At 60.0% G+C, this 111,794-nt stretch carries 117 protein-coding genes and 4 pseudogenes (1 of these 121 only partly in view); 76 read left to right on the forward strand and 45 right to left on the reverse strand.

Translation table 11 applies throughout. From position 1 onward, the window contains the following. The 6 genes from HF949_RS15305 to HF949_RS15330 all read left to right on the forward strand — a co-directional run. Positions 1-1,045, forward strand: partial view of a PQQ-dependent sugar dehydrogenase gene (locus HF949_RS15305; protein ID WP_292896683.1) — the 3' portion only. It extends 89 nt beyond the left edge of the window; only the last 1,045 of its 1,134 coding nucleotides appear in the window; the start codon falls outside the window, past its left edge; its stop codon occupies positions 1,043-1,045. A gap of 101 nt (positions 1,046-1,146) precedes the next feature. Then, a complete protein-coding gene (locus HF949_RS15310; protein WP_292896684.1) occupies positions 1,147-2,037 on the forward strand; it encodes a DMT family transporter in 891 nt (296 codons plus the stop codon). Positions 2,038-2,113: 76 nt separating this feature from the next. Continuing rightward, positions 2,114-2,542, forward strand: coding sequence for a DUF3775 domain-containing protein (locus HF949_RS15315; protein ID WP_292896685.1), 429 nt, complete (start codon positions 2,114-2,116; stop codon positions 2,540-2,542). Positions 2,543-2,767: 225 nt separating this feature from the next. Continuing rightward, positions 2,768-3,403, forward strand: a complete 636-nt coding sequence (locus HF949_RS15320; protein ID WP_292896687.1) for an extensin-like domain-containing protein — start codon at positions 2,768-2,770, stop codon at positions 3,401-3,403. A gap of 122 nt (positions 3,404-3,525) precedes the next feature. Beyond that, positions 3,526-4,413: an extensin-like domain-containing protein gene (locus HF949_RS15325; RefSeq protein ID WP_292896689.1), complete on the forward strand. Its 888-nt coding sequence runs from the start codon at positions 3,526-3,528 to the stop codon at positions 4,411-4,413. A gap of 60 nt (positions 4,414-4,473) precedes the next feature. Then, entirely contained in the window at positions 4,474-5,772 is a 1,299-nt protein-coding gene (locus HF949_RS15330; protein WP_292896691.1) for a hemolysin family protein, read from the forward strand. 3 nt (positions 5,773-5,775) lie between these two features. Here HF949_RS15330 and HF949_RS15335 read toward each other — a convergent pair whose 3' ends face one another. Next, positions 5,776-6,165: an acyl-CoA thioesterase gene (locus HF949_RS15335; RefSeq protein WP_292900244.1), complete on the reverse strand. Its 390-nt coding sequence runs from the start codon at positions 6,163-6,165 to the stop codon at positions 5,776-5,778. 183 nt (positions 6,166-6,348) lie between these two features. On the opposite strand from HF949_RS15335, the gene HF949_RS15340 reads away from it, so the two are divergent. Together HF949_RS15340 and HF949_RS15345 are read left to right on the forward strand one after the other, a co-directional pair. After that, on the forward strand, positions 6,349-7,437 hold the full coding sequence (locus tag HF949_RS15340; RefSeq protein ID WP_292896693.1) for a Zn-dependent alcohol dehydrogenase: 1,089 nt from the start codon (positions 6,349-6,351) through the stop codon (positions 7,435-7,437). Continuing rightward, complete coding sequence (locus HF949_RS15345) at positions 7,434-8,642, forward strand: mandelate racemase/muconate lactonizing enzyme family protein (RefSeq protein WP_292896695.1); 1,209 nt, start codon at positions 7,434-7,436, stop codon at positions 8,640-8,642. The genes HF949_RS15340 and HF949_RS15345 overlap by 4 nt, the downstream gene beginning before the upstream one ends. A gap of 255 nt (positions 8,643-8,897) precedes the next feature. On the opposite strand, the gene HF949_RS15350 is transcribed toward HF949_RS15345, so the two are convergent. From HF949_RS15350 to HF949_RS15370, 5 genes are all read right to left on the reverse strand, one after another. Next, a complete protein-coding gene (locus HF949_RS15350; protein WP_292896697.1) occupies positions 8,898-9,800 on the reverse strand; it encodes an NAD-dependent epimerase/dehydratase family protein in 903 nt (300 codons plus the stop codon). Then, positions 9,797-10,606 (reverse strand): glycosyltransferase, encoded by an 810-nt coding sequence (locus HF949_RS15355; RefSeq protein WP_292896699.1) that lies wholly within the window; start codon positions 10,604-10,606, stop codon positions 9,797-9,799. The genes HF949_RS15350 and HF949_RS15355 overlap by 4 nt, the downstream gene beginning before the upstream one ends. A 12-nt stretch (positions 10,607-10,618) precedes the next feature. Then, the gene (locus HF949_RS15360; RefSeq protein WP_223021205.1) at positions 10,619-11,839 is read right to left on the reverse strand and encodes an NAD-dependent epimerase/dehydratase family protein; all 1,221 of its coding nucleotides are present in this window, start codon (positions 11,837-11,839) and stop codon (positions 10,619-10,621) included. A 171-nt stretch (positions 11,840-12,010) separates the two neighbouring features. Beyond that, on the reverse strand, positions 12,011-12,253 hold the full coding sequence (locus HF949_RS15365) for a DUF1344 domain-containing protein (protein ID WP_292896704.1): 243 nt from the start codon (positions 12,251-12,253) through the stop codon (positions 12,011-12,013). A 348-nt stretch (positions 12,254-12,601) separates the two neighbouring features. Continuing rightward, positions 12,602-12,922 carry a BA14K family protein gene (locus HF949_RS15370; RefSeq protein ID WP_292896706.1) on the reverse strand — a complete coding sequence of 107 codons (321 nt, stop codon included), beginning with the start codon at positions 12,920-12,922 and terminating at the stop codon, positions 12,602-12,604. A 250-nt stretch (positions 12,923-13,172) separates the two neighbouring features. Here HF949_RS15370 and HF949_RS15375 point away from each other — a divergent pair, with 250 nt between their 5' ends. After that, positions 13,173-13,406: a hypothetical protein gene (locus tag HF949_RS15375; protein ID WP_292896708.1), complete on the forward strand. Its 234-nt coding sequence runs from the start codon at positions 13,173-13,175 to the stop codon at positions 13,404-13,406. Here HF949_RS15375 and HF949_RS15380 read toward each other — a convergent pair. Then, a pseudogene (locus HF949_RS15380) lies at positions 13,406-14,623 on the reverse strand (lactate dehydrogenase); the annotation flags it as partial. The gene HF949_RS15375 and the pseudogene HF949_RS15380 sit on opposite strands and share 1 nt — an antisense overlap. Positions 14,624-14,708: 85 nt before the next feature. Between HF949_RS15380 and HF949_RS15385 the strand changes: the two are divergent. Continuing rightward, positions 14,709-15,859, forward strand: a pseudogene (locus tag HF949_RS15385) (IS3 family transposase). Between the two features lie 53 nt (positions 15,860-15,912). On the opposite strand, the gene HF949_RS15390 reads toward HF949_RS15385, so the two are convergent. After that, positions 15,913-16,686, reverse strand: a complete 774-nt coding sequence (locus tag HF949_RS15390) for an IclR family transcriptional regulator (protein ID WP_292896710.1) — start codon at positions 16,684-16,686, stop codon at positions 15,913-15,915. 130 nt (positions 16,687-16,816) lie between these two features. Between HF949_RS15390 and HF949_RS15395 the strand changes: the two genes are divergently transcribed. The 14 genes and pseudogenes from HF949_RS15395 (at position 16,817) to HF949_RS15460 (ending at position 32,711) form a co-directional block, all read left to right on the forward strand. Next, positions 16,817-18,346, forward strand: coding sequence for an ABC transporter substrate-binding protein (locus tag HF949_RS15395; protein WP_292896712.1), 1,530 nt, complete (start codon positions 16,817-16,819; stop codon positions 18,344-18,346). Positions 18,347-18,416: 70 nt separating this feature from the next. Continuing rightward, positions 18,417-19,334, forward strand: coding sequence for an ABC transporter permease (locus HF949_RS15400; protein WP_292896714.1), 918 nt, complete (start codon positions 18,417-18,419; stop codon positions 19,332-19,334). 1 nt (position 19,335) lies between these two features. Then, complete coding sequence (locus HF949_RS15405) at positions 19,336-20,235, forward strand: ABC transporter permease (protein WP_292896716.1); 900 nt, start codon at positions 19,336-19,338, stop codon at positions 20,233-20,235. After that, a complete protein-coding gene (locus HF949_RS15410; RefSeq protein ID WP_292896718.1) occupies positions 20,232-21,218 on the forward strand; it encodes an ABC transporter ATP-binding protein in 987 nt (328 codons plus the stop codon). Before HF949_RS15405 ends, HF949_RS15410 begins: the two co-directional genes overlap by 4 nt. Then, on the forward strand, positions 21,218-22,219 hold the full coding sequence (locus HF949_RS15415) for an ABC transporter ATP-binding protein (RefSeq protein WP_292896720.1): 1,002 nt from the start codon (positions 21,218-21,220) through the stop codon (positions 22,217-22,219). Before HF949_RS15410 ends, HF949_RS15415 begins: the two co-directional genes overlap by 1 nt. Positions 22,220-22,230: 11 nt before the next feature. Next, positions 22,231-23,808, forward strand: a complete 1,578-nt coding sequence (locus HF949_RS15420) for a gamma-glutamyltransferase family protein (protein ID WP_292896722.1) — start codon at positions 22,231-22,233, stop codon at positions 23,806-23,808. 1 nt (position 23,809) lies between these two features. Beyond that, complete coding sequence (locus HF949_RS15425; RefSeq protein ID WP_292896724.1) at positions 23,810-25,216, forward strand: M20 family metallopeptidase; 1,407 nt, start codon at positions 23,810-23,812, stop codon at positions 25,214-25,216. Between the two features lie 10 nt (positions 25,217-25,226). Continuing rightward, entirely contained in the window at positions 25,227-26,381 is a 1,155-nt protein-coding gene (locus HF949_RS15430) for an NAD(P)/FAD-dependent oxidoreductase (protein ID WP_292896726.1), read from the forward strand. A gap of 2 nt (positions 26,382-26,383) precedes the next feature. Further along, positions 26,384-27,871: an amidase gene (locus tag HF949_RS15435; RefSeq protein WP_292896728.1), complete on the forward strand. Its 1,488-nt coding sequence runs from the start codon at positions 26,384-26,386 to the stop codon at positions 27,869-27,871. Further along, entirely contained in the window at positions 27,871-29,289 is a 1,419-nt protein-coding gene (locus HF949_RS15440; RefSeq protein ID WP_292896730.1) for a malonyl-CoA decarboxylase, read from the forward strand. The genes HF949_RS15435 and HF949_RS15440 overlap by 1 nt, the downstream gene beginning before the upstream one ends. After that, complete coding sequence (locus HF949_RS15445) at positions 29,286-30,797, forward strand: malonate--CoA ligase (protein ID WP_292896732.1); 1,512 nt, start codon at positions 29,286-29,288, stop codon at positions 30,795-30,797. The genes HF949_RS15440 and HF949_RS15445 overlap by 4 nt, the downstream gene beginning before the upstream one ends. A 463-nt stretch (positions 30,798-31,260) precedes the next feature. Next, positions 31,261-32,000: pseudogene (locus HF949_RS15450) on the forward strand (DUF6088 family protein). Then, a pseudogene (locus tag HF949_RS15455) lies at positions 31,981-32,145 on the forward strand (nucleotidyl transferase AbiEii/AbiGii toxin family protein); the annotation flags it as partial. The pseudogenes HF949_RS15450 and HF949_RS15455, both read left to right, overlap by 20 nt. 194 nt (positions 32,146-32,339) lie before the next feature. Next, on the forward strand, positions 32,340-32,711 hold the full coding sequence (locus HF949_RS15460; RefSeq protein WP_292896734.1) for a GFA family protein: 372 nt from the start codon (positions 32,340-32,342) through the stop codon (positions 32,709-32,711). 121 nt (positions 32,712-32,832) lie between these two features. Here HF949_RS15460 and uvrB read toward each other — a convergent pair whose 3' ends face one another. From uvrB to HF949_RS15475, 3 genes are all read right to left on the reverse strand, one after another. Further along, positions 32,833-35,691: an excinuclease ABC subunit UvrB gene (gene uvrB / locus HF949_RS15465; protein ID WP_292896736.1), complete on the reverse strand. Its 2,859-nt coding sequence runs from the start codon at positions 35,689-35,691 to the stop codon at positions 32,833-32,835. Positions 35,692-35,803: 112 nt separating this feature from the next. Then, a complete protein-coding gene (locus HF949_RS15470; RefSeq protein WP_292896738.1) occupies positions 35,804-36,232 on the reverse strand; it encodes a GNAT family N-acetyltransferase in 429 nt (142 codons plus the stop codon). Positions 36,233-36,455: 223 nt separating this feature from the next. Further along, positions 36,456-36,980 carry a SixA phosphatase family protein gene (locus tag HF949_RS15475; protein WP_292896740.1) on the reverse strand — a complete coding sequence of 175 codons (525 nt, stop codon included), beginning with the start codon at positions 36,978-36,980 and terminating at the stop codon, positions 36,456-36,458. Positions 36,981-37,073: 93 nt separating this feature from the next. On the opposite strand from HF949_RS15475, the gene HF949_RS15480 reads away from it, so the two are divergent. Beyond that, positions 37,074-37,637 carry a DUF2239 family protein gene (locus tag HF949_RS15480; protein WP_292896742.1) on the forward strand — a complete coding sequence of 188 codons (564 nt, stop codon included), beginning with the start codon at positions 37,074-37,076 and terminating at the stop codon, positions 37,635-37,637. A 6-nt stretch (positions 37,638-37,643) separates the two neighbouring features. Here the strand turns inward: HF949_RS15480 and HF949_RS15485 are convergent, their stop codons facing one another. Next, on the reverse strand, positions 37,644-38,198 hold the full coding sequence (locus HF949_RS15485) for a GNAT family N-acetyltransferase (RefSeq protein ID WP_292896744.1): 555 nt from the start codon (positions 38,196-38,198) through the stop codon (positions 37,644-37,646). A 2-nt stretch (positions 38,199-38,200) separates the two neighbouring features. Beyond that, the gene (locus tag HF949_RS15490) at positions 38,201-38,773 is read right to left on the reverse strand and encodes a helix-turn-helix domain-containing protein (protein WP_292896746.1); all 573 of its coding nucleotides are present in this window, start codon (positions 38,771-38,773) and stop codon (positions 38,201-38,203) included. Between the two features lie 118 nt (positions 38,774-38,891). Here HF949_RS15490 and HF949_RS15495 point away from each other — a divergent pair, with 118 nt between their 5' ends. The 8 genes from HF949_RS15495 to HF949_RS15530 all read left to right on the forward strand — a co-directional run bounded on the left by HF949_RS15495 (position 38,892) and on the right by HF949_RS15530 (position 44,137). After that, the gene (locus HF949_RS15495; RefSeq protein ID WP_292896748.1) at positions 38,892-39,557 is read left to right on the forward strand and encodes a GntR family transcriptional regulator; all 666 of its coding nucleotides are present in this window, start codon (positions 38,892-38,894) and stop codon (positions 39,555-39,557) included. A gap of 201 nt (positions 39,558-39,758) precedes the next feature. Then, complete coding sequence (locus HF949_RS15500; RefSeq protein ID WP_292896750.1) at positions 39,759-40,364, forward strand: biotin transporter BioY; 606 nt, start codon at positions 39,759-39,761, stop codon at positions 40,362-40,364. Continuing rightward, positions 40,361-40,798, forward strand: a complete 438-nt coding sequence (locus tag HF949_RS15505) for a DUF1284 domain-containing protein (protein ID WP_292896751.1) — start codon at positions 40,361-40,363, stop codon at positions 40,796-40,798. Before HF949_RS15500 ends, HF949_RS15505 begins: the two co-directional genes overlap by 4 nt. Positions 40,799-40,851: 53 nt before the next feature. After that, positions 40,852-41,427, forward strand: a complete 576-nt coding sequence (locus HF949_RS15510; protein ID WP_292896753.1) for a histidine phosphatase family protein — start codon at positions 40,852-40,854, stop codon at positions 41,425-41,427. Between the two features lie 23 nt (positions 41,428-41,450). After that, positions 41,451-41,777, forward strand: coding sequence for a VOC family protein (locus HF949_RS15515; protein WP_292900246.1), 327 nt, complete (start codon positions 41,451-41,453; stop codon positions 41,775-41,777). Between the two features lie 333 nt (positions 41,778-42,110). Further along, complete coding sequence (locus HF949_RS15520; protein ID WP_223021220.1) at positions 42,111-42,323, forward strand: cold-shock protein; 213 nt, start codon at positions 42,111-42,113, stop codon at positions 42,321-42,323. Positions 42,324-42,737: 414 nt separating this feature from the next. Beyond that, positions 42,738-42,953 carry a cold-shock protein gene (locus tag HF949_RS15525; protein WP_292896756.1) on the forward strand — a complete coding sequence of 72 codons (216 nt, stop codon included), beginning with the start codon at positions 42,738-42,740 and terminating at the stop codon, positions 42,951-42,953. Positions 42,954-43,678: 725 nt separating this feature from the next. After that, entirely contained in the window at positions 43,679-44,137 is a 459-nt protein-coding gene (locus HF949_RS15530; protein WP_292896758.1) for a BA14K family protein, read from the forward strand. A 346-nt stretch (positions 44,138-44,483) separates the two neighbouring features. Here HF949_RS15530 and HF949_RS15535 read toward each other — a convergent pair whose 3' ends face one another. From HF949_RS15535 to HF949_RS15545, 3 genes are all read right to left on the reverse strand, one after another. After that, on the reverse strand, positions 44,484-45,125 hold the full coding sequence (locus tag HF949_RS15535; protein ID WP_292896760.1) for an MBL fold metallo-hydrolase: 642 nt from the start codon (positions 45,123-45,125) through the stop codon (positions 44,484-44,486). 90 nt (positions 45,126-45,215) lie between these two features. Continuing rightward, positions 45,216-45,491, reverse strand: coding sequence for a hypothetical protein (locus HF949_RS15540; protein ID WP_223021225.1), 276 nt, complete (start codon positions 45,489-45,491; stop codon positions 45,216-45,218). A gap of 120 nt (positions 45,492-45,611) precedes the next feature. After that, positions 45,612-46,505 carry a branched-chain amino acid aminotransferase gene (locus tag HF949_RS15545; protein ID WP_292896763.1) on the reverse strand — a complete coding sequence of 298 codons (894 nt, stop codon included), beginning with the start codon at positions 46,503-46,505 and terminating at the stop codon, positions 45,612-45,614. Positions 46,506-46,765: 260 nt separating this feature from the next. On the opposite strand from HF949_RS15545, the gene HF949_RS15550 reads away from it, so the two are divergent. Both HF949_RS15550 and HF949_RS15555 read left to right on the forward strand, forming a co-directional pair. Further along, positions 46,766-47,266 carry a MarR family winged helix-turn-helix transcriptional regulator gene (locus HF949_RS15550; protein WP_292896765.1) on the forward strand — a complete coding sequence of 167 codons (501 nt, stop codon included), beginning with the start codon at positions 46,766-46,768 and terminating at the stop codon, positions 47,264-47,266. A gap of 35 nt (positions 47,267-47,301) precedes the next feature. Next, positions 47,302-48,024, forward strand: a complete 723-nt coding sequence (locus HF949_RS15555; RefSeq protein ID WP_229449220.1) for a response regulator — start codon at positions 47,302-47,304, stop codon at positions 48,022-48,024. 8 nt (positions 48,025-48,032) lie between these two features. Here HF949_RS15555 and HF949_RS15560 read toward each other — a convergent pair whose 3' ends face one another. Continuing rightward, complete coding sequence (locus HF949_RS15560; protein WP_292896767.1) at positions 48,033-48,380, reverse strand: antibiotic biosynthesis monooxygenase; 348 nt, start codon at positions 48,378-48,380, stop codon at positions 48,033-48,035. A gap of 311 nt (positions 48,381-48,691) precedes the next feature. Here HF949_RS15560 and HF949_RS15565 point away from each other — a divergent pair, with 311 nt between their 5' ends. Next, on the forward strand, positions 48,692-50,032 hold the full coding sequence (locus tag HF949_RS15565) for a sensor histidine kinase (protein ID WP_292900249.1): 1,341 nt from the start codon (positions 48,692-48,694) through the stop codon (positions 50,030-50,032). Positions 50,033-50,047: 15 nt separating this feature from the next. Here the strand turns inward: HF949_RS15565 and HF949_RS15570 are convergent, their stop codons facing one another. Beyond that, a complete protein-coding gene (locus HF949_RS15570) occupies positions 50,048-50,290 on the reverse strand; it encodes a hypothetical protein (RefSeq protein ID WP_292896769.1) in 243 nt (80 codons plus the stop codon). 147 nt (positions 50,291-50,437) lie between these two features. Between HF949_RS15570 and HF949_RS15575 the strand changes: the two genes are divergently transcribed. Next, the gene (locus tag HF949_RS15575; protein WP_292896771.1) at positions 50,438-50,932 is read left to right on the forward strand and encodes a DUF2165 family protein; all 495 of its coding nucleotides are present in this window, start codon (positions 50,438-50,440) and stop codon (positions 50,930-50,932) included. A gap of 5 nt (positions 50,933-50,937) precedes the next feature. After that, complete coding sequence (locus HF949_RS15580) at positions 50,938-51,294, forward strand: GFA family protein (protein WP_441338378.1); 357 nt, start codon at positions 50,938-50,940, stop codon at positions 51,292-51,294. Between the two features lie 50 nt (positions 51,295-51,344). On the opposite strand, the gene HF949_RS15585 is transcribed toward HF949_RS15580, so the two are convergent. From HF949_RS15585 to HF949_RS15595, 3 genes are all read right to left on the reverse strand, one after another. Beyond that, positions 51,345-51,698: a tRNA-binding protein gene (locus HF949_RS15585; RefSeq protein WP_292896775.1), complete on the reverse strand. Its 354-nt coding sequence runs from the start codon at positions 51,696-51,698 to the stop codon at positions 51,345-51,347. A gap of 21 nt (positions 51,699-51,719) precedes the next feature. Continuing rightward, on the reverse strand, positions 51,720-52,220 hold the full coding sequence (locus HF949_RS15590; protein ID WP_223021232.1) for a YbjN domain-containing protein: 501 nt from the start codon (positions 52,218-52,220) through the stop codon (positions 51,720-51,722). A 336-nt stretch (positions 52,221-52,556) separates the two neighbouring features. Then, positions 52,557-52,871: an accessory factor UbiK family protein gene (locus tag HF949_RS15595; RefSeq protein ID WP_292896777.1), complete on the reverse strand. Its 315-nt coding sequence runs from the start codon at positions 52,869-52,871 to the stop codon at positions 52,557-52,559. A 131-nt stretch (positions 52,872-53,002) separates the two neighbouring features. On the opposite strand from HF949_RS15595, the gene lgt reads away from it, so the two are divergent. The 6 genes from lgt to HF949_RS15625 all read left to right on the forward strand — a co-directional run bounded on the left by lgt (position 53,003) and on the right by HF949_RS15625 (position 58,598). Further along, positions 53,003-53,842: a prolipoprotein diacylglyceryl transferase gene (lgt, locus tag HF949_RS15600; RefSeq protein WP_292896779.1), complete on the forward strand. Its 840-nt coding sequence runs from the start codon at positions 53,003-53,005 to the stop codon at positions 53,840-53,842. Next, on the forward strand, positions 53,839-54,927 hold the full coding sequence (locus HF949_RS15605; protein ID WP_292896781.1) for a class I SAM-dependent methyltransferase: 1,089 nt from the start codon (positions 53,839-53,841) through the stop codon (positions 54,925-54,927). The genes lgt and HF949_RS15605 overlap by 4 nt, the downstream gene beginning before the upstream one ends. Before the next feature lie 58 nt (positions 54,928-54,985). Then, positions 54,986-55,780, forward strand: a complete 795-nt coding sequence (gene pgeF, locus HF949_RS15610) for a peptidoglycan editing factor PgeF (protein WP_292896783.1) — start codon at positions 54,986-54,988, stop codon at positions 55,778-55,780. After that, complete coding sequence (locus HF949_RS15615; protein WP_007009904.1) at positions 55,780-56,931, forward strand: M24 family metallopeptidase; 1,152 nt, start codon at positions 55,780-55,782, stop codon at positions 56,929-56,931. Before pgeF ends, HF949_RS15615 begins: the two co-directional genes overlap by 1 nt. A 7-nt stretch (positions 56,932-56,938) precedes the next feature. Beyond that, the gene (locus HF949_RS15620; RefSeq protein ID WP_292896785.1) at positions 56,939-57,562 is read left to right on the forward strand and encodes a hypothetical protein; all 624 of its coding nucleotides are present in this window, start codon (positions 56,939-56,941) and stop codon (positions 57,560-57,562) included. 103 nt (positions 57,563-57,665) lie between these two features. Next, the gene (locus tag HF949_RS15625; protein ID WP_292896787.1) at positions 57,666-58,598 is read left to right on the forward strand and encodes a ribose-phosphate pyrophosphokinase; all 933 of its coding nucleotides are present in this window, start codon (positions 57,666-57,668) and stop codon (positions 58,596-58,598) included. Between the two features lie 67 nt (positions 58,599-58,665). On the opposite strand, the gene HF949_RS15630 is transcribed toward HF949_RS15625, so the two are convergent. Continuing rightward, positions 58,666-59,226 (reverse strand): NADPH-dependent FMN reductase, encoded by a 561-nt coding sequence (locus tag HF949_RS15630; RefSeq protein WP_292896789.1) that lies wholly within the window; start codon positions 59,224-59,226, stop codon positions 58,666-58,668. Positions 59,227-59,328: 102 nt separating this feature from the next. On the opposite strand from HF949_RS15630, the gene HF949_RS15635 reads away from it, so the two are divergent. The 7 genes from HF949_RS15635 to HF949_RS15665 all read left to right on the forward strand — a co-directional run bounded on the left by HF949_RS15635 (position 59,329) and on the right by HF949_RS15665 (position 64,539). Next, positions 59,329-59,751: a winged helix-turn-helix transcriptional regulator gene (locus HF949_RS15635; protein ID WP_292896791.1), complete on the forward strand. Its 423-nt coding sequence runs from the start codon at positions 59,329-59,331 to the stop codon at positions 59,749-59,751. Between the two features lie 206 nt (positions 59,752-59,957). Continuing rightward, positions 59,958-60,608, forward strand: a complete 651-nt coding sequence (locus HF949_RS15640; protein WP_292896793.1) for a 50S ribosomal protein L25/general stress protein Ctc — start codon at positions 59,958-59,960, stop codon at positions 60,606-60,608. 24 nt (positions 60,609-60,632) lie between these two features. Beyond that, complete coding sequence (gene pth / locus HF949_RS15645; RefSeq protein ID WP_292896795.1) at positions 60,633-61,352, forward strand: aminoacyl-tRNA hydrolase; 720 nt, start codon at positions 60,633-60,635, stop codon at positions 61,350-61,352. A 3-nt stretch (positions 61,353-61,355) separates the two neighbouring features. Further along, a complete protein-coding gene (gene ychF / locus HF949_RS15650; protein ID WP_292896797.1) occupies positions 61,356-62,459 on the forward strand; it encodes a redox-regulated ATPase YchF in 1,104 nt (367 codons plus the stop codon). An 86-nt stretch (positions 62,460-62,545) separates the two neighbouring features. Further along, positions 62,546-63,517 carry a magnesium transporter CorA family protein gene (locus HF949_RS15655; protein ID WP_292896799.1) on the forward strand — a complete coding sequence of 324 codons (972 nt, stop codon included), beginning with the start codon at positions 62,546-62,548 and terminating at the stop codon, positions 63,515-63,517. An 87-nt stretch (positions 63,518-63,604) separates the two neighbouring features. Then, on the forward strand, positions 63,605-64,072 hold the full coding sequence (locus HF949_RS15660; protein WP_292896801.1) for a MaoC family dehydratase: 468 nt from the start codon (positions 63,605-63,607) through the stop codon (positions 64,070-64,072). After that, positions 64,069-64,539 carry a MaoC family dehydratase gene (locus HF949_RS15665; protein WP_292896803.1) on the forward strand — a complete coding sequence of 157 codons (471 nt, stop codon included), beginning with the start codon at positions 64,069-64,071 and terminating at the stop codon, positions 64,537-64,539. The genes HF949_RS15660 and HF949_RS15665 overlap by 4 nt, the downstream gene beginning before the upstream one ends. 7 nt (positions 64,540-64,546) lie before the next feature. Here HF949_RS15665 and HF949_RS15670 read toward each other — a convergent pair whose 3' ends face one another. The 6 genes from HF949_RS15670 to HF949_RS15695 form a co-directional block, all read right to left on the reverse strand. After that, the gene (locus HF949_RS15670) at positions 64,547-65,098 is read right to left on the reverse strand and encodes an adenine phosphoribosyltransferase (RefSeq protein ID WP_292896805.1); all 552 of its coding nucleotides are present in this window, start codon (positions 65,096-65,098) and stop codon (positions 64,547-64,549) included. A 97-nt stretch (positions 65,099-65,195) separates the two neighbouring features. Next, positions 65,196-66,020, reverse strand: a complete 825-nt coding sequence (locus tag HF949_RS15675) for a cytochrome c1 (RefSeq protein ID WP_292896807.1) — start codon at positions 66,018-66,020, stop codon at positions 65,196-65,198. A 29-nt stretch (positions 66,021-66,049) separates the two neighbouring features. Next, positions 66,050-67,333, reverse strand: a complete 1,284-nt coding sequence (locus tag HF949_RS15680; protein ID WP_292896809.1) for a cytochrome b — start codon at positions 67,331-67,333, stop codon at positions 66,050-66,052. A gap of 23 nt (positions 67,334-67,356) precedes the next feature. Further along, positions 67,357-67,920 (reverse strand): ubiquinol-cytochrome c reductase iron-sulfur subunit, encoded by a 564-nt coding sequence (petA, locus tag HF949_RS15685; protein WP_292896811.1) that lies wholly within the window; start codon positions 67,918-67,920, stop codon positions 67,357-67,359. Between the two features lie 270 nt (positions 67,921-68,190). Next, positions 68,191-68,946 carry a class I SAM-dependent methyltransferase gene (locus HF949_RS15690; RefSeq protein ID WP_292896813.1) on the reverse strand — a complete coding sequence of 252 codons (756 nt, stop codon included), beginning with the start codon at positions 68,944-68,946 and terminating at the stop codon, positions 68,191-68,193. A gap of 97 nt (positions 68,947-69,043) precedes the next feature. After that, positions 69,044-69,361 carry a DUF6665 family protein gene (locus tag HF949_RS15695; RefSeq protein ID WP_292896815.1) on the reverse strand — a complete coding sequence of 106 codons (318 nt, stop codon included), beginning with the start codon at positions 69,359-69,361 and terminating at the stop codon, positions 69,044-69,046. A gap of 92 nt (positions 69,362-69,453) precedes the next feature. Between HF949_RS15695 and HF949_RS15700 the strand changes: the two genes are divergently transcribed. Continuing rightward, on the forward strand, positions 69,454-70,086 hold the full coding sequence (locus HF949_RS15700; protein WP_292896817.1) for a LysE family translocator: 633 nt from the start codon (positions 69,454-69,456) through the stop codon (positions 70,084-70,086). 7 nt (positions 70,087-70,093) lie between these two features. On the opposite strand, the gene HF949_RS15705 is transcribed toward HF949_RS15700, so the two are convergent. Then, on the reverse strand, positions 70,094-70,975 hold the full coding sequence (locus HF949_RS15705; RefSeq protein WP_292896819.1) for an EamA family transporter: 882 nt from the start codon (positions 70,973-70,975) through the stop codon (positions 70,094-70,096). 113 nt (positions 70,976-71,088) lie between these two features. Further along, positions 71,089-72,003 (reverse strand): oxygen-dependent coproporphyrinogen oxidase, encoded by a 915-nt coding sequence (gene hemF / locus HF949_RS15710; protein WP_292896821.1) that lies wholly within the window; start codon positions 72,001-72,003, stop codon positions 71,089-71,091. A gap of 119 nt (positions 72,004-72,122) precedes the next feature. Here hemF and HF949_RS15715 point away from each other — a divergent pair, with 119 nt between their 5' ends. After that, positions 72,123-72,380 carry a hypothetical protein gene (locus HF949_RS15715; RefSeq protein WP_292896823.1) on the forward strand — a complete coding sequence of 86 codons (258 nt, stop codon included), beginning with the start codon at positions 72,123-72,125 and terminating at the stop codon, positions 72,378-72,380. A gap of 234 nt (positions 72,381-72,614) precedes the next feature. Here the strand turns inward: HF949_RS15715 and HF949_RS15720 are convergent, their stop codons facing one another. Then, complete coding sequence (locus tag HF949_RS15720) at positions 72,615-73,061, reverse strand: tRNA (cytidine(34)-2'-O)-methyltransferase (RefSeq protein ID WP_292896825.1); 447 nt, start codon at positions 73,059-73,061, stop codon at positions 72,615-72,617. Positions 73,062-74,382: 1,321 nt separating this feature from the next. Between HF949_RS15720 and HF949_RS15725 the strand changes: the two genes are divergently transcribed. The 4 genes from HF949_RS15725 to HF949_RS15740 all read left to right on the forward strand — a co-directional run bounded on the left by HF949_RS15725 (position 74,383) and on the right by HF949_RS15740 (position 79,637). Beyond that, entirely contained in the window at positions 74,383-76,230 is a 1,848-nt protein-coding gene (locus tag HF949_RS15725) for an ABC transporter ATP-binding protein (protein ID WP_292896827.1), read from the forward strand. Continuing rightward, positions 76,227-78,113 (forward strand): ABC transporter ATP-binding protein, encoded by a 1,887-nt coding sequence (locus tag HF949_RS15730; protein ID WP_292896829.1) that lies wholly within the window; start codon positions 76,227-76,229, stop codon positions 78,111-78,113. Before HF949_RS15725 ends, HF949_RS15730 begins: the two co-directional genes overlap by 4 nt. Positions 78,114-78,441: 328 nt before the next feature. Next, positions 78,442-79,332, forward strand: a complete 891-nt coding sequence (locus HF949_RS15735; RefSeq protein WP_292896831.1) for a LysR substrate-binding domain-containing protein — start codon at positions 78,442-78,444, stop codon at positions 79,330-79,332. Between the two features lie 119 nt (positions 79,333-79,451). Continuing rightward, positions 79,452-79,637 (forward strand): DUF1059 domain-containing protein, encoded by a 186-nt coding sequence (locus HF949_RS15740; RefSeq protein ID WP_223021259.1) that lies wholly within the window; start codon positions 79,452-79,454, stop codon positions 79,635-79,637. 22 nt (positions 79,638-79,659) lie between these two features. Here the strand turns inward: HF949_RS15740 and HF949_RS15745 are convergent, their stop codons facing one another. The 3 genes from HF949_RS15745 to HF949_RS15755 are packed head-to-tail and all read right to left on the reverse strand — an operon-like array spanning position 79,660 to position 82,192. Continuing rightward, positions 79,660-80,928 carry a CCA tRNA nucleotidyltransferase gene (locus tag HF949_RS15745; protein WP_292896833.1) on the reverse strand — a complete coding sequence of 423 codons (1,269 nt, stop codon included), beginning with the start codon at positions 80,926-80,928 and terminating at the stop codon, positions 79,660-79,662. Continuing rightward, positions 80,928-81,560 carry a CoA pyrophosphatase gene (locus HF949_RS15750; RefSeq protein WP_441338412.1) on the reverse strand — a complete coding sequence of 211 codons (633 nt, stop codon included), beginning with the start codon at positions 81,558-81,560 and terminating at the stop codon, positions 80,928-80,930. The genes HF949_RS15745 and HF949_RS15750 overlap by 1 nt, the downstream gene beginning before the upstream one ends. Positions 81,561-81,562: 2 nt before the next feature. Then, positions 81,563-82,192 (reverse strand): DUF1285 domain-containing protein, encoded by a 630-nt coding sequence (locus tag HF949_RS15755; RefSeq protein ID WP_292900251.1) that lies wholly within the window; start codon positions 82,190-82,192, stop codon positions 81,563-81,565. 160 nt (positions 82,193-82,352) lie between these two features. Here HF949_RS15755 and HF949_RS15760 point away from each other — a divergent pair, with 160 nt between their 5' ends. Genes HF949_RS15760 through HF949_RS15775 form a run of 4 tightly spaced genes read left to right on the forward strand, consistent with a single transcriptional unit; the run spans position 82,353 to position 89,190 of the window. Then, the gene (locus HF949_RS15760; protein ID WP_292896837.1) at positions 82,353-83,375 is read left to right on the forward strand and encodes an AAA family ATPase; all 1,023 of its coding nucleotides are present in this window, start codon (positions 82,353-82,355) and stop codon (positions 83,373-83,375) included. 28 nt (positions 83,376-83,403) lie between these two features. Beyond that, the gene (locus tag HF949_RS15765; RefSeq protein WP_292896839.1) at positions 83,404-84,321 is read left to right on the forward strand and encodes a DUF58 domain-containing protein; all 918 of its coding nucleotides are present in this window, start codon (positions 83,404-83,406) and stop codon (positions 84,319-84,321) included. After that, the gene (locus HF949_RS15770; protein ID WP_292896841.1) at positions 84,318-87,128 is read left to right on the forward strand and encodes a DUF4159 domain-containing protein; all 2,811 of its coding nucleotides are present in this window, start codon (positions 84,318-84,320) and stop codon (positions 87,126-87,128) included. Before HF949_RS15765 ends, HF949_RS15770 begins: the two co-directional genes overlap by 4 nt. A gap of 1 nt (position 87,129) precedes the next feature. Next, on the forward strand, positions 87,130-89,190 hold the full coding sequence (locus HF949_RS15775; RefSeq protein ID WP_292896843.1) for a hypothetical protein: 2,061 nt from the start codon (positions 87,130-87,132) through the stop codon (positions 89,188-89,190). A gap of 330 nt (positions 89,191-89,520) precedes the next feature. On the opposite strand, the gene HF949_RS15780 is transcribed toward HF949_RS15775, so the two are convergent. Next, positions 89,521-90,030 (reverse strand): GNAT family N-acetyltransferase, encoded by a 510-nt coding sequence (locus HF949_RS15780; RefSeq protein ID WP_292896845.1) that lies wholly within the window; start codon positions 90,028-90,030, stop codon positions 89,521-89,523. Between the two features lie 275 nt (positions 90,031-90,305). Here HF949_RS15780 and HF949_RS15785 point away from each other — a divergent pair, with 275 nt between their 5' ends. After that, positions 90,306-91,295 (forward strand): glutathione S-transferase family protein, encoded by a 990-nt coding sequence (locus HF949_RS15785; RefSeq protein WP_292896847.1) that lies wholly within the window; start codon positions 90,306-90,308, stop codon positions 91,293-91,295. A 124-nt stretch (positions 91,296-91,419) separates the two neighbouring features. On the opposite strand, the gene HF949_RS15790 is transcribed toward HF949_RS15785, so the two are convergent. Continuing rightward, a complete protein-coding gene (locus HF949_RS15790) occupies positions 91,420-91,905 on the reverse strand; it encodes an NUDIX domain-containing protein (RefSeq protein ID WP_292900253.1) in 486 nt (161 codons plus the stop codon). Between the two features lie 63 nt (positions 91,906-91,968). Here HF949_RS15790 and HF949_RS15795 point away from each other — a divergent pair, with 63 nt between their 5' ends. Next, entirely contained in the window at positions 91,969-92,892 is a 924-nt protein-coding gene (locus HF949_RS15795) for a metallophosphoesterase family protein (protein WP_292896849.1), read from the forward strand. Between the two features lie 129 nt (positions 92,893-93,021). Here the strand turns inward: HF949_RS15795 and HF949_RS15800 are convergent, their stop codons facing one another. From HF949_RS15800 to leuA, 3 genes are all read right to left on the reverse strand, one after another. Further along, positions 93,022-93,633: a hypothetical protein gene (locus HF949_RS15800; protein ID WP_292896851.1), complete on the reverse strand. Its 612-nt coding sequence runs from the start codon at positions 93,631-93,633 to the stop codon at positions 93,022-93,024. Between the two features lie 138 nt (positions 93,634-93,771). Continuing rightward, positions 93,772-94,536 carry an alpha/beta fold hydrolase gene (locus HF949_RS15805; protein ID WP_292896853.1) on the reverse strand — a complete coding sequence of 255 codons (765 nt, stop codon included), beginning with the start codon at positions 94,534-94,536 and terminating at the stop codon, positions 93,772-93,774. Continuing rightward, positions 94,533-96,197 carry a 2-isopropylmalate synthase gene (gene leuA, locus HF949_RS15810; protein WP_441338413.1) on the reverse strand — a complete coding sequence of 555 codons (1,665 nt, stop codon included), beginning with the start codon at positions 96,195-96,197 and terminating at the stop codon, positions 94,533-94,535. The genes HF949_RS15805 and leuA overlap by 4 nt, the downstream gene beginning before the upstream one ends. 441 nt (positions 96,198-96,638) lie before the next feature. Here leuA and HF949_RS15815 point away from each other — a divergent pair, with 441 nt between their 5' ends. Genes HF949_RS15815 through HF949_RS15825 form a run of 3 tightly spaced genes read left to right on the forward strand, consistent with a single transcriptional unit; the run spans position 96,639 to position 98,127 of the window. Then, positions 96,639-96,974 (forward strand): ArsR/SmtB family transcription factor, encoded by a 336-nt coding sequence (locus HF949_RS15815; protein ID WP_292896857.1) that lies wholly within the window; start codon positions 96,639-96,641, stop codon positions 96,972-96,974. Then, the gene (locus HF949_RS15820) at positions 96,971-97,426 is read left to right on the forward strand and encodes an SRPBCC family protein (protein WP_292896859.1); all 456 of its coding nucleotides are present in this window, start codon (positions 96,971-96,973) and stop codon (positions 97,424-97,426) included. The genes HF949_RS15815 and HF949_RS15820 overlap by 4 nt, the downstream gene beginning before the upstream one ends. A 41-nt stretch (positions 97,427-97,467) precedes the next feature. Beyond that, on the forward strand, positions 97,468-98,127 hold the full coding sequence (locus tag HF949_RS15825) for a DUF899 domain-containing protein (protein WP_292896861.1): 660 nt from the start codon (positions 97,468-97,470) through the stop codon (positions 98,125-98,127). Here the strand turns inward: HF949_RS15825 and HF949_RS15830 are convergent. After that, positions 98,124-98,642, reverse strand: a complete 519-nt coding sequence (locus HF949_RS15830) for a winged helix-turn-helix transcriptional regulator (protein WP_292896863.1) — start codon at positions 98,640-98,642, stop codon at positions 98,124-98,126. The genes HF949_RS15825 and HF949_RS15830 overlap by 4 nt on opposite strands. Between HF949_RS15830 and HF949_RS15835 the strand changes: the two genes are divergently transcribed. The 3 genes from HF949_RS15835 to HF949_RS15845 all read left to right on the forward strand — a co-directional run bounded on the left by HF949_RS15835 (position 98,628) and on the right by HF949_RS15845 (position 101,680). Next, positions 98,628-99,365 carry a dihydrofolate reductase family protein gene (locus HF949_RS15835; RefSeq protein WP_292896865.1) on the forward strand — a complete coding sequence of 246 codons (738 nt, stop codon included), beginning with the start codon at positions 98,628-98,630 and terminating at the stop codon, positions 99,363-99,365. The two genes, HF949_RS15830 and HF949_RS15835, sit on opposite strands and share 15 nt — an antisense overlap. 122 nt (positions 99,366-99,487) lie before the next feature. Beyond that, positions 99,488-100,324, forward strand: coding sequence for an alpha/beta fold hydrolase (locus HF949_RS15840; protein WP_292900255.1), 837 nt, complete (start codon positions 99,488-99,490; stop codon positions 100,322-100,324). A 39-nt stretch (positions 100,325-100,363) separates the two neighbouring features. After that, on the forward strand, positions 100,364-101,680 hold the full coding sequence (locus HF949_RS15845; RefSeq protein WP_292896867.1) for a serine hydrolase domain-containing protein: 1,317 nt from the start codon (positions 100,364-100,366) through the stop codon (positions 101,678-101,680). A gap of 17 nt (positions 101,681-101,697) precedes the next feature. Here HF949_RS15845 and HF949_RS15850 read toward each other — a convergent pair whose 3' ends face one another. Further along, positions 101,698-102,789 (reverse strand): AbrB family transcriptional regulator, encoded by a 1,092-nt coding sequence (locus tag HF949_RS15850; protein ID WP_292896869.1) that lies wholly within the window; start codon positions 102,787-102,789, stop codon positions 101,698-101,700. 150 nt (positions 102,790-102,939) lie between these two features. Between HF949_RS15850 and HF949_RS15855 the strand changes: the two genes are divergently transcribed. The 4 genes from HF949_RS15855 to HF949_RS15870 all read left to right on the forward strand — a co-directional run bounded on the left by HF949_RS15855 (position 102,940) and on the right by HF949_RS15870 (position 104,829). Next, positions 102,940-103,290, forward strand: a complete 351-nt coding sequence (locus HF949_RS15855) for an ArsR/SmtB family transcription factor (protein WP_292896870.1) — start codon at positions 102,940-102,942, stop codon at positions 103,288-103,290. Between the two features lie 59 nt (positions 103,291-103,349). Continuing rightward, positions 103,350-103,844 (forward strand): SRPBCC domain-containing protein, encoded by a 495-nt coding sequence (locus HF949_RS15860; protein ID WP_292896871.1) that lies wholly within the window; start codon positions 103,350-103,352, stop codon positions 103,842-103,844. A gap of 34 nt (positions 103,845-103,878) precedes the next feature. Further along, positions 103,879-104,307, forward strand: coding sequence for a hypothetical protein (locus HF949_RS15865; protein WP_292896873.1), 429 nt, complete (start codon positions 103,879-103,881; stop codon positions 104,305-104,307). 108 nt (positions 104,308-104,415) lie between these two features. Further along, positions 104,416-104,829 carry a YciI family protein gene (locus HF949_RS15870; RefSeq protein ID WP_292896875.1) on the forward strand — a complete coding sequence of 138 codons (414 nt, stop codon included), beginning with the start codon at positions 104,416-104,418 and terminating at the stop codon, positions 104,827-104,829. Here HF949_RS15870 and HF949_RS15875 read toward each other — a convergent pair whose 3' ends face one another. From HF949_RS15875 to HF949_RS15885, 3 genes are all read right to left on the reverse strand, one after another. Next, positions 104,830-105,711, reverse strand: a complete 882-nt coding sequence (locus HF949_RS15875; protein ID WP_292896877.1) for a cation diffusion facilitator family transporter — start codon at positions 105,709-105,711, stop codon at positions 104,830-104,832. Positions 105,712-105,767: 56 nt separating this feature from the next. Continuing rightward, a complete protein-coding gene (locus HF949_RS15880) occupies positions 105,768-107,957 on the reverse strand; it encodes an anthranilate synthase (RefSeq protein ID WP_292896879.1) in 2,190 nt (729 codons plus the stop codon). Positions 107,958-108,108: 151 nt separating this feature from the next. Beyond that, a complete protein-coding gene (locus HF949_RS15885) occupies positions 108,109-108,876 on the reverse strand; it encodes a phosphatase PAP2 family protein (RefSeq protein ID WP_292896881.1) in 768 nt (255 codons plus the stop codon). 454 nt (positions 108,877-109,330) lie between these two features. Here HF949_RS15885 and rnk point away from each other — a divergent pair, with 454 nt between their 5' ends. From rnk to HF949_RS15900, 3 genes are all read left to right on the forward strand, one after another. After that, a complete protein-coding gene (gene rnk, locus HF949_RS15890) occupies positions 109,331-109,735 on the forward strand; it encodes a nucleoside diphosphate kinase regulator (protein ID WP_292896883.1) in 405 nt (134 codons plus the stop codon). A 103-nt stretch (positions 109,736-109,838) separates the two neighbouring features. Beyond that, positions 109,839-110,456 (forward strand): nucleoside-diphosphate kinase, encoded by a 618-nt coding sequence (locus HF949_RS15895; protein ID WP_292896884.1) that lies wholly within the window; start codon positions 109,839-109,841, stop codon positions 110,454-110,456. Positions 110,457-110,506: 50 nt separating this feature from the next. Next, entirely contained in the window at positions 110,507-111,286 is a 780-nt protein-coding gene (locus HF949_RS15900) for a MerR family transcriptional regulator (RefSeq protein ID WP_292896886.1), read from the forward strand. A 10-nt stretch (positions 111,287-111,296) separates the two neighbouring features. On the opposite strand, the gene soxR is transcribed toward HF949_RS15900, so the two are convergent. Further along, on the reverse strand, positions 111,297-111,731 hold the full coding sequence (soxR, locus tag HF949_RS15905; protein WP_292896888.1) for a redox-sensitive transcriptional activator SoxR: 435 nt from the start codon (positions 111,729-111,731) through the stop codon (positions 111,297-111,299). Between the last annotated feature and the right edge of the window lie 63 nt (positions 111,732-111,794).

Genomic DNA, 111,794 nt, shown 5'->3' on the forward strand with positions numbered 1-111,794 from the left:
GGTGACGGTCGAGGCTGAAACTCTCGCACGTGGCCTTTCCAATCCCTGGGGTCTTGATTTTCTGCCCGATGGAAGCGCGCTCGTGACGGAACGCCCGGGCCAGTTGCGGCTCTTCTCCGCGGGCTCCCTCTCAGCCCCCATCGCCGGTGTGCCCGAGGTCGCCATTGTCGGTCAGGGCGGGTTGCTGGATGTCGCCGTTTCGCCGGATTTCGCCGAAACAGGAACGATTTTTCTCTCTTTTTCAGAACCTGGCGAAGACGGAGCCGGCACGGCCATTGCCCGCGCACGGCTTGTAAGAAATGGCGCGGATGCCCGTCTTGAGGACGTCACGACAATTTTTTCCATGAATCGCAAAACCACGGCAGGTCAACATTTCGGCTCGCGCATCGTGCTCCATCCCGACGGCACGCTGTTTTTCACCATTGGCGACCGCGGACAAGGCGACCGGGCACAGGATCCCGCCGACCACGCCGGTTCGGTACTCAGGATCAACCCCGACGGCTCTGTCCCTGAAGACAATCCCTTCGCCGGCAGCGCAGACACCGCGCCTGAAATCTGGTCCATGGGGCATCGCAATCCGCAGGGTGCCGTCTTCGACCCTGTGACCCGCGCGATCTGGACGGTCGAGCACGGCGCCCGCGGTGGTGATGAGGTCAATCGCCCCGAGGCCGGAAAGAACTATGGCTGGCCGGTCATTTCTTATGGCGTCAACTACAGTGGCACGAGAATCGGCGTCGGCAGCGAAGCGCCGGGCTACGAACAACCTGAATACTACTGGGACCCGTCCATCGCGCCTTCCGGCACCGCAGTTTATCAGGGCGAAATGTTTCCCGAATGGCAGGGGGATTTCTTTGTTGCGGCGCTCAAATACCACCTCGTCGCCCGCCTCGATCGGGATGAGAACGGCAACATTCTCGGTGAAGAGCGTCTTTTCAAGGGAGCTTTCGGACGGATACGGGATGTGAATGTTGCACCTGACGGCTCGCTCTGGCTTTTGACGGACAAGCGCCGGGGCGAGATCATCCGTATATTCCGTTCGGAGTAATGCACCCCGAAACTGGCCCACAGGAGTCAAGCGCTACGGCCCTTGTGCGGCCAGCGCCAGCTCCGTAAGACATGCGCAATTTCCTCAGTCCGGGTGGGCGTATGACACGGGTTCAGGCCAATCTTCTATTGCTTCTTGCAGGCGCAATGTGGGGCATGGGCTTCGTCGCCCAGTCGACCGCAATGGATGCCATCGGCCCGTTCCTGTTCATCGGTCTGCGCTTCGCCATTGCCTGTCTTTCCATGCTGCCTTTTGCCATGTGGGAAGCCCGGCGCAGCACAAGATCCCTCACCTTCAACGACAAGCGGAATTTCCTGCTGATCGGTCTGCTCCTCTTCGCTGGCATGGCCGCGCAGCAGGTTGGCCTCCTGACCACCAGCGTTACCAATTCCGGTTTCCTCACCGGCCTCTACGTTGTCATGGTGCCGTTTCTGGCGGTTCTTCTGTTCCGCCAGTGGCCACACCTCGTGGTCTGGCCGGCCGCCCTTTCCGCGCTTGCGGGGATCTGGTTGCTGTCAGGCGCAGGCAGCGTGGCACTCACCACCGGCGACTGGCTGACCATCCTTTGCGCACTCTTCTGGGCCCTCCAGGTGATCATGATTGGCAGAAGCGCAAGTCATACCGGCCGCCCCATCACGCTGTCCGTCACCCAGTTCGGCATAACAGCCGTCATCGCCCTTGCTGCCGCCGGCCTTATCGAGACGATCGAGTTATCCGCGATTCTCATTGCCATGCCTGAAATCCTCTACGCTGGCATTTTCTCCGGCGGCATAGCCTTCACGCTCCAGGTTATCGGCCAGCGCTATACAACAGCCCCGCAAGCCGCGATTTTCCTGTCCACGGAAGCAGTCTTCGCCGCACTTTTCGGGGCGATCTTTCTCGGTGAGCGGTTACCGGCGCTCGGTCTCGCCGGTTGCGGCCTGATCTTTGCAGCCATTCTGGCAGTCGAAATCGTTCCGGCTCTGCGCAACCGGCAACGCAGCGTGGCCTGAACAGGAGCTAAACAATCCGTCGTGCTTTCCGCACGTTCTGCGTTATCATACCTTCGGAGTGCCGGAGGAGAAGCTCATGCAGAAGCCTGTTGAGCGCGAATGGGCGCTGACCATTGACCCGGAAACCGTGCGCTTTCTGGCAGGCAAGGCGCGCGCAATCAGCGCCGCGCTCAATACAGACTATGACGATGGTCACGAGCACGAAATTGAGATCGATGGCGATGCCCGCGATCGGCACCAGCATGACGGGCTGATCGAGGAAGAGGAGGAAGACCTCACCGAAGAGGAATTTCGAGAACTGGTGGCTGATCTCAATGTGGATGAGATTGCTGAATTGATAGCGCTGGCATGGGTGGGGCGCGGCGACTACGATGTGAAGGAATGGTCAACCGCCGTCACGGATGCGCGGCAGCATGGCGCCAGGAACGTGGCCACTTATCTCCTCGGAATGCCGATGCTTTATGACTGGCTGATCGATGGCCTGGATGCACTCGGCGCATCGTGAACACTTCGAAACACACCGTTATTTCCCGATCAGCCGGGGTTGCGGCAAACATCCAGCATGATCGCTCTTTTAGCTGTTCGAAGTGCGCTGCCGGCCATACTGCTCTGCGCCCTGCTCTTCACGGACCCCCTGAACAACGCTCATGCAGCCGAAAGGGCCGCCTCGGTCCCCCTGCCGGCCACAGGCCCCATACCAAAGAGCCGCGGCGAACTGCAGCGGTCGGAGATGTCGGTCATCGTTCCCATTCCCTCCCCGCGTCCGCCCATGAAGACCAAACCACAGAAACGCCCGCCGCCCCAGACGCCAGGCCGTTTGCCCGCAAAAGAAATCGCCTGCCGCCGCGCCCTGGCTAAACTGGGCGTTTCTTATTCCGAGCAGACCCCCATATCGGAGGCGCGCGGTTGCTCGATCGCTCACCCGCTCGTTATCGAACGTCTCTCCCGGAAAATTGCATTGAAGCCAAAGGCAACACTCAATTGCGCGACGGCTCTCACACTCGCGCGTTTTTTCACAGACAAAGTTCCTTCACTCGCCAGGCGTCACCTCAAGCAGCCGGTCGCCACCGTTCGACATGTATCTGCTTATGTCTGCCGGACACGTGCCGGGTTGGAAAAACTCTCTGAGCACGCCTTTGGAAATGCCTTGGATATAGCCGCTTTCGACCTGGCGGATGGCACCAGACTCAACGTAGCTCGGCAATCAAATCCGAGAAGCGGAACCGCCAGGTTTCTCGATGCCTTCCGCACCGCTGCCTGCGGCCCTTTCAAGACCGTTCTCGGTCCAGGCACCAATGCCGATCACGCGACGCATTTTCATCTGGATCTTCAGAAGCGCCGCAACGACTATCTCTACTGCAAATAGCTGCCGTTTTCGGCACGCCATAATGAGGTCACAGGTCTGAATGCCCCCGCTGACCTTTCCTTTACCTTGTCTGGCTAGGCTACTCTCCTTCTGGAAGCGTGCAAGGTCGACGGGGCGTGTTCATGGTCGGTATTCGTGTTGGCAACCCTGTTGCAACGCCATTACGTGCACCTTTTCTGCGCGCCGCCGCGGCTGCCACGCTGTTGGCTCTTTCTGCATGCTCTGTCAGCGATGTGATGTCACCCCGCCCATCCGTGGATATCGGCGTCCAGACTGCTGCCGTGCCAGTGGCACAGCTAGCACCCGCTCCCGCTGCGCCGGTTCCGCAGGTGGCGACACCCACTGTTTCCACTCCCGCCCCCGAAAGTACCAGGGGGTTGCAGGCGCTCGTTCCGTCAAACCCGATGATGGTTTCCTATCCACGCATGACCCTGCCGCGCAGTGAAAGCTCGCCGCGTGTCATGCCAGCAGAAGAAATCGCCTGCCGTCGTCGGCTCAAACGTCTTGGCGTCAAGTATCAGGACCTTGAGCCCATCAACGACGGAGGAGCCTGCCGCATCGACTGGCCCGTCAAGGTCAGTGGCCTGTCGGGCAATATCGAAATGGCGCCCGCCGCCACGCTCAATTGTCAGATGGCAGAGACATTCGCCCGCTGGACGAAAAACGAGCTCGCGCCGGCCGCGCGCAAACGCTATCTCACCGGCATCGGAAAAATCCGGCAGGGCTCAAGCTATTCCTGCCGGCGCATTGCCGGCACCAGTGTCGCTTCGGAGCATTCCAAAGGCAATGCACTCGACGTTATGAGCATCGAGCTGAAGAACGGCCGCGAGATCGATGTGCGCAAGCCGGGCTTCTTCGCCTTCCGCGAACGCGGCCTGCTGAACTCGGTCCGTGCCGAAGGGTGCGACTATTTCACCACCGTTCTCGGCCCCGGGTACAACTACGATCACCGCGACCATTTCCATTTTGATCTAAAGGGCCGCCGCAACGGCTACCGCGCCTGCAAATAGCGTTTTCCCTGCCCACAAAGCAGTCTCGCGCCCTTCATCCGGGAGTGCTAAACAGCTTCCATGCTCATTATTGAAATCGCCATTCTCTTCGTCCTCATCATCTTCAATGGTTTCATGGCCATGTCGGAACTGGCTGTTGTTTCGGCCAGACCCGCCCGGTTGAAATCCCGGGCGGATCAGGGTCAGCGCGGTGCCGCACGGGCCCTCGCCCTCTCGGCTGATCCCGGACGTTTCCTTTCCACGGTCCAGATCGGCATTACACTGGTCGGTGTGCTCTCCGGAGCCTTCTCCGGTGCGACGCTCGGAACACGCCTGTCCGACTGGCTCATCTTGCAGGGTGTCTCGGAAAGCCTGGCAAACCCGCTCGGCGTTGGCCTGGTTGTGGCCCTTATCACCTATGTGTCGCTGATCGTCGGCGAACTCGTTCCAAAGCAGATCGCGCTCAAGAACGCAGAGGGCATCGCCGTCAAGGTTGCACCGATCATGGGGCTCCTGTCGCGCATCACCCTTCCGCTCGTGTGGCTGCTTGATGTGTCGGGCCGTCTGGTCCTGGCATTGCTCGGCCAAAGCGCGGAATCGAGCCAGCGCGTAACAGATGAGGAAATCCGCACGCTCATTGCCGAAGCAGAAACCAGCGGCACCATTGAATCCGATGAGCGGCGCATGATTGCCGGTGTCATGAGGCTCGCCGACCGCAAGGCGCGCGCGATCATGACCCCTCGTGGCGAGATCGACTGGCTGGATCTCTCCGCAGACGAAGCGGCACTGGCAGAAGACGTCAAAAGCTCCGGCCACTCTCTCCTGCCGGCCGGTGATGGGTCCGTCGACGAGATCACCGGCGTCGTCAAGTTGCGCGATCTGCTGGCTGCTCAACTATCGGGAGAACCACTGGACATCCGGGCCCATGTTCTCCCGGCTCCGATCGTTCACGACATGGCCGACGCGCTCAACGTACTCTCCGTTCTTCGAGAGGCAGCCATTCCGATGGCGCTGGTGCACGATGAACATGGCCATTTCGAAGGCATAATCACCCCGTCCGATATTCTCGAGGCGATCGCGGGCATCTTTCGTGCGGATGCCGAGGAAGGTGAGCTGGATATCGTCGAACGCGCAGACGGCTCCTGGCTGCTCCCCGGCTCCATGCCCGCTGACGAAATGGCAGACCATCTGGGCTTCAATCTCCCGGCAGAGCGTACCTACACCACGCTCGCTGGCTTCCTGCTCAACGAATTCACGCATCTGCCGAAGACCGGCGAAAGCACCGATGCCATGGGCTGGCGTTTTGAAATCATGGATCTGGACAATCGCCGGATCGATCGCGTGCTCGCCACAAAGATCGAAGCATCACCGCAGGCGTGAGCCTCAATCTTCCGGCGGGACCGGTGTGGGCTTGCCATTGGCATCGAGCGCCACCATAACGAAATCCGCATGGGTGACCATTTCCATGGTCGGCGAAAGATATCGCTGCGCCCACGCTTCGACCTTGAGCCGGATCGATGTTCGCCCCACCCCTTCAATATGGGTGTAGATGCACAGCGTGTCGCCCACCTTCATCGGCTTGGCAAAGGCCATTTCCTTCACACCGGCGGTGACCACGCGACCGTGCGCGCGTTCAGCAGCACGGATACCGCTCGCTAGATCCATTTGCGCCATCACCCAGCCGCCGAAAATATCGCCAGCGGCGTTGGCGTCACCGGGCATCGCCTGCGTGCGTAACGTCAGGTCTCCAGTGGGTGTTTCCGGTGCAATCATCGTCTGTAGTTCCCCTTTTTGATTTACATCCGGCCTATCGTCGAGACCGTCACCGGTCAACAAGCGCTCGCGCATGGCACCTCTTCCATTGACGCATGGTTCCCGTTTGATGTCGTATCTGCGTTGCACCCATAGCCGACTTGCGTCTTTAATCCGGGCTACAGGCATTCCAGCGAGGTTTCTATGCAGATCAAGGCCGCCGTCTGCCGGGAGTTTGGCAAACCCCTCTCGATAGAAACACTTGAGCTCGCTCCACCTCGTCGAGGCGAAGTTCTCGTCGATCTGAAGGCCTGCGCCATTTGCCACTCCGATATTTCGTATGCCGAAGGTGCCTGGGGTGGTGATCTTCCGGCGGTCTATGGTCATGAGGCGGCCGGCGTCGTTTCAGCGGTGGGCCCTGGGGTCAATGACGTTGTGCCAGGCGATCATGTCGTCGTTACGCTCATCCGCTCCTGTGGCCATTGCCACTATTGTGCGCGTCAAAGCCTCGTCATGTGCGAGGAGATTTTCCCGCTCGACCAGCAGGGACCTCTCACCCTTGCCGACGGCAGCGCCTGCGAACAGGGTTTACGCACAGGCGCGTTCGCAGAGAAAGTGGTCGTTCATGAAAGCCAGCTCGCCCATGTGCCAGGCGATATGCCGTTCGACGTCGCATCGCTTCTTGCCTGCGGCGTCATCACCGGCTTTGGGGCGGTCGTCAACACGGCTCGCGTGTCAGCGGGCCATGCTGTGGCTGTCATCGGATGTGGTGGCGTCGGGCTGAACGCCATTCAGGGCGCCGCACTCGCCGGCGCAAGCCCGGTCATTGCACTTGACCTCAGCGACGACAAGCTGGCGGCGGCCCGAGAGTTCGGCGCCACCCACGCGTTCAGCCCGGCCTCGCCCGATCACGCGAAAGCGATCAAAACACTGACAGATGGGCGTGGCGTGGATTTCGTATTTGTCACGGTCGGCGTCGAGGCAGCACTACAGAGCGCCCCGCGTTACATCACCCGCAATGGCTCCGTCATTGTGGTCGGCATGCCGGCCAATGGCGTGCGCATCCCCTATGACCCCGGGAAACTTGCGGCTCTCAACCAGAAGATCATCGGTTCCAAGATGGGCGAAACACGGCTCCGCCACGACATCCCCATCCTTGTGGAGCACTATCAGAAGGGTCGCCTGAAGCTCGATGAACTCATCACCACCCGCTACAGGCTGGAAGACATCAACGAAGCAATTTCTGCTGTGAAAAACGGACAGGCCCTGCGCAACGTGGTGACCTTTGAATGAAGATCGCCGAAGCCAAAACCTTCGTCACCGCGAACCCGCCCCCGCATGTCGGCGGACGCTACTTCATTTTTGTAAAGCTTGTCACTGATGGCGGCGTGGTCGGCTATGGCGAAGCGTATTCCGCCGCCTTCGGTCCACATCTCACCGCGCACATGATCGAAGAAGTGGCCGAGCGATATCTGGTCGGCCACGATCCTCATGACATCGAAACTTTCTTTCGTCGCACCTATTCCTCCGGCTTCAGCCAGCGACCCGATCCAACACTGATGGGCTGCGTCTCCGCTCTCGAAATGGCGTGCTGGGACATCATCGGCAAAGAGGCTGGCAAACCGGTCTACAAGCTGCTCGGCGGAAAGGTGCATGAGCGGCTTCGCAGCTATACCTATCTCTACCCCGACACCGGCAGCGCCGTTCCGGACGAAACGGATAGCGAACGCAACGTCTATAACGATCCTGACCTTGCGGCTGAAGCCGCATTGGCCTGCCTTGCACAGGGTTTTGACGCGATCAAGTTCGATCCGGCAGGCCCATACACCGCCTTCGGCGGTCGTCAGCCGCGGCAGAGCGACATCGACCTGTCGACACGCATGGTTGCTGCCGTGCGCGAGGCTATCGGTGGGCGCGCCGACATACTTTTTGGCACCCATGGTCAGTTCACACCCTCCGGCGCAATTCGGATGGCCCATGCGTTGGAACCCTACGATCCGCTCTGGTTCGAAGAGCCAGTGCCTCCAGACACTCCGGAAGCCATGGCTCAGGTGGCTCGTGGCACCAGTATCCCCATCGCCACTGGCGAACGCCTGACAACAAAGTATGAGTTTGCACAGCTTCTCAGCCTCGGCGCCGCTGGCATCTTTCAGCCCAATCTTGGCCGGTCAGGCGGCCTGCTTGAAACGAAGAAAATCGCCGCGATGGCGGAGGCGCATCACGTCCAGGTCGCACCGCATTGCTATTGCGGCCCGATCGTCGCCGCCGCCAACATTCAACTTGCCACCACCCTTCCCAATTTCCTGCTTCTGGAAGCAATCCGCACCTTCGATGGTTTTCACGCGCAATTGCTGAAAAAGAAAATCCTCTGGGAGGATGGTTTTGTCATTCCGTCGAGCGAGCCCGGCCTTGGTGTCGAACTTGATGAAGCCATCGCACAGGCCAGCCCCTACGACGGATCCGAGTTGCACCTGCAAATGCAACAGACACCGCTTTAGCGCAGGCAATTCGTTTGGAAAGATTGCGGCCCTGACCGCGTTGCGGACTTGCGGGCATGTGGGCAAAGGAGCAGTGAATTTCAGCGTTGGGACAAGCGTTGACCCACCACAAGGAACTGAAGAATTCGATTCCTCTTCAGACACTTGCCGCAACAAACAGACTCATCGCAAGAGCGACCTGAATCAACACGTGAACAACTTGAATCAACACATGAAGTTGGCCGTCGCACCCCCGCCCCACAAACCACGGAACGGTTAACGCCTGCCTAACAGCAGGGGCACTGATCGTTCCAGCAACGCCCACCCACCTGGCGTCCACCCAAGTGCACGAAGGCGGTCCGTTTTCATGGCGTTGACTGCATCTCGATCAGCGGCTGGCGGCAATGGATTGCCACGGCCGGTCTCGCGCGCTACCAGCGCCAGAAGTTCACGGCGATCAAGGATCAGATCCGACACATTGAAGCGCCCCGACGCAATTTGTTCCGCCGGCAAGGTCAACATCATGCGGACAGCCGCTCCGACATCCTCGCCATGAACCTCCGTCGCGATACGCGGTGCAATCTCACGGCCTGCCAGATAGTCCGCAAAGAGGCTCTCCCATTTGTGTGACCGTCCATTCCCGACCGGCCCGTACACACCGGTGACCCGCAGGCTCACGCCGGCAAAACCATCTCCGGAGAACTGGGAAAGCGCTTCTTCAGCGGCAAGTTTCACCTCGCCATAGAGCGTGTCAGGACAGCAAACATCAGTCTCATCGAGCATCGCCCCCGGATCGCGCTGCCCATAGACGGCCCGTGTCGAAAGAAACACCGTTCGCGCCACGCCCGCCACTCGCGCTGCTCGAAACATCGCAACGCTTCCCTCGAGATTACGCCGGCGAAACCCCTCGGCATCGTCGCCCTCTCCGCCCCGGTATTTCCCCGGTGCATGGTCGAAGGCAGCATGCACGAAAAAATCCGTTCCCTCGAACAGCGCCGTAGAAACGGATGTTGGTTCAAGCTCAACTGGAGCAAAGGCGACGCTTCTTGAAAAAAAGCCTTCCGGCGGTGCATTTCGCCCAAGCACCGTCACCCGATGACCGGCAGCGAGCAGCGCCTCGACAATGAAACGCCCGACCAGCCCGGTCCCGCCAGACACGATGCTGTGAGGCGCACTCATGGCGAAGGATTCGCCAGCGTCTCAACATCGGGAATTTTCTCACCCGAATGGAAGGCGTGCCAAAGATCGATCAGAGGACCCAGCTCCGCGGCTTTCGGATGATCCTGCTCCCAGGGTTTTTCATACTGATAGTGAACCACGGAAACAGAGTTCCAGTCCCAGAGCGCCGGGAGGTTGAACCACACATATTGCAGCATGTTGAAAAACACCGGCAGACCGTGCCAGTGCGGAAAATACGCCTGCAAAAAGGTCTGGTCGGTCCGCCGCCAGAACGCATCGGGTTCATCCAGCCGTTTAAGCATGGAGGCGAATGTCGCTGCCGAAGGGGTTGCCACAAACACCCCGGAATTCAACCGGTGAAAGTCCGTGAGGCTCTCGTAGACATTGGGCGCGGCGGAAAACTCCGGATAGAAGAACAACCGGTCAATGTTGCGCACCACCACCGCATCCGCGTCGATGAACACGACCCGCTCATACTCGGTCAACTGCCACAGCCTGAGCTTGGCGAAATTGTCGAGCGGAGTGTGAAAACTCGGCTTGTTCCCCTTGGTAAAGGGGGCATTTGCGTGAAGCCTGGCCCGCTGGTGTCGCTCGTTAAAGGCATCCGAAGTTGGAAGAAGTTCTGCCCGCACAAGCCGAGCCCCCATTTTCGCCAAAGGCTGGAGCGCTTCAGCAGGGGCGCCGCCAGTGTGCATCACCACTATGTCGGCATCGGTTTCCGTCAGCCGCAACGAGCGGACCAGAGCCAGCGCGCCCATCGCATAGTCTTCATTCGTGACGAGCGTCACATAGGCATGTTTCGACATCGATGCCGTCGCTCACCCAACACTCTTCAGCCGCTTGCCTTCCGGATCGCGCTCGATGGTGGGCGCAATGTCCTTGGTCCAGGCGGACACGGCCGGAATGCGGGAACGGTCGACGCGGTAATCGAATTTCTTCGCCACATCGACGACCTCGGCCAGAAGCCCCTCCTCCAGCGTGATCGGATTGAGACCGAGCGACAGGAATTTGTCGTTTCTCACCACCAGATCGTTTTCCGCCGCTTCCTTGCGCGGGTTTGGCAGATAGGCGACCTTCGCGCCGGTCATGCGGGCGATGAGTTCGGCCAGATCACGCACACGATGCGTTTCCGTCATCTGGTTGAAGATTTCCACACGATCGCCGCGCTTCGGTGGGTTGTTCAATGCGATCTCCACGCAGCGCACTGAATCCTGAATGTGGATGAAGGCGCGCGTCTGGCCGCCCGTGCCATGTACGGTCAGCGGATAGCCGATCGCCGCCTGGATCAGGAAGCGGTTAAGCACGGTTCCGTAATCACCGTCATAGTCGAACCGATTGATGAGCTGGGCATGAAGTTTCGTCTCTTCCGTGTGCGTGCCCCAGACGATGCCCTGGTGCAGATCGGTGATGCGCACCCCGTCATTCTTGGCGTAGAACTGGAAGAGAAGCTGATCAAGCGACTTCGTCATGTGGTAGATGGAGCCCGGATTGGTCGGGTAAAGGATCTCCTGCGATGCCGTCTCTCCCGACAGTGTCTCGACGCCGACCGGGAGATAACCTTCAGGAATTGCCGCGCCAACCGAGGAGTATCCATAAACGCCCATCGTGCCCAGATGGACCAGATGAGCATCGAGGCCTATCTCCGTCATTGCGTTGAGCAGATTGTGGGTGGCGTTGACGTTGTTGTTGACCGTGTAGTTCTTGTGGCGGTCGCTTTTCATCGAATAGGGCGCAGCACGCTGTTCGGCGAAATGGACGATGGCGTCGGGGCGATGTTCGGCGAGCCAGGATTTCAGCACATCGTAGTCGCGCGCCAGATCGATCAGGTGGAAGCGGATACGCCGGCCCGTTTCCTGATGCCAGATGCGTGTGCGTTCCTGGATGGAATCCATCGGCGTCAATGACTGAACCCCGAGCTCGGTGTCGATCCACCGCCGTGACAGATTGTCGATAATGTGGACTTCGTGCCCACGGGCCGACAGGTGGAGCGAGGTCGGCCAGCCGACGAACCCATCGCCGCCAAGAACTGCAATCTTCATGAAATTCCGCCTCCGGTCATCAATACATCAGGCAAGGGAACCGGACCGATTCCCTTCTCGAAAGCCCCCTTAGCATTGTTTTATGACAGTTTGTTCCGAAAGGACAAACCCGAACAATGAAGCCGGCCTCCTGTGGAGACCGGCTCCCCGTCCGGAAGACGACGGGCAGGGTTACATTTGCGCTTCGATGGATGTCACCTCGTTTGTCGCATCATCAATCGTCAGCGTTACCGAGGCTCCGGCTGCGACACTGGCGAGATCGACGCCCTCACCGGCGGTGTAGACCGTACCGTCATCGAGAGCGATCGTTCTGGTCGCCACGTCGATGGAAGCCACGGTTCCCTGAACTTCGGCGGCATAGGCCGAGAGCGTGAGAAAACCGGAAGTGGCGAGGACTGCGAGGATTTTTTTCATGGAGGAAACTCCTTTGCTGTGTTCATGCCAACCCGATCCCCGTTTGACAGTTTTGGGGGAGCCGGAAACCAGGTCGGCGAGAAAAAGGTGGTGCGGAAACCCGGCAATCTCAAATCAAACAGGATGACCGTCTCAAACACGCATTGCGCCCAAGCTTTGCCGCAATCACCCGGTCCGCCGCACATCATCGGCTGTACAACGCAGGATCCCGTCATTGGTTCACAGTTTCGCCGCTGCAAAACGGACAAAATCCGGGCAGGCCACGTTCACGACCGACCCGGATTTGCACTTCGGGCGGAGGCAGCGCGATCAAATCAGGTAACCACGCAGCGCCCGGGTGTGAACAGCTCACAGGCGACAACGATGGCGGTAGCCGTCATATCCAAGGAAGGTGTCGCTGTACTCGTCATAGGAGCGGTAGCGCGCATAGCAGCGCGCCACATGCCTATCCCAGGCCGACGCTCGACCATAGACCGGCGCAGGACCGTAGTAACGGGCGCGTGAATCGGCAATCAGACCACCGGCGATGAAGCCGCCAAGCCCGGCGATGGCCGCAGCCTCGCCCGGAGACAGACTGCCCGCACGGCTTTCGACGCTGACGGCCGAAAGCGCCGTAGCGACAAGGGCGATGGCCATCAGGCCTTTTGCGATGGTGCGTTTCAGGGACATTTCATCATCCTCCTTTGCGATTGGTGGCCGGCCGCTGCAGCCGTCCGATGCCCATCTGTCGCAGGAGGAAAAGGAAAGGTTCACGCCCTCTCGATTTTTTTTGCGACCCCGTCGCGGGCACGCAACAAAGATTCGCCATAATAGACACGGGAAATAAACCTGTTACCGTGTAAGGCGAAGGACAAGCAGACGACGGCACTGGAGGTAACACACGCCGACTGCAACTTCCCACGGCAGAGGAGGGCCGGACATGGCCAAGCCTGGAGTACTGCACAAAAGCGCTGGCATCTACGATGCAGATGAAATGGCCGCGATGGAGAATGCCATCGAAGCCGTGTGCGCCGAACTTGGCATAAGGCGGAGTGATAGCGTCTCCCGCGAACGGGTCGCCGGGCATGTGATGCGCTCCTGGGCGAGCGGACGCCGCCTGCCGCTGAATCTGGTTCAGGCAGGGCTCGACAGCGCCACGAGGCTCGAAGCCTAGGCGTCGGACATCCGCCATGACCCATCCGTCGGATCGCGGTAGATCGCGCTGCCAGGCACCTCGATCACGGTCTCGCGGGCCTCGTGCAGCAGTTCGGCAATATGGTCGATATCGACATGGCCACGTTTGTTGAGGACGACGGCGAGCGCATCGGCGGCATTGGTGATTAGGGGCGGTGACGGTGGAGCGATGACCCGCTCGAAAATGAGCGGGCCGGGCTTCGCGGTATCCGTAGCGAGATTATAATTTTCGATGGAGGCGACCAGCCAGCAGTCCGGATCGTTCAGCAAAGGGTGAAGGTTCGGGCAGCAATGCGTTTCCCGGGTCTCCCCCGTCGCCTGGTTCTCGGTGATCAACACACTGGTGTGATTGATCGGCCCGAAATCCCGCACGAAGCTCGACCAGGCGATACGCACGGGGATCAGCTTCCTGACGATGTTGATCTGTTTCTCCGAAAGCCCATCGCCGGACCGGCCCATGCGGAAGGAGACCGGCGCAGGCTTGCTGTCGAGCACCTGCATCAGACCTCTCGAGGTGTCGAAGACAAAACTGCCCTTGCCGACATGCCCATCCTCAGGACTGACGACATCGGTCAGGGTAGTCCCAAGTTCGAGATCAATATCGATCGTCTCAGGTTCACCGTCATAAAGGACTTCCGGAAGGGATGGATGGCAGCGTCCAGCGCGGCTTGGAGATCGCTGTCACTCGGCAGACAGGTATAGGTCTCGTCGAAGGGGCCGGATGTCGTCGCGTGTCGGTCGAGCACGTGGTTGGGATGCTCCCGAACCAGCGGTTGACGCGGATGGCGTCGCTGTCCTCGCTCGCGGGAACGACCCCGGCGAGATCTAACCAGCTTGCGTCGCGCCGCGGCTCGCCCGGGTTGCGCTTGCGGAAGAACAGAATGCCGACGACGACATCGGTTCCGGCATCGGCTCGAAAACTGCGTTCGGGCAAGCGGATCGCGGCGATGAGTTCGGCCGACCTGTCGATGTGCTCGCGCGCCGTGGCTTCCGCCTTGTCCATCGTGCCCGACGAGGTGACGAAGGCTGCGAGCGCGCCGGGTTTAAGAAAGTCGATCGACGGGAGATGAAATAGTCATGCAGACGCAGACCCATCGAACGATAGGCGCGGTCGGAGCGCACGGTCCGGTCCAAAAACGGCGGATTACCGATGGCCAGATCAAAATGCGCCGGCAGATCGGTGCATGCGAAATCCCCCCGATAATGCGGGCGACCGGTGACCTTCTCCCCTGAGATGTTCCCGATTTTGGGTTAGCCTGTTCCTCAACGCAGGATACAGGCAATGAAACGGTCACGGTTCTCGGAAGAACAGATCATCGGCATTTTGAAGGAACATCAGGCGGGCATGAGGCCAGCTGAACTGTGCCGCAAGCACGGCATCTCTGATGCGACGTTCTACACCTGGCGCAAGAAGTACGGCGGCATGGACGTATCGGACGCCAGGCGGTTGAAGGCGCTCGAGGAAGAGAATGCGAAGCTGAAGAAGCTTCTGGCGGAGCAGATGATGGATGTATCGACGCTCCGCGAGATGCTGACAATGGGAGCGGGCGAACGCCATGCGTTCGAGTGAGCCTGCGGACGCTTCTGACGCCCGGCTCCAGGAGGAAAGCCGTGAGTTGGGCAATCGAGATGAAGGACTATTCTCAGCAGCGGGCCTGTGCCCTGGTTGGCATTGCGCCGCGCGTCTTCCGTTACCAGTCGAGCCGGCCGGACGATGCCGGCCTTCGAGAGCGATTGCGTGAGCTGTCGTCGGAACGGCGGCGGTTCGGTTATCGTCGCCTGCACCTGCTTTTGAAGCGGGAGGGCATCGCGGTGAACCGGAAGAAGCTCTATCGAATCTGCAAGGAAGAGCGGCTGACAGTGCGCAAACGCGGCGGCCGCAAGCGAGCTTCGGGCACGCGAGCGCCGATGGCGGTCCCGCGGGATCCGAACCAGAGATGGAGCCTCGACTTCGTGTCGGACACGCTGGTCGACGGCCGTCGCTTCCCCATCCTGTGTGTCATCGATGACTTCAGCCGGGAATGCCTGGCAACGGTGATCGATAACTCACTCTCGGGTGAACGGGTTGCCCGCGAACTGGATGCGATCGCCGAACGGCGCGGCCACCCCTGCATGGTGGTCAGCGACAACGGGACAGAACTGACGTCGAACGCCATCCTTGCCTGGCAGGCGGATCGTGGTGTCGAATGGCACTACATCGCCCCGGGCAAACCCATGCAGAATGGCTTCGTGGAATCGTTCAACGGTCGACTGCGTGACGAGTGCCTTAACGAACATCTGTTCCGCAGCTACCGGCATGCCCGCGAGATCATCGAAGAATGGAGGATCGACTACAACCTGAACCGACCCCACACGAGCCTCGACGGCCTCACCCCGAACGAGTTTGCAACCCGGTCACGAATGGACCACAACGTGAACAGCGCTAGCCTATGAATGGGTACATTCAGGGGAGCAGGTCAAAGTGGGTCAATTGAATTTTTCGTTTTTTAGCGCGGAACAACAATTGAATTGGCAATTTCAATTAATCGAGGAGCAATTTCCTGCCTGACAGCTTCGACTTTCCATTTTAGGCTTGAAACTGAGCACTGCACGGTGGCAACGGGTTTCCTCGCTGTATTGAAAACAGGGGCGGCGATACCAATTTCGTTCATGATGCCTTCGCTGATCGTCATACCGTAGCCTCTTGTAAGTGCATCGTTGATATCAGCTTCAATTTTGGCCCTGTCCATGGTGGTACATGGAGTTAGCTGGTCCAGAGGCCAGGTTGCTATAGCCTGCTTCCTGTCATTTTCTGACAGGTGAGCGACCAGGATTCTCCCGGAAGACGTAGAAAGCGCCTGGACGCTTTTGCCAACCAACATCGCACCCAGACTAGTCATTTGTGTAGGGATTCTTATCACAAATACAATGTTCGATCCGTTCAGCCTTGCTGCATTCACTCTTTCGCCAAGAGCACGGCTAAATTCTACGAGTTTCGGCATTGCCAGAGGGATAAGCGGATCTGACCAGAGATAAGCCGCGGAAAGTTCCAACAGCTTTAGAGAAGGTCGAAATCTCTTTGTTTCGGGATCTCGGTCAAGATACCCAAGCTCTTGAAACGTATACGTAAATCTCTGCACCGTACTCTTATCAACTCCTAGAATTTCCGAAAGTTCAGTAAGACTCAATTCTGCCCGGTTGGCTCCAAATACCGACAGAATTCGCATCCCCTTTTCAATTGAAGCAACAAATAACGTGCTCTGTTTCGGTTCCGTTCTCATCACCACTTGCGATTTCCCTTGCGAGATTTTGTCACCGGCATTTGACATAAGATGACAATTTGATAGTCTTAATGACGATACACTACAAAGTATCACAATGCAATAACAAACTTTCGAGAGGGGGCTCAAAGTGGCCTGTGTGAAAATGAGAAATTCACTTTTAAAGCTTAGCGCGGGTATTTTGATAGCTGTTGGGCCCTTGAATACGGCCTTTGCGAACAAGGCGGATGACACACTTCGCACCACCTTCACGAAGGAGATTGAATCCGTTGATTTCTATTTCCAGTCGGCGCGTGAAGGATCAATTTTGTCGCGTCAGATTTGGGATGGTCTTGTGTTCCGCGACCCGAAATCGGGAGAATACGTGGGCAATTTGGCCACTTCATGGAAGTGGATCAATGACACCACGCTGGAATTCAAGCTGCGCGAAGGTATCAAGTTCCACAACGGCGAGGATTTCGATGCCGACGATGTCGTCTACACAGTTTCTTTTGCTATCAATCCAGACAATCACGTGACATCTCCGAGTTATGTCAACTGGATTAAAAGCATCGAGAAGCTCGACCAGTACACTGTGCGAGTCCACACAGACAGTCCGTTTCCAGCGGCACTTGAATTTCTTTCGGGCCTCGTTCCGATTTATCCCAACGAATACTACGCTGAGGTAGGTCCTACCGGCATGGGGTTGAAGCCTGTTGGGACTGGACCCTACAAGGTGGAGAGCGTCGAACCGGGCAAGCATTTCGTCCTGAAGAAATTCGAGGGCTACCACGACGGCCCCAAGGGGCAGCCTTCCATCGGCACGATCGACATCCGCACGATCCCGGACATCAACACCCAGATGGCAGAGCTATTGTCAGGAGGTGTGGATCTTGTTTGGGGGGTTCCAGCCGATTTGGCGGAACAGCTTGCCAGCTCGAGTGATCTGACCGTTGTAAATGAAAGTACTATGCGCATCGGGTATGTCACTATGGATGCATCTGGGCGAGGGGGAGATAACCCTTTCACAAATAGGGAGGTGCGGCAGGCAGTTGGACATGCCATCGATCGCCAAGCGATTGTTGACAACCTCATGAAGGGTAGTTCGGTGGTGGTCCACGCAGCTTGTTATCCAAGTCAAATTGGCTGCACCAAAGAAGTCGAAACTTATGACTTTAACCCAGCGCAAGCTCGAGAACTACTTACAGAAGCTGGTTACCCGGATGGATTCTCGATTGACTTTTACGCATATCGTGAACGTCCTATCGCCGAAGCAATAATGGCTTATCTGGCCGATGTCGGCATCAAGGCCAATCTGAACTATCTCAAGTATTCCGCCCTGCGCGATCTGCAAACAAAGGCAGGTGGCGGCTTCGGATTTCTGACCTGGGGCTCGAACTCGATCAACGACGTTTCGGCCATCACAAGCCAGTTCTTCAAGTTCGGAGGTCAGGATTTTGCACGGGATGAAGAGGTGAAGGCCTGGCTCGACGCCGGTGATACCTCGGTCGATGAAGAAGTCCGCAAGAAAAACTACTCCAAGGCCCTGCAAAGAATTGCGGAGGAAGCCTATTGGATCCCGCTCTTCTCCTATAACTCCAACTACGTCTTCACGAAGGACGTCGACTTCACGCCGACGCCGGACGAAATCGTCCGTTTCTTCGACATGAGTTGGAAGTAAGGCGGCCCACCACCACCCGGGCCTCGTTCTCGCCCGAGGCGAGGCCCGAATTGCCTTCGGAGTTAATTCCATGCTCGCCTTCGCTCTCAAGCGCCTTGGCCTGGCCATCCTGGTGACCTTTACCGTTTCGGTCATCAGTTTCTCGTTGCTACATCTGTCGGGAGACCCGGCAACCTCCCTTGCCGGGGAGAATGCGACCGCGGCCGACATCGCCGCCATCAGCCGGCAATACGGCTTCGACCGTCCCCTGACAGTGCAATACACCGACTGGCTCTGGAAAGCGCTCCATGGCGACTTCGGCGAAAGCTACTACTTCAAGCTGCCCGTCGCCGACCTGATCGCGGATCGACTGTCGATCACCATGACATTGGGCATCTGTGCCATTTCCTTTGCGCTGCTAACCGCCGTTCCCCTCGGGGTCGCAGCTGCGGTGCGACCGAATTCCGTGGTCGACCGCACCGCCCTTTTCCTTTCAGTCGCGGGTCAGGCCATGCCCAGCTTCTGGTTCGGTCTGGTCATGATAGTCATCTTCTCGATCAAGCTCCGTCTGCTGCCGGCCTCAGGCTCGGAAACCTGGCGGCATTTCATCATGCCGACGGTGGTACTCGGCTATTACGCGATGCCGGCCATCATGCGCCTGACTCGCGCCGGCATGCTGGAGGTGCTGAATGCCGATTACATCCGCACCGCAAGGGCCAAGGGTGCCGGGGCCGGCAGAGTTCTTTTCAAGCATGCCCTTCGAAACGCCATCGTTCCGGTCGTTTCCCTCTCCGCGGTGCAGATGGGCTTCATGCTCGGCGGCTCTGTAGTGGTGGAAGCCATCTTTTCCCTCCATGGAGCTGGATATCTCGCCTGGGAATCGATCGGCCGCCACGACCTGCCGACTGTACAGGCGCTGATCCTCATCTTCTCCTGCTTCTACATCCTTTTCACCCTCCTGTCGGACTTGGCAAACGCCTGGCTCGACCCGCGCATCAGGGTAGGCTGACATGACAGACACTCCCACTCAAACCGTTGAAAGCATCATCACCGTTACGCCCGGTGCCCTGCTCCGCCGCCGCCTCTTCGGCCACTACGGCCTGCTGTTCGGCCTCGCCATTCTTGTCCTCGTCGCGGCAGCAGCGCTGTTTGCGCCACTCCTGACCGACCAAAGCCCCTACGCTCAGGATCTCTCTGCCCGGATGAAGCCGCCCTTCTGGATGGCGGGCTCGGACCCGAGCCATCTGCTCGGCACCGACCAGCTTGGCCGAGACTATCTGGCGCGTTTGCTCTACGGCGCGCGTATTTCGCTGCTGATCGGCACTGTCACGGCTCTCATCTCGGGCGTTATCGGCACGGCGCTCGGCGTCGCGGCAGGGTATTTCGGCGGCAAGGTCGATCTCGCGGCGACCTTCCTTATCAATGTGCGCCTTGCTCTGCCAGTTGTACTTGTATCACTTGCGATTGTCGCCCTTTTCGGAGGATCCCTTCAGATCGTCATCCTTGTGCTTGGCTTTCTGCTCTGGGACCGCTTTGCCATTGTCATGCGCTCCTCCGTCATGCAGATCCGCGGGCTGGAGTATGTCAATGCGGCCAAGGCTATCGGCTGCTCTAAGACACGCATCGTGCTGTCCGAGATCATGCCGAATGTGATCAACAATCTCATCGTCGTCATGACGCTGGAAATGGCCCATGCAATTCTGCTGGAAGCCGCCCTTTCGTTCCTGGGTCTTGGCGTCCAGCCTCCAACACCGTCCTGGGGCCTGATGATATCGGAAGGCAAGGAAATGATGTTATTCCAGCCATGGCTGATCACAATACCGGGCATTGCGCTGTTCCTGCTCGTTCTGGCGATCAATCTCCTCGGCGACGGATTACGCGACGTCACGGCACCGGAGGCAAAGGGATGAGCGAGACGATCCTCAATGTGCAGGGACTGACGGTAGACATTCCGCTCGCTGCCGGGACGCTGCAAGCCGTGCGTGGCATCGATTTCGAACTGAAGCGCGGCGAAACGCTCTGCATCGTCGGCGAGTCCGGATCCGGCAAGTCGCTGACCTCACTCGCCGTCATAGGCCTGCTCGGCAAGCGGCTGAAGGTGGGTGCTTCGAAGCTGGAGTTCGAAGGTCGCGACCTCAGATCGCTGACGCGCAAGCAGATGCAGGCGCTTCGGGGCGACCGCATGGCGATGATCTTCCAGGAACCCATGACTTCGCTGAATCCGGCCTATACCATCGGCGATCAGCTTGCCGAGGCCCTGCAGCTGCATCGCAAGGTCTCGAAGGCGGAGGCCATGGCGCGGGCCGCCGATCTTCTCGGCAAGGTCGGGATCACCGCCGCCGAGAGCCGCCTCCAGCAATATCCGCATCAACTTTCCGGAGGCCTGCGCCAGCGGGTGATGATCGCCATGGCGCTGATGTGCGAGCCGGACCTGATCATCGCCGACGAGCCGACGACCGCGCTCGACGTGACGATCCAGGCCCAGATCCTGCGCCTGCTAGCCGACCTGAAGCGCGAGATGAACCTGGCGCTGATCCTCGTCACGCATGACCTGGGCGTTGTCGCCCGCATCGCCGACAAGGTTGCGGTGATGTATGCCGGCGAGATCGTGGAAAGCGGCACGGCGAAGGAAATCTTCGACGCCCCCTCCCATCCCTATACGCGCGGGCTGCTCGACTGCATTCCGGTTCCCGGTAAGACAAGACCGGGAGAGCCGCTCGGCTCCATCCCCGGAATCGTACCGTCTCTCATCGGCGACGTTTCCGGTTGCGCCTTCCGCAGCCGCTGCGTCCTGGCAAGAGAAACCTGTTCGGGGCGTATTCCGAAACGTTCCGCCAGCGGCGAACATACGTACCGCTGCATTCAAGAAACCCTGGTTAGCGAGGTGGCGTGATGTCGGAACCAAAGGCACGCGAACCGGTGCTGGAACTCACCGGCATTACAAAGACCTACCAGGTCAAGCAGGGCATGTTTGCCAAGCCGAAGCCGCTCCAGGCGCTCGGCGGCGTCTCCCTGCGCCTCCACAAGAAGGACGTCCTTGGGCTTGTCGGCGAATCCGGCTGCGGGAAATCGACGCTTGCGAAGATCCTGCTCGGGCTCGAAAACCCAACAAGCGGAGAGGTTCTTGTAGACGGTAAGCTGATCGGCCCTGCCGACCGCCAGCTTCTTGCCCGCCGCATCCAGCCGATCTTCCAGGATCCCTATTCCTCTCTCAACCCGAGGAAGTCGATCGAGGAGATCGTGTCGCTGCCGCTTGTCGTTCACAAGATCGGCGACAGCGTCTCGCGCCAAAAGGCGGTGACGAAAATGCTCGATCTTGTCGGATTGCCCGCCCGATCGCGGCGCGGCTATCCCGGCCAGCTCTCCGGCGGCCAGCGCCAGCGTGTCGCCATTGCCCGGGCGCTGGTGATCAACCCGGAAATCGTCATCTGCGACGAGCCGACCTCCGCGCTCGACGTGTCGATCCAGTCGCAGATCCTGAACCTGCTGGCGGATCTTCGCGAGGAACTCGGGCTCACCTACCTCTTCATCAGCCACAATCTGGCGGTCGTCGAACATCTGGCGACGCGCGTCGCGGTCATGTATCTCGGCAGGATCGTCGAGGAAGCGCTGGCCGGCGACCTCTTCGCCGGACCCCGGCATCCCTATACAAAAGCGTTGCTGGACTCGGTGCTGACGCCCGATCCCTCGCTTTCGGTCCCGGACCTTCATCTGGGGGCACAATATCCCAATCCGATTTCCCCGCCGTCAGGATGTCACTTCCATCCCCGCTGTGCGGCCGCAAGGGACATCTGTTCCACCACTCCGCCACCGCATCTGCAATCCGGCACGTCCCACGTGGACTGCCACCTCTTTCGTGAAAGTGCGGACGGACGATCGCTGCTGCCTGCCTGACCGGTGACACTATGAGCAATTTCTCAACCACGCAGATGGTGCGCAAGCAGGTCATCCCGACCCGTGGCGGCATCGTGGCCTCCCAACACCGCAGGGCCGCCGAAGCCGGTGCGGCCATTCTGGAGGCGGGGGGCGATGCCATCGACGCAGCGGTTGCCACGTCCTTCGCGGTCGGGGTCGTCGAACCCTGGATGAGCGGGCCTGCCGGCGGCGGCTGCATGATGATCTGGCGCGAGGCCGAACAGAAGGCGCATACGCTGTTCTTCGGCATGCGGTCTCCCAAAGCTCTCGATCCGGCGGATTATCCGCTGGACGGATCCGGTCAGTTCTCCGATCTTTTTCCCTGGCTGTCCGTCAAGAATGACCGCAACGTTCAAGGTGCGACGGCGATCGCGGTTCCCGGGACCGTTGCCGGCATGGAGCTGGCGCACCGCCTGTTCGGCCGAATGGACTGGAAGGACCTGCTGACGCCCGCCGTCGATCTTGCCAGGGAAGGCCTACTCGTCGACTGGTACGCCGCGCTGCTGATTGCCTCCAGCACCCGCGCACTTGCCAAGGACCCGGACGCGGCCAGCCTTTTTCTTGAGGGCGGGCAATGGCCGACGATTACCGGTTGGACAGCGCTCGCGGAGAAACGGCTCGACCAGAGCCGTCTGGCCGAAACGCTGCAGTGGCTTGCCAGGGAGGGCGCCCGCGATTTCTATGAAGGCGATATCGCCCGCGCGCTGGTTTCCGACGTCAGAGCCAAGGGCGGGTCTCTCAGTCTCGCGGATCTGGCGGCGTACAAGGCTGAGCTGCGTGAAGCGATCACCGTGCCCTATCGCGGCGGCATCGTCCACGCCTCAAAGGGTCTGACCGCAGGTCCGAACCTTGTCGAATGCCTTGGCATGATGGAAGCCGCCTTCGAGCCGGCCGGTGCCCCCGATGCCACGAGCTACGGCGCCATGGTCGAGGCGCTCGGCACCACCTACCGCAGCCGCCTCGAGCACATGGGCGACCGGGACGCCCCGCATGCGCCCTCCTGCACCACCCATTTTTCCGTTGTCGACCGGCAAGGCAACATGGTTGCCGTCACCCAGACGCTGCTTTCCATCTTCGGCTCGCGCGTCGTCTCGCCGGCGACCGGCTTCCTCATGAACAACGGGATCATGTGGTTCGACCCGGAGCCCGGCAAACCCAACTCGCTGGCACCCGACAAGGGCTGCCTGATGAATGTCTGCCCGACGATTGGCGAGATGAACGGCAAGCGGTTTGCCATCGGCGCGTCGGGCGGCCGGAAGATCCTGCCGGCCATTTTGAACCTCACCTCCTTCATGATGGATTTCGGCATGGACCTCGAAGGCGCCTTTCACCAGCCGCGCGTCGATAATTCCGGCGGGGAGACAGCCGTCGTCGACGAGGATCTGGCTCCGGATATTCTCGCCTCGCTTCAGGATATCCATCCGGCGGTAACCACGAAACGCACGGTCTATCCCTATGCCTTCGCCTGTCCGGCCGGCGTGATGCGCGACAACGGACTGAACACGGGGTGCACGGAAATCATGTCGCCCTGGGGCGATGCCGTGGCAGAAAAGGAAACGAAGAACTGACATGACGAGCCGCTCTTCAGCATTGAAAGACATCGAGGCATATGCGGACCTTGGAGGCTTTGTAGAAGAGCTTTCCAGGCTGGTCGCCTATCCGACCGAAAGCCAGGAACCGGCTGCCCGGCCCGAACTTCTGCGCTATCTCACTGAGGCGGCCATCCCCATGCTGGAGAGCATGGGCTTCAGCTGTCGTATTCTGGCAAATCCTGTCGAAGCCGGATACCCGCTCCTTTATGCCGAGCGGATCGAAAATCCGGACTTCGACACCATTCTCACCTACGGCCATGGCGATGTGATCCGTGCACAGACGGACCAGTGGCGGCAGGGCTTGGCCCCGTTCAAGGTCATCGTCGAAGGCGACAAGGCTTATGGCCGCGGAACGGCGGACAACAAGGGCCAGCATCTGATCAACTTTGCCGCTCTGCGAGCCGTCATCGAGGCTCGTGGCTCTCTTGGCTTCAATGCAAAAGTCATTCTGGAAATGGCCGAGGAATGCGGCTCTCCCGGCCTCGAAGCGCTCTGTTCAGCCCATAAGGACTTGCTGAAGGCCGACGTCCTGATCGCGTCTGACGGTCCTCGTCTTCATCCGGACAGGCCGACCTTGTTCACGGGGTCGCGGGGCGCAGTGAATTTCGACCTGCGTGTCGAGTACCGCGAAGGGGCGCATCACTCCGGCAACTGGGGCGGATTGCTCAAGGATGCCGCAATCGTTCTTGCCCATGCCATCGCGTCGATCGCCGACCGGCGCGGTCAGATCAAGGTGCCGGAATGGCGGCCGACCAGCCTGACACCTGAAATCCGGAAGATTCTCCAGGACTGTCCGGTGGGAGGCTTTGACGGTCCGTCTGTCGATACGGACTGGGGCGAAGAAAGCCTGACGCCCTCAGAGCGGGTTTTCGGCTGGAATTCCTTTGTCGTGCTCGCCCAGAAGAGCGGCATTCCCGAAGCCCCGGTCAACGCCATTTCCGGCTGGGCGAATGCCCATTGCCAGCTCCGCTATGTTGTTGGCACCGACCCGGAAGACATTCTCCCCGCGCTGCGCCGGTATCTCGACCGCGAAGGTTTTGAGGATGTTCAAATCCTACCGGCAGAGTGGGGCACGTTCCACGCGACCCGGCTCGATCCTGCCCATCCGTGGGTCAGCCGCGTGGCGGCATCCGTGGCGGAGACCACCGGCAAGAAACCGGTGCTGCTTCCCAACCTGGCGGGCTCCATTCCCAGCAAGAGTTTTTCCGATACGCTTGGACTACCAACGGTCTGGCTTCCCCATTCCTATCCAGGTTGTTCACAACATGCCCCCGATGAGCACGTGCTCCTGCCTTCCAACCGTGAGGCCTTACGAATGATGACAGGCCTGTTCTGGGATATCGGCGAGGCCCGGCCTCCTCCCGGCAATTCAACTGTTCGATAGGAGGGCGGCAATGCACGATGTTCTGGTTCTCGGTGGGGGCATGGTCGGTGTCTCGACCGCTCTTGCGCTGCAGGCTGCCGGACGGGATGCTGCTTTCATCGACAGGCAGGATGTCGGGCAGGAGACCAGCTACGACAATGCTGGCGTCATTCAGACAGAGGCCGTCGAGCCCCATCCTCTGCCTCTCGCCCTGACCACGTTCATCAGGAGCGCATTCACGCGCAGCAATGACGTCAACTACCATCTGACCGCGCTGCCTGCCTATCTTTGCCCACTCTGGCTCTATTTTACTCTATCGCTTCCGGCCCGGCACAAGGAGATTTCAAGAACCTATGCCGGACTTGTCCGTAGAGCGACCGCCGACCGTGCCCCGCTGATCGCTGTGGCGGGTGCGGATAATCTGATCCGCAGGACTGGTCTCCGGTTTGTCTACCGGTCGCAGCAAGGCATTGATGCATCCACGGCAGAGGCCGAACGCATTTCTCGCGACTACGGCGTTGAGGTCGCTATCGAGTCGCCCTCCGAACTCGCGCAGGCCGAGTCGCATCTGAAACCAGGTCTCGCGGGAGCCGTTCATTGGCCCGAAACGTGGAGCTGTGCGGCCCCGGGGGAGCTGACACGGTCCTATGCCGCGCTCTTCGCATCAAGGGGTGGTCGCATCGTCACGGCCGATGTGACCTCGCCCGGTGGAGACGTCTCGGCAAAGGAAATCGTCGTGGCGCCCGGTCCCTGGTCGCCCATGCTTCGCAAGCGCGGTTACCACCGACATTCTACCGGTGGCGGCACGTTGAATGCACCTATGCTCCTGGGGGAAAGCGCCACCGTCCTGTCTCCCATGCAGAAGGGACTTAGGGTCCTGACCGGGGCTGAACTCGCTTCCTCCACTCCCGTCCAGTTGCAGCGAAGCACTGCGGCAGCTTCCGAGTTGATCGATCTCGGAGAACCGGTCGAAACCGGGCCCTGGTACGGAAGCCGGCCGTGCATGCCCGACGTGTTGCCGCTCGCCGGCAAGGCACCGCTTCACAAGGGGTTGTGGTTCCATTTCGGTCACAGTCACCAGAGGTTCACCCTCGGCCCGACGAACGCAGCCTTGCTCGCCGAAGAGATGACGAGCGGCAGCGCCCCGGTTCCAGATCTTTCTCCCGCCCGCCTGAGGTATCTTTGACAATGTCCGACCCCGCAGACCTGACCGCGATCGAAGCCCGCCAACTCATCGGCTGGCGCAGGCTTTCCCCGGTGGAACTGGCCGAGGCCTGCATTGCCCGGACAGAAGCGATCAATCCGGCGATCAATGCCGTTGTCGCAAGTGATTTCGACCATCTGCGTGAAGAAGCCCGGAAGGCGGAAGCTGCCGTCGTGAGGGGAGACATCCTTGGTCCGGTGCACGGTCTGCCCTTCGGCGTCAAGGACATGATCGATGTGACCGGCCTGCCGACAACCTTTGGCTCTGATCTGTTCAGGGACAATATTGCCGTCAAGGACGACGCCATCGTCGCCACGATGCGCCGGGCAGGCGGTCTCGTGCTCGGAAAGACCAACAATCCGGAGTTCTCTGCCGGTGGCAACACTGTCAACAAGGTCTACGGGCCGACGGGTAACCCGCATGATCCGGCAAAGAGCGCGGCCGGTTCGTCGGGTGGATCCGCCGCAGCCCTGGCAACCGGCATGGCCCCGCTCTGCACGGGATCGGACACCGGAGGTAGCCTGAGAAATCCGGCGGCTTTCTGCGGCGTCGTCGGTTTCCGGCCGTCTCCGGGCGTTGTGCCCGGCAATACAAGGGGCATGGCCCTGATGCATCTGCCAACGTCCGGCCCGATGGCGCGTACGGTTGCCGACACGGCCCTGATGCTATCGGTCATGGCCCGGCCGGATCGTCTCGATCCCTTCACCGGGGTGCTTGAAGGCAAAACGCTGTGGGACCCGCAGGCATTTGCCACCCTGCCCCGCCGCGACCTGAAATCCCTGAAAATTGCCTTCACCGAAGACTTCAGCTTTGCGATGACCGAACAGGTGATCCGCCGTGCCTTCCGCAAGAGGGTCGATCATCTGGCGCCGCTTTTCGCATCAGCTGAAGAAACGGCTCCCGACTGCACCGACGCAGACCGGATTTTCGCGGTTCTGCGCGCTGTGATGTTTCTTGGGGCACACCATGCCAATACGCTGAAACATCCGGGACGCTACGGGCCGAACATCATGGCCAATGTCGAGGAGGGCCTTTCCTATTCGGCGCTTGATGTCGCCGACGTGATGAACCGACAGGGTGTCTATTATCGCAACTGGCAAGGCTTCTTCGACAACCATGACTACATCCTGTCGCCAGCAGTGACGATCAGTCCGCGCGACTGGCACGAACTTTACCCGGCCGAGATCGATGGAGAGGCGACACAAAGCTATTACCAGTGGCTCGCCCTCGCCTATGCCTCGACCATTCCGGGCCATCCCTCCGTAACAATCCCGATGGGCCGGGATGAGCTTGGCATGCCTTTCGGCCTGCAGATCGTTGGCAAACGGTACGACGACCTCGGCGTTCTAGCGGTGGCTGGGGAAATCGAGGCTCTTCTTTCCGGCGATAGTGAGTTTGGTCCCCCCAAACCAAATCTGGAAGCATTGATGCACGGACAAAGGAAGTTGAACGCAAGTATTGAGGCTGCGTGATGAGTACAACATCCTTCTTCAGCGATATGTTGCAGACCATCGCTGACCGCGGTCGGAAACTGTTGTCTGATCCACGCGAGGACGACGGTAATCAAATCGGCACCGTGGAAACTCTGTGCGAAACGCTTCTCTCAAGCCGCGGGGAAGCTTCTGGCATGGCGCTTGCGGCTAACATTCTGGATTACTGGCGCTGCCTCGACACAGATGGCCAGCGGGAATTTATGAGGCTCCTGCTTTCGAATTTCGGACCAAAAAAGGAATGGCTGGAAAAGGCTATCGATGCGTACCGCCGAAATCCGAACCCGGCCACTATGCTCGAACTCCATTTAGCTGCCGAACCCCGCCGCCAGGAACTGATCCGACGGTTCAACCTGGCGCCAAACGGCATCGCAACGCTAGTGCGCATGCGCGAGTCGCTGCTGAATATGAAGATCGACGATCCGGATCTCGCGACGGTCGATGCTGACTTTGCCCATCTTCTCTTGTCCTGGTTCAACCGCGGTTTTCTCATGTTGAAGCCGATCAGCTGGTCGACACCCGCCGACATCCTCGAAAAGATCATCCGCTATGAAGCGGTTCATCATATCGGCGGCTGGGACGAGTTGCGGCTGAGACTTGCGCCCGAGGATCGCCGCTGCTTCGCCTTCTTCCACCCGCAGCTTACCGACGATCCGCTGATCTTCGTGGAGGTGGCGCTGACACGCGGCATTCCAAGTAATATCGTCGATCTACTGCGGGAGGACCGGGTGCCTATCCGTGCCAACGACGCAACAACGGCCGTCTTCTATTCGATTTCAAACTGCCAGGATGGCCTGCGCGGCATCTCCTTCGGCAATTTCCTTATCAAGCAGGTGGTCGAAGACTTGAAGCGCGACCTGCCGAAACTCGACACCTTCGTCACGCTTTCACCCGTGCCGGGCTTCGCGACCTGGCTCACGCGCGAACGGAAATCGAAAGCCTCAGATGCGCTGAGCGCCGACGACAAGTGCGTGCTGGATGCGCTCGACCAGAACGGCTGGGCCAACGACGAGGAGCATTGCGCCCGGCTGCAGCCGGTGATGAACTCGGCCGCGGCTTGGTATTTCCTGAAGGCGCGCAATCCACGGGGTCGGGTGGTCGATCCAGTCGGCCGCTTCCATCTCGGCAACGGCGCAAGGCTGGAGCGGATCAATTTCCTCGGCGATCGTTCGCCACGCGCCATGCATCAGTCGCACGGGCTGATGGTCAACTATCTCTACAAGTTCGAAGACATTGAAAAGAACCATGAGGCGTTCGCCGTCCGCCGCGAGGTCGTCGCCTCCCAACCAGTCCGAAAACTGGTTTCCGCGAATCGCGGTTCCAGAAACCTCTTCTCTCGTCCGGGCGGAGCATCCCCAGAAGAGCTGAAGGGAAATGGCAGCAAGGAGATCAGCGCATGAGCAACCATTTATTTGACGCGTTCCGCGCTGGTGTACGGCCGGAAGCACCGTTCATCGAGACGGAGGCTGGTCAAGTGTGGACCTATGGCGACATGTTCAAGCTCTCTGCTCGTCTCGCTGCAACGCTGGTGAAACTGAATGTCCAGCCAGGCGATCGGGTCGCCGTGCAGGTCGAAAAAAGCCCCGAAGCGCTGATGCTATACCTCGCCTGCGTTCGTGCCGGCGCCATCTATCTGCCGCTTAACACTGCTTATACGCTCGCCGAGCTCGAATATTTCATCGGCGATGCCGAGCCGCGGCTGGTAGTCAGCACTCCCGAGGCGAAAAAAGGATTGCAGCCAATCGCCTCGGTGAAGGGCGCCGTCGTCGAAACCTTAGACGACAAGGGCGGTGGCAGCCTGATGGCACTTGCGGCCAGTGAGGCCGAGGACTTCGACGACGTCCCACGCGGCCCGAACGATCTCGCCGCCATCCTTTACACCTCCGGTACCACCGGGCGCTCCAAGGGCGCGATGCTGTCGCACGATAACCTGCTTTCCAACGCTGCAACGTTGCGCGAATTCTGGCGCTTTTCGAGTGCCGACCGGTTGATCCATGCACTGCCGATCTTCCACACGCACGGCCTGTTCGTCGCCTCCAATGTCATCATGCTGGCGGGTGCCTCCATGTATTTCCTGCCGAAGTTCGATGCCTACCGGGTGCTGGCGCTGATGCCAAGGGCGACCGTCATGATGGGAGTGCCTACCTTCTATGTACGGCTGATCCAGAGCTCCGAGCTGACGCGGGAAACGACCGCCAATATGCGGCTCTTCATTTCCGGTTCGGCACCGCTCCTTGCCGAGACGCACCGCCGGTTCGAGGTCATGACCGGCCACCGCATCCTTGAACGCTACGGCATGACCGAGACCAACATGAATACCTCAAATCCCTATGACGGGGAACGCGTCGCCGGGACTGTCGGCTTTCCACTACCAGGCGTTTTGCTTCGTGTCACCGAACCGGATAGCGTTAAGCCTGTCGCCGATGGCGAGACCGGCATGATCGAGGTGAAAGGTCCGAACGTCTTCAAGGGGTACTGGCGCATGCCAGAAAAGACCGCATCGGAATTTCGGATCGACGGCTTCTTCATCACGGGAGACCTCGGGATGATCGACGAACGTGGCTATCTCCACATTGTCGGGCGCGACAAAGACTTGGTGATTACCGGCGGCTACAACATCTACCCGAAGGAAATCGAATCCGAGATAGACCAGCTGCCGGGGGTCCTCGAAAGCGCCGTCTTTGGTGTTCCGCACCCAGATTTCGGCGAAGGTGTGACAGCCGTCGTCGTCTGCAAGGATGGTGCGGCGCTCGAAGAGAAGGATGTGCTATCCGCGCTCTACGACAGGCTGGCACGCTACAAGCAGCCGAAGCGTGTCCTCTTCGTCGCCGAGCTGCCACGCAATACCATGGGAAAAGTGCGGAAGAACACCTTGCGGGAGATTTATGCTGATATCTACCAAAATTAGTTATTGGTGACAGGCTTTTGGGCTCCAGTTTAGCTTTTCTGAGAATGGCAGCAGGAAGACAGGAACTGGATATTCAGCACGGCGCGTGTCCGCTATCAGTGGAGTCAGACCAACACCAACGAAACTTGACCGGACATTCAGAAATTGGTCCGTGCGGCGCATTTTTGGATACATGCAAGGCGGAAGATGAAAGCAGCGTTCGACTGTGCTCCACAGTTGAGGCTGTCTGGTCTTGTAGCTCCAGGGCATGAGTGCAGCGATCTCGCTGTTAGGCCAAGCGTTGACGATGCGCTAGAGGGTCTGGATAAGCTACGCGTGAGGATCAACTTTCGCTCTTGGGTTGACCGTTGTTGCGCGTCTGAATTAGGGCTGCTGAAGGACAGCATTGGGGCGATAGTCTCACCCTACTGACCAAAATTTATATATATATATATATTATTCGGTCACACAGTGAGGGAAGCAAATGCCCGACCCCACGTCTAACGCACTTAACCGCGTTCACGCGCGTATAGCAGCGGGTGCTCCCGCTGGGGTGTGGTCGCGGGCTGATTTCCTGGACATCGCCAGCCCGAACGGGGTCGAGAAGGCCCTACAGAGACTTGCCAAGCGTGGCGACATCAGGCGCCCGTGCCGTGGCCCCGTATGATAAACCGACCACAAGCAAACTGACCGGCAAGATGGAGTTCCCTCCCATCGCATCATTTGTCGATGCAATCGCACGACGCGATAAGCTGCGAATGCTCGTCGACGGAATGACCGCAGCCAATGACCTTGGATTGACGACGGCAGTCCCAGCCTGCAGTACGATTTACGCCGACACCTATCCAAGGGCGATCGAGATTGTTGCCAACACGGGCAACCCAAACGCTAAATAGCCAGTCGTCTACAAACTCGACTTCAAGCGGATTCCCGCCAAGACGGCATTCTGGGCCGGCTGGCCATCCGCGTCGTTCAGATCCTGTCATGGTTTCGCGATGATCGAGCGAGCCCGGATGCGCTGTCAATGGGATTGTCCGACGCCTATCCAGCGCGCCGGAGCGTAACGCAATTGTCGAAGACCTGCACCAGAGCATCCAAGCCGTTCCCGCTTGGATGTACCCGGCAATCGAAAAAATCACGCAAACACTGTCGGCCGACGAAAGCTCGGACGACATGTCAGAGCCACTTGAGACGCCATGGACACATGCAGCAAACCCTCGCTGAAATCCTCAGTTCGAGCACCGATGAACGCCAGGCCCTCTATTCGGCAGTCGCGGCCAAACTGGAGACACGAGCCGAAAACATCGAGAAAGACCTCTATTTCTGCTGGGGTCTCGATTTCCTGTTCAACCGGCGCAAGGACGACCCCGGACAGCAGTGGGTCAAGCCGGAGGATGAAGAAGCAGTGGGGATTGACGGCTGCCTTCTCCGCGTTTGCGGGGAGAAGAGGCGACGGATGTTCTCAGAGCTCTTTCAAGCCCCCTCCCCTTGCGACTGTCCCTTGCGGCTGCATCTTTCCGGCGGCAGAGTGCGCCAAAGCAAAGGCGGGAAAGGAAACAGGCAATGAAGCGGTTGAGCGGCGGATGCCTGTGCGGCGCGGTGCGGATCGAAGTTTCGGGAGAGCCCGACCGCGTGGGCATCTGCCATTGTCTCGACTGCCGCAAGCACCATGGCGCGCTGTTTTATGCGGCAGCCGTCTTTGCGGCGGAGGCGGTGCGCGTCACCGGCGAGACACACGCCTATCAGGGCCGCCATTTCTGCCCGCGCTGCGGCTCCTCCGTGTTTGCCCGCACCGGTGACGAGATAGAAGTGCATCTCGGCACGCTGGACGCGCCGGACCAGCTTGTGCCGGATTATGAGCTGTGGGTGTCACGCCGCGAGAAGTGGCTGCCGGCGTTTCCAGTGAAAGCGCGGTTTGAGCGGGATCGGGAGTGAGGAAGTTACCCGAAAAAGCGATGGACCTTGAGGGCGCACCTACGAAAACCCGGCCGTGCCCCACGGCGTTCTACCAATGGCTCCCGGATAACCTGCGGCTTCCGGGGTGACGGAGGTTTGTTTACCGCCCCGGCCGCCCAGTCTTCCCGGGGCGGCGCTTGGCGCGGCGCTCGTCCGCCGGATCTTCGTAGGAGCCGATGCCGGGCCGGTGGCGTTTCACCGGTTTGGGGTCGTCTTCCGGCTTCTGCGGAACCGGTTTGCGCACCGGCTCTTCGGTGCGGCCGACCGTCATCTCGTCCAGATCGTTCTTGCGGAAAAGGCTCTTGCCGGCAGGCACGGCATGGGCGCCGGAGGTGCCCATTTCATCGAGGTCGGGCTTGTGGAAGAGCGTTGGGCCCGTGCCTTCACGGCCCGGCCCTCGTGGTTCGACAGGCTCACCATGAGGGGCTGACGGTGCGCCTGCGCCCTTGGCCCGCCCGCCCTGCCCCTTGCGGCTGCGCGCCTTGTCGCGGCGGGATTTTTGCGTGTTTTCGACACCTGCGTCGCGGGCGAGCGGGTCGTCCATGATGGCGAGCTCGGTTTCCTTCAGGCGCTTGATTTCGTCGCGCAGACGGGCGGCTTCCTCAAAATCGAGATCGGCGGCGGCGTCGCGCATCGCTTTCTCGAGATGTTCGAGATGGGCGGCGAGGTTGTTGCCAACGAGATTGTTGAGGTCGTCGCCCCGGCCACCGGCACCGCCAATGTCGGCGCGGACATGATCGCGCTCATAAACGGAATCGAGAATGTCGGCGATGTTCTTCTTGATGGAAGCCGGCGTGATGCCGTGTTCCTCATTGTAAGCAAGCTGCTTCTCGCGGCGGCGGTTGGTCTCTTCCATCGCCCGCTCCATGGAGCCGGTGATGCGGTCGGCATAGAGCATGACGCGGCCATCGACATTGCGCGCCGCGCGACCGATGGTCTGGATGAGTGAGGTCTCGGAGCGCAAAAAGCCTTCCTTGTCGGCATCGAGAATGGCGACAAGGCCGCATTCGGGAATATCGAGGCCCTCGCGCAGAAGGTTGATGCCGACGAGCACGTCGAAGGCGCCGAGGCGCAGGTCGCGGATGATCTCGATGCGCTCCAGCGTGTCGATGTCTGAGTGCATGTAGCGCACGCGCACGCCCTGCTCATGCAGGTACTCGGTAAGGTCCTCCGCCATGCGCTTGGTGAGCACGGTGACGAGCGTGCGATAGCCCTTGGCGGCGGTCTCGCGAATCTCGCCCAGCACATCGTCGACCTGGGTCTTGGCGGGGCGCACCTCGACAGGGGGATCGATGAGGCCGGTGGGGCGAATGACCTGCTCGGCGAAAACGCCGCCGGCAGCCTCCATCTCCCAGTTGCCGGGGGTGGCGGAGACGGCGATGGTGGCGGGGCGCATGGCGTCCCATTCCTCGAAGCGGAGCGGCCGGTTGTCCATGCAGGACGGCAGGCGGAAACCATATTCGGCGAGCGTCGCCTTGCGGCGAAAGTCGCCGCGATACATGCCGCCGATCTGCGGAATGGTGACGTGGCTCTCGTCGACAAAGACGAGCGCATTGTCGGGAATATACTCGAACAGGGTGGGCGGCGGCTCGCCGGGCGCGCGGCCGGTCAAATAGCGCGAATAGTTCTCGATGCCGGCGCAGGAGCCGGTGGCTTCCAGCATTTCGAGATCGAAGCGGGTGCGCTGTTCGAGGCGCTGGGCCTCCAGCAGCCGACCGGCGCGCTCAAGCTCGGCAAGGCGCTGTTTCAGCTCGGCATTGATGCCCTTGATGGCCTGGTTGAGCGTGGGGCGCGGGGTGACATAGTGCGAATTGGCGTAGATCTTGACCGATTGCAGATCGCCGGTCTTCTTGCCGGTGAGCGGGTCGAACTCGGTGATGGTCTCGATCTCGTCGCCAAAGAGGGAGATGCGCCAGGCGCGATCCTCCAGGTGGGCGGGGAAGATTTCGATCGTGTCGCCGCGCACACGGAAGGAGCCACGCACGAAATTGATGTCCTGACGCTTGTATTGCTGTGCCACGAGATCGGCCAGGAGCTGACGCTGGTCGAGCCGGTCGCCAATCTGCATCTGGAAGGTCATGGCCGTGTAGGTCTCGACCGAGCCGATACCGTAGATGCAGGAGACCGACGCGACGATGATCACGTCATCGCGTTCGAGCAGGGCGCGCGTGGCAGAGTGGCGCATGCGGTCGATCTGCTCGTTGATGGAGGATTCCTTCTCGATATAGGTGTCGGAGCGCGGGACGTAGGCCTCGGGCTGGTAATAGTCGTAGTAGGAGACGAAATACTCGACCGCATTGTCGGGGAAGAAAGACCTGAACTCACCGTAAAGCTGGGCGGCCAGCGTCTTGTTCGGTGCGAGGACGATGGCTGGACGCTGCGTTTCCTCGATCACCTTGGCCATGGTGAAGGTCTTGCCCGAACCGGTGACGCCCAAAAGGACCTGCGTGCGCTCATTCTCGTTGGCGCCGGCGACGAGATCGGCAATGGCCGTGGGTTGGTCGCCCGACGGTTTGAACTCTGTCGACATCCTGAGCGGAATGCCGCCCTCGGATTTTTCCGGCCGCGCGGGGCGGTGCGGTGTCCATGTGGATTGAAGGTTCGGATCGCCGCCTTCGATCAGCCTGGAGAGCGCTGCGACCGTGGCCGTGACGCCGGAGGAGGACAGCCCTTCGGCCTCTTCGAGCGTGACGTCGAGACCCGCGACGGGCATGAGTCCGGCGGCCGCGCGCTCACGGGCCGAAGCTGCGCCGCCCATCGAGGTGCCGCGCGCGGTCTTCGAAGCGGAGGCGGAGCGTTCGGCAGGCTTTTTGGGCTTTTTCGGCTTTGCAGATTTCTCGGCTTCCTGCGCGATCTCATCTGCCCAATCCGCAATGGAACCGGAGAGCGGTGTGCCCGAAAGCTCGGGCTGGGGGGCTTCGGCGAAGCCGCCATTCTTCTTTTCGGATGATCTGGCCATGGGGCGAATATGGAACCGCAGACCCAAAATGGAAAGGGGTGACGCATGGGGAATGCATCACCCCGCACAGTTCCTGACAGAAGGGTGTCAGGATCAATCATCCGCCGTCATGTCAGGCCGGGTAGCGAAGATGCAGCACCGGCTCACCCGTGGGTTCGTCGATGCGCTCCTCGATCGGAACGAAGCCATAGCGCGCATAGAAGCTTCGGCCGAGATCGTTCTTCACGAAAACATCGAGTTCTAGCGTACCCATTCGGGCGACTGCATCATCCATCAGGGCCCGGCCGAGCCCGCGACCGTGAAATGCCGGATCGAGAAACAGGCCGCCGACCTGGTTGCCGAGCAGCGAGATGAAACCGACGAGCCGGTTATCCACCCAGATGGTGCGCGTCTCGGCCATAGGCAGGTAGACGTTGCGGATGTTGTCGGCCTCGCGCGTCAGGAAAGCTTCCTCAAGAAAAGCGTGCGCGAGCCGACTGGCGCGAAGCCAGACGGCAACAATGGCGTCGTCATCGACGCCGGGTTGATAAGTCTTGATCATTTTCGGTCATGTCCAGTTGTGCAACATCGAACGCGCCTGCCGGAGGCACGCCAGTTGCGAAAAGGCGTTTGAAAAAAGCGAAACGGATGCAGGAGCCGGTAAAGATCGGCCATCATCCATTTCCGGGGCGAAACCGCCCCCGCTTCACCGGGACATAAAACCTCCAGACGTTTGACAGCGTGCTAGCGCGGGTGCGGCGCCGCCGCAAGCTCATTTGGCAAACCTATCTCTGGGAGAAATCCTTCGGCTTGAGGAAATCAAGCAGACGCCCAGCGCCAAAGGCGAGCGCATTCCACTCTCCCTCGATGGTAAAACGGGCGAGAGCAGCAGTAGGGAATTTTTCCCGCATGCGTTCAAGCGCATCCTCTTCGGACCCGGCGCCGGCCAGACGGCTGGCGAAATCCTCCATGCCTGGATTGTGACCGACAAGGAGAACACGTTTGGCCGTCCTGGAAGTGCTCCGCAACGCGGCGAGCAATTCGTCCGGCGAAGCCATGTAAAGCCCCTCCCCGCTGCCAAGGTCCGGCTCGGCACCCCCAAGCTCTGCAGCAACCAGACGCCATGTCTGCTGCGCACGACGGGCCGGAGACACCAGAACCCGGTCTGGCAACCAGCCCCGCTTCATGAGCTCCCGCCCCATGAGTGGAGCAGCGCGACGTCCGCGCGGCGCCAGCGGGCGCTCAATGTCACTCATGCCCGGCTCGTCCCAACTCGACTTCGCATGGCGCAACAGCAGAAGTTCTTTCATTCGCCCTCCAATCCTGCCGATATTTTACCCGGGTATATTGACAGATTTATTATACCCGGGTAAAACTCAAGATCATCCAAAGGAACGCTCCCAATGTCCAATTTCACTGCATTCCATGGCAACAGGCTTCTTGCCAGCGGCAGCGCCCTCGAGGTCGCGCTGACGGCCAAGACATTGCTCGACGAACACCCAGGCGCAGATGTGCTTATCTTCGACGATCTGTCCGGCCGGCAGATCGACTTCAACCTTGCAGGCAGCCACGAGGATGTGGCGGCCAGACTGGCTCCGGAAGCGCAGAACACGCAACCAAGGCGCGCGCCCGGTCGCCCGAGACTGGGCGTGGTGGCGCGAGAGGTGACCCTGCTGCCGCGCCAGTGGGACTGGCTGAACGCGCAACCGGGCGGTGCGTCGGCAACACTGCGAAAGCTGGTCGATGCCGCCCGCACAAAGGATGCGCCGCATGAAAAGGTCCGCAGGGCCAAAAGCGCAGCCGATACGTTCATGATGGCGATGCTGGGCGACCAGCCCGGATATGAAGACGCGGCTCGCGCGCTTTATGCAGGGGACGCAAAGGGTTTCCGGCGCAGAATAGGCAACTGGCCACCCGACCTGCGGACCCATGTGGAACGCCTTGCGGCTCCGGCATTCGAAAGCTGAGCAGGTTCACAATGCCCGCGCATCATCGAGCCGCTTGTACATGATCGTGGTGGCGTCCAGGCGGTCGAGAAACGGATCGCGGCAATAGTCCGGAATAATACCGGCAACGGAAAAGCCAAGTGCCGCATAAAGCGGCTCGGCCTTGTCGCCGGTCCGTGTGTCGAGCGTGATGAGGCTGCGGCCAAGGCTGCGCGCCTCACCTTCGAGCACCTCCATAAGCGCACGGGCGATACCCTGCCGGCGAGAGGCGGGGTCGACCAGGAGCTTGGACGCTTCGGCCCTGTGCGGCTGATTGGGCGGGGTATCTACGACCAGCTGAACCGACCCCGCAAGCCTGCCGTCCTTACGGGCAATGAAGAGAAGACGCCCACCTGAACCAACCGCCGGAAGAACTTTTTCCCGCCAGAAGTTCATCGAAGCTTCCATGCCGAACGGCAATATGAACCCGATGCTTGCCCCGCCATGGACGCACGCGTGAAGCAGACCTGCCAGCTCAGGCAGAATCCGGAACGCGGTGAGTGCATCGACACGTTCTATGGAAAAGGTGGTGTTGCTCTGCATGGTCAGACCGTGAAAAGGAGATAACGCGCACCTGCGGACGCATCGGCGTCAAACCGGCTCGGACCGCGAAGCTGATAGCGAAGGCAATCACCCGGATGCAGTGTGTAGGCCATACCATCGACTGTGATATGCAAGGTGCCCTGCAGCAAAACCAGGTGATGCTCCAGTCCGGCGCGAGGCGGCCCGTCATAGATGATCCGCGCACCGGGACGAAGCGCGCCTTCCATCGCCTCCCCGACAAGCGCACGCGCAGGAGGCGAAACGATCCGGCGCGTAAACCCGGATCGGGCATCCTCCCACACCGTCTGAGCGGCACGTGGAACGAGTGGCGGAAAATCGTCTTCCACAAGATGCATGAGGCGCGAAAGTGTTATGCCGTACGCCTGACAAAGCCTGCCCAGAACGGTGGCAGTGGCGCTGACCTCCGCGTTTTCGAGTCTCGAAAGGGTCGCGCGGCTCACAGCGCTACGGCCGGCAAGATCTTCGAGCGACCAGCCACGCTCCTGACGAAGTGTGCGAAGGCGCTCGGCAATACGCCGATCAACGTTGAAAGGGGCATCTGATCCTGAATCCATATTTGAGAAATTATCCCATATATGAAAATCGTCAAGCGGCGCGTTGCGACTCTCCTCTCTCTCGTGAACACGCGGAAGCGCACTCGACAAAGCAGCATGAAGCAAATTATCTATAATTATGACCACACGCAAAGAGACCAAAGCCACCCAGATTGCCCGCACGCTGGCCGAGCGCATCGTTTCAGGCAAACTCGAACCGGGTGCGCGGTTGCGACAGGATCATATCGCCGAGGAGTTCGGCACGAGCCACGTGCCGGTGCGCGAGGCGTTCCGCCTGCTGGAAGCCCAGGGCCTGGCAAAGAACGAGCCGCGCCGCGGGGTGCGGGTAGCGGCCTTCGATCTGAACCAGGTGCGCGAGGTGGCGGAGATGCGCGCGGCGCTGGAAGTGCTGGCCTTGCGCAATGCGGCGCAACACCTGACCCCGGCGATCCTCGCGGCGGCGGAAGAGGCAACTCTCGAAGGCGACCAGGCCCGAGACGTGATGGCATGGGAAGCGGCAAACCGGCGTTTTCACCGGCTTCTCGTGGCCCCATGCGGCATGCCTCGGTTGCTGGCCGCCATCGACGATCTGCATGCGGCGAGCGCCCGCTTCCTTTTCTCTGCATGGCGCTCCAACTGGGAAACGCGTACGGACCGCGATCATCGCGCGATCCTCGAACATCTGCGGCGCGGAGAAACTGACGCGGCATGTGCGGTTCTCTCCCGGCATGTGCAGTGGATCGGGCACAAGCCTATCGAGACGGCGTCCGGCAAAAAGCGCAAGGCCTTCGTGATCGAGGGCTGACCCGCCCCGCGGTCTTCGTTTCCAGGCCAAGCAGGTCCAGAGCCCTGACTTTCGCGCGCCGTCCCCGCGCAGCCACGCTCATTAGCCCTGAAACCGATGAAGCCGAGAAGGGTTATTCACACCCCTCTTGCCAAAGCTGCGCGAATATGGACTCAATAATAGATCAATACCCAAAATTATCTATAATTTTAAAGGTGCACAATGTCACAAGGTTCCGTCCACCTGCACACCCCCGGCCTGATCGGCAGTGCGGGCGCCCTGCAGCTTGACCAGAAGTCGCTTGCTTTCAAGGTCGGCGCAGTCGTGCTTGGCACAGCGTTCCTGGCGCTGGCGTCGCGCGTCGAAGTCCCCATGGTCCCGGTCCCGGTGACCATGCAGACCTTCGCGATCGCGATGATCGGCGCGCTCTACGGCGCACGCCTGGGTACGCTGACCGTCCTCACTTGGCTCGGTGAGGCCATGATCGGCCTGCCGGTTCTGGCCGGTGGTGCCGGTGGCCTTGCCCATTTCGCCGGACCGACTGGCGGCTACCTTGCGTCGTTTCCGATCATGGCACTCCTCGTCGGCCTTCTGGCTGAACGAGGCTGGAACGCTCGACGCCCGCTCCTCGCGTTCAGTTCCATGCTCTCGGCAAACGCACTCTGTCTCGCGATGGGAGGCATCTGGCTTTCCGGCATGATCGGTATGGAAAAGGCGTTCCTGCTTGGCGTCGCACCCTTTGTCGTCGGGGGCATTCTGAAATCCGCGCTCGGTGCCGCAACCCTGGTGGCGCTCTCGCGGTTTGCGAAACGCGGCGACACGAAATGACGGTGCGGCTGCGTGCGCATCATCTTCTGTGCATGCTCACTTATGTCGGGCGGGGCTACAGCCCCGCTTTCACCGCCAATTATGACGAGATCGTTTTACGCCTCAATGCAGGTGAGGATGCAGTTCTCGTCGAAGGACCAGACGACATTTGCCGTCCCCTCCTTGGGGAAAACCCGCACGCGCACTGCCTCAACGCGCGTGTGGGCCAACGGGATACCCGTGCTGCAAGCGCACTTTCATATTGGCTCGGCCAGGCGATTGATACAGGCCACGCCCTGCACCTCGACAAGAGACTGATCGAACGGATGCGCTCCGCCTTTGCCGAGGGCAAGACCCGAAAGGCGTGTCTTGGCTGCGAATGGCTCGCCCTATGCACCACCGTCGCCCGAAAGGAATTTGAAGGCGCGCTTCTGGCGCCAGATTTGCGCGAATGAGTTTTAAGGCACGGGATGGACCCCGAACCCGCCTCGTGCCAGAACATGCATCGATGGCAAGACTTCTCTTCATCACACACCCCGAGGTCATCGTCGACCCCAGCACCGACGTGAAAGACTGGGGGCTAAGCACTGCCGGACGCGAGCGCATGATGCGTTTTGCAACAAGTGACGCCGCCCAAAACATCGGAACGATCTGGTCGAGCACGGAGAAAAAGGCCCTTGAAGCGGCCGCCATTCTTGGCGCAGAGCGCCGTACCGACGTCAAAACAGACCCCATGCTGGGAGAAAATGACCGTTCGGCGACCGGCTTTCTTCCGCCTCCTGAATTTGAGCGCATGGCTGATGCCTTCTTTGCCCAGCCGACCAGAAGTATTCTGGGATGGGAGCGCGCTATTGATGCACAGCACAGGATTCATGCAACCCTGAACAGGATCCTCTCGGAAGGGGGAACCGGAGACATTGCCGTCATCGCTCATGGCGCTGTCGGAACGCTGCTTCTTTGCAGGCTGCGCGATGTGCCAATCGCCCGCGCCCATGACCAGCCCTTTCAGGGGCACTTCTGGTCCGCAACACTGCCTGACATGCGGATTCTGCACGGCTGGATTCCGATAGCGGAAAAAGCCTGATCCAGGCGTCGGGAATTATATAGATCGCGAGCTTCGCAGTCGGCGGGCAGCATTACCGGGGCCTTGAAGCCGGACCGCCGGATGCATTCAACCACAGTTTCTCGATCATCATCGAATGCGACACACAGGCCGAGATCGATCGATTGTGGGCCGCGCTCGGCGAAAGCGGAACCATCGAACAATGCGGATGGCTGAAAGATCGCTGGGGGCTGAGCTGGCAGATTTTGCCGAAACAACTCGGTGAATTGATGAACGATCCGGACCCCGCCAGGGCACAGCGCATCACCGAGGCGATGCTCCAGATGGTCAAGCTCGACATTGCCGCGCTGGAAGCAGCCGCAAGCAGATGACGGATATTATACCTTAGTAGAATACGCTCCGGAGTTTATGTCGAAATCCGGCTGAAAATGACGTTTCTCCGGCTCGCGATTTTTTAAGCCGCTTGTCAAAATGCGCGCAATTGCACGGCCCGGCGGGGATGCAAACCGGCTCTTCGGAGAGTCTTGTAGCTCTTTCCCTTTCGTGTCATAGATTCATCCGCGCTCGGGTGATTGCAGACCCGGAGACTGGAAGCTTTATGATTTGGACGGCCCCTTTCCCCGATTTTCTTCAAACTCTCGAACCACCGCTAAGCTGTGCACGTTGCGCAGACGCGACTTCTCAAAGGGAAAAGGAGTTTCCCAATGGCCCAGACAGGCACCGTTAAATTCTTCAATGCGAGCAAAGGCTTCGGCTTCATCACCCCCGATGATGGCGCGAAAGACGTGTTCGTTCACATCTCGGCTGTTGAGCGTTCCGGCATGACCACGCTCAGCGACGGTCAGAAGGTTTCCTTCGAGGTCGAGCCCGACCGCATGGGTAAGGGTCCGAAGGCAGTCAATCTGTCCGCGGCCTGATTTCGAGACACTCTCGGATGCACATTTCGAGCGCGGCGTTCACTCGCCGCGCTTTTTATTTGCCCGTACAGATTGCAGGAACATCGCTCTTCGCAATTCGTATTATTCATAAAACTTTCGCTTGCCCCCCTCAAAAAAATCGAACAAGCTCCCTGCCATTCGGGCATTTGCCGGCCCGGAGACTGGAATGGCATGCCCTGGCGGGGGGACCTAAATCCCCTTCCGGGAAGTCGCGTCGAAGCAACGAGGACAAACGATTTGTCCGGGCAAGAAGCCCGCACCATTGGTCCCGATGAGAGGCGCGAAGCTGACTGTTTCTTCTCCCCCAGTAAACGACCGATGACGCCATGGGCCAAAACCCGTCAAGAGGTTGGCCCGCCGAAACCAGCATAAAGGGAGAAAGGACTCCTTCCTATGTCGCAGAGTGGTACCGTCAAGTTCTTCAATCAGGCCAAGGGATACGGGTTTATCACCCCGGACAATGGCGAGAAGGACGTGTTTGTTCATATTTCAGCCGTCCAGGCATCCGGCCTGCAGGGTCTTGAGGACGGACAGAAGGTTACATTCGAGACCGAGCCGGATAAGCGCGGCAAAGGTCCGAAAGCCGTTAACCTGGAGCTTGCGCCCTGACCGGGCGCAGCATTCCTGCAAAATAGCTTTGCCGGTGTCACGAAACGACGATTGAGGCAAAGCCCCTGTTTTGAGCAATTCCGGACAATGAGCTGTCGCGGCGGTTCCGGAATTGCCCTGAAGCGTCCTGCGGCCTGCCGGACGCCATTGATGTTTGCGCCAGTTTGCATAGAGAGGCGTAGGCAGCGAAACGACGTTTTCCTGAAACAATCCCCTGCCCGCCTGTTTCCAACTCTGGTTTTGGAAACTCAGCTATGCCCAGTGCCTCAGCTACGCCCGGTGTCTCAACCATGCCCGGCGTCAATGCATCCGATCACCAGCAATGTAAAGACCTGCCCACCTTCACCAACGTAATCTCTCGCAGCAACGGGACTGAAGGGCTGAAACGCGACGGCTGAAACATTGCACGATACCCTTTGCAGCCAAGGTTATGGAAGAGCCGCTGTCGAGCTCCTGATCTCAAGCTTGGTCCATAGTGATGGACGCTCCGGATCGCCCGATGCATGTCTCGTCGAGATGAGCTCAAGGCTTCATCGACGCGCTGTTGGAGACCACAAGCAGCGAAACCGGGCTCAACGCCCGCAGAGACGCGGCGATGCTTCATAACAGTTAAACGCAGGCTGCCTGCCTCATTCAGGTGCCATTCAGGTGCGAAGGGGTAAATCCCTTGCGAAAGCTGCGGAGCCCCCTGAAAAACCGCAGTTCATATTTGAAGAGGTAAAGTCATGAAACGCTTCCTGAAGACGGGTGTTCTCTCCCTTGCCGTCGCAGCCACAACGCTCGGAGCGATCTCCACCGCCGATGCCGGCCATCGTCATCGTCATCGACACAACAACAACGACGCCATCGCTGCCGGCGTCATTGGCCTGGCCGCAGGCGCGATCGTCGGCGGACTTCTCTCAGAGTCGCGCCGCGGTGATGACCGTGTCTACATCGACCCGCCCTATCGTCAGCCGCAGCCTGGCTATAGCTATCACTACGGTTCCTCCTCCGGCTGGGATTATCAACCTGAGGTGACGACACGGCCGGTGTATCAGCAGCGCCCCGTTTATCATCGCACGACAATGGAGCCCTGGTCGCGTGATTGGTTCCGTTACTGCTCCAACCGCTATCGCAGCTTCGACGGGCGTACCGGCACGTTCATGGGCTATGACGGTCAGCGCCATTTCTGCCAGCCGCGCTAGTCTAGGGTTCCCTGCCCCGAGTAGAAATAAGGCCGGGCTCAGCCCGGCCTTTCTTCATGAAAAGCTGGATGTGGAGATAAAGAACGCATTCTAAGGACACTCTATCAAAAATGGGGAACCGGTCCTCGGAAAACCGACGAATGTCGGACCGGGATCACTGTATTCAGTGCGATCGCCGGTCACTCTGCGCAGCGCAAGCTTTAATCGACAAAACTTCGCAAGTTCAATCGGGGGAGAAGCGCCTTACCAGTGTGTTACCGTTCACGAGCGCGTGATCCGACCAAGATTTTGCTGCCAACGCTTTCTGATCTCGTGCGCAAGGTAACCCCACGCAGAAAAAGCAAAACTACACGAGAAAGGGGTTTGATCGCCGTTCGTCACCGAAGCGTCCTCCAGGACCATGACCACAGAGAAAGCCGATGTCATCACCCAGCGGCAATAGCTTTTCCCTGATCGAGCGGATCAGGGCATCATGATCACCGCCCGGCAGGTCCGTACGCCCCACGGAGCCGTTGAAGAGCACGTCGCCCACATGCGCAAACCGGGCCTTGCGATTGAAGAACACAACATGTCCCGGAGCATGCCCTGGGCAGTGCAGAACCTCGAAAACGTGATCGCCGAACGAGACCGTTTCGCCCTCGCTGAGATAGCGGTCAGGGGTGACATTGCGCACCGACTGATCGAGGCCGAACATGCGGGCCTGATTCTCCAGATTGGCTAGCAACTCCCGATCATCCTCGTGCGGCCCTATAAGCGGGACACTGAGTGCATCCTTGAGATCCATCGCGCCGCCCGCGTGGTCAATATGACCGTGGGTCAGCCAGATCGCTTCAACGGCAATACCATTCTCGTCAATGGCCTGGCGAATACGATCCACCTCGCCACCAGGGTCAACCACAACACCATTCTTGAGCTCTTCATCGAAGAGAATGGTGCAGTTCTGCTGAAATGGTGTCACGGGGATGACGCCGGCCCGGAGATTACCCATAAAGCCCTCTTGATCGCGCCCGCAAACGCGGGGCTGAAATGGGAAACGGGCAACCACTTCCGGCTGCCCGCCTCAGAGAATTGATGAAAATCAGCTCTTGTTCATGGCGCCCATGACGGCACCAACAATGCCGGTGAGTACACCGCCACCGACAGCTCCGCCAACTGCATCACCAAGCAGGCCGCCCAGAGCACCGGCATCGCCGCCCATGCTCGACAGCAGGGCGCCGCCACCGACACCGCCGATGATACCGCTCAGTATCTTGGCACCATGCCCCATAGCGGCCTTCTTGACGACAGAGCCAATCGCTTCACCGCCAAGAACACCAGTAACAGCCTGCACAATAATAGGAAGTAGAGCTTCCATGTCCGGTCCCTCTCAAAAAACCGACCTCCCAGGGCCGGCGCGCCCATGAAAGCGCGTTTCCGGCCCTTGTCAAACAGGAGGCTGTGAATATTTGACGAAGTAACCTGTAGTTGCGGCTACTTATTGCGCCGCCACACGCAGCTCCGGACGCACTTCGTTGGCATAGTCATTCATCAGCAAACGCGTGATTTCACCGACTTCGAAGCGGTAAGGGCCGATCTCGGAAACAGGCGTGACCTCGGCAGCGGTACCGCACAGGAAGCACTGTTCAAAACCTTCCAGCTCTTCCGGCATAATTGCACGCTCAACCACTTCGAGACCGCGACGGCGGGCAAGATCGATCACCGTGCGACGGGTGATTCCATCAAGGAAACAGTCAGGGGTCGGCGTATGCAGGACGCCGTCCTTGACGAAGAAAATGTTGGCCCCCGTCGCTTCAGCGACCTGGCCACGCCAATCCAGCATCATCGCGTCGGCATACCCTTTGGCCTCCGCCGCATGCTTGGAAAGCGTACAGATCATGTAGAGGCCGGCAGCCTTGGATCTGGACGGGGCCGTGCGAGGATCCGGGCGACGATACTCGGCCATGTCGAGGCGGATGCCCTTGAGCCGCTGCTCCGGATCGAAATAGCTCGGCCACTGCCAGATCGCGATGGCAAGGTTGATGCGGTTGTTCTGAGCAGACACACCCATCATCTCGCTTCCGCGCCACGCAATCGGACGAACATAGGCGTCGGCAAAACCCTGACGCGCCAGGAGCTCTCGGCATGCATCATCGATTTCCTGGACCGACCACGGGATCGTGAAGCCCAGAATGCGTGCGGATTCATGCAGGCGCTCGGTGTGCTCGGTAAGCTTGAAGATCTCGCCCCCGTAAGCCCGTTCGCCCTCGAATACGGCACTGGCATAGTGCAGTCCATGGGACAACACGTGAATCTTGGCGTCTGCCCATTTGACGAATTCACCATTGAGCCAGATAAAGCCCTCGAGCTGATCAAAAGGAACCGCTGCCATGTAACCTCTCCCGCCGGTCCGTTTCCGTGGAACCGGGCAAATCGAAAATACCGTCCTCTGGACGGCGCCTTCTTCCGTCACAGCCTATGCGTTACCAAAAGGAATTTGAAGGATGTTCCGAAAAATGACCTTCAGGATACCTTTTTGTTCGCGTCAGGACGAAAACATTGCCAAAAATTACCATGCCTTGAAATTATGTCAATAAGACTGACATAATTTCTTTATCCAACGACCGAAACGACCGGAAGCAGCTAAAGAGCATGACCGACGCCAACCCGATCAAAACCCCGCTGACGCTGGATGATGGCGTTGACTTCGCAATCATCGAGCATCTGTTCTTCGCCTACCGGGATTTCACGGCCGACCCCGACGCCATCCTCGACGAATACGGTTTCGGAAGAGCCCACCACCGGGTGCTGCATTTCGTCAACCGCCTGCCGGGCTTGACCGTTGCGGAACTGCTCGAAGTCTTGAGGATCACCAAGCAGAGCCTGGCGCGGGTGCTCAAACAACTCATCGACGACGGATATATTGTTCAGGTTCCAGGCCCCCGCGACCGGCGTCAGCGCGAACTCTATCCAACGCAGAAGGGACGCGACCTGGCGCTGGCGCTGGCGCTGCCACAGTCCCGCCGCATCCGTGCGGCACTTGAAGAGGCTCAGCCGGGCGACAGCGCGGCGGTAGAACGCTTTCTGCGCGCCATGGTGAACCCGGAACTGCGCGCTCAGATGGACAAACTGCCCAACGGGCGTTCTAAATGAGCAATGCGTCCACGTCGCTTGAGGAGGTCGTCACGATGAGCGAAACCGGCAATCTCGAAAAGGACCCGCCTGTCCTGAGCGATGATGCGCCGCATTTGCTGGTGGTAGACGACGACACGCGTATTCGAAGCCTGCTCAACCGCTTTCTGCGGGAAAACGGTTTCCGCGTCACCATTGCCGGCAACGCAGCCGAAGCACGCCGCAAGCTGGTGGGGCTCGATTTCGATCTCGTCGTTCTCGATGTGATGATGCCGGGAGAGGACGGTGTCTCGCTGACCAGGTCGCTGCGCGAGGAGAAAGACACACCTATCCTGATGCTGACCGCACTTTCGGAAACTGACAGCCGCGTCACGGGGCTTGAGGCCGGCGCCGACGACTACCTGCCCAAGCCGTTCGATCCTCGGGAGCTGGTGCTGCGCATCAACAGCATTCTGCGCCGTAGCGCACCGCAATCCACCCCCAAGGTGGAGCAGGTCGTATTCGGCCCTTACGCATTCCAGATCGCCAAACGTGAACTCAAGCACAGCGGCAAGCTCGTGAAGCTGACCGACCGCGAACGCGACATCATGGTGATTTTCGCGGAGCGGGCGGGTGAGACCGTGCCCCGGCATGAACTGGTGGGTGAGGATTCGGAAGTGGGCGAGCGCACGATCGACGTTCAGATCAACCGCCTGCGCCGCAAGATCGAGCGCGACCCCTCCAATCCCGTATACCTGCAGACCGTGCGGGGCATCGGATATCGGCTAAGCGTGGAATAGCCCGCCCCTCAAACCGAAAGCGGCCGGTAGTTTGCAATATCCGCCTTTATGCCAAGGCGACCCATCATCTCGAGGCGGTCGAACCCCGTTTCCGAATGCATGCGAGCGACAGCCTCACCTGCGCGCGCAATCGCCTCCAACCCCTCCCATTCCACCATCGTGACAAAGTTGAACACTCCGGGGCCTGACGCCTGCTCGAGAATGATATCCCCCATGAAACCCGCCTGCTCACGCAAAAGTGCATGCGTGGCGGAAACACGATCGAGAAATTCCTCGCGCGCCGCTACAGGAACGGTGAACTTGTCAACGCGATAAATCGCACTTGGGACCGAAGCTGCCTGTGAATGTGCTGACATGGTGTCTCCCTGGAAAATCAGTCGGAACCGACATGCCACGCACTTTCGAAGTTCAAGCCGGCTTTAAGTCAAGAGGTTCTTTGCAGTCATTAACGTTGTGTCGCCATGCAGACAGCCATGAGGTGGCTGCAAGTGCGCAGCGCGGAAAAGCAGTTCCCTCTTTCGCGCGCAATGCATAGGATCAGACTTGATTGCAGTTCGGGAATGGATGCCCGAAAGGGCGAATGGCGGAATTGAAAATCAACTCAGATCAGAAGACGGCAGCCGGGAAGATCACGTCGTTGACGCACTTCAAACAGGCACTCGGCGCCATGCGCAGGCCCTGGCGGCGGTTCTGGCGCATCGTTTCGCGCTATATGCCCAAGCAGCTCTATGCGCGCTCGCTCATCATTGTGATCGCACCGATGCTGCTCCTCCAGTCGGTCATCGCCTTTGTTTTCATGGAGCGCCATTGGCAGACTGTCACGCAACGGCTCAGTCAGGCCGTCACGCGTGATATTTCCGCCATTATCGACATGATCGAGACATATCCGGGCAATGACGGCTATGCGCAGGTTATCCGCATCGCGCAGGAACGGCTGGCGCTGAAAATCGATCTTCTCCCGCCCGATCCCCTGCCCGCGCCCGGCCCCAAGCCGTTTTTCTCCATCCTCGATCAAACGCTGGGCGAGGAGATTACCCGGCAGATCAACCGGCCGTTCTGGCTCGACACCGTGGGCAATTCGAACATAATCGAAATCCGCATTCAGTTGGAAAACCAGGTCCTGCGCGTCTTCGCCCGCCGCAGCCAGGCCTATGCGTCCAACACGCACATTTTCCTTCTCTGGATGGTGGGCACGTCGCTGGTGCTGATCGCCATTGCGGTGGCCTTTCTGCGCAACCAGATCCGCCCCATCCTGCAATTGGCGGCCGCTGCAGACAGTTTTGGCAAGGGGCGGCCGACACCGAGCGATTTCCGACCGCGCGGCGCGGAAGAAATCCGCCGTGCCGGCAGCGCCTTCCTCTTGATGCGTGAAAGAATCGAGCGCCAGATCGAACAGCGAACAGCCATGCTGACGGGGGTGAGCCACGACCTCAGAACCATCCTGACACGCTTCAAGCTGCAACTTGCCGTGGCCGGCAGCAAAGAGGACATCGAGGCGCTCAATCAGGACATCGAAGACATGCGCTCGATGCTCGAAGGATATCTCGCTTTCGCACGCGGTGAAGCTGCGGAAGATCCGGGTGAATTCGATCTGGCCGCATTCTTTGATCGCGCGGTGGAAGAAGCCGGCCTGCGCGGGTGCACGCTGAAGGTCGAGACCAGCGGCAACACGCATATGCATGTACGGCCCAATGCCTTCAGCCGGTTGCTGAACAATGTGATTGGCAACGCGTTCCGCTACGCCTCAAATGTTCAGATCACCGCTCGCAACAGCAATGGGACATTGACCATCACCGTAGACGATGACGGGCCAGGCATTCCAGCCGACATGCGCGAGGACGTTTTCAAACCCTTTGTGCGGCTTGACGAAGCCCGCAATCAGGATGAAAGCGGGACGGGGCTTGGCCTGTCCATTGCCCGCGACATCGCCCGTAGCCACGGGGGCGACGTGACACTGGACGACAGCCCGCTCGGCGGGCTGCGTGCCGTTATCCGCGTGCCCTCATAGAGCGTATCCACAGCGTCAACGTACAGCCGGGCGGGGTGGGTGGTCTAATTCGAAAACCAGTGTCTGGACACCATCGGCATCCACGCGGATGCGCCGTGCGCGGATCATAAAGACGATGATCTCCCCCTGTCCCGACAGTTCAACGAAGTCCCCCTTGCGGGCCCAGTCACCCAGACTGAGGCGGTCCAACTGCCTGTCGAGGCCGGCGATCTCGGCCTTGCGGCGTGCTGCGCTGGTCAGTTCGACGATCGTCTTCAAGACTTGTCTCCTGCTGTCGGTGGGTCGGGCAGTCTCCTGACCCTTCGCCTGCGGTAGATTGCACGTTATCCTTTCGTCTAACACACTGAGTCGCAACCGGGCTACAGACGCGTTTTTGCCCGGTCGATCATCTCAAGGAAGAGGCCCATGACTTCACGCTACGCAAAAATCGCCATGACGCTGGCACTCGCTGCCTTCGCCTTTATGGTGACCTTCAACAACATCACCGACTATGGCTCGAATTTCGCGTTCGTGCAGCACGTGTTCAGCATGGACACGACCTTCCCCGGGAACTCGGCCATGTATCGCGCCATCACCACGCCGGCGCTGTGGCACGCAGGATACTGGCTGATCATCGCCGGTGAAGGCCTTACCTTCGTGCTTCTGCTTCTGGGTGCTCTTAGAATGTTCGGCGCGCGCAACGCGTCGGCTGCCGAGTTCCAAGCTTCGAAAAACCTGACAATCATCGGCGCAACAATCGGCTTTCTCGTCTGGTTCTTCGGCTTCATGGTCGTCGGCGGCGAATGGTTCCTGATGTGGCAGTCCGACACCTGGAACGGACAGGACGCCGCCTTCAAGTTCTACATGGCAATCATCGGCGTCCTGATCTTCGTCAACCAGCGCGACGACGAAGTCGCCTGACTGAAATGACGCTGACAGCGGCATGTCATTGCGGGGCCGTGCGGATGGAAACGTCCGCGCGGCCCTTGTGGTTGACCGACTGCAACTGCTCGCTCTGCCGCAGGCTCGGTGCGCTCTGGCTGCACTGCGATCCTGCCGAGGTCAGCTTTCTATGCGGCGAAGACGAAACCGTGGCCTATGTGCAGGGCGACAGGACGCTTGCAATGCACCACTGCCACACCTGCGGATGCACGACCCATTGGAGCCCGAAAGGCGGCGGCGACCGCATGGCCATCAATGCACGGCTGATGGAAGCAGGTGCGATCGCCGGTCTGCGTATTCGCCACTTTGACGGCGCGGAGACGTTTGGTTTTCTGGATTGAGGCACGGACGGCCGAATTTATACAACCCGGATCAGGCCTGCTGAGGCTGTTTAGTGAAGGCGGCTGCCGTTTGGCACTTTCCCGTCGCATCCAGCGAGAACGATGGCGCCATTTTCGTCTGAAAACCCCATCACGAGGATTTCCGACATGAATTTTCCGATCTGGCGCGGCGGGAAATTCACCACCGCCACCACCTGCCGCCCGACGAGACTCTCGGGCGTATAATGCACGGTGATCTGCGCGGACGATTTCTTGATACCGATCTCCGGACCGAAATCGACCTTGAGCTTGATAGCAGGTTTGCGGGCTTCCGGATAAGGTTCAGCCTCAATCACGGTGCCGATGCGGATATCCACTTTCAGGAAATCGTCGAATGTGATTTCCGGGGCCTTCTCCGATGACATGCCCGCTCCCCTTCTTGCGACCTAGGCGTTTCCGTAGGTTTCGAACAACACGCTGTTCAATGCATCCTGAGCGGTGCTGCCCGACCAGATGACATACTGGAAGGCCTGATAATAACATTCGCAGGCTTCCAGAGCGCTGTTGAGCATGGTCTCGACCTGCTGGCCCGTAGGCTCGACACCACCGGCAAGAACGAGCGCCTGGCGGAACATCACGACATTCTCGCGCTCCCACAGGTCGAAATGGCCGAACAGCATCTGTTCGTTGATGAGCGAAAGGAGCCGCATGACTTCCAGGGTACGCTTCGCAGGCACTTTCAGATCAAAGGCGCAGGCGACATGCAGCGCCTCGAATTCCTCCATCCAGGAGAAGGACACGTTATAGTCGGTCCATGTGCCGGCCACGGCGATGGCGATTTCGTCGTCGCCATTACGCTCGAAGCTCCAGTCATTGGTGTGCGCGACATGCTCGATGACATCGACGGGATGCGCATCACGGGTCATGTCGAGTTCAAGAAGGCTCATTAATCTGCTTTCCCGTATCTGGAGGCGCCGCAACACCCCGCAAGAATCCACAGCGGAAACGCTATTCCGCAAGACGTTTCAGACCTGAAACACAATGTGGAGCGACAACGACAACGCATGGAACTAACGCGGGCCCGCCCCTGCCCGACTGCATGACCAGTTACGAATCACGCTGTAAATTCAGTGTATTGATGCAGAGTCGCGTGACCAGACCTTTTTTGCCGAAAGCCTGTGGAGCGTGTGGATAGAAACGCCGAGCGGCACAAAGCGGCGCGGCGTAAGCGACTCTCGGACAAGGATTTTTTGACGCCATACACAGGCGTCGGTAATAAAAAATTATTTTTTCATCCGGGTCGATGAAGCCGGTTTCGAATCGGATTTCGCAGCTTTTGCCGCACCGCCTTCCGAAAGTTTTGCTTCCAGAGCCTCAATGCGTGCGATGAGCGCTGCGTTTTCTTCGCGTGCTTTCAATGCCATCTCGCGCACCATCTCGAACTCTTCGCGCTGGACGACGTCCATCGAGCTGAGAATGCGTTCGGCCTGTGCCTGAAAGGCTGTCTCGACCTCGCGGCGCACGCCCTGGGCGGCACCTGCGGCATCGGTCATCAGCTTGGCGAACTCGTCGAGGATTCGGTTGCTTCCGTTGGTCATGGCTCGTTTCCCAGATTGAACCCCTGACCTAGTGGGCAAGGCGACCGAATGCAAGGCAAACCGCGCCTTGACCTTGCCCCGATGCTTCGCAATACCTGCGGCGACTGAGTTTCATGCGCCGGGAGGCCTGATTGACCGACTACCTGCTAACGCCTCTCGCTGCCCTGCCCTTTCCCGCAATCGATCCGGTAGCATTGCAACTGGGGCCGCTCGCAATCCACTGGTATGGGCTCGGCTATGTGGTCGGCATCCTCGCCGGTTGGTGGTATGCGCGCCGGCTGGTTTCAAACGAGCGCCTTTGGGCCGGCGGGAAGCCGGCGCTGACGGTAACGGATCTCGACGATTTCGTTCTCTGGGCGGCGATCGGCATCGTGGCCGGCGGGCGGATTGGCTATATTCTCTTTTATGACCTGCCGCGCTACATCGCGAACCCGCTCGACATTCTCGCCGTGTGGGAGGGTGGCATGTCGTTCCACGGCGGGCTGCTCGGCGTCACGCTCGCCATGTTGCTCTTCGCCCGAAAGCGCGGCATCAATGCCTGGAGCCTGTTCGACACGATTTCGGCGGTGGTGCCGATCGGGCTTGGCCTCGTTCGTGTGGCCAATTTCATCAATTCGGAGCTCTGGGGCCGGGTGACGGACGTGCCCTGGGCCTTTGTTTTTCCCAATGGCGGCCCGGAGCCGCGCCATCCAAGCCAGCTTTATGAAGCAGCGCTCGAAGGGCTGGTGCTTTTCGTGGTGCTGCGCCTTCTCACCCATAAGGGGCAGAAGCTGAAAATGCCTGGCTTCGTCGCCGGCGCGTTCGTGTGCGGCTACGGCCTGTCGCGCATCGTGGTCGAGTTCTTCCGCGAGCCTGATGCGCATATCGGCTATCTGGCCGGCGGGTGGCTGACCATGGGCATGGTGCTTTCGCTTCCCATGGTGCTTGTGGGTGTGTGGGCGATGCTGAGGGCGCGGGCCGCAGCCCGATGAAAACACTGAAGGATCGCATCAGGGCGCAGATCGAAACGGCGGGGCCAATGAGCATCGCCGACTATATGGCGCTTTGCCTTTTCGATCCCGAAGAGGGCTATTACACGACGCGCGAGCCCTTTGGCGCCGATGGCGACTTCACCACGGCACCCGAAATCAGCCAGATGTTCGGCGAATTGTGTGCCGTCTGGCTCTACACCGCATGGAAGGCGAGCGGTGCACCGAAAACGCCTGTTGTGGCCGAGATTGGCCCCGGACGCGGAACGCTGATGAAGGACATGCTCCGGACCTGGGCGAAAATCGACCCGGCGTTCGGAAAGCAGATGCGGCTTTTCATGATCGAAGCGAGCCCCCGGCTGAGCGACGTGCAGCGTAAGACGCTTGGGCTTCCGGATGGCGAAGCGTCATGGATTGCCGACATGGGCTCGCTCCCGGAAGGACCACTTTTCATCATTGGCAATGAGCTATTCGACGCCATCCCTATCCGGCAATATGCGAAAGTCGGAAATGCCTGGCGCGAACGCGTGGTGGGCCTCGATACGAAAGAACGGCTTGCGTTCATGGCAGGGGCCGGCTCTGCAGACCCCGCTCTTTTACCGCCGGGTGCAAATAACGCGCCCGAAGGGGCAATCGTGGAACTCGCGCCCGCTCGCAACGCCCTGATGACCCGTATTGCCGAACGCATCGGCAGACATGGCGGCGCTGGTCTGTTCATTGACTATGGCTATGCGACACCCGCCCCCGGCGACACGTTGCAGGCCATGCGCGGTCACGCCTATCAGGACGTGCTGAAGGAACCTGGCAAGGCCGACCTGACGGCGCATGTGGATTTCTCAGCTTTGGCGCGTGCTGCAAAGAATGAAGGTCTCGCCTCAGCACTCTTGAATCAGGGTGACTTCCTCATCGGCCTCGGCCTTCTGGAGCGTGCCGGACGGCTCGGTGCCGGCAAGAATGCCACAGAACAGCAGGCCATCCGCAACGATGTGGAACGCCTTGCCGGCCCGGACCAGATGGGAACACTGTTCAAGGTACTGGCGATAACGCCATCCACAGTGACGGTTCCGCCATTCGTTTCGCTGGATTGACTTGGTTTGGCCCCTGCCCCACCATCCCGCCGCTTGAGAACATCTGAAAAGGCGGCGCATGCTTGACACGACGAGGCCGGAACCCCTGCGGTCCCCGCTACTGGACCGTGAGCGTGAAAATGGTGTGAAGCATGGATTCTTCACCCGCAAGGGCGGCGTTTCAACGGGGCTCTATGAAGGGCTTAATGTGGGCTACGGCTCGGGCGACGACCGCGAGACGGTGACGGAGAACAGACGACGCGTGGCCGAATGGCTGGGCGTCGACGCCGACCATCTTCTGACTGTTCATCAGGTGCATTCGCCCCATGCCGTCATTGTCGATGAACCTTTTGCCGGCGAACGGCCCGAGGCCGACGCAGTGGTGACCAATCGGCCGGGACTGGCACTGGGTGCACTGGCGGCTGATTGCGGGCCCATTCTGCTCGCCGATGGCAAGGCCCGGGTAATCGCGGCCGCCCATGCCGGCTGGAAAGGCGCGCTGACCGGCATTCTGGAAAACACCATCGCGGCGATGGAGCTGCTGGGCGCGGAGCGGGAAAACATCACCGCCGTGCTGGGTCCCTCCATAAGCCAGGAGAACTATGAGGTCGGGCCGGAGTTCGTGGAGCGTTTCGTCAACCACAACCCCGCCAACCACGACTGGTTCCGTCCATCGCCCAGGGTCGAGCATGCTCTGTTCGATCTCAACGGCTATACGGTGGCGCGGCTGACGGCAGCCGGCGTCCATGCTGTTCAGATCGGGCGTTGCACCTATAAAGAAGAAGAGCATTTCTACTCCTATCGCCGCGCCACGCATCGCGGTGAACGGGACTACGGACGCCAGATTTCAGCGATCATCCTGGAGGACATTTGATGGCGCTTCATTTTGACCAGGCAGAATTCGATTCCCGGCGCGATCGCCTCGTCATCGAAATGGCCGAGCGCAAGCTCGACGCCATGCTGCTTTTCGCGCAGGAGAGCATGTACTGGCTGACGGGTTACGACACGTTCGGCTTCTGCTTCTTCCAGTGCCTTGTCGTGAAAGCCGATGGCTCGATGGTGCTTTTGACACGCTCGGCCGATCTGCGCCAGGCGCGCCACACCTCCACCATCGAAAACATCGTCCTGTGGACAGACAGGCACGACGCCAACCCGGCTGTCGACCTGCGTAATCTTCTGAACGATCTCGACCTGCTGGGTGCCCGGATCGGTGTCGAATACGACACGCATGGCCTCACGGGCCGCAGCACCCGCCTGCTCGACGAACAGTTGCAGACATTTGGCAAGATCGAGGACGCGTCAGACCTCGTCAGCCGCCTGCGTCTCTTCAAGAGCGAGGCCGAGATCAAGAAGGTGAAGCGCGCCGCGAAGCTCGGCGATGAGGCACTGGATGCAGCTCTGCCGCTGATCAAACAGGGCGGCGACGAGGCTGCGATTCTGGCCGCCATGCAGGGCGCGGTGTTTGCCGGCGGCGGTGACTATCCGGCCAATGAATTCATCATCGGTTCGGGCGAGGACGCGCTTCTGTGCCGCTACAAGGCTGGTCGGCGCAAGCTCAACAAGAACGACCAGATCACGCTCGAATGGGCCGGCGTCTATCACCACTATCATGCGGCGATGATGCAGACCGTGCTGACGGGCAAGGTCTCCAAGCGGCATCAGGAGCTTTTCGACGCGGCGCGCGACGCGCTGACCGCGGTGCAAAAGACGATGACACCAGGCAACACGTTTGGCGACGTGTTCGACGCGCATGCGCGGGTGATGGAGACGCATGGCCTGACCAAGCACCGGCTGAACGCCTGCGGCTATTCGCTGGGCGCGCGGTTCTCGCCGTCCTGGATGGATCCACAGATGTTTTATGCCGGCAATGAAGAGCCCATCGCGCCGGGCATGACGCTGTTCGCGCATATGATCATCATGGATTCAGACACGGGCAGCGCCATGTGTCTCGGCCGCACCTATCTGACCACCGAAGACGACCCCGAACCGCTTTCGCGCTACGGGCTGGACCTTATAACGCGGTGAAGGCAATATGCCGCGCAGGATCGAAGCCATTGAGGGGGGCTGCGGTATTTTTACGAAGTGCGCCATAACGGGCATTGCCATGCTGAGCCTTGTCGGTCTTGCTGGCTGCAACGCGGGTTCCACGCTCGACTTGAGCTCTGGCCCGACACCGTCGGGCACCGTGCCGGGTGGTCCAGTCGAGAGCCAACAGCCTGCGGAAACTGCACTCGCCCTGCAGACGGATACCTCGACGGAGAGTGCGACGGCACCTCTGCAGGCAGTGACCACCAGCGAGCGCATCCAGTTCGCCCCGGTGATCGGCGCGACCGCAGAGGCCGTGCCGGCACTCTCGCGGCGTCTGGAGGCCCGTGCCAGACAAAGCGGCATCGCCATCGTGCCCCAGGGCGGCAGTGCCTCCATGGTGATGAAAGGCTATTTCTCGGCCATCGCAGACGGCGGCAAGACGACCGTCATCTATGTATGGGATGTGCTCGACCCCTCGGGGAACCGGCTGCACCGGTTTCAGGGGCAGCAAGCGGCCCCTGGCGGTCAGGGCGACGGATGGTCATCCGTCACCAATGCAACGATGGAAGCCGTGGCGGATGCGACCATCACTCAGTTATCCGCCTGGCTGGCGCAGCGGCAGAGCTGATTTTTTCGGGATTTCATCGTGATTCTTCCCTCAGGCGCTTGCAATACAGCCTCACCCCGTTAAAAGCGCCGTCAAGCGTCAAGGCGTTCTCCGAGGACATTCCATGAAGCTCTTTGCGGGCAATTCCAACCGGGTTTTGGCAGAGGCCGTTTCCCGCTATCTCAACATTTCTCTTGGCAAAGCCACCGTTCGCCGGTTCGCCGATCAGGAGATTTTCGTCGAAATCCAGGAAAACGTGCGCGGCGAGGACGTTTTCGTTCTGCAGTCGACCGCTTACCCGGCCAACGATCATCTGATGGAACTCCTCATCATGATCGATGCCTTCCGGCGCTCTTCGGCCCGGCGCATCACTGCGGTGCTGCCCTATTTCGGCTATGCGCGTCAGGACCGGCGCACATCGGGCCGTACGCCGATTTCGGCCAAGCTGGTGGCCAACCTGATCACCCAGGCAGGCGCCGACCGCGTGCTGACGCTCGACCTTCATGCAGGGCAGATCCAGGGCTTCTTCGACATCCCCACCGACAACCTTTTCGCCGTGCCAGTGATGGCGCGTGACGTGAAGGCCAACTACACCCTGTCCAACGTGATGGTGGTTTCGCCCGATGTCGGCGGCGTGGTGCGTGCCCGCTCTCTGGCAAAGCGCATTGATGCGCCGCTTGCCATTGTCGACAAGCGTCGCGACCGGCCGGGCGAATCCGAAGTGATGAACGTGATCGGCGACGTCAGCGGCAAGGATTGCCTGCTGATCGACGACATCGTCGATTCCGGCGGCACGCTTTGCAATGCGGCCGACGCCCTGCTGAACAACGGCGCAACCAGTGTGACCGCCTATATCACGCATGGCGTTCTTTCGGGCGGCGCGGCAGCACGCATCTCCGGATCGCGGCTGAAGGAACTCGTCATCACCGATTCCATCCAGCCGAGCTCGGCGGTGGAAGCTGCCGAAAACATTCGCACCATCACCATTGCCGACCTTATCGGCGAGGCGATCTCGCGCACGGCAACGGAAGAATCTGTTTCGAGTCTTTTCGACTGACAAGAGCAGGTTTCCGGATACGAAAAAGCCGGCCCCAAGAGCCGGCTTTTTTGGCGGCTCTGCTCACTCAAGCAGCGGCACGATCCTGCACGACACCAACCCAGGCAGAGAATCTGTCAACAAAGCCGGCCAGAAAAGCTCTGGTGTCTTCGTTGGTAATATCATTGTTTTCATCGATCAGGCCCGGTTTCATCTGCAGATAGACCTCCGGGCTGGTCATCAGTGTCGCACCAAGGCTGACCATGATCGAGCGCAGGTGAATCTGTGCCGCGATCGCCCCCATGGCACCCGGACTGGACCCCACGATGGCAGTGGCCTTTCCGGTCCAGCTGTTCTGCCCCCATGGCCGTGAGCCCCAGTCGATTGCGTTCTTCAGGACCGCCGGAATGGAGCGATTGTGTTCCGGCGTAACGATGAGCACGCCATCGGCTGCTGCAACGCTGTCCTTGAGATGCTGCGCGGTGGGCGGATACGCCCCAACGTCATCATCATTGTACATCGGCAATGTGGTCAGATCGAAATACTCAAACGCAAGGCGCCCATCGGCCAGCTTTTCCAAAGCCTGTGCAAATTTGTGGTTGATCGACTCCTTTCGGTTGGAGCCAACGAGAATCAGAATTTTCTTCATAGTGTCATTCCTCTGTCCACCCGGGCTCAAATTCCCGGTGGTATCCTTTGGTAACCACCTCTATATCTGGCAGAGGAAAGCAGGTTGCAAGAAGGCACCTTTATGAAACCACGTCACGGACACATCTCTGAAAACTGCCGGCCGATCAGCGAGATTCTATCTTTGATCGGAGACAAATGGACGTCTTTGATCATCGAACGGCTCCATGAAGAACCATTGCGTTTCAATGCATTGAAACGGCGTGTCGATGGAATTTCACAGAAGGTGCTGACAGGCTCGCTAAGGGCCCTCGAACGTGACGGCTTCCTTCAACGTATCGAACATCCGACCGTGCCCCCGAGTGTGGAATACCGGTTGACCGACTTTGGGCATGAGCTTGCTCAACCGCTCTCGGCACTCAAACAGTTCGCCCTCGAGAACGCCGGCAGGATGGAGGTGGCACGGGCGGTGTATGACGCGCGCACCGGCCCTGAAAAAACCAGCGGCCGGAAACCGCAGCCAATTCAGCCGGCCACCATGGCCTGAAAGGGCTTGCGCCCTTGCGCATACCCCCTGCATCGGCTATAGACCCGCCGTCCGCGTAGACACCCTTGGAGGCAACGCGGACGGAAGTCCGTCCGAGCGAATTCGGTATTCAGGCAGTGCTTCACGCGCGGCCTGTTTCTCTTCTCGGATGGCTTTCACGTTCCCGGATTTTCACGGGAGCGCTCCAAAACATGAAAGGATAGGCCATGAGCCATCAGAGCTACGAGCTGAAGGCCGAGGCGCGCGAACGGGTCGGTAAGGGGTCCGCCCGGGCTATTCGGCGCAACGGTAAAGTTCCTGCCGTGATCTACGGCGAGAAGGATGCCCCGCTTTCCATCACGCTTCCCTACAAGGAAGTGTCCATGAAGATTTTCGGCGGCGGCTTCCTCACCACGATTGCCACCATCGACGTCGACGGCAAGAAGATCCAGGTCCTTCCGAAGGACTATCAGCTTGATCCCGTCCGCGATTTCGTCATGCATGTGGACTTCCTGCGCATTGGCAAGGGCACGGTCGTTACCGTGAACGTGCCGGTTCACTTCATCAACGAAGAAACCGCTCCTGGCATCAAGCGCGGCGGTGTTCTCAACATTGTGCGCCACGAGGTCGAGTTCACCTGCCCCGCCACGGCCATTCCCGAATACATCGAGGTTGATCTGGACGGCATGGATATCGGCGATTCCGCTCATATCTCCGCCGTCAAGCTGCCCGAGGGCGTTGAGCCAACCATCACAGACCGTGACTTCACGATCGCAACCATCGCAGCCCCTGCCGGCCTCAGGTCGGAAGAGTCCGAGGCTGACGAGGACGAGGTGGAAGTCGAGGCTGAAGAGAAGGAGGGCGAGGGCGAGGAGTAATCCTCCCCTTTCCTGCGAACCCTCATGCTGCTTATTGCAGGGCTCGGCAATCCCGGCCAGCAATACGAACGGCACCGGCACAATGTCGGTTTTATGGCGGCGGACGCGATTGCGCGCCGCCATAGTTTTTCGTCGTGGTCGAAGAAGTTCAACGCGCTGGTGGCCGAGGGCCGCGTCGGCGGCGAGAAGGTTCTGCTGATGAAGCCGCAGACCTTCGTGAACCTTTCCGGCCAGGCGATCGGCGAAGCCATGCGCTTCTACAAGATCGGCCTTGAAGACCTGATCGTGTTTTATGACGAACTCGATCTCGCGCCCGGCAAGCTGCGCATCAAGACCGGCGGCGGGTCGGGCGGCCACAACGGGATCAAGTCGATCGATGCCCATTGCGGTAAGGATTATCGCCGCGTTCGGATCGGCATTGGCCACCCCGGCGACAAGGCGCGCGTGAACGCGCATGTGCTGGGCGATTTCGCCAAGGCGGACCAGTCATGGCTTGAACCATTGCTGGACGCCGTTGCAGACCACATTGCGATGCTTGCCGAAGGTGACGAAGCGGGTTTCATGAACCGTGTCAGCCTCGCGGTTAAGGGAACCGGTGCAGAGCCTGCACAAAAGCGGGATAGCAAGCCCGCCAAACAACAGAGCCACATCCGCCAGGCGCGGCAAAAAGGGCCCTCAGCCCCCCTCCCCGAAAGCGGCCCGATGGCGGCCATGCTCAAAAAACTCCTCGGCCAGAAGGAATAGGAAATGGGTTTCAAATGCGGCATCGTCGGTCTGCCCAATGTCGGCAAGTCGACGCTCTTCAACGCGCTCACAAAAACGGCCGCCGCACAGGCCGCCAACTACCCGTTCTGCACCATCGAGCCCAATACGGGCGAAGTGGCCGTGCCGGATCCGCGTCTGAAGAAAATCGCCGACGTGACCGGTTCCAAGGAGGTCATCCCGACACGCATTTCCTTCGTCGACATTGCCGGCCTCGTCCGCGGCGCTTCCAAGGGTGAAGGACTGGGCAACCAGTTTCTGGCCAACATTCGCGAGGTGGACGCCATCGTTCACGTGCTGCGCTGTTTCGAGGATGATGACATCACCCATGTGGAAGGCCGCATCGACCCGGTTGCGGATGCCGAAACCGTCGAAACAGAGCTGATGCTCGCCGACCTCGAAAGCCTTGAACGCCGCACCCTGCAGATGCAGAAGCGCGCAACCGGCAAGGACAAGGAAGCCCAGACGCTTCTGCCCATGATGGAACAGGCGCTGGCGCTCCTTCAGGAAGGCAAGCCCGTCCGCATGCTTCTGGACGGCATAGCGGCAGAGGATCTGAAGATCCTCCGCAGCCTCAATCTGCTTACCTCAAAACCTGTCCTCTATGTGTGCAACGTGGCGGAAGGCGACGCCGCCGAAGGCAATGCTCAAAGTCGGCGTGTCGAGGAGATGGCCAGGGCCCAGGGCGCGATGACCGTGGTGATCTCGGCTGCGATCGAAGCCGAAGTGGCCCAGCTTGCCGACGAGGAAGCGGCCGAATATCTGGAGGCCATGGGGCTGGAAGAGCCCGGCCTCGACCGTCTGATCCGAGCCGGCTACGAGCTTCTGGACCTGATCACTTTCTTCACCTCCGGCCCCAAGGAAACCCGGGCATGGACCGTGCAGAAGGGCGCCAAGGCTCCGCAGGCAGCGGGCGTGATCCACACCGATTTCGAGCGCGGTTTCATCCGTGCGCAGACTATCGGCTACGAAGATTTCGTGACGCTCGGCGGTGAAGTGGCGGCCCGCGAGGCCGGCAAGGCCCGCGACGAAGGCAAGGAATATGTGGTGACGGACGGCGATGTGATGCTGTTCAAGTTCAACACCTGACCCTCGCCGGCCCTGCAGGAACGGCTTGGTCTTGACGGCGCGACAATAGCCGGAAATCTTCGTTCCCGGTTTCAGGGAACGAAGCAATGATCAAGGCCTATAGTCTCCAGAACGAACGTCTGAATTCAGTCGCACTGGCATCGGTTGACCATGACGCGGTCGTCTGGATCGATATTCTTTCCCCCTCCCCGGAGGAAGAAAAGGCTGTCGAAGCATGGCTCGGGATCGCAATCCCGACGCGGGCCGACATGGAAGAGATCGAGATCTCAAGCCGCCTTTATAGCGAAGACGGGGCGCACTACATGACGGCGACCCTCCCGGCGAGTGCAGACGGCGACCAGCCGGAAATGGGGCCCGTTACCTTCATCCTCAGCCCCACAGGTACGCTCGTGACGCTTCGCTTTCACGAACCCAGTGCCTTCCAGATCCTCACCCAGAGAGCGGCAAAAGCTGCCCTTGGATGTAACAATGGCGAGGCAGTACTGATCAACCTGCTGGAAGTCATAACAGACCGGCTCGCCGACATTCTGGAAAGGGCGGGCCGCGAAATTCTGGAACTTTCAAAAGGCATCTTTCATCCTTCCGAAAAGAAGGCCTCCAAACGCGACCGCGACTTTCAGATCCTCCTCCGCCGGATCGGCCGCAAAGAGGATCTGATCTCAAAACTGCAGGATAGCCTTCTCACCATGCAGCGTCTTTCCGGTTTCCTGAGCGCGGTTTCGAGCCGCAGCGGCAAGGACGAACGCGCGCGCATCAAGACTCTTTCACGTGACATCGCCTCCCTTGCCGATCATACGACAGGGCTCTCACAGAAGATCGGTTTTCTGCTTGATGCGACCCTTGGCATGATCAGCATCGAACAGAGCGCCATCATCAAGATATTCTCCGTGGTGGCCGTCATCTTCCTTCCGCCGACGCTTGTCGCCTCGGTCTATGGCATGAACTTCGATATCATGCCGGAACTGCATTGGCCGCTCGGCTATCCCTTCGCCCTTGGGCTGATGGTGCTCTCGGCTCTTCTGCCCTTCTGGTATTTCAAACGACGCGGCTGGCTCTGACGTCCAGGCCCGGCAATCTTCTCCATCCGGTGCTTGAAGAATGCACTGCTTACAGCCATAAGGTTCAAGCCTGAACAGGATTGAACCATGACTGACAAAAAGTGGGCGTTTGAAGACCTTGAGCCCGGAGTGACCATTCCCTTCGGCGAAAAAACCGTTGGCGCCGAAGAGATCAAGGATTTCGCACGCCAGTTCGACGCGCAACCCATGCATCTGGACGAGGAAGCCGGCAAGGCAAGCATTCTGGGCGGGTTATCCGCCTCCGGCTGGCATAGCTGCGCCATCTTCATGCGCATGCTCTACGACGCGCTTCTGGTGGATTCCACGTCGCAGGGCTCTCCAGGCATCACGGAGGCCCGCTGGAAGCGTCCAGTGATCGCCGGCGACACACTGACGGGACAGACGACCGTGCTGGAACGCCGGGCCCTGAAATCGCGTCCCGGCATCGGTCTCGTCACTTTCCGCCACCTGGTCACCAACCAGCGCGGAGAAACGGTGATGGAAATGGAGAATCCGATCATGTTCAGAATGCGCAGTACGGGAGACGCAGCATGAGCCTCGATCGGTTTCTCCGGCTTGGCGAGACGGTGACGCTGGGCACCCATACATTTACGGCCGATGAGATCATTGCGTTCGGGCGCCAGTTCGATCCGCAACCCTTTCACACGGATGCAGAAGCAGCCCGCGACAGTGTTTTCGGCCGTCTATGCGCCTCCGGCTGGCATACATGCGCCATGTGGATGCGGTACAACCTGATCGGCATCGAACGCGACGCCTTCGGCCCATGGGAAGGACCTGGCGAAAAACCGAAATTCGGCCCCTCGCCCGGTTTCTCCAATCTGAAATGGCTGAAACCTGTCTATGAGGGCGACACGATCACCTTCACGCGGGCCGTAACCGGGCATCGCCCCCTGGCCTCACGGCCCGGCTGGCATCTGGTTTCGCTCGCCGCTGCGGCACACGGAGCGGATGGCGAGACGGTGATGAGCTTTGAGAATGGCGTTTTGATGAAATCCGGCTGAGCCGGACTCAGTCGCCCTCGAACGCGATCAGTGTGTGAACATCAACGCCAAGCGCCTCCAGCTTGGCCCGTCCGCCAAGGTCAGGCAGATCTATCACGAAGCAGGCTGCAACGATCTCGGCCCCCATCTGCGTGAGGAGCTTGACCGCACCTTCGGCGGTACCGCCCGTGGCGATGAGGTCGTCGACCAGGATGACCTTTTCACCCGGCGTCAGCGCATCCTTGTGCATCTCCATCTCGTCGATGCCATATTCGAGACTGTAGGCAACACGAACCGTATCGTGCGGGAGCTTGCCTTTCTTGCGGATCGGCACAAAACCCGAGGAGAGCTGATGCGCAATCGCTCCTCCAAGAATGAAGCCGCGTGCCTCGATGCCGGCGACCTTGTCGACCTTGGCGCCCGCATAGGGATGGACCAGTTCGTCAACGGCGCGGCGAAATGCGCGCGCATTGCCAAGCAGCGTCGTGATATCGCGGAACAATATGCCAGGCTTCGGATAATCCGGAATGGTGCGGATCGCGGAAAGAAGCGTGTCTTGAAGTGTCTGAGAAGCTGCCATGTACCCTGCCCCGGTTCAGATAGTTCTTGCCGCGTTGTGAAGCAAAAGAAAAGGGCGCTTCAAGCGCCCTTCCTGTTTTTGTTGCTCGGTCGGCGCCTTAATGGACGTCCGCCCAGATCTTGCGCTTGGTAAGATACATCAGTCCACCAAAGAGCAGAAGGAAGACCATGACCACAAAACCGGTGGATTTGCGGGCTTCCAGGTGCGGCTCGGCCGCCCACATGAGGAATGCTGCGACGTCACGGGAATACTGATCAACCGTCTCGGGCGCACCGTCATCATAGGTGACCATGCCTTCGGAAAGCGGAGGCGCCATTGCGAGCGAGGCCGAGGAGATGAAGTAAGGGTTGTAATAGGTACCCTCAGGGACCTCGTGCCCGTCAGAATCTTCCTCATAGCCCGTGAGAAGAGCATGGATATAATCCGGACCGGCTTCGGCATACTGGGTGAAGATGTCGAAGACGAAGGTCGGGAAGCCACGCTCGACGGCACGCGCCTTGGCGATCAGAGAAAAGTCCGGTGGAACCGCTCCATTGTTGGAAGCGGCTGCCTGCTGCGGGTTGGCAAACGGAGCCGGAAAACGATCAGACGGCTTTGCAGCGCGCATGAACATGTCGCCGGAATCATCCGGGCCGTCCTCGACTTCGTATTCGGCCGCGATCGCACGAACCTGAGCTTCGGAGTAGCCCAGATCCTCGAGATTGCGGAACGCAACGAGGCTCATCGAGTGACAGGCCGCACAGACCTCGCGGTAAACCTTGAAGCCCCGCTGCAGCTGCCCCTTGTCATAGGTTCCGAACGGGCCGGCGAACGACCAGTCCTGCTCGACCGGCTTCTTGATCGGATACTCGGCCGCGTTGGATGCCGTGACCGCAGCCAGGCCAAGGCCGAGCGCAGCCAATCCGTTGAGGATGCTTTTCATTGCGAAAATCCCTTTGCGCATTCTCTCGCTCAGCCCTTTGCCTGCTCTGTGGCCGGCGCGCCGGCGGACTTCTTCTCCAGCACCGCTTCCGTGATGGAATTGGGCAGGCGACGAGGCGTCTCGACCAGGCCCAGAACCGGCATGATCACGATGAAGAAGGCGAAGTAATAGAGCGTCGCCCCCTGGGCCATAGCCACGTAGATGCCTTCAGCCGGACGAGAACCAAGCCAGCCCAGGAAGATGGCATTGATGACAAAAAGCCAGAAGAACAGCTTGTACCAGGGACGATAAACGGCCGAACGAACCTTCGACGTGTCGAGCCACGGCACAACGAACAGAACCGCAATGGCACCAAACATGGCCAGGACGCCACCGAGCTTGGAATCGATCGGGCCTATGTTGAACGTGATGGCGCGCAGGATCGCGTAGAACGGCAGGAAGTACCATTCGGGAACAATGTGCGCCGGGGTCTTCAGCGCGTCTGCCTCGATGTAGTTGTCCGGGTGCCCAAGGAAGTTGGGGATGTAGAAGACGAAATAGGCGAAGAGGGCCAGGAACACGACCATCGCGAAAGCGTCCTTGACGGTCGCATAGGGCGTGAAGGCCACGGTGTCGGTCTTCTGCTTCACTTCAATGCCGGTCGGGTTGGTCTGACCGGTGACGTGCAGCGCCCAGACATGAAGCACGACAACGCCAGCGATCATGAAGGGCAGAAGGTAGTGCAGCGAGAAGAAGCGGTTCAGCGTCGGATTGTCGACCGCGAAGCCGCCGAGCAGAAGCTGCTGAATCCAGTCACCGACAACCGGGATGGCCGTGAAGAAACCTGTGATCACCGTCGCACCCCAGAAGCTCATCTGGCCCCAGGGAAGCACGTAACCCATGAAGGCCGTCGCCATCATCAGGAGATAGATAATGCAGCCAAGGATCCACAGGAGCTCGCGCGGCGCCTTGTAGGAACCGTAATAAAGGCCACGGAAGATGTGCACATAAACGGCGATGAAGAACATCGACGCGCCATTGGAGTGCAGATAGCGGATCAGCCAACCGGAGTTGACGTCACGCATGATCTTCTCGACCGAGTTGAAGGCAACTTCGGTGTTGGCGGCGTAATGCATGGCCAGCACGATGCCGGTCACAATCTGCGCGACCAGCATCAGCGTCAGAATGCCGCCGAATGTATACGCATAGTTGAGATTGCGTGGCACCGGATAGGCCACGAAAGAGTCATAGACCAGACGCGGAAGCGGCAAACGCGCATCCATCCAGCGGCCGAGGCCGGTCTTGGGCGTATAGGTCGAATGTCCAGCGCTCATAGAAAATCCCCTCTCGCCGAGCCTTAGCCGACCTGAATGACGGTGTCGGACACGAATTCGAATGTCGGAACCGCAAGGTTTTCCGGAGCCGGACCTTTGCGGATACGGCCAGCGGTGTCGTAGTGCGAACCGTGGCACGGGCAGAACCAGCCGCCGAAATCACCGGCCTGGCCGAGAGGCACACAGCCGAGATGCGTACAAACGCCGACCATCACCAGCCAGTTTTCCTTGCCCTCACCCGCGGAGCGGTCAAGGTCAGTGGCCGGTGCGTCCGCTGCGATATTGGCGTTGCGCGCCACGGGATCCTTCAGATCCTCCAGTGCGACAGCCCGCGCTTCCTCGATTTCCTTTTCCGTCCGGTTGCGGATGAACACAGGCCGGCCACGCCATTTGACGGTCAGGGACATGCCGGGCTCAACGCCCGACACATCGACCTGGATTGACGCCAGTGCGCGGGTGGAGGCATCGGGTTGCATCTGGTCGATGAACGGCCATGCAACACCAGCCGCACCGACGGCACCTGCAACGCCTGTTGCGACGTAAAGAAAGTCACGCCTTGTATGTTCGGTCGAATCGGTAGCGCTCACGGGACTGCGATCCTTTCACCTTGAGTCGGCCGGAGGGGACGCCTTATTGCGCTCGAACCCAAGCAAATTCCCGCGCATGACGGAAACTGCCCGGCTCTACCCCCGGCATTTTTCGATGGTTTCTATGCGCCACGCAGGAACTTGTCCAGACGGGGGCGACCCTACAGGGCAGATTGTCGCGGGGAAAACGCAGCGAATAAAGGTGACTTAAAAACTCTTGTTTTTCAATACAGATGCTTTGCCCGCGTTTTCTTCGACGATCTCCGGCACTCAACTCGGCGCGACTGCCTCGAAGGTGAAGATGGAAGCGCCCGGCGCCAAAGCGCTCTCGGTCCGATAGTCCGCAAAGACATCAACCTGGACGAAGCCGGCAGAGCGCAATGCCAGCTCGAACTCCAGGAGCCCCCAGAGACGCAGGTGAAAAAGCTGGATTTCGCTGGCCACGAGTCGGCCATCGCGCCAATGCTCGTAACGCAGCTGCGAAAGCGTTGTCTGGCGCTGGAAACAGGTCTCCACCCGGCTTTCGACGAGTGAAAGCAGGTCATCCCTCGTCTGCCAGTGCCGCGCCGCGAGCGCGGTGTCGGCGAGACATGCCAGTGCATCGAGATCGAGAATCAGCCGGCCGCCGGGGAGAAGCGCCTTGCGGAAACGCTCGAGCACGCTCAGCGCCTGCCGCGGCTCCGTGATCAACTGGAAGGAGCCTGCAGGAATAATGATGGCACCGAACCGCGTTTCGTATTCGAAATCCTCGAACCGCGCGATGTCGACGGGTGATGGCAGGCCGCGCGCATCGCACTCCCTGCGGCAGTAAGCCACCATCTCCTCGGACGCATCGAAACCTCGAATATCAAACCCCGCCTCCAGAAGCGGAATGAGAACACGCCCATTGCCCGCGCCAGGCTCCAGAATCGGACCGGTGCAACCGCTCAGGCGGTCCCGATAGAATTCTATGTCGCCAAAAGAACGTCCGATGGGCTTGTCGAGATGATAAACCCACGAGGCCAGCGTGCCGTAAGCATTTTCCATGGCGCCGTCTTTCCTGTCTGCCATTGCTGGCAGGCCAGTGCCACGAACCCCTGACCGCAGCAAGCGGGCCAGACAGCAGCATCCAGCAGGCCAGCGTTTAACGCGCCCCTAGACGCGCCAAAACCCGGGCGGGTATGGAGAGCTCGGCAATGACGTCGTCATGTCTGCGCAGGCCACAAAGCTCACGCTGGATGAAATAGAAGTGCACCGCTTCGGCGGCGGCGTGAAGACGGCGGTCCACATCCTTTCCATCGGCGGGATCTGCCGCAGCAAGATGGATGAGGGCCTTTTCCGCACGTCGACCGGCATGGCCGAGCGATGACGCCTGCTCGGCCACAATCTCGTTTTGAAGCACCGTATCGCCGCTGACGGGATGAACCATGAGGCCGGTCACGGTGCTGGGTGGTTTCAGCATGTCAGGAACCGCTCGTGTATCGCTCGACAATCAAAACGTTTGCCGAGTATTCTGCCGCCTCTCACAACCGCGTTCAACTCAGGGCACGAACCATGACGCTGATCGAGCTTGGAACCTTCACACTGGTTGCCGCACTTCTTGTCATGTCGCCCGGTCCGAATGGCGTGTTGATCGCCAAGACGGTCCCCACTTCGGGCAAAGCCGCCGGTTTTGCCAACATCGCCGGGTTCTTCGCAGCGTTCTACGTTCATGGCGCTTTGTCGATCCTCGGCATTTCGATCATTCTGGTGCAGTCAGCCCAGCTGTTCTTCATCGTGAAAATGCTGGGTGCGGCCTATCTCTGCTATATCGGCGTGAAAGCGCTGTGGCAGGCCTGGCACGGTTTGGCGGCACCGCTTGAGGTGTCACCTGCCAAACGCCGGCGCACACTCGTACGCGCGGCACTCGAAGGTTTTTTGACCAATGCGCTCAACCCCAAGGTGTCGATGTTCTACCTGGCGGCATTTCCGCAGTTCATTCCGGCCAATGCCGACGCCACCCTCTGGGCCTTCGCGCTTGTGGTGATTCACTCGCTTCTGAACATTGTGTGGTTCTCGTCGCTGGTGCTTTTGTTTTCAGGCCTCAAGTCGATCGGCAGCAATGTCCGCATGCAGCGCGGGCTGAAAGCGCTCACGGGAACGGTGTTTATCGGCTTCGGGCTGAAACTGGCGACCATGCGCCCATAGGGTTGTCTCAGGCAGCGCCCGCCTGTGCCAGTGGCGCGCGTTGCCTGACCTGGGTCAGCATGAGCCCGACAAGAACAAGTGCTGCAGCCACCATGCGCAACGGGCCAAAAGTTTCGCCGAGAAACAGGGCGGACGAGCTCATGCCGAAAATCGGCACCAGCAATGAAAATGGCGCAACCCGCCCCGCACCATAGGTTCTGATCAACATTCCCCATACAGCGAAACCGAAGATCGTTGCGGCGTAAGCGATATAGATAACCGCACCAACGCCGGTCCAGTTGATGCTGGACAGCGCGGCCATATCCGCCTCCCAGCCTTCGATCATGAGAGAAAGGGCAAATAGCGGGATCGGCGGGATGAGGCTCACATGGACCATCAGGCGAAACATGTCGACCTTGCCGGCCTGCTTCATCAGAAGATTGGAAATCGCCCACATGAAGGCGGCGGCGATCCCCAACGCCAGGCCCGTGATCGTGATGCTTGCGTCCACCGTCAGCGCGATCAGGGCAATCCCGCAAAAGGCGACGAAAATACCGAGAAGCTGCATGCGTTTCGGCCGTTCACCCAGCACGAACGCCGCAAGCATGATGGTGAAAAACGCCTGTGACTGAAGCACGAGCGAGGATAACCCGGCAGAAAGCCCGACATCCATGGCCAAGAAAAGGAGCGTGAACTTGACGATGCCCAGCACGACCCCAATGGCGATGACGTAGCGCCAGGCGATCACAGGTCTCGGCACGAAAAAGGCAAGCGGCAAAGCCGCCGCCGCAAACCGCAACGCGGAAAACAGTATTGGCGGAAAATTGTCGATGCCGACCTTGATGACGACAAAGTTGAAGCCCCAGACGGCAGTCACCAGAAGCGCCAACAGGATATGGGGCAGTCTCATGTACATTGTCCTCGGGCGGGGAAGAAGCCTTCGTTAAAGACCCCACCCGTTCACAACTTTCAAATCAAAAACACTGCCGTTTAACGATCAGCGAGATTGAACCTCACGCTGGCTTACGGCCACTTCACCTCGGGCGGCAGGCTGGACAGGATGGAATTCACATTGCCTCCGGTTTTGAGACCAAAGATCGTGCCCCGGTCATAGAGCAGGTTGAACTCCACATAGCGGCCACGCCGCACCAGTTGCTCCTCGCGGTCGGCTTCGGTCCAGTTCGTGTTGAAGTTCTTGCGCACCAGGTGCGGATAGACAACCGCGAAGGCGCGCCCCACATCGCGGGTGAAATCGAAATCCGCCTGCCACCCGCCCTTTTCCTCCGGTGAGCGCAGCCAGTCGTAGAAGATGCCGCCGATGCCGCGCGGTTCCTGGCGATGCGGCAGGTAGAAATACTCGTCGCACCAGGCTTTGTATTTTTCATAGTCGACGATGGCTGCGTGCCGCTCACAGACGAAACGCATGGCCTTATGAAAGGCCTCCGTATCCGGATCCTCCTGGGTGCGGCGGCGGTCGAGAACCGGAGTAAGGTCGGCCCCGCCCCCGAACCACTGGCTGGTGGTGACCACCATGCGGGTGTTCATGTGAACGGCCGGCACATGCGGATTCTGCGGATGGGCGATCAGCGAAATCCCCGAAGCCCAGAAACTCGGGTCGCGATCCGCCCCCGGTATTTGCTTGCGAAACTCGGGCGAGAACTCACCATGGACGGTGGATACATGAATGCCGACCTTTTCGAACACCCTGCCGTGCATAACCGACATGACGCCACCGCCGCCCTCCCCGCCCTCTCGTTCCCAGGGTGTACGCTCAAAGCGGCCGGGTGTGCGCGTAGACAGTGGACCAGTCAGCGCATCCTCAAGTTCCTCGAAGGCCGCGCAAAGTCTGTCGCGCAGTTCCTCGAACCAGGCGCGTGCAGCTGCTTTCTTGTCTTCAATGTTCTCCGGCAAGCCGGCAGGCAGGTCTGGTCGTTCCATTATCTTTCCTCTGGCCCGATCCTACGCGACGGTGCGGCAGGCGGACAGCCCTACAAATGACTCGCAATTTTCAACCGCGTTGCCTAAGCTTCTTATCCATCGGGTCAAGGAGTTCTTTTGTGCGAGTGCCCGCAAAACCACCGCTGGAGGGGCTGAAACGCAGCCTCGACAAACACCGCGCAAGGGCAAGCCGCCTGCCACGCGATGGTTTTTTGCGGGAGAGTTTTTCCCTACCCCGCGCGCAAGCCCGGGAAAAAGCGCGGGAATGGCTGGACCGCTGGCCCAAGCAGGCCTACTGGACCGAAATCGAGAGCTGGTGCGAACGGCCCGGTGACATGATCGAATTCACCATGCGCCGATTACCGAGCGCCGACTGAGTGATCCCGCCACTGGAAAGTCTCGCTCGCCAGTCCACATGGGTTGACTTAAAGCTGACTTGAACTTTTAGACATCCCTTTCCCGTCGAGGAAAGAGATGTGATGCCGCCCCAAAAAAAGTCATGCTCACAGGCCAGATGGCTGCGCCCCCCGCAGGTGCACAACGAACGATCTGGGCCTCTGATAGGCTGTCGGATTAATCGGAAACAGGTTTCGCTTCTTCGATTCGACGCCTCAGCGCAGCTGACGCATCGCCTCGCCGGCCGCCATGGCTGCGCTCATGGCCAGGTTGAGGCTGCGAGCCCCCTCGCGCATTGGGATCACCAGACGAGCATCGGCCGCATCGTGAACAAAATCCGGCGCGCCTACAGATTCCCGGCCAAAAAGAAGAATGTCGCCATTGGTAAAAGAAACATCCGTGTAAGATGTTTTGGCTTTCGTGGTGAAAAGCAGAAGTCGACGCTCTTCCTCCCTGCGCCAGCTTTCAAAAACCTCCCACGACGAATGACGGACCAGCGCAGCGCGCTCGAGGTAATCCATACCCGCACGCTTCAGGTTTTTGTCGGAAAGGTCGAACCCGGCAGGCTCGATCAGGTCGACGGTGAAGCCCAGGCAGGCGGCAAGGCGAAGTATGGCCCCGGTATTGCCGGGGATATCTGGCTGATAGAGCGCGATACGCATCTGGCTGTGTCTCTCGACATGGCTGGCTGTGGCTTTCCGGTTACACCCGGCAGCGAGCGAACAAAAGGGCACAAAAACAGGTGGCAGTTTCCTGCAACTGTGAGTATAAGCCCACCGTTGTCAACGCGAACCACAGGAGAAAAGCATGGATACGCATCGACACTACATGACTTGGCTCCGCGCCTTTGGCCTGAAGGCCTGACGGCGGACTCGGTTCGGCTCGCTCCCACTAATTTTTCAGGTAGCTACGCATCGCGGTCCGTCGGGATTTCCTCCCGCTTCTCAAGGACGTTCGCGATGCATAACCGCTTCCCCCGGCGGCCTTTCGGCCGCAACAACGACTTTGTCGTTCCGCAAACAGACCCAAGCCGCCCCACCCTGCAGGATCGCAGGCTGGAGGCCTGGGCAATGACAATCGGTGCAACAACCTTGCCCGATCGGCACGCAGACCGAAGGCGACCCCATCGAGGTCAGCTTCCCGACGTGGATATGAAATATTCCACGCCGGAGCGCCCCGCACTCTGGACGATGCTGCGAAAGCTGTTCCAGTGATGGGACATTTGTCGGCGCGGCATCCATCAGCGTCCGTCCCGCCACCCGGCGGGACGGGCCAAATTCGCCATTTTGTTCCGCAACCCCTGATAGGTGCAGCGTCTGAAAATAGTCTGGTCAAACCCGGCCATGGTGGCTATAAGGTGCGTCCTGTCAACGAAAACCGCTGGAGGCGGCAATGGACATTACGATGCGTACCTCCTTCGCCGGCCTGCGCCCGTGGAATACGGCGCCGCACCAGGCCTGACGGCGGGTTTCGTTCTTCAGCTTTTTCAGAACAGGTAAAGCAGCAAGCGAGCGAATCCGCCGACCGTTTCTTCCGGTTGACACAATGGATTTGCATCATGACTGCACGCTTTCAAAAAGGGGGCATCGCGCCCCGCACGAACAATATCGCGAAAACCGATCCGGCCGTCTCCGCACTCAAGCGCGGAAACGACACCGCTCCTGTCACCTCTCTTTCAGGAGCGTTCAAGGCCGCTCTCGGCAAGCCCGCGGTTCCGCCGCATAATAAGGCCCTTGAAAAGGGCAGTATCGGGCACCCCCCTCCGCTAAGTGCGGGTCCCTTGACCGGGTCGGGCAAGACGCGAACGAACGGCCCTGCGGCATCCGTGCCGCGCAAGGGCCACAGATAGCCGAGCAACCGGCAGTCATCGCTTTTCCGCCAGCCGCCGCCCGCGGAAAAGCTTTTTGAACACAGACAACTACCCCGCAAACGTGATTCAACACATCACGTTTGCGGGATCCAGAATGAAAGACGCCTGAGACGATGTTTCAATGGTTCGAACAAAGGCTTGAGCCTTTTCCAGACGAAGAACCGCAGGAGCCACCCCGCACCTTCTTCGCCTTCTGTCTGCATTTCACGAAGGGGGCATGGCCCTATGTCCTGCTGGGAACATTTCTTGTGGCAGCCATCGCCCTGGCGGAGGTCTGGATGTTCGCCTTTCTGGGAGACATCGTCGACTGGCTGTCGGACCGAGAGCCGGCCACATTCCTCGACGAGGAAGGGGTACGTCTCCTCGGCATGGCAGGCTTCATCCTTTTTATCCTGCCCGGGCTGATCCTGCTTGCTGGCCTCAACAACCATCAGATTCTGATGGGCAACTACCCCATGAGAATCCGCTGGCAGGTGCATCGCTATCTGCTCAAGCAGTCGATGAGCTTCTATCAGGACGAATTCGCCGGTCGGATCGCAACCAAGCTCATGCAGACCGCGCTTGCGGTGCGCGAATGCGTGGTGAAGACCTTCGACGTGTTCAATTATGTCGTGATCTATTTCGTCGGCATTCTGTTCCTGACAGCCTCTGCCGACTGGCGACTGTCGCTCCCGATCCTGTTCTGGCTCGCCGGCTATATTGCCCTGATGGCTTACTTCATTCCGCGCCTTGGCAAGGTCGCCGAAAAGCAAGCCGATGCACGCTCCATCATGACAGGGCGTGTGGTGGACAGCTACACGAACATCCAGACGGTGAAGCTTTTCTCGCATGCGCAGCGCGAGGCCGGCTTTGCGCGTGAAGGGATGAACGGGTTCCTGCAGACCGTCTATTCCCAGTTCCGCTACGTCACGGGTCTCTATGGCCTTCTCTACTTCCTGAACTCGGCCTGCCTTGTCGCGGTGGGCTATCTGTCGATCACACTATGGGTCGGCGGGGAAATAACGGTCGGCGCGGTGGCGGTGGCCATCGGTCTGGTTCTGAGACTCTGGAACATGTCGCAATGGATCATGTGGGAGCTGACGGGTCTGTTCGAGAATGTAGGCACCGTGCAGGATGGCATCGGCTCAATTTCGCTGCCCCGATTGGTGGACGACAAGCCCGACGCGAAAGCTCTTTCCGTACCGAAAGGCCGGATCGAGTTCGATCGGATCGGCTTTCATTATGGCAAGAAGGGCGGCGTGATCGAAGATCTCTCCCTGACGGTAAAGCCAGGCGAGAAGGTCGGTCTGGTCGGCCGTTCGGGTGCTGGCAAGTCTACACTCGTCAACCTGCTGTTGCGGTTTTATGACCTGGAACGAGGCCGCATACTGATCGACGGGCAGGACATTGCCACGGTTACACAGGATACACTGAGAGCCGAGATCGGTATGGTGACGCAGGACACATCCCTGCTGCACCGCTCCGTGCGCGACAACATACTCTACGGTCGACCCGACGCCACTGAAGAGATGATGCTGGAGGCGGCTCGCCGTGCCGAAGCGATGGGCTTCATCGACGGGCTGAGCGACCCGAAAGGCCGCAGGGGCTTCGACGCGCATGTGGGTGAGCGGGGCGTAAAACTGTCCGGTGGCCAACGCCAGCGCATTGCCATCGCCCGCGTCATGCTGAAGGATGCACCGATCCTCATTCTCGACGAGGCGACATCGGCGCTCGATTCGGAAGTCGAGGCGGCGATCCAGGAAAACCTCTATCGACTTATGGAGGGAAAAACGGTGATCGCCATTGCGCACCGGCTTTCAACCATCGCCGCGATGGACCGCCTTGTTGTCATGGACAAGGGCCGCATTGTCGAGGAAGGGACACATGACGAACTGGTGGCTGCGGGCGGGCTCTATGCGAGCCTGTGGCAACGTCAGTCCGGCGGGTTCCTCGATCTGGAAGTGAGTGAGGCTGCGGAATGAACGAAGACGAGAAAAGCAGAGAACCGCCCAGATCGGAAAGCCTCTGGCGTAGTGTCGAAGGGGTCATCGACCCCTTCGGCGACACCGGGCGCTCCGTGCTGCCGGTGAAGGCGCATGAGTTCATCCTGTTTTTTGCGAGCCAGGCCAAATGGCCGTTTATCCTGCTTCTGATCGCCGGCGGACTGATGGGCGCCGTCGATGCCGGGCTCTACTGGGCGCTGGGCTGGCTGATCGATCTTCTGGATTCGGCTTCGCCGCAGACACTGATCGCCGACCACTGGGGTAAACTCGCGGCCTTTCTTGCCCTGCTCCTTGTGATCCGCGCGGTGGTGATCATCGGCAACACGATCCTAGAGGAACAGGTGATAGCGCCCGCCTTTTACCAGCGTGTCCGCTGGCAGGCGTTCCGCCGGGTCATCGAACAGCCCTATGAGTTCTATCAAAACGACTTCGCCGGCCGCATCGCGACCAAGATCCTGCAGGGTGGCGAGGCCACCGGCGATTTCATCATCGATGTTCTGCAGACCATGTGGAGCTTCCTCACCTTCGTGGTGCTGGCCGCTTCCATTCTGACCGTGCTCGACCCGTTCATGGGGCTGGTGGTCCTGCTTTGGCTCGTGGCCTATATGGCGGTTGCCCGCTACCTGCTGCCCCCGCTCCGGCGGGCTGGCCGCCGCACCGCAGACCAGCGCTCCATCCTGAACGGGCGCATGGTGGACGCGTTTACAAACATCCTCGCGGTGAAACTGTTCGATAGTGGCCAGCGCGAACACTCCTATGTGCGCGAGGGCATGGCGCATTTCCTGAATGCGGTGCAAAAACTGACGCGCGCCATCACTCGTGTGCGCGTGACCGTGGCCATCGTCAACGGCTTCATGATGGCGGCGATCTTCGTTCTTGCCATCTCCCGCTGGATGGACAGCGCCATCACCACCGGTGAGATCGCTGCAGCGATGGGCCTTGTTTTCCGGCTCAACCAGATGTCGGGCTGGATGATGTTCAACATCAACGGGTTGATCCGCAACTATGCGACCGTCCAGGATTCCACCACGGTGGTTTCGGTAGAGCCGGCAATCCGCGATGCTGACAATGCCAGAGAGATGGAGCGTGCGAAGGGGGACATCCGTTTCGACAACGTCACGTTCAACTATGGCAAGGAAAGCGGCATCATCGAAGGGCTCGACCTGCATATCAAGCCGGGTGAGCGGGTCGCGTTGGTCGGGCCTTCGGGCGCCGGCAAGACCACCATCGTGAACCTGATGCTCCGGCTCTTCGAGGCTGAACATGGAAAGATCCTGCTCGACGGGCAGGACATCACCGAGGTCACGCAGGCATCGCTGCGCAACCAGTTCGGCGTGGTGAGCCAGGAGCCGATGCTGATGCACCGCTCGATCCGCGAAAACATCGCCTATGGCCGGGGCAAAGCCAGCGAAGAGGATATCATTGCCGCGGCGAAGCGTGCTTCGGCCCACGAGTTCATTCTCAATGTTTCGGACCCGAAAGGTCGCACCGGCTATGACGCAGTGGTGGGCGAGCGCGGCGTCAAGCTCTCCGGCGGTCAGCGCCAGCGCATCGCGATTGCCCGCATGATGCTGAAGAACGCGCCTATCCTCATCCTTGACGAAGCGACTTCGGCGCTCGATTCCGAGATCGAAGCCGTGATCCAGGAAAATCTCGAGCGGCTGATGGAGCACAAGACGGTGATCGCGGTGGCACACCGACTTTCAACCATCGCCGCGCTCGACCGGATCATCGTGCTTGATCAGGGACGTATCGTGGAGGAAGGCTCCCATGAGACGCTGGTGGAACTGAACGGGCTTTACGCCCAACTCTGGAAACGCCAGTCAGGGGGCTTTCTGGGCGAGCGGATGGCCGCCGAATAGCCTCGTCGACACATGCAGTCGCAGGCGTGGAGGACCGGGCGAACCCGGCCTTTCCTGCGCTACCGATCCTGTTCATCGGCAGGTCCGCCAGCTCCTCCATCGACATCCGACGCAAAACCGGATGAGCCAACGGGTCGTGCTGCCATTCGGCTTCCGCCAGTGCTTTGCGAGCCAGCCGGTAACGGGCTCTGAAAGCCTGAACTTTTATCCAGAAAAACTGTATCATTGCATTCCCTTTCTCGAGGAATGGCGTTTTCAACAGCCAAGATCCATGCGGATGCACTGATTTTCAATGGAGATTGCCTATCGGATGCTTTAGAAAAACTGCATGAAACATCTGCCAAGAGTTCACCTGAACGGACTCCGCGCCGTGGAAGCGGTCGGCCGCGGCGGCTCATTGAGTGCTGCCGCAGAAGAGCTGGGCGTGTCCGTCGGCGCCGTCAGCCAGCAGGTGCTCAAGACCGAAGCACAGCTCGGGGCAGCGATTTTCGAGCGGACAGGACGCGGCATACGCCCGACTGCGCTCGGACGGCAGTTCATTGAGCGCCTGGGCATAGGATTTCAGGCACTGGATTCGGCGGTGGCGTTGACGCGGCATGACACGGACTCGGTGTTGACGATTTCGGTCGCTCCGGTCTTTGCCGCCAAATGGCTGGTGCCGCGGCTTGCACGCTATGCAAGAGCACACCCGGAAACCAAGCTCCGGCTTGAAGCCTCCATCGGTCTGGTGCATCTCGACAGTACTGACATAGACCTTGCGATCCGTGTCGGCGAGGGGAACTGGCCGGATGTGCGCGCAGAATATCTTCTTCCGCAGGAAGTGTTTCCTGTCTGTGCCCCTGCGATCGCCGAGCACCTTAAAACACCGGAAGACGTCCTGACCGCCCCCATAATCCGCGATGCCAACTCCAACATCGAATGGGATGTGTGGCTGAAACCGCTGGGCCTCGACGAACGGGATCTGGCTGAAGGCGATACGTTTACCGACGCAGCACTCTGCCTTGATGCGGCTATTGCCGGACAGGGCGTGATGCTCGCATGGCACACGCTTGCCCATGATGCCCTGCGCGGCGGTCAACTCGTCGCCCCCTTCCGCGAGCGCGCGAAGACACGCTTCAGCTATTGGCTGATCACTTCGCAAAACCGGCCGGAGCCTACAAAGGTGCGCGGTTTCAAGACCTGGCTACGAAGCGAGATTACGCAGATGCTGGCGGAGTAACCGTTGCGTTTACGGTAAAATCTGCCGGTCCGATCACGGTTTTTTCCATCGGCAACCTCTTGCCGCATTCCGTGTTATAGTTCATGGCACGCATAAACTGAGAACAGGAGGATCGTCTCATGAAGGAATTTCATTGCGGCTCGCTCGTTCCAGGCTGCGACTGGCATACGCGCCATGAAGAAGAGGCGGAAGTCATTCGCCGTGCAGCCGAGCACATGCGCGAAGCTCACGGCGAAACCGTGATCCGCGAAAGCATGGTGGAAGCCATTCGCTCACGCATCGGCGAGGCGCGCAACGCGGCCTGACCACCCATGCAAGCCGGAGAGATCATCCGGCGGAAGAGATGATTGAGGCGGCGCGCTCGAGCAGCGCGTCGCGTTTCAATGAAAAGTCGGAGTCGACCCAGTCCTCCTCCAGCCGCGCGAGGGTGTCCCCGACTGACTTTCCCTTTTCAAGTCCAAGGTTTGCCAGATCGGTCCCATTGATCGGGAAAGCCGGCTTTTGCCATGCCTCGGCAAGCTTCATGAGGCGGGTATACCCCGCTGCTTCCGTCAAGGCCATGTCGTCTTGCGAGGCTCGCGCGCGTGCGCTCACCAAAGCCAGTTTCAGACGCCACAAAAAGCCTTCCCCCTCGGCTCGGTATGCAAGTTTTCTGAATCCGCTTTCGCTCAGATCAGCTGGCGCAACCGGTGCACTCGCCCAGCCAGAAAGTGCTTTTTTCTCCGCATTGGACAGGCGCAAACGCTTCCCCAGTTCTGAAATGCGGGGACCATCGGGCGGAATGATTGCGGCAAGCCTCAGCAATGGCTCGGGCTTCCAGCCCAGTGTCTGCTCTGTCTCGATCAGCGGAGCTATCGTATCGATGCCCCATTTTTCCGATTCCGGAAGAACTTTCGTCAAAACGCCTGTCTGGCGCATCCACAGGAGGGCGCGTGAGGGATCCGGTGCCGAGAGAAGTTTTTTCAACTCCGCCCAGACACGTTCGGCCGACAACCGCTCCAGCCCGTCGCGATGGCGTGCACAGGCCTTGAGCCCCGCCGCATCGGGGCGCCCCCGCCCATACCAGGCGAAGAAGCGGAAAAACCGCAGTATGCGCAGATAATCCTCGGCAATCCGCGTATTGGCATCGCCGATGAACCGCAGGGTCTGGCTTTCGAGATCCCGCAAGCCGCCCACCAGATCGACGATCTCGCCATCCGCGCGGGCATAAAGCGCGTTGATGGTGAAGTCACGCCGTTCGGCATCGCTGCGCCAGTCGCGACCGAAAGTGACGTTCGCATGCCGGCCATCGGTCTCCACATCGGCGCGCAGCGTGGTGACTTCGTAGGCCCGGCCTTCAGCGATCACCGTGACAGTACCATGTTCGATGCCGGTCGGTGCGGTACGGAAACCGGCGCCGCGCGCCCGGCGCACCGTCTCGTCCGGCTCCGTGGTGGTGGCAATGTCGATATCGGTCACGGACTGGCCAAGCAGCGTGTTGCGCACTGCCCCGCCAACGACACGCGCCTCATCTCCCTCCGTAGAAAGTGCAGCAAGAAGCGCCTGGAGTTTTTTGTCGGACAGCCATTCCGAATCTGAAATCAACCGCTTGTCCATCAAGCATAAAGTCTTTCGTAAAGAGTGCGAATGATCCCCGCAGTAACACCCCATATGAAGCGCTCGCCGAAGGGCATGGTATAGTAGAACCTTTCCTTTTCCTGCCACAGACGACTTTCGCGCCGATGATTGGCGGGATCCATCAGGAAGGCCAGCGGCACCTCGAAAGCTGCATCCACCTCGTCGGGGTTGATGCGCAAATCGAAGCCCGGTTGAACGATGCCCAGAACCGGTGCGATGCGGTATCCGCTTCCGGTAGAATAGTCGGGCATGCGCCCGACCACATCGACCGCGTCGGGAAGAAGGCCGATCTCCTCATCCGCCTCGCGCAATGCCGCGGCCTCCGGCGAGGCATCCTCCGGATCGATACGCCCACCGGGAAACGCTATCTGGCCCGAGTGATTGCGCAGTGCCTGGGTACGCTGGGTCAGAATGACCGACGCGCCATCCGCATGGTCCACCACGGGAATAAGAACCGCTGCATCGCGCAGACCGGGTCGCACGATCATTTCACGCAAATCCGGGTTCAGTGTGTGGTCGCCGTAATCTTCCCCCCCGGCGGGCCCCTGCTGGAGTGCCGCGCGCCGGCGAAACTCTTCGGCCGAGTAAAGGGGCGTGGAGGCGCTTGCCATGGTCATTGCGACAGCCTGTGCAACGCGTCGGCGGGCATGACGGGAAACACCGCGCCGCGCGAGCGGATCGCAAACATAAGACACCCGCCGATCTCGACCTCCTCGCCCGCCTCCACCAGATCATACATGACAGAGCGCGCCACAAGAGCTTCAAGCCTTCCGCGCACATGCAGATAGGGCTTCAATCCGCCTGTTTCCGGCTGATCCACAAAGCGCAATTCGTGCTCGGGACCGGCTTCAACCACATCACCGACATTTGTGCGGAAGGTAAGCGCTTGTGCTTCCCCCTCCCCCGTCACGACCATCTCCACTGCAAGAAACGGAGCATCTTCAACGCGAATGCCGACCTTTTCCACCGGAGTTACGAGATAGGTTTTTCCATCCTCATCCTTGCGCAGAACGGAAGAGAAAAGCTGAACCAGCGCCGGGCGTCCGATCGGTGTTCCCATGTAGAACCAGGTACCATCGGCGCGAATCTCCATATCGAGATCGCCGCAAAACTCGGGGTTCCAGCGCTCCACCGGCGGCACGCCCTTGTCGGAACGGGCGGCGCGAGCGATCATAGCTTCCAGACTGGCAGTGTCAGAAGCTCCGGCGAGGCCTGATGTGGTCTTGCTCGTTTTCTTGTTCATGGTCACGAAATAGTCACTGTTGTTTCGCTTGTCAGCCTTGTTGAGTGTTTTAAATTTGCCAAAGGGACGTGAAGGCACGAATCGCTCCAGACACGTGCCGGTGTGATCCGTTCCTGCTGCCCACTAGTCGCGCGGGGCTTTCAATGAGGATCAAGACGGCATGAGCATTGTTTCCAAAAACGAACTCCCCGGCAAAAAGCCCATGAGCGACAAGGAAATGGTCGCAGAAGCCGAGCGCGCGCTGGCGGATATCGCCAAGGTGCGCGATGGCGTCGGGCAGGTAATCTTCGGGCAGGAAGCGGTGGTGGAGCGCACGCTGGTGGCAATCCTCGCCGGCGGCCATGCACTGCTCGTCGGTGTGCCCGGACTGGCCAAGACAAAGCTGGTGGAGACGCTCGGCGTTGTGCTCGGTCTCGATGCACGACGCATCCAGTTCACACCGGACCTGATGCCCTCCGACATTCTGGGTTCGGAAGTGATGGAGCAGGATGAGAAGGGCAAGCGCTCCTTCCGCTTTCTGCCCGGTCCCATCTTTTCACAGCTTCTGATGGCCGATGAAATCAACCGCGCCAGCCCGCGCACCCAATCCGCGCTCCTTCAGTCGATGCAGGAATATCACGTGACCGTGGCCGGCCACCGACACGACCTTCCCTCACCCTTCCATGTGCTCGCAACCCAAAACCCGCTGGAGCAGGAAGGCACCTATCCTTTGCCGGAAGCACAGCTCGATCGCTTTCTGATGCAGGTGGACATTCTCTATCCCGAACTCGACGCCGAGCGGCGCATCCTTCTCGAAACCACGGGCACGGATGAAGCTGAGGCAAAGAACGCGCTTTCGCCGGAACGGCTGAAGGAAATCCAGATGCTGATCCGCCGTATGCCCGTGCCCGAGAGCGTGGTCGATGCGATTCTCCAACTGGTGCGCACGGCGAGACCTGGCGTCGGCAACCCCGACACTGACCGCCATGTGGCCTGGGGCCCCGGCCCTCGCGCCAGCCAGGCACTGACACTCTGTGCCCGTGCCCGGGCGCTCTATGACGGCAGGCTCGCCCCCTCCGTGGACGACGTGCGGGCGCTGGCCGAACCTGTGCTTCAACATCGGATGGCATTGACCTTCGCGGCCCGGGCGGAAGGCATGACCGTGCGCGACGTGATCCGGCGCCTCGTGAAGGCGCTCGACTGATGGACCCCGCGCTCCAGATAGGATCCTGATGGCGAAGATCGGCGAAGTTTCCACACCGGTCGCATCGAGCGATGCGCTGGTTCGCGCGCGTGCGCGGGCCGCGCTGATGCCTGACCTGCTTGTGGATGCAAAGCGCGTCGCCAACAATGTGATCGCCGGCTGGCACGGACGACGCAAACGCGGAATAGGCGAGAATTTCTGGCAGTTCCGTCCCTATGTGGAGGGCGAAGCGTTTTCACGCATCGACTGGCGGCGCTCCGCGCGCGACGACCATCTTTATGTGAGGGACCGCGAATGGGAGGCGGCCCACACGGTGTGGCTCTGGGCCGACCCATCGCCTTCCATGCTCTACAAATCCTCGCTCGCGCCAACGCCCAAGGAAGCGCGGGCGCTGGTGCTGACCTTTGCACTTGCAGAACTCTTGTCGCGAAGCGGCGAGCGGATCGCATGGCCTGGCGTCACCGACCCGTTTTCCGCCCGCAATGGTGCAGAACGGCTGGCGGCCCAGCTCATGCATACCCCCGACCTGCCGGCCCGGCCCGACCTTCTGCAGATCCGTCGCTTCTCCGACGTGGTTCTGGTGAGCGACTTTCTCGATCCGGTGGAAGAAACCATCGCCTGGCTCGACCAACTGGCGAGCCGTGGCGCACGTGCCCACCTGATTGAAATTGCCGATCCGGCCGAAGAGAGCTTCCCCTACAGCGGCCGCACCGAATTCGCCGACCCTGAAACGGGCGAAAAGCTGACGGCAGGCCGCGCCGAAACACTGGCAGACGAGTACCGCAGGCTGTATCTCGCCCGGCGCGAGGAACTGACTTTCTGGTGCAAACGGCTCGGCTGGAGCTACACGGTGCATCACACCGACCGGCCTGCCGCTGAGGCGCTGGTCAATGTTCACAACGGCATGAGTGCCGATGCCGGGTTCGGTTTGGAGGGAAGCTTGTGAACTGGCTTTCTCTCTCCTTCGCGCAACCATTTCTGCTATGGGGCCTGATCGCCCTGCCGGTAATCTGGTGGCTTTTGCGGCTCACACCGCCACGACCGCAAACGGAAACCTTTCCGCCGCTGAAAATTTTGGCACGGGTGGTGAAACGCGAGGAAACGCCGCACAAGAGCCCGTGGTGGCTGACATTGCTCAGGCTGATGCTGGCTGCGCTGGTAATTCTCGCTTTGGCCGACCCGGTCCTGAACCCCCGCGACAAAGCGGCGGGCGGAGGCTCGGCACTCGCCATCGTGCTCGACAATGGTTGGGCTGTGGCTCCTGAATGGGATGAACGTGTGGCCACAGCCACACGCCTGATCGAGGATGCACGCGCCAATGAGCAGCCAGTCGTTCTGGCGCTGACGGCGGAAGAACAGAACCAGGAAATCGGCCCGTTTGATGCCGATACGGCTCTGGAGCGGTTGAACGCCGCGCAGCCGCGACCCGTACCGGGCAACCGGCCGTCCATCTATGGCCGGGTGGCTGGTGCGCTTGAGGATCTTCCGGGCGCCGCTGTTGCTGTTCTCACTGACGGTCTGGCCATGAGTGGAGATGAAGCCGCCTTCGGCGAGCTTTTCTCCAGTAGCCCAACTGAGATCTTGTGGGCACAGCCCGAACGGCTTGACCTGCTGGCGGCGACGGATACGCAAAACACGGCGCAGGCCTTCGAGATCACGGCAACGCGCGCGCAAAACGATACCGGTCCGCGTCAGGCTGTTGCCTATGCGAATGACGAGAGAGGCCGGCGCATCGCCGAAACGACAATCACGTTCGGCGCAGGCGAAACCCGGGCTGTTGGTTCCATGCGCCTGCCCTTTGAACTGCGGAACGATTTCGTCTCTGTGGGGATCGAGGGGCAAAATCAGGCCGCCGGACTGCGGGTTCTGGATGAAAACAGCAAACGACGGCGCATCGGCCTTATTTCACAGAGCGAGGCGGATCAGGCGCAGCCGCTGCTTTCGCCGCTCTACTATATCGAGCGCGCGCTCGCGCCATTTGCCGACCTTCTGGAGCCTTCCAGCGCCGAGCTGACGGAAGCGCTGCCGGAGCTGCTGGAACAGAACCCGGCGGTCATTATTATGGCCGATGTGGGAACGTTGCCGGCGGCCCCAAGACAGGCCCTGATCGACTGGGTGAACGGTGGTGGCACGCTGGTGCGCTTTGCCGGGCCCAGGCTCGCTGCAGCCGACAATGACGAGGATCTGTTGCCCGTTCGGCTCAGGCTGGGCGAACGGTCGCTCGGCGGCGCGCTCTCCTGGACCGAGCCACAGCCCGTTGCGGAGTTTCCGGGCAATGGCCCCTTTTCCGACCTGGCACCGCCGCGCGACGTGACGGTGAACCGTCAGGTCCTGGCCGAACCCTCACCCGATATCGTGGAACGCAGCTGGGCCAACCTGGCCGACGGCACGCCGCTGGTGACCGGCGTCTCGCGCGGCGAAGGCCAGATCGTGCTCTTTCACGTGACGCCGGAAGCCACCTGGTCGAACCTGCCGATCTCGGGCAGTTTCGTGGAAATGTTGCGCCGGATCGTCCAGATGTCGCGCAATCAGGGTGCGTTCAACACTGCAGGTGCCGAAGGCGGGCGCGCACTCGCACCCTATCGCCTGATTTCGGCGGAAGGGCGCCTCGTGCCGCCCTCCGGCGAAGCCGAGCCTCTTGCGGCAGGCACAAGCGCCGTGACGCTTAAACATCCTCCCGGCCTCTATGGCAGCGAGGAAGGTGTTGTGGCGCACAATCTGCTCGCACCCGATGTCGAGCTCTCCCCGATTGAACGGCCTGAGGCTCCTGCACCGATGACGACGATCTCTTATGGCCTCGACGAGCAGCAGCCGCTGAAGGGACCGCTCTTTGCAGCCGCCCTTGCACTGCTAGCACTCGATACGCTGGCTGTTCTCTGGCTCGGGGGGCGGCTACGCCGCAGACCGCGACTGGCCAAGGGCGCCACCACCGCACTGGCGATGGCTCTGGCGCTTGCAATGATGACACCGGAGACAGTCCGGGCGCAGGACGAGCGGGCAGGCGAGGCAGACGCCGTCGAAGCGATTTCACAAACGCGCATCGCCTATGTGATCACCGGGCTTTCCTCGCTCGATGCAACGAGCCGCGCCGGTCTTCAGGGGCTGTCAACCTTCCTTGCAGCCAAGACTGCGCTGGAGCCCGGGGAACCCGCAGGCGTCGACATCGCCACTGATGAGCTTTCCTTCTACCCGTTGATCTACTGGCCCATTGACCCGGACGCACCGATGCCCGGCGAAGAGGCGATCGCCCGCATAGACGCTTATATGCAGTCTGGCGGAACGGTATTGTTCGACACCCGCGACCAGTATTCAAGCGGGTTCGGCTCGGATGCCGTGACACCCGCCACACAGCGTCTGCGCGATATCCTTTCCGGCCTCAACGTGCCACCGCTGGAGCCGGTGCCCGAAGACCATGTGCTGACAAAGTCCTTCTTCATACTGCCGGAGTTTCCGGGCCGCTATCGCGGCAGCCCGCTCTGGGTGGAAGCTTCGCTCGACTCCTCCACCCGCTCCGACCGTCCCGTTCGGGTGGGTGACGGAGTGACGCCGATCATGATCACCGGCAACGACCTTGCAGGTGCCTGGGCGCTGGACGCCAGCGGCGAGCCGCTATTGCCGACCGTGCCCAACGACCCGCTGCAGCGCCTTTACGCCTACCGCGCCGGCGTTAACATCATGATGTACATGCTCACCGGCAACTACAAATCGGATCAGGTTCATGTGCCGGTCCTTCTGGAACGGTTGGGGCAGTAGCATGAATTGGTCACTCAACTTCGAGCCCTTTTTCCCATGGCCTGTTCTGGCAGTCCTGCTCATTCCCGTTGCGCTTCTGGCTCTCTTCGGGCTGTGGACACGGCAGCGCGGAGCGTGGCTCAGGCTGGCTGCCCTGGCCGCATTGGGTGCGGCACTGGCCAATCCCGTGCTTCTCGATGAAGAGCGCGAGCCACTCAAAAGCGTGGTCGCCCTTGTGGTCGACGAAAGCCAGAGCCAGACCACGATCGACGGCCGCAGCGAAACGACCGATGCAGCCGCCACAGAACTGGAAGCACGGCTTGCCCGTTTCAAGGAATTCGAAACACGCGTCGTGCGCACCGGTCGCACCTCCTCGGCCAGCGAGAATGCACAGACGCATCTTTTCCAGGCACTCGACGGCGCCCTGCGCGACGTGCCGCCCTCCCGCGTGGGCGGCGCAGTGCTGATCACCGACGGCCAGGTGCATGATATCCCCGAAAATGCAGCGGCAATCGGCGCGCCGATCCATGGCCTGATCACCGGCGAGGCCGACGAGATGGACCGCCGCATCCGCTTCGAACGCGCGCCGCGTTTCGGCATTGTCGGCAAACCTCTGGAGATGACCTATCGCGTTATTGCCACCGGCGACCAGCGCGGGCCGGTGGATGTACGCGTGATCATAAATGGTGAGGAGCTCTTCATCGAAGAGGCCATGATCGACCGCGAGACACTGCTCGAAATCGACGTGCCGAATGCTGGCCGCAATATCATCGAACTGGCGATCGACCCGGTCGAGGGCGAACTGACGGATGTGAACAACCGCGCGGTCGCGCTGGTCGACGGCATTCGCGAAAACCTGCGCGTTCTACTCGTTTCCGGCGAACCGCATTCGGGCGAGCGCACCTGGCGCAACCTTTTGAAATCCGACGCTTCAGTGGACCTTGTTCACTTCACCATCCTGCGCCCGCCGGAGAAGCAGGATGGAACACCCATCAACGAGCTCTCGCTGATTGCCTTTCCCACGCGCGAACTTTTCGTCGAGAAGATCGACGATTTCGACCTGATCATCTTCGACCGTTATCAGCATCGTGATGTGCTGCCGATCCTCTACTACGACTACATTGCCGAGTACGTGGAAAACGGCGGCGCGCTGCTGATCGCCGCTGGCCCGGAGTTCGCCGGCAACCAGTCCATCGCCCGAACGCCGCTGATCGCTGCCCTTCCCGGCCTGCCGACTGGCGATGTGGTCGAGCAGGGATTTTACCCCCGGTTGACGGAGACCGGTGAACGGCATCCCGTGACGCGCGGCCTTGAAGGAGCAGCATCCGAGCCGCCAGCATGGAGCCGTTGGTTCCGCCTGATCGGAATTGATCGACCGGACGGCCAGGTGGTGATGCAGGGTGCCAACGAACAGCCACTACTCATTCTGAACCGCAAGGGCGAGGGCCGCGTCGGCATGTTCCTGTCGGATCAGGGGTGGCTGTGGGCGCGAGGATTCGAGGGTGGCGGCCCTCATGTGGCGCTCTATCGCCGAATTGCCCACTGGCTGATGAAGGAACCGGAACTCGAAGAAGAGCGCCTCTCGGCAGCCGGGCGCGGCATGCGACTCGAAATTACACGCCAGACCATGGAAGAGAGCGCCCCGCCTGTTGAAATCACCACGCCTTCCGGCAACACCTTAGCCGCCGAGCTCGGCCCCGCCGGGCCGGGCCGTTTCTCCACGAGCCTGGAAGCCGATGAGATAGGCATTTACAGCATCGCCAATGGCGATCTGACAACGCTCGCTCATGTCGGACCGGTCAATGCGCCAGAGTTCGGCGACATGGTCTCTACAGAAGAGAAACTTGCGCCTGCTGCCGATGAGACCGACGGATCCGTGCGACGAATTGCTGATGGAGACCTCCCCAACATTGTTCCGGTGCGTCGCAGCGGAACCGCTTCGGGCAATGACTGGATCGGATTCAGAACCACAGATGACAGCATTCTGAAGGCCGTGCGCCGGGTGCCCGTCTTCACGGGGCTTCTGGCACTCGCGTTGCTGCTGTTTGCCTTCGGGGCCATGTGGTATCGTGAAGGGCGCTGAGCGCAAGTCAGCACCCAACCCGGATTCAGCAATTGTAGGTCACAGGCTCGCCGGCGCTGTTCCGCGTTTCGCAAAGGCGCTCTTTTCCCGGATAGCCACCCTTCACATAGGGTGATGGAGTGGCGGTTCCGGTCAGTGCACCCGGCCCGCGTTGATCCAACTCGTAGGGTTCAGGGGACAGGCATCCAGTCAAAGTTATAGAGATGAGTGAGAATATTATGAAATAACGCATTTATTCTTCTCTGTACAAATTTCCACAATAACAAATATAATCAAAAATCACCTATCAATAGGCGATCTTTATTTCACAATTATTGCAGAAAGTCGAGATTATCTTGCGAGCGCGGCGTGGGTAACGTCACCCTTCAGCGTCGCCACCGCTCCTTTTTTTAATTCGACAGCCAACAGGCGTTCGGCATCGACGGGGCGGGGCATGGAAAGCTGGCCGTGGGGGATTTTCTCAAAGCCGAGCGGTCCATAATAAGGGGCATCGCCAACGAGCACGACAGAGCCCGCTCCCGCGTTGCGCGCGGCATCAACCGCGATTGCCACCAGCTTCCGGCCAATGCCTATGCTTTTGAAGGCAGGCCGCACTGCAAGCGGACCAAGCAGGAGTGCCCGCCCTTCGCCTGCTGCGACCCATGTCATACGGACCGACGCTATGACACAGCCCTGATGAACGGCCACGAAGGACAGTGCTCGGTCATGCGGCCCGCCTTCGCGAATCTTGTAGGCAGCCCGCGTAAAACGGCCCGGACCAAAGGCTTCTTCGTTGATATGTTCGATTTCAGCGTCGTGGGCCGGATCTTCCGGCAGGTAGTGAATGTCGGCAGAAGACATGATCAATTATTCCGGTGGTCTACGAAAGGTGGAGACGGCCACAGGCGCGCCTGCCCCATGCCAGGGGCCTTCAGTCCTTTCGTCGTCGCTCCACCAGAAACCGGATCATTGCCGTACATTTTCCTCGCTGAATGGAATTTCCGCTACCAGCATTTTCCCGGCTCGTCCACCGCAACTTTGCCGCAGAACCGAAATTGTTGACGCAGCGTTCACGCTCGGGACGGTTGGGTTTGTTCGGTCGATGCCCTACATCCAGCGAAACAAAGGAGTTTTGAATGGGTCTGCTCGTAGAAGGTGTCTGGCACGACAAGTGGTATGACACGTCAAAGACCGGCGGCCGCTTCGAGCGGTCCAAGTCGCAGTTCCGGGATTTCGTGACAAAGGACGGCGCGCCCTCAGAAGGACGCGAACGCGGCTTCAAGGCCGAACCCGGGCGCTATCATCTTTACGTTTCACTAGCCTGCCCCTGGGCGCATCGCACATTGATATTGCGCAAGCTCAAGAAACTGGAGCATGTGATTTCCGTATCGGTGGTTCATCACTTCATGGGCGGGAATGGCTGGACATTTCTGAAAGAAGACGGCGCCACGGGCGACGACCTCCATGGATTCGACTTCCTGCACCAGATATACACCAAGGCTGATCCTGCCTATTCGGGCCGCGTGACCGTTCCGGTGCTCTGGGACAAAAAGACCGAGACGATCGTCTCGAACGAGTCCGCAGAAATTATCCGCATGTTGAACGACGCATTTGACGAGTGGGGTGACGCGACACTGGATCTTTATCCGGAAGGGCTGCGCAGCGAGATCGACAGCATCAACGAACTTGTATACGACAACATCAACAATGGTGTGTACAAGGCAGGCTTTGCGACCACACAGGAAGCCTATGAAGAGGCATTCAACGCACTCTTCGGCGCTCTTGATACCGTGGAAGAGCGCCTTTCACGCCAGCGCTACCTTGCCGGCGACCGGCTGACTGAAGCCGACTGGCGGCTCTTCACCACACTGGTGCGGTTCGATCCGGTCTATGTCGGTCATTTCAAATGCAATCTGCGCCGCATCGCCGACTACCCGCAGCTTTCCAACTATTTGCGCGAGCTTTACCAGGTGCCAGGCGTCGCAGAGACCGTCGACATGCTGCACATTAAGGCGCACTACTATGGCAGTCACGGCACGATCAACCCCACAGGGATTGTGCCATTGGGACCAGAGCTCGACCTGACTGCACCACACAATCGTGCACGGTTGGCGCGTGCGGCCTGAAGTTCTTTCGCATCAAAGAAAAGAGTGGCGCCGCCAGCCCCCTTCTATCGGCTCTCGGTGAGAAGGGGGCTGGCGGGCCCGGCGGCGTTCCTGTTTCACCGAAGATCGAAGCAGCATTGGGCCCTTACCACTCGTCCGAGACGGGCGCATTCTCAAATATTTCAGCGATGCGGCGGCGGGTGCCATCGCTCGTCCCGTCAGGCAAGGCGTCGAGCGGGAAAAAACGGGCCTCGGCAATCTCACGGTTGGGCACATGCGGGTGGGTCTGGCGAAAACGCTTGATCAGGTAGACCGCAACATGATCGCGATTACTGGCCATGCGATTGAAATGAAATGATTGCAGCACCGGTCGCTGGAGAAGCTCGATATTGCCTTCCTCGGCCAACTCTCGCGATAGGGCGGCTTCAGTGCTCTCACCCGGCTCCACACCGCCACCGGGGAAATGCCAGCCTTTGACGTAGGTATGGCGCACCAGAAAAACCGCGTGGTTTTGCTGATCGTAGACGACACCGCGCATGCCCAGCGTCATGGGACGGCTCCAGCGCAACCAGAAATGAAAAAGGCGGGCATTGAACGGCGGCCAGGGACGCTGTGGAGGAGTTGCGTTCATATCGTTCATATGTTGCATCCTACGGGGTGGTCAGGGCGTTTTGCCTGTTCTACACACGGAAGCATGTTTCGCCTTGCCCATTTTTCGGACATTCATCTGGGGCCTCTCCCCGCCATAAGCTATCGCGAGCTCGCTTCCAAGCGCATCACCGGTTACATCAACTGGCGGCGCAACCGCATGCTCAATCTCGACCATGGGCTGATCGACCGCATCACCGACGACATGCTGGCCGCAGAGCCCGATCACATCGCGCTTACCGGCGACCTCGTCAACCTCGCCCTCGACAAGGAGATCGAAATGGCGCGGCTTTGGCTGGAGAGCCTTGGGCCGGCTGACAAGGTTTCTGTCGTACCAGGCAATCACGACGCCTATGTGCCCGGCGCGCTGGCGCGGTGCTGCAAGGCTTGGGCGGCCTACATGACAGGAGATAATGGCAAAGCGCCAAAAGGAAAAGGCGGCTTCCCCTATGTGCGTGTACGCGACAGGATCGCTATCATCGGCGTCTCCTCGGCACGCGCCACGGCACCCTTTCTCGCGAGTGGACATTTCTCCAGGGCGCAGGCCAAACGACTTGCCAAGATGCTGGATGCCACCGGGGAAGCAGGGCTTTTTCGGGTCATCATGATTCACCACCCTCCGGTGCGCGGGGCGACCCACGCAGCCAAGCGGCTCTACGGCATCAAGCGGTTCCAGAAGCTGATCCGCAAACATGGGGCAGAGCTTGTGCTGCACGGTCATACACACAAGCCCACGGTTCATCGCATCGATGGCCCGGACGGGCTGTCTGTACCCGTTGTGGGTGTTGCCGCTGCCGGACAGGCCCATGGCAGCGCAAAACCGCCCGCCCACTACAATCTCTTCGAAATCGACGGAGCGCCGGGTACATGGAAAATCCGCTTCTCCCGACGCGGCCTCACCGATGCAAACGGCACGATCGGCGAGGTCTCCGGCGCTCTTCTTACCGGAGATGAGAGACCGGCAAACTGAGCCCCATCCGGACGCATCCCGCACCTTCAAAAGCCATCCGTAGCGATCAAACCAGAACCGTTGCGGCGACCACGCGCAATCGGCCCGTTCAACCCCGGGCTCGACTGGTAAACGGGCGAAAACTGCTGGTCAGAAACGGGACAACAGCGTTTCCAGCTCGGGAAAACGATCCCACATGGCAACGGCAACGGTGACGACCCCGACGACGCCACCCAGGAGCACAAGCCCGAGGCCGCCGAAAAAACTGCGCCATGCATTCCTGGAGGCCGCGATGGGTACAACTTCTACTTCTGTCTCGTCGCGGCGCGGAAACACCTCAACATCACCATCAACCGCACGCTGGCGTTCGACCATGCGTTCTGCAATGTAGCGCGTGACCTGATCGGCCACCGGCGCGATCTCCGTGCTTTCTGCCAAAACCACCCGACCGAGACGAGTGTCGCGCAGGAAACGGTAGGTCCGGCGATCCCGTCCCATCGCCACGTGGGCGACGGCATCGATCCACAGCCTCGGCTGTTCCCCCGAGGAAATAACAAAGTCGAACGAGGGATCATCCGCTGGCACGTCGGCGAAAACCGGCTGAAGTTCCTGAGCCAGAAGCTCGAGCCGGGTACGAACCGCCTCGCGCATTTCCACAACCACGTCCGCGCGATCCGCAGCTGCGTTTTTCATCTCGCGCACTGCATCGGAAAGGCTGCGCACGTTGGTAACCGAAGCTGCGGATTGACCAGCCTCACTCATGGGCAGGACTCCTGACGAAACTTAGCGTTAACCCATCGTTAACATGGCTAAAACAGAAAATCATCACGTTTTGTTCCGCCTGCCCATGCGACGTGCAGAGCGATGCGATCAACGCCGGAGTGCAAACGTCCTTCCTCTTCAGGCGTCACACAAGCTCTCAGCGATGATCGCGGCCACTGCTTCAGGCCTCTCCTCCGGCAGCATGTGACCGGCCCCGTCCAGGCGGTGAAGTCTGAAGCTCTCTGGCGCCGCACTCGCCTGACGGAGCGGAAGCACGGCATCGAGCGAACCCCATGCGAGATGGACCGGCATGGTGAGGGCCTCAAGCATACTGGCTGGAAAAGCGCCCTGTTCGCCGTGGCGAACAATCATCGCTGCCATCTCGACAAGCTTCTGGCGCTGCCCGGCCACTGCGTTCAGCGCGATGGCTTCGGCGACACTCTCGGACGAGACGGTGCAATGCGGTCCGAACATGCCCTGCACGGCGATTGCAATCTCGTTATCGTTGCTGGCTTGTGCGCGCGCCATCATCAGGTCGCCGGCGATCTCCCGCCCAAAGCCGCCCGGTGCGACCAGCGCCAGGGAAGCAACGGCGTGCGGGGCAAGATGGGCAGCAAGAACCGCGACCGCTCCGCCGAATGAATGGCCGGCCATGTGGCAGCGCGCGATACCGCGCATTTCCAGATCATCAATGACAGCACGCGCGGTAGCCTTTGCCCTGCCCGCCCCTGGAAGATTGAGCGAGCTTGCATGGCCGGGAAGGTCATAGGCAATGACGCGCAGACCCGAAGGAAGCGCTCGGCGCACGCTCTCCCAGACCCGGTGGCTGCCGGCAAAGCCATGCAGCAGGACGAGGGTACGGTTGCCCTCGCCCGTAACGTCCGCAAAAAGGGTGCCCGTCAACCGACGATCCGGTTGGCCGCCGACACCACAGCCTCAAGCGACGCCGTGACGATATTGGTGTTGACGCCAGCACCGAAGAGTTTGCCGTCGGGATGCTGGACTTCCATATAGCAGATGGCGGCTGCGTTGGAGCCCTGCTGCATGGAATGCTCCGAATAATCGACCACCGACATCGCGACGCCCAGGTGCTTGGACAGAGCGTCGATAAAACCGTCGACGGGGCCTGTACCCACACCCTTGATCACGGTCTCCGCGCCCTTGTCCATGATCGTCGCCTCGACGATGCGCTGGCCCTTCACGCTGGTATCGGGAAACGTCTGGTGATCGACGAATTTGAGGCGCGCGCCGGGCTGGTCGACATAGAGCTCCATGAAGCGCTCGTAGATCTGTTTCGCGGGCAGTTCCCTGCCCTCTCGGTCGGTGATCTCCTGTATGTCCTCACGGAATTCCACCTGCAGATTGCGTGGCAGGTTGAGGCCGTAATCGGCCTGCATGACATAGGCGATACCGCCCTTGCCCGACTGGGAATTGATGCGAATGATCGCCTCGTAGGAGCGGCCCACATCCTGCGGGTCAATGGGCAGATAAGGCACTTCCCAGAGCGGCTTGTTGGCCGTCTTGATGGCCTTCATGCCCTTGTTGATCGCATCCTGATGGGAGCCGGAGAAAGCGGTATAGACCAGTTCGCCCACATAGGGGTGCCGCTCCGGGATGACGAGCTGGTTGCAGTATTCGTAGACATCCTTCATGCGGTTGATGTCGGTGCAGTCCAGTTCCGGATCGAGCCCCTGCGTGTACATGTTGAGCGCCAGAGTGACCACATCGACATTGCCGGTGCGCTCGCCATTGCCGAACAGCGTGCCCTCGACACGGTCGGCGCCGGCCATCAGGCCAAGCTCGGTGGCGGCGATGCCGGTTCCACGGTCATTATGCGGATGCAGTGAGATGATCAGGTTTTCGCGCTGATCGAGGTTGCGGCACATCCATTCGATCTGATCGGCATAGATGTTGGGCGTGGACATCTCGACAGTGGACGGCAGATTGATGATCAGCTTGTTGTCCGGCGTGGGCCTGATGATCTCGATGACCGCATTGCAGATATCGAGCGCAACATCGAGCTCGGTGCCGGTGAAGCTCTCGGGAGAATATTCGAACCGATAGCCGCCGCCGGCCTTCGCGGCCATGTCCATGACCATCTTGGCGGCATCGGTGGCAATCTGTTTGATGCCGGCGACATCCTTGCCGAACACAACGCGGCGCTGCAACTCGCTGGTGGAATTGTAGAAGTGGACGATCGGACGGTTCGCACCGTCCAGCGCCTCGAAGGTGCGGGTGATCAGTTCCGGACGGCACTGAACCAGAACCTGCAGCGACACATCGTCAGGCACCCCGCCCTCTTCGATGCACCAGCGGGCGAAATCGAAATCCGTCTGCGAAGCGGAGGGGAACCCGATCTCGATCTCCTTGAAACCCATATCCAGAAGGAGTTTGAACATGCGCGCCTTGCGCTCATGTCCCATCGGGTCAATCAACGCCTGATTGCCGTCACGCAGGTCGACCGAGCACCAGATCGGCGCCTTCTCGATACGCTTTGAGGGCCATGTGCGATCCGCGATATCGATCTGTGGATAGGGCTGATACTTGATCGAGGCGTCCGGCATGCCTTTACGGCCCTGCGCGGTGTTTTCTCGCTGTACTCGGTTCTCTGCCATGTCAGTCATCGTGTTCTGCGCGTCCATTCCATTTTCTCCCGGCACCGGTTGCGTGCGCTTCGCACGGCGGGCCTGTCAACAGTAAATTCCAGTTTTGGAGAAAGAGCTTCTGCCAGTCGGCGACATCGATCGCCGGGCGCTCCTTCAACGGACCCGGCGATCGCCGATAAGGCCGAGAAGAAGAAGGCTGGATGCTAGCGCGCGCACAGTCGCGCCGGAAAAGGCGGCACGAGCGGAACGGGAAACTGTCTGGCGCGTCATCATGGAGCTTTCCTTAAACGACGCCGGCGCGGCTGGCAAGTGGATCGTCATGCAGGCGGAACGGAGAGCTTGACAAGGCACATTCAAACTGTATTTTACCAATTAGATAATTAACTAACTGGTGAAGCAATGCAGGCCGACGCACTGAGCGCCACTTTCTCCGCCCTCGCCGACCCCACCCGCCGGGCAATGCTCGCCCGGCTGGCCGAAGGTGAGGCCACCGTCAACGAACTCGCGGAGCCATTCGAAATGACACTTCCGGCGATCTCGAAGCACCTGAAGGTTCTGGAGAAAGCCGGCCTCGTCTCGCGCGGAAAGCATGCCCAGTTTCGCCCCTGCCGCCTCGAAGCCGGTCCGCTTAAGGACATCGCCGGCTGGGTGGAAACCTACCGCCGCTATTGGGAAGCAAGCTTTGACCGCCTCGACAACTATCTGGAAGAAATACAGAAGGAGCAACCACGATGAGCGTGCAAACAACGCAGAAAGCCGATGCCGAACTCGTCATCCAGCGCGTGTTCAATGCTCCCCGCGACCTCGTTTTCGAGATGTGGACCCGCAAGGAACATCTGGATCGCTGGGGCTGCCCGGAGGGCATGACCATACCGGTTTCGGAAGGTGACATCCGCACGGGCGGCTGGTTTCGCACCTGCATGCGCAGCAGTGATGGTTCGGAACACTGGGTCAGCGGGCAGTATCGCGAAATCTCACCAACCGAGCGGATCGTTTTCACCCATGCCTGGGATAACGAAACGGGAGAGCGCGGGCACGAAACCGTGGTCACCATCGCGTTCAGCGACACCGGAGACGGCAGGACGCGCATGCATTTTCACCAGGCGTTCTTTGCCTCGCAGGCATCGCGCGATGGCCATGCGGAAGGCTGGAACTCCTGCTTCGACAAACTTGCAACACTCCTTTGACGACCAGCCTGATGTGAAATCCTATCGAGCCGGAGAACACTATGGGACAACAGACCGTATCCCGCGGGGAATGGCAAAAGGCCCGCGAAAAGCTACTCGCAAAGGAGAAAGCCCACACGCGGGCCAGTGACTCGCTGGCTGCCGAACGGCGCCGGCTTCCCCGTGTCCGAATCGAGAGGGACTACTTCTTCGAGAATGTCGACGGCCGTCACTCATTCGAGGAGGTTTTCGGGGGCCGCAGACAATTGATCGTCTATCACCACATGCTGAAACCGGCCGACCCTGCCCCCTGCTCCGGCTGCTCCATGTTTGTCGACAATCTGGGCCACCCGGTGCATCTCAACGCCCGAGACACCAGCCTGGCACTCGTTTCACGCGCACCGGCGGAGGAAATCGAAGCGTTCAGAAAGCGGATGGGCTGGACCCTGCCCTGGTACTCCGTGATGAGTTCCACCTTCAATGCGGATCACGGTGTGGAAGGCGGCTTCGGCCTGAACGTCTTTTTGCGCGAGGGCGGGTCGATCTACCACACCTACCACACCAGCGGCCGCGGGGTGGAGACACTCGGCACGAGCTGGACCCTGCTCGACCTGACGCCCTATGGACGGCAGGAGACATGGGAAGCGTCGCCCGAAGGCACACCGCAGACCGAGCCCTATCAATGGTGGCGATTGCACGATGAGTATCCCTCAAAACCTTAGCTTCGATGTGCTTCAGACTGGCGGGCCACCACCGCCTCATAGGCCGCCTGAAGCCGCTCGCGCACATCGGGCCCGCTCCTGTCCGGGTCCGGCGGTGCTCCGAGATGCGTTACCCGCAGATCTTCCATGAACTCTTCCCAGAGCGGCGGCCCGCCCTCTGCAAGAAGCTTCGCCCGGATCGAAAGCTCCTCGGTGACCGGAAGCCATTTGCTGCCCCAGGCACCGATCATGGCGAAGACAGGCACCAGCTCAATGCCTTTCTCCGTCAGACTGTAGATCGCCTTCTGCTTGTGGCTGGGGTCGTCCGCCTTCGAGATCACACCTTCTGACGTAAGCCGTCGCAGACGATCGGCCAGAATGTTGGAGGCAATGCCCTCCATGGAACCGTTCAGCAGTTCGCGGAAATGGCGCCTGTTGCCGAACATCATGTCGCGCAAGACGACGAGGCTCCATTTGTCGCCGACCACCTCGACGGTGAGATTGATCGGGCAGCCCGAACGATGCTGATCCTGCAATATAGCCTCCAGAAAATTCTGATTGCAGATTGCCACCAGTTTGCATATGGTGCAACCAGTTTGAAAATGAAACCAGTTTTAAAAACGAACCACAACTACACTGCTGAGGAGGACGGAATGAGCAGGGTCATTGTCTGGGTACTCGTAACGCTGGACGGCTATTTCGAGGGGGAGAAGAAATGGGACCTCGACCATCACGGCGAGGCCTGGGGCGAGGAATTGCAGGCGCTAAGCATGAGTTTTGGCCAGAGCGCCGCCGCGCTCGTCTTCGGTCGTGTCACCTATGAAGGCATGAAGGCGCACTGGACCAGCGCCGATGCCGCCGACGAACCCGAAGTGACGGCCTTCATGAACGCTCTTCCCAAACTGGTCGCCTCACGAACCCTCACCAGTTCGGACTGGAACAACACCACTGTGACCGCCAACATCGCCGGCGCGATACGGGAACTGAAGGCGAATGCCGAGCCCGGCAAGAATATCTACATCTTCGGCAGCGCCGACCTCAGCGCCTCCCTGCTGAAAGAAGGGCTGATCGACGAGCTCATGCTGGGGGTGGTGCCGATACAGCTTGAAAAGGGCACGCCATTCTTCAAGCCGGGCAGCGGGCGGCGCAAGTTCACCCTCATCGAGAGCAGGCCGCTGAGCAATGGCACGCTGATCCTGCGTTATACGCCCGACCAAAATCCCGCGGATACGCCAGAGCAAATAAACGCACACTCATGACCACCTTCCAACCGACCCGCCGCATCATTCTACAGTCGGCAGCCGCGCTGACGATCTGCAACATCGCAGTGCCCCTTCAAGCCGCCGAACTCACGGCAAGAGACGGAGACGAAAGAATGCGCATGATCAAGACCGACACCGGCGTGGAACTCGCCACCGAGAGCTTTGGCGATCCGGTCGATCCAGCCATTCTGCTCATCATGGGAGCGATGGCATCCATGCTCTGGTGGCCGGAGGAGTTTTGCCAGGACCTTGCGGCGCGCGGCCACTATGTGATCCGCTACGACAATCGCGACACCGGGCTTTCCACCAGCTACCAGCCCGGAAGCCCGCCCTATACCATGGACGATATGGCCGAGGACGCGATCCGTATCCTCGACGGCTACGGCATCGAAAAGGCTCATCTGGCGGGCATGTCGCTTGGCGGGATGATCGCCCAGATCGCAGCGCTCACACACCCGCAGCGCGTACGGGCTTTGACCCTGATCTCCACAACGCCCGTCGGGATCGACACATCCGGGCTGCCGCAGACCAGCGCCGCCTATATGGAACATGCTTCCACAGGCGAAAACGTAGACTGGACCGACGACCAACAGGTGATCGACTTCATCGTCAGGGACACCAAGATGATTGCCGGCACCGCACACCCCTATGATGAAGCGCGCGCCCGTAACCTTGTGGAAAGCGACGTAAAGCGCGCGAGAAACTTTGTCAGCGCGACCAATCATTTCATGCTGAAGGGTGGCGAGGGGCTTGATGGCCGCCTCCCCGGGCTGGAAGCGCCCCTTCTTGTAATCCACGGCACAGCGGATCCGATCTTCCCCTTGGACCACGGCACCTTGCTGGCCGACACCGTTGCCGGCGCGCGGCTCCTGAAAATCGAGGGTGGCGGCCATGAACTCCACCCCGGCGACTGGCCGGAAATCATCGCGGCGATCGCAGAGCACTCAAACCGTTGAACCGGCTGACAGCGCAGGAACTGCCGGGAGCCCCAAACAATGCGACACAACAAAAGGGCAGCGCCTGATCGCACTCGCCGCGCGCTCGTCACCGGTACCTCGGCCATTCTTGCCTGTTCCGCTTTCCCCAGGGGGTCCAGCGCCATGCAGACTGCATTCAACCAAGCGGCACTCGACGCACTGCGCCGCTCCATCCGCGCCCGTGTGGATGCGGGTGAGCTCGCCGGGGCCACATGGCTCATCCACCATGCCGGAGAGACGCATGTGGACAGTACCGGCACCTTCGGGATGAACGGTGCTGGTGCGCCCATGGCGCGCGATACGATCTATCGCGTGGCATCCATCACCAAGCCGGTGACGGCAGCGCTGGCGATGATGCTTGTGGAGGATGGCGTGCTGACGCTGGACGGCCCCGTCGACGATCTTTTGCCGGAACTTGCAAACCGCCAGGTTCTGAAACGGATCGACGGGCCGCTTGATGAAACCGTGCCGGCCAATGGACCCGTGACCCTGCGCCATCTGCTGACCATGACCTTCGGTCTCGGCGCCATCATGGTGTTTCCGGAAGCCTATCCGATCCAGGCGGCAATGCGCGAGGCCGGCGTCGCGCCGAGCTGGGTCCTGCCGCAAATGTCGTCCGATGCCTATATGAAGAAGCTTGGCGAATTGCCGCTCGCCGCGAATCCAGGCGAAAGCTTTTTCTACAACAACGGTCTCGACGTTGCCGGCATCCTGATCGAGCGGGCGACGGGCGAACGGCTTGGCGCGGTGTTGAAGACCCGCCTTCTGGAGCCGCTCGGCATGAAGGACACGGAATTCTTCGTGCCGGACGACAAGCAGCACCGCCTGCCCGTCCAGTACGGCCCGGACTTTGCCAATGGCGATATACGGGCGATCCCGTTTGGCCCGGAACAGGGCATCGACTTCTCAACACCGCCGCAGATGGATTCTGGCGCCGGCGGGCTGGTAACCACGGTGGACGACTACGCTGCCTTCTGCCGCATGATGCTCAATGGCGGCACGCTCGATGGCAGACGCTACCTGAGAACCGAAACCGTGACAGAGATGACGCGGGATCAACTCACACGGGAACAGAAGCAGGCGCCCCATGCCGCCATGTTCATGGACGATGGCGGCGCCGGCTGGGGGCTCGGCATGTCAGTGGGGCTCAACAAAACTCGGCCATGGCTGGCGCAGGGCAGCTTTGGCTGGAACGGCGGCTATGGCACCACGGCCTACACCGACCCGAAGAACGGCCTTGTCGGGATATTTCTCAGCCAGCAGATGATGACATCCCCCGAAGCGCCGAAAACCTATCTGGACTTCTGGAGAGGCGCGCGTACGGCCATTGGCTGATCCTGGGGGCAAGACCCCTAGCCACCCGCCCAGCGCGCCACCATGCGGCTTATGGGCGGGCCGGCCAGAAGCACAAAGAGAAACCGCGCCATCTGCACCGCCATGATGAAGGAGAGGTTCACGTCCTGCGACGCAGCGGCGGCGATGATCGCCACCGAATCCATGCCTCCGGGGCTCGTGGCCAGATAGGCCGTGAGCGGATCGACATCCCACTCCACATGCAGGAACCAGGCCAGCAAGCCACAGAGTGCCATCAGGGCGAGAATGGAAACGATGACCTGCGGGAGCGCCTTGAAAGCCGTCCGCAGGAGAGCCCGGTCGAATTTCAGACCGATGGTCCATCCCACCACCATATACGCCACACCCATCAGCCACGGCGGAAGTTCCAGCGCAAGACCGCCTCCCAAATGCACCAGCGCCCCTGCAAGCATGCCACCCAGAAAAAACGGGGCCGGAAGGCGCATCAGCCTGCCGAGAAATCCGCCCCCTAGCGCCGTGACCAGCGTGACTGTGAAGGCTGCATGGTCGAGTGGAGGAAACCAGACTGTGGCAGGCACCTCGACACCGGACGTATCTACCCACAGACGTGCAATGAGCGCGGCCGCGAGGGTAACGAATATCACGCGCAGATACTGCATGAAGGCCACGAGTCTCGCATCCGCGCCGAACGCCCCCGCCATGAGAACCATGGCCGTGGCCGCCCCTGGCGCCGAGCCCCAGACGGCTGTCGTGCCCGGCAGAATCCTCCAGCGGCTGACGAAGTAGCCGAGGAAACTGCTGGCTGCGACAGTGACCAGCACCGAAAGCAGGAGAATGGGCCAGATATCGGCGAAAGAGGCGATGATCGCCGGCTCCAGTGAAGCGCCTATCAACAGGCCGACCAGGGCCTGCGCCCCGGAAAAGCCAAGTCCCGGCACGCGAATGCCTGCCCCCGACGCTCCAGTGGCAACGGCCGCCAGCATGGGGCCAATAAGAAGCGCTGCCGGAACGGCTCCAAGAATCATGACACCGGCAAAAACCGCGGTGAGAGCAACAAGAACCAGCCATTGGGCAACCGGGGTGAGACGCGTGAGCGGGCCTTCGAAGGAGGTTTGCGGCGTGGTGTCCATCAACGAGCGTCCTGACTTTGTGCCGTCACGACATACAGGATGAGGCGATTCATGGGAATGTCCGCATCAGGTGTGGCAAAACGTTTCGCCGGAAGTTGACATAATATTCCTACTTAGTTATATAGCTAACAAGAAATGTATGTGAGCGCCATGCAGACAGAACAATTGGATGCAACATTTGCAGCCCTTGCCGACCCCACACGACGCGCCATCCTCGCCCGGCTGGCAGAAGGCGAAGCAACCGTGATGCAGCTCGCCGAACCCTTCGAGCTCAGTCAGCCAGCCATCTCCAAGCATATCAAGGTGCTGGAAAAGGCGGGGCTCGTATCGCGCAGCCGCGATGCTCAGAAACGCCCGTGCAAGCTTGAAGCCGAACCCCTGGGCGAAGCCATCGACTGGCTGGAGCAATATCGACAGTTCCTGGAACAGCGCTACGCGAAGCTCGACGCGCTCCTGGACACCCTGAAATCCGTGAACGACCCGCCGACCGGCACAAATTGACAGGCTTCCAAGCCTGTTCTCCGGAAGTTTCCGTCCATCAGTTTGCGAAAGGCACCGGAATGTCACACATCAACACTCTCGCAGTCACCACCCGCGGCGATACCGAACTGGTCATCACCCGCCACTTCAAAGCTCCGCTGCAAATGGTCTTTGATGCCCATACGCGACCCGAGCTTATCAAGCGCTGGATGACCGGTCCGGAAAACTGGACCCTGCCTGTTTGCGAAATCGATCTGAAGGAAGGCGGAAAGGGCCGCTATGTCTGGCACAATACCGAAAATGGCGCAGACATGGGCATGACCGCCACCTATCGCGAGATCGACGCCCCTCACCGCATCGTTCATGAGGAGATGTTCGATGAGGACTGGACCGGTGGCGGAACCGAAATAACCACCACCTTCAAGGAGGATGGCGAGACCACGCGCATGGAAATGGTGATCCGCTGCAAATCGAAGGAAGCGCGCGACATGATCCTGAAGTCGCCCATGTCTGACGGGATGGAACAGGGTTATGCCCGTCTCGATCGCCAGCTTGCAGAGCGCAGGGCCGCTTAGGCACCTTTCAAGCTCCAGAAAGAGGCAATGCGCCATGGCGCACGAAACACCCAATCCCGCCGGCGGTCCGCGCCGCGTTTCTGGCAGCATCGGCGCCGTGTTCCTTGGGCTGGTGGTAATCTTCATCCTTTCTCTTGGGATGGATCAGCTGATGCACAGCCTTGAAATCTATCCGCCATGGGGCGAGTCTATGGTGGACCCAGAGGATGGGCTTCTTGCGCTTGGCTATCGGATCCCCATCGCCATTCTGGGCTGCTACCTCACCGCCCGCTTCGCTCCTTACGCGCCCATAGCTCATGCGCTCGTGCTGGGCGGTATCGGCGTGGTTCTCTCCACGCTCGGTGCCATCGCCATGTGGGAAATGGGCATGCACTGGTATCCGATCAGTCTCATTCTCATCAGTCTTCCCTGCGCCTGGATCGGCGGCAGGCTTCATCTGGCACCCGCCTCTAACCTGCGGTAGCGTGGGCTGGCCGGGCGGCCCACGAATTCAGGCGAGCCTGTCGGATCGCCCCTTCCTCATACGTCCTGGATGGGAACAGAGGCGAGAAAGGAACCCGCTATGCGCTAAATGATGCTGATGATCCCCAAGGGATATGAGACCGCCGGACCTGAGCTTGATCTGCCGGCCGATGCGGTGGCCAAGATGATGGCCTACAACGAAGAATTGCGTGCCGCGGGAGTGCTTGAAGCTCTGGAAGGCCTGCACCCACCGTCAGCGGGCGCACGGGTCTCGTTCGCCAGCGGCGAACCGGTGGTGATCGACGGTCCCTTTATCGAGGCCAAGGAAGTGCTCGGCGGCTTCTGGATCATCAATGTTCCAACAATGGCTGATGCCATTGAGTGGGCAAAACGCTGCCCTGCCTCGCCCAACGAGACGATCGAGGTGCGTAAAATCCAGCAAATGGACGACTATAGCGAGGAGATTCAGGAGATCGTGAAGACTTATCCTGATGTGCTGGAAAAAGGCATCAAACGTTCCTGATCAGCAGAATTTCGCCTTGTGTTCCGGCTCCACATGAATTGTGACTTCCGCGCCGGGCTGGGCCTTGGCGAGCGCTCCCTCGATACGGTCACAGATGCGATGTGCACTCTCGACCGTCATTTGCGAGGGAACCACCAGATGAAACTCGATGAAGCGGGCCCTGCCCGCTTCACGCGTTTTGAGATCATGAAATTCTAAGGCGCCTTCATCATTGTCGGCGATCACACGTTCGATTCTGGCCAGTTCCTCCGGCTCCACGGACACGTCCATCAGCCCCTGAACGGAATCGCCCACCAGATGCCAGCCGTGCCACAGGATGTTCACTGCAACCACCAGAGCCATAACCGGATCGAGCCAGTACCAGCCGCTGGCAACCGCGAGAACGAGGCCCAGAATCACCCCGGCCGAGGTAACCACATCGGTCCATAGATGCTTGCCGTCCGCCACCATGGCCGGCGAGCGCGCCTTGCGCCCCGTCGAGATGAGCAGCCACGCCCACAGGCCGTTTCCGACCGCAGCCAGCCCGTTTACCAGCAATCCGAGAAGCGGAGCATCGAGCAGGCGCGGGTCGAAAAGAACCGTCCATGCCTCATGGATGATTAGCAGCGCAGCAACAACGATCAGGACGCCTTCCAGAACGGCGGAGAAATACTCTGCCTTATGATGACCGAAAGGATGGTTGTCGTCCGCCGGTGTGTGGGCGATGCGCAGCGCATACCACGCCACGCATGAGGCGACGACGTTGACCACCGATTCCATCGCATCGGAAAACAACGCCACAGAATCGGTAAGCCACCACGCGGCAAGCTTGAGTGCAAAAATGCCCAGCGCAACAACAATGGACCACATCGCGATGCGTTGAAGCTTGCCGTTGGATGGCATGACGGTTCCTCTCACGGCTCCCGGCCAACCCCTCGGGAACACAAAAGCTCAATGTATCAGGCCGCTTTCACACGTGCCTTGCGCGGCAGATGCGCCACCACATTTTCGATCATGCGCATCCCTGCATTCTGCCCAAGCGTCATGATCGATTCGGGATGGAATTGCACGGCTGCAATCGGCTCTTCCTCATGTTCTATCCCCATCACGACACCATCCTCCGTTTCGGCGGTCACCACGAAGGCGGACGGCATGCGCACCGGATCGGCAAAAATAGAGTGATAGCGCCCGACCGTCACTTCCGAAGGCAGGCCCGAGAACACAAGGCTGTTTCCACTGGCACGAATGCGCGAGGGCTTGCCATGCATGGGCTCGGCGAGCTGGCGCAGTTCACCGCCATAGGCTTCGACAAGCGCCTGAAGACCAAGGCAAACACCGAACATCGGCAGATTGCGCGCGCGAGATTTGGCGATGGTTGCCTTGCAGTCGAAATCCTCCGGCCGGCCGGGTCCGGGTGAGAGAACGACCAGATCCGGGGCAACGCGGTCAAACACCTCATCGGCGACCGGCGAGCGCACCGTCACCACCTCCGCGCCCGTCTGGCGAAAATAGTTGGCAAGCGTATGCACGAAGGAATCCTCGTGATCCACGAGCAATATCTTCACCCCCTCGCCGACACGGGCACCGGCGCGCGTTTCGTTGTCCATGTTTACCTTCCCGGCATCGCGGATCGCCGACAGCATCGCCGACGCCTTGAGCTCCGTCTCGGCCTCTTCCTCCTGCGGATCGGAATCGAACAGAAGCGTCGCACCCGCCCGCACCTCCGCCACACCGTCCTTGATGCGGATGGTGCGCAGTGTCAGACCGGTGTTCATGTCACCGTTGAAATGCACCATCCCGATGGCGCCGCCATACCAGGCCCGCGGGCTCTTCTCGTTCTCTTCGATAAAACGCATGGCCCAAAGCTTCGGCGCACCGGTGACCGTCACCGCCCAGGCGTGGCTCAGAAACGCATCGAATGCATCCATGCCCTCCCGCAACCGCCCCTCGATGTGATCGACCGTGTGAATGAGACGCGAATACATCTCGATCTGGCGGCGGCCAATTACCCGCACAGACCCCGGTTCGCAAACCCGGCTCTTGTCGTTGCGGTCGACATCCGAACACATTGTCAGTTCGGACTCGTCCTTCTTGGAGTTCAGAAGCTTGATGATCTGCTCGGCATCGGCAATGGCATCATCGCCCCGTCTGATCGTGCCCGAAATAGGACAGGTCTCGACGCGCCTTCCATTGACCCGCACGAACATCTCCGGCGAGGCGCCGACAAGATATTCCTGTTCGCCCAGATTGATGAAGAAGGAGTAGGGCGAGGGATTGATCTCCTTCAAGCGCCGCGAAATCTGCGAGGGCCGACGCTCGGCGCGTTCCATAAACATCTGCCCGGGCACCACTTCGAACAGGTCGCCGCGATGGAAACTCTCCTTCGCTTTTTCCACCAGACGGGCATATTCGCCGGGCTCGTGATCACCACGCGGCGGCACATGATCGGCTGCCTTGAAGGCCTCCCGCGCGCCATCCCGTGGCAGATCTGCTGTCGAAAACCCGTCGCCCGAATAGTCATAGCGATCGTGCCAGGCCCTGGCCGCATGGTGGTCGACCACCAGGATCTCATCCGGAAGATAGAGGACCAGATCGCGCTGACTTTCGGGACGTTTGAGGCTCTGCGTGATCGGGTCGAACTGAAAGGCGAGATCGTAGCCGAACGCTCCATAGAGCCCCAGATTGGCATCGTGATCGGTGTGAAAAAGATCGGTGACGGCGCGCAGCACGGTAAAAACGGTGGGTACCCGGGAGCGTTCTTCCTCGGAAAAGACCCGTTCTGGTTCAGCCACCGAAAGCTTCAGATGCGTATCATCGCGTTGTTTCACCGTTACGGGATCAAGCACAGCAACCCGGTCCGCCAGGATGGGCAAAAGCGCCTTGCCACGGGTGTTCAACGCTTCGATCTTCATGTCACGGCCATGCGCCGAGATCACCAGCGGCGGATCGATGATCGCCGTGTCCCAGCGGGTGTAGCGGCCCGGATACTCGTAATTGGAGGAGAAAACTGCGCCGCGACGCTCATCCAGTGCATCGATATATGCGTCGATGGCACCTTCATAGGCTGTCTCCACGCGGCTTCGCGTGATGGTCACACCGCCAACAGTTGTGAAACGCTCAGCGCCGTTGTCCAGAACTTCCAGGCTCATTTCATGCTCCCTGTTTCAGGCATCGCCGGGAAGCGCAGACAAAAAAGGCCGCCCGGTTTTCACCTGCGGCCATGGTCTTTTCTGCGCGCACACTGCACGGCCGGCCGCTGTTAGCGAACCCACCACCAGAGTTTTGCGCAAGAAATCATCGTCATGGCTTCTCCATAGCCTCGACAGGGCTCTCGCGCAACCGCTTTCCCGAGCTATCCGCCAACCGCTTGCCGCGATAGAGAGCAATGAGGCTAAGGCAGAGCCATGTAAAGCTCGCCCAGGCAGCGCCCAACGCCCAGCCTGCAGCAACATCGCTCGGCCAGTGAACCCCGAGGTAAACGCGGCTTGCTCCAACGATAAAGGAAATGAACACCGCGACAGCAACGACATAAAGCCTGACCCTCCAGTCAGGAAAAAAGCGCACGACAAGTGCAGCCAGCGTCAGGTAGGCGACTGTGGTGACAGTGGCGTGACCGCTTGGAAAGCTGGCCGTGTGGATCACGTCGAGATGTTCGACAAGATCGGGTCGCGGACGCTCGTAGTGGTTCTTCAGAAGATAAGAGACTAGTGCGCCGGATCCGACGGACAAAAGCGCATAGAAGGCTGCACCGAAGCGGCGCGTCACGATAAGCAGGCCTGTCAACACAAGAAGCGAAAGAACGATGACCGGATAACCGCCGATGGCGGTGATCTCAAGCGCGGTTTCCTCCAGCCAGGGCGGGCCGAGCGGATCAGACGCATCCAGGGGATTGCGCAGGGAAAGGAGCAGATATTCATCCAGCGCCTTGATCTCCCCTTCCGCAACCTCGTCAGCAATGGCGAAGAAGGCGAAAGAGCCAAGTGTCAGAACAAGGAGAAGGAGCACCGGCGCAAGTGCCCCACGCTGGCGCGCAACCTGTCGAAAGAATCCGTCCTGCTCCGCCATCATCTTCTAATCGCCCCTCCTGATTGACCGGTTTTGCAACACGCTGGATGCGAACACCATGATTGTTGCGTAATTAAGATTGATTTCGAGAAGGTTCGAAAGCGTTCAGCCGTGTGAAGTGAACCTTCAATTCGCGGAATCAAATGGTGCTGCACCATGCTCCTGCATTTACTGCAACCGCCTTGACATCGCCTCATCCACACACCACGTTTAAACAATGAGCACGAACCGAAAACACATGTCCGTTCTTTTCCGGGTATGTCCCATTGCGGGATACTGACCCCCGGTTCGGTGCTGTGCGCCTCCGGACCGAGGGGCGCTCCTCCGCCTGTTGATCGACACGATCAGGTCAAGCGGCGGAAACGGTTCTAAGGCGCATCACCAGAAACTCGTACGACAACCGAAGCCTCGTGGCGTGCAATGGTTGCACGCCCGGATGACACGCATGGACAAGCCAATGCAGCAGAAGACAGGGCGCAAGCCGAGCATCACGATTTCCGAAACCGACTACGAACGCCTGACCGGTCTGGCCGAGGCTCTGGAAGATCGCAATCCAGACGTGTCGGAAACCATGATGGCCGAACTGGACCGGGCCCGCGTCGTCCGCGACGGTTCGCTTGCCGCTACCATTGTGCGTATGGGTTCGACCGTCGTCTACACCGCGGACGGCGGACCGGAGAAGACCGTTACCCTGGTTTATCCCGGTGAAGCGGATATTGAAAAAGGCCGCATCTCAATCACCACCCCCGTGGGCACGGCGCTTATCGGCCTTAAAGAGGGCCAGTCGATCGACTGGACCGCACGCACGGGTCAGACTCACAAACTGACCGTGGTCCGCGTGACCCAGGAAGAAAACGCCTGAGTTCGAAAGCATGACCAGTCCTCATCTCCGCTTTTTCACGGGACATCTCCTGACGGGAGTTTGACCCCTGCGCCATCCCTTGGGCGCAGGGGAAACGACCCAAATGCAGACTGCACGGCCGCGCAAGTGGCGTGCGGATTTGTTTGTTCACGGCCCTTTCGCCCAACCAAGCGTGGGCCGTACTGGAGATCAGCAGGAGATCGTCGTGTGGACCGGGCAGGGATGTATTCTCACCACCAAGGACTTCACCATTCTCGAGTTTTTGCAGGAGCGCAGGCACCGCTTCAGCGAACCCTATGCCGCGCTTCTGCGGGCCAAGCTTGATGGAGCACGTGTCGTGCTTCGTGAAGACGCGCCGGCGCATGTCGCCACGTTGAACAGCCGTGTGCGCTTCCGCACGGGCGACGAACAACCGCAGACACGCATTATCAGTCACGACGAACTACAGGGTTTCGTGGGACTGACATTGCCCCTTACGACCTTGCGTGGGCTGGCGCTTCTCGGACTCTCGGCTGGCGAAACCATCGCTCTCCCCAAAAACGCCGCTTCGGAGCCGGAGCGTCTCGTGCTCGAAGCGGTGCTCTACCAGCCGGAAGCCGCGCGCAGAAAAATACGCAACATGCCGCGCCCGTCACTGCGGCTTGTGCACGACGCGGATGCGGCCAAGCTGCAAACCCCTGAATACTCCGGAGACGACGATCCAGGTCCAAGCGCTGCTTGACCCTCACGAAACGTGAGGGATTACTCCCATGGTCCTGCGGAGGCGCGCGTATGAAAGAATGGACGGTCACGGATCTGGCAAAGCTTTCCGGCGTTTCGGTCCGGACGCTCCACCATTATGACGATATCGGACTTCTCTCACCTGCGCGCGTCGGCGAAAACCGCTATCGCTACTACGGAGAGGCGGAATTGCTGCGTCTGCAGCAGATCCTCCTTTACCGCGAGCTTGGAATGCCGCTCAAGACGATCAGCTCCATTCTCGACGATCCGCGCTTCGACAGCCTGGCAGCGCTCATGGCGCAGCGCGGCCAGCTTGCAGCCGAAGCCAAGCGCTATCGCCAGCTCATCAGGACGATCGACCGCACGATCGCCCATCTGAAAGGAGAACGTGCGATGCAACATGAAGATTTGTACAAGGGCTTCGTGGCACCCGAAAAGCAGGCCGAATACGAGGCATGGCTGAAAGACCGCTTTGGTGATTCAATACGCGAGGAAATCACCTCAAGCGATTCTACAGAAAGGGGGATCAGCGATCAGGACATGAAAGAGCGCATGAAAGCGCTTGCAGGAATCGAGGCAGATCTCGTAGAGGCAATGGAGAACGGCACCGTACCCGAAGCAAGGTCGCTCGACCCGTTGATCGAACGACACCATGCCTGGGTTGCTCAGATGTGGGGCAGAGACTGCTCACACGACGCCTATGCCGGACTTGCCGATATTTATGAGAGCCACGGCGACTTCAGGCAGCGATACGAAACGCTATCGCCCGGCTTTTCCAAATGGCTACCGATTGCGATGCGCGCCTGGGCAAGACGCCTGAAGAAAGATTGAGAATGGTGGCTCACGCCCTCACACCCACCCAATAACGTGGACCCGGCCCTGCCCGGCTCGCCCGGTCGGCCGGGTTCGTCAGAGCGCAGGTCTCCAAAGAGAGGCATCCACAGGAGATGCATTCGGTGAGGCCGCGCTTCAATCGCTCCATCTCGGCGATCCGCTCGTCGATGCGCTTCGTCCAGTTTTCAGAAAGCCGCGCCCAGTCATCACCCTTCGGCACATGGTCGGTCGGCAGCTTGTCCAGCTCCCCCTTGATCTCATCCAGCGAAAGCCCCACGCGTTGGGCAAAGACAATGAAAGCCACCCGCCGGAGCACTGCGCGTTCATAGCGGCGATGGCCGGACCCCGCGCGTTCGGACGAGATCAACTCCCGCTCCTCATAGTAACGGAGCGCCGACGCGGCAACGCCGCTCCGTTTCGAAACCTGATTGATGGTGAGCATCTGTGCCTCCGTGGACCATGGAAGAATCTCATGCCACGGCCTTTACTTCAAGTGAACTTAAAC

The organism is Nitratireductor sp., assembly GCF_017794765.1.
Classification (GTDB): domain Bacteria; phylum Pseudomonadota; class Alphaproteobacteria; order Rhizobiales; family Rhizobiaceae; genus Nitratireductor.

Coding starts and splice junctions, on each gene's coding strand:
- HF949_RS15310 (WP_292896684.1), top strand. CDS start 1,147: ATGACACGGGTTCAGGCCAATCTTCTATTGCTTCTTGCAGGCGCAATG.
- HF949_RS15315 (WP_292896685.1), top strand. CDS start 2,114: ATGCAGAAGCCTGTTGAGCGCGAATGGGCGCTGACCATTGACCCGGAA.
- HF949_RS15320 (WP_292896687.1), top strand. CDS start 2,768: ATGTCGGTCATCGTTCCCATTCCCTCCCCGCGTCCGCCCATGAAGACC.
- HF949_RS15325 (WP_292896689.1), top strand. CDS start 3,526: ATGGTCGGTATTCGTGTTGGCAACCCTGTTGCAACGCCATTACGTGCA.
- HF949_RS15330 (WP_292896691.1), top strand. CDS start 4,474: ATGCTCATTATTGAAATCGCCATTCTCTTCGTCCTCATCATCTTCAAT.
- HF949_RS15335 (WP_292900244.1), bottom strand. CDS start 6,165: ATGATTGCACCGGAAACACCCACTGGAGACCTGACGTTACGCACGCAG.
- HF949_RS15340 (WP_292896693.1), top strand. CDS start 6,349: ATGCAGATCAAGGCCGCCGTCTGCCGGGAGTTTGGCAAACCCCTCTCG.
- HF949_RS15345 (WP_292896695.1), top strand. CDS start 7,434: ATGAAGATCGCCGAAGCCAAAACCTTCGTCACCGCGAACCCGCCCCCG.
- HF949_RS15350 (WP_292896697.1), bottom strand. CDS start 9,800: ATGAGTGCGCCTCACAGCATCGTGTCTGGCGGGACCGGGCTGGTCGGG.
- HF949_RS15355 (WP_292896699.1), bottom strand. CDS start 10,606: ATGTCGAAACATGCCTATGTGACGCTCGTCACGAATGAAGACTATGCG.
- HF949_RS15360 (WP_223021205.1), bottom strand. CDS start 11,839: ATGAAGATTGCAGTTCTTGGCGGCGATGGGTTCGTCGGCTGGCCGACC.
- HF949_RS15365 (WP_292896704.1), bottom strand. CDS start 12,253: ATGAAAAAAATCCTCGCAGTCCTCGCCACTTCCGGTTTTCTCACGCTC.
- HF949_RS15370 (WP_292896706.1), bottom strand. CDS start 12,922: ATGTCCCTGAAACGCACCATCGCAAAAGGCCTGATGGCCATCGCCCTT.
- HF949_RS15375 (WP_292896708.1), top strand. CDS start 13,173: ATGGCCAAGCCTGGAGTACTGCACAAAAGCGCTGGCATCTACGATGCA.
- HF949_RS15390 (WP_292896710.1), bottom strand. CDS start 16,686: ATGAGAACGGAACCGAAACAGAGCACGTTATTTGTTGCTTCAATTGAA.
- HF949_RS15400 (WP_292896714.1), top strand. CDS start 18,417: ATGCTCGCCTTCGCTCTCAAGCGCCTTGGCCTGGCCATCCTGGTGACC.
- HF949_RS15405 (WP_292896716.1), top strand. CDS start 19,336: ATGACAGACACTCCCACTCAAACCGTTGAAAGCATCATCACCGTTACG.
- HF949_RS15410 (WP_292896718.1), top strand. CDS start 20,232: ATGAGCGAGACGATCCTCAATGTGCAGGGACTGACGGTAGACATTCCG.
- HF949_RS15415 (WP_292896720.1), top strand. CDS start 21,218: ATGTCGGAACCAAAGGCACGCGAACCGGTGCTGGAACTCACCGGCATT.
- HF949_RS15420 (WP_292896722.1), top strand. CDS start 22,231: ATGAGCAATTTCTCAACCACGCAGATGGTGCGCAAGCAGGTCATCCCG.
- HF949_RS15425 (WP_292896724.1), top strand. CDS start 23,810: ATGACGAGCCGCTCTTCAGCATTGAAAGACATCGAGGCATATGCGGAC.
- HF949_RS15430 (WP_292896726.1), top strand. CDS start 25,227: ATGCACGATGTTCTGGTTCTCGGTGGGGGCATGGTCGGTGTCTCGACC.
- HF949_RS15435 (WP_292896728.1), top strand. CDS start 26,384: ATGTCCGACCCCGCAGACCTGACCGCGATCGAAGCCCGCCAACTCATC.
- HF949_RS15440 (WP_292896730.1), top strand. CDS start 27,871: ATGAGTACAACATCCTTCTTCAGCGATATGTTGCAGACCATCGCTGAC.
- HF949_RS15445 (WP_292896732.1), top strand. CDS start 29,286: ATGAGCAACCATTTATTTGACGCGTTCCGCGCTGGTGTACGGCCGGAA.
- HF949_RS15460 (WP_292896734.1), top strand. CDS start 32,340: ATGAAGCGGTTGAGCGGCGGATGCCTGTGCGGCGCGGTGCGGATCGAA.
- uvrB (WP_292896736.1), bottom strand. CDS start 35,691: ATGGCCAGATCATCCGAAAAGAAGAATGGCGGCTTCGCCGAAGCCCCC.
- HF949_RS15470 (WP_292896738.1), bottom strand. CDS start 36,232: ATGATCAAGACTTATCAACCCGGCGTCGATGACGACGCCATTGTTGCC.
- HF949_RS15475 (WP_292896740.1), bottom strand. CDS start 36,980: ATGAAAGAACTTCTGCTGTTGCGCCATGCGAAGTCGAGTTGGGACGAG.
- HF949_RS15480 (WP_292896742.1), top strand. CDS start 37,074: ATGTCCAATTTCACTGCATTCCATGGCAACAGGCTTCTTGCCAGCGGC.
- HF949_RS15485 (WP_292896744.1), bottom strand. CDS start 38,198: ATGCAGAGCAACACCACCTTTTCCATAGAACGTGTCGATGCACTCACC.
- HF949_RS15490 (WP_292896746.1), bottom strand. CDS start 38,773: ATGGATTCAGGATCAGATGCCCCTTTCAACGTTGATCGGCGTATTGCC.
- HF949_RS15495 (WP_292896748.1), top strand. CDS start 38,892: ATGACCACACGCAAAGAGACCAAAGCCACCCAGATTGCCCGCACGCTG.
- HF949_RS15500 (WP_292896750.1), top strand. CDS start 39,759: ATGTCACAAGGTTCCGTCCACCTGCACACCCCCGGCCTGATCGGCAGT.
- HF949_RS15505 (WP_292896751.1), top strand. CDS start 40,361: ATGACGGTGCGGCTGCGTGCGCATCATCTTCTGTGCATGCTCACTTAT.
- HF949_RS15510 (WP_292896753.1), top strand. CDS start 40,852: ATGGCAAGACTTCTCTTCATCACACACCCCGAGGTCATCGTCGACCCC.
- HF949_RS15520 (WP_223021220.1), top strand. CDS start 42,111: ATGGCCCAGACAGGCACCGTTAAATTCTTCAATGCGAGCAAAGGCTTC.
- HF949_RS15525 (WP_292896756.1), top strand. CDS start 42,738: ATGTCGCAGAGTGGTACCGTCAAGTTCTTCAATCAGGCCAAGGGATAC.
- HF949_RS15530 (WP_292896758.1), top strand. CDS start 43,679: ATGAAACGCTTCCTGAAGACGGGTGTTCTCTCCCTTGCCGTCGCAGCC.
- HF949_RS15535 (WP_292896760.1), bottom strand. CDS start 45,125: ATGGGTAATCTCCGGGCCGGCGTCATCCCCGTGACACCATTTCAGCAG.
- HF949_RS15540 (WP_223021225.1), bottom strand. CDS start 45,491: ATGGAAGCTCTACTTCCTATTATTGTGCAGGCTGTTACTGGTGTTCTT.
- HF949_RS15545 (WP_292896763.1), bottom strand. CDS start 46,505: ATGGCAGCGGTTCCTTTTGATCAGCTCGAGGGCTTTATCTGGCTCAAT.
- HF949_RS15550 (WP_292896765.1), top strand. CDS start 46,766: ATGACCGACGCCAACCCGATCAAAACCCCGCTGACGCTGGATGATGGC.
- HF949_RS15555 (WP_229449220.1), top strand. CDS start 47,302: ATGAGCGAAACCGGCAATCTCGAAAAGGACCCGCCTGTCCTGAGCGAT.
- HF949_RS15560 (WP_292896767.1), bottom strand. CDS start 48,380: ATGTCAGCACATTCACAGGCAGCTTCGGTCCCAAGTGCGATTTATCGC.
- HF949_RS15565 (WP_292900249.1), top strand. CDS start 48,692: ATGCGCAGGCCCTGGCGGCGGTTCTGGCGCATCGTTTCGCGCTATATG.
- HF949_RS15575 (WP_292896771.1), top strand. CDS start 50,438: ATGACTTCACGCTACGCAAAAATCGCCATGACGCTGGCACTCGCTGCC.
- HF949_RS15580 (WP_441338378.1), top strand. CDS start 50,938: ATGACGCTGACAGCGGCATGTCATTGCGGGGCCGTGCGGATGGAAACG.
- HF949_RS15585 (WP_292896775.1), bottom strand. CDS start 51,698: ATGTCATCGGAGAAGGCCCCGGAAATCACATTCGACGATTTCCTGAAA.
- HF949_RS15590 (WP_223021232.1), bottom strand. CDS start 52,220: ATGAGCCTTCTTGAACTCGACATGACCCGTGATGCGCATCCCGTCGAT.
- HF949_RS15595 (WP_292896777.1), bottom strand. CDS start 52,871: ATGACCAACGGAAGCAACCGAATCCTCGACGAGTTCGCCAAGCTGATG.
- HF949_RS15605 (WP_292896781.1), top strand. CDS start 53,839: ATGAAAACACTGAAGGATCGCATCAGGGCGCAGATCGAAACGGCGGGG.
- pgeF (WP_292896783.1), top strand. CDS start 54,986: ATGCTTGACACGACGAGGCCGGAACCCCTGCGGTCCCCGCTACTGGAC.
- HF949_RS15615 (WP_007009904.1), top strand. CDS start 55,780: ATGGCGCTTCATTTTGACCAGGCAGAATTCGATTCCCGGCGCGATCGC.
- HF949_RS15620 (WP_292896785.1), top strand. CDS start 56,939: ATGCCGCGCAGGATCGAAGCCATTGAGGGGGGCTGCGGTATTTTTACG.
- HF949_RS15625 (WP_292896787.1), top strand. CDS start 57,666: ATGAAGCTCTTTGCGGGCAATTCCAACCGGGTTTTGGCAGAGGCCGTT.
- HF949_RS15630 (WP_292896789.1), bottom strand. CDS start 59,226: ATGAAGAAAATTCTGATTCTCGTTGGCTCCAACCGAAAGGAGTCGATC.
- HF949_RS15635 (WP_292896791.1), top strand. CDS start 59,329: ATGAAACCACGTCACGGACACATCTCTGAAAACTGCCGGCCGATCAGC.
- HF949_RS15640 (WP_292896793.1), top strand. CDS start 59,958: ATGAGCCATCAGAGCTACGAGCTGAAGGCCGAGGCGCGCGAACGGGTC.
- pth (WP_292896795.1), top strand. CDS start 60,633: ATGCTGCTTATTGCAGGGCTCGGCAATCCCGGCCAGCAATACGAACGG.
- ychF (WP_292896797.1), top strand. CDS start 61,356: ATGGGTTTCAAATGCGGCATCGTCGGTCTGCCCAATGTCGGCAAGTCG.
- HF949_RS15655 (WP_292896799.1), top strand. CDS start 62,546: ATGATCAAGGCCTATAGTCTCCAGAACGAACGTCTGAATTCAGTCGCA.
- HF949_RS15660 (WP_292896801.1), top strand. CDS start 63,605: ATGACTGACAAAAAGTGGGCGTTTGAAGACCTTGAGCCCGGAGTGACC.
- HF949_RS15665 (WP_292896803.1), top strand. CDS start 64,069: ATGAGCCTCGATCGGTTTCTCCGGCTTGGCGAGACGGTGACGCTGGGC.
- HF949_RS15670 (WP_292896805.1), bottom strand. CDS start 65,098: ATGGCAGCTTCTCAGACACTTCAAGACACGCTTCTTTCCGCGATCCGC.
- HF949_RS15675 (WP_292896807.1), bottom strand. CDS start 66,020: ATGAAAAGCATCCTCAACGGATTGGCTGCGCTCGGCCTTGGCCTGGCT.
- HF949_RS15680 (WP_292896809.1), bottom strand. CDS start 67,333: ATGAGCGCTGGACATTCGACCTATACGCCCAAGACCGGCCTCGGCCGC.
- HF949_RS15690 (WP_292896813.1), bottom strand. CDS start 68,946: ATGGAAAATGCTTACGGCACGCTGGCCTCGTGGGTTTATCATCTCGAC.
- HF949_RS15695 (WP_292896815.1), bottom strand. CDS start 69,361: ATGCTGAAACCACCCAGCACCGTGACCGGCCTCATGGTTCATCCCGTC.
- HF949_RS15700 (WP_292896817.1), top strand. CDS start 69,454: ATGACGCTGATCGAGCTTGGAACCTTCACACTGGTTGCCGCACTTCTT.
- HF949_RS15705 (WP_292896819.1), bottom strand. CDS start 70,975: ATGAGACTGCCCCATATCCTGTTGGCGCTTCTGGTGACTGCCGTCTGG.
- hemF (WP_292896821.1), bottom strand. CDS start 72,003: ATGGAACGACCAGACCTGCCTGCCGGCTTGCCGGAGAACATTGAAGAC.
- HF949_RS15720 (WP_292896825.1), bottom strand. CDS start 73,061: ATGCGTATCGCGCTCTATCAGCCAGATATCCCCGGCAATACCGGGGCC.
- HF949_RS15725 (WP_292896827.1), top strand. CDS start 74,383: ATGTTTCAATGGTTCGAACAAAGGCTTGAGCCTTTTCCAGACGAAGAA.
- HF949_RS15730 (WP_292896829.1), top strand. CDS start 76,227: ATGAACGAAGACGAGAAAAGCAGAGAACCGCCCAGATCGGAAAGCCTC.
- HF949_RS15735 (WP_292896831.1), top strand. CDS start 78,442: ATGAAACATCTGCCAAGAGTTCACCTGAACGGACTCCGCGCCGTGGAA.
- HF949_RS15740 (WP_223021259.1), top strand. CDS start 79,452: ATGAAGGAATTTCATTGCGGCTCGCTCGTTCCAGGCTGCGACTGGCAT.
- HF949_RS15745 (WP_292896833.1), bottom strand. CDS start 80,928: ATGGACAAGCGGTTGATTTCAGATTCGGAATGGCTGTCCGACAAAAAA.
- HF949_RS15750 (WP_441338412.1), bottom strand. CDS start 81,560: ATGGCAAGCGCCTCCACGCCCCTTTACTCGGCCGAAGAGTTTCGCCGG.
- HF949_RS15755 (WP_292900251.1), bottom strand. CDS start 82,192: ATGAACAAGAAAACGAGCAAGACCACATCAGGCCTCGCCGGAGCTTCT.
- HF949_RS15760 (WP_292896837.1), top strand. CDS start 82,353: ATGAGCATTGTTTCCAAAAACGAACTCCCCGGCAAAAAGCCCATGAGC.
- HF949_RS15765 (WP_292896839.1), top strand. CDS start 83,404: ATGGCGAAGATCGGCGAAGTTTCCACACCGGTCGCATCGAGCGATGCG.
- HF949_RS15775 (WP_292896843.1), top strand. CDS start 87,130: ATGAATTGGTCACTCAACTTCGAGCCCTTTTTCCCATGGCCTGTTCTG.
- HF949_RS15780 (WP_292896845.1), bottom strand. CDS start 90,030: ATGTCTTCTGCCGACATTCACTACCTGCCGGAAGATCCGGCCCACGAC.
- HF949_RS15785 (WP_292896847.1), top strand. CDS start 90,306: ATGGGTCTGCTCGTAGAAGGTGTCTGGCACGACAAGTGGTATGACACG.
- HF949_RS15790 (WP_292900253.1), bottom strand. CDS start 91,905: ATGAACGCAACTCCTCCACAGCGTCCCTGGCCGCCGTTCAATGCCCGC.
- HF949_RS15795 (WP_292896849.1), top strand. CDS start 91,969: ATGTTTCGCCTTGCCCATTTTTCGGACATTCATCTGGGGCCTCTCCCC.
- HF949_RS15800 (WP_292896851.1), bottom strand. CDS start 93,633: ATGAGTGAGGCTGGTCAATCCGCAGCTTCGGTTACCAACGTGCGCAGC.
- leuA (WP_441338413.1), bottom strand. CDS start 96,197: ATGCCGGACGCCTCGATCAAGTATCAGCCCTATCCACAGATCGATATC.
- HF949_RS15815 (WP_292896857.1), top strand. CDS start 96,639: ATGCAGGCCGACGCACTGAGCGCCACTTTCTCCGCCCTCGCCGACCCC.
- HF949_RS15820 (WP_292896859.1), top strand. CDS start 96,971: ATGAGCGTGCAAACAACGCAGAAAGCCGATGCCGAACTCGTCATCCAG.
- HF949_RS15825 (WP_292896861.1), top strand. CDS start 97,468: ATGGGACAACAGACCGTATCCCGCGGGGAATGGCAAAAGGCCCGCGAA.
- HF949_RS15835 (WP_292896865.1), top strand. CDS start 98,628: ATGCTGATCCTGCAATATAGCCTCCAGAAAATTCTGATTGCAGATTGC.
- HF949_RS15840 (WP_292900255.1), top strand. CDS start 99,488: ATGATCAAGACCGACACCGGCGTGGAACTCGCCACCGAGAGCTTTGGC.
- HF949_RS15845 (WP_292896867.1), top strand. CDS start 100,364: ATGCGACACAACAAAAGGGCAGCGCCTGATCGCACTCGCCGCGCGCTC.
- HF949_RS15850 (WP_292896869.1), bottom strand. CDS start 102,789: ATGGACACCACGCCGCAAACCTCCTTCGAAGGCCCGCTCACGCGTCTC.
- HF949_RS15855 (WP_292896870.1), top strand. CDS start 102,940: ATGCAGACAGAACAATTGGATGCAACATTTGCAGCCCTTGCCGACCCC.
- HF949_RS15860 (WP_292896871.1), top strand. CDS start 103,350: ATGTCACACATCAACACTCTCGCAGTCACCACCCGCGGCGATACCGAA.
- HF949_RS15865 (WP_292896873.1), top strand. CDS start 103,879: ATGGCGCACGAAACACCCAATCCCGCCGGCGGTCCGCGCCGCGTTTCT.
- HF949_RS15870 (WP_292896875.1), top strand. CDS start 104,416: ATGATGCTGATGATCCCCAAGGGATATGAGACCGCCGGACCTGAGCTT.
- HF949_RS15875 (WP_292896877.1), bottom strand. CDS start 105,711: ATGCCATCCAACGGCAAGCTTCAACGCATCGCGATGTGGTCCATTGTT.
- HF949_RS15880 (WP_292896879.1), bottom strand. CDS start 107,957: ATGAGCCTGGAAGTTCTGGACAACGGCGCTGAGCGTTTCACAACTGTT.
- HF949_RS15885 (WP_292896881.1), bottom strand. CDS start 108,876: ATGATGGCGGAGCAGGACGGATTCTTTCGACAGGTTGCGCGCCAGCGT.
- rnk (WP_292896883.1), top strand. CDS start 109,331: ATGCAGCAGAAGACAGGGCGCAAGCCGAGCATCACGATTTCCGAAACC.
- HF949_RS15895 (WP_292896884.1), top strand. CDS start 109,839: ATGCAGACTGCACGGCCGCGCAAGTGGCGTGCGGATTTGTTTGTTCAC.
- HF949_RS15900 (WP_292896886.1), top strand. CDS start 110,507: ATGAAAGAATGGACGGTCACGGATCTGGCAAAGCTTTCCGGCGTTTCG.
- soxR (WP_292896888.1), bottom strand. CDS start 111,731: ATGCTCACCATCAATCAGGTTTCGAAACGGAGCGGCGTTGCCGCGTCG.